At 59.7% G+C, this 114,616-nt stretch carries 99 protein-coding genes and 15 pseudogenes (2 of these 114 only partly in view); 40 read left to right on the forward strand and 74 right to left on the reverse strand.

Going from position 1 to position 114,616, the window contains the following annotated elements; translation table 11 throughout:
* Positions 1–326, reverse strand: the start of a protein-coding gene (gene traA, locus FFM53_RS27820; protein ID WP_138388591.1) for a Ti-type conjugative transfer relaxase TraA. The gene continues 4,291 nt to the left of window position 1, outside the view; the window shows 326 of its 4,617 coding nt (coding positions 1–326); it begins with the start codon at positions 324–326; its stop codon lies beyond the left edge, outside the window.
* Positions 327–547: 221 nt separating this feature from the next.
* Between traA and FFM53_RS27825 the strand changes: the two genes are divergently transcribed.
* From FFM53_RS27825 to FFM53_RS27840, 4 genes and pseudogenes are all read left to right on the forward strand, one after another.
* A complete protein-coding gene (locus FFM53_RS27825) occupies positions 548–835 on the forward strand; it encodes a TraC family protein (protein WP_138388590.1) in 288 nt (95 codons plus the stop codon).
* Positions 825–1,064: a conjugal transfer protein TraD gene (locus FFM53_RS27830; RefSeq protein ID WP_138388589.1), complete on the forward strand. Its 240-nt coding sequence runs from the start codon at positions 825–827 to the stop codon at positions 1,062–1,064. The genes FFM53_RS27825 and FFM53_RS27830 overlap by 11 nt, the downstream gene beginning before the upstream one ends.
* Positions 1,055–2,968 (forward strand): Ti-type conjugative transfer system protein TraG, encoded by a 1,914-nt coding sequence (gene traG / locus FFM53_RS27835; RefSeq protein WP_138388588.1) that lies wholly within the window; start codon positions 1,055–1,057, stop codon positions 2,966–2,968. Before FFM53_RS27830 ends, traG begins: the two co-directional genes overlap by 10 nt.
* 112 nt (positions 2,969–3,080) lie before the next feature.
* Positions 3,081–3,385: pseudogene (locus tag FFM53_RS27840) on the forward strand (PhnA domain-containing protein).
* Here the strand turns inward: FFM53_RS27840 and FFM53_RS27845 are convergent.
* The 5 genes and pseudogenes from FFM53_RS27845 to FFM53_RS27865 all read right to left on the reverse strand — a co-directional run bounded on the left by FFM53_RS27845 (position 3,382) and on the right by FFM53_RS27865 (position 5,874).
* Positions 3,382–3,814 (reverse strand): annotated as a pseudogene (locus tag FFM53_RS27845) (hypothetical protein). The pseudogenes FFM53_RS27840 and FFM53_RS27845 sit on opposite strands and share 4 nt — an antisense overlap.
* Positions 3,811–4,080: a type II toxin-antitoxin system prevent-host-death family antitoxin gene (locus FFM53_RS27850; RefSeq protein ID WP_138388587.1), complete on the reverse strand. Its 270-nt coding sequence runs from the start codon at positions 4,078–4,080 to the stop codon at positions 3,811–3,813. The pseudogene FFM53_RS27845 and the gene FFM53_RS27850 overlap by 4 nt, the downstream one beginning before the upstream one ends.
* Positions 4,081–4,292: 212 nt before the next feature.
* Positions 4,293–4,763 (reverse strand): hypothetical protein, encoded by a 471-nt coding sequence (locus FFM53_RS27855; protein WP_138388586.1) that lies wholly within the window; start codon positions 4,761–4,763, stop codon positions 4,293–4,295.
* A 312-nt stretch (positions 4,764–5,075) separates the two neighbouring features.
* The gene (locus FFM53_RS27860) at positions 5,076–5,234 is read right to left on the reverse strand and encodes a hypothetical protein (RefSeq protein ID WP_171600342.1); all 159 of its coding nucleotides are present in this window, start codon (positions 5,232–5,234) and stop codon (positions 5,076–5,078) included.
* Between the two features lie 316 nt (positions 5,235–5,550).
* Entirely contained in the window at positions 5,551–5,874 is a 324-nt protein-coding gene (locus tag FFM53_RS27865) for a DUF736 domain-containing protein (RefSeq protein ID WP_138388585.1), read from the reverse strand.
* A gap of 621 nt (positions 5,875–6,495) precedes the next feature.
* On the opposite strand from FFM53_RS27865, the gene FFM53_RS27870 reads away from it, so the two are divergent.
* Entirely contained in the window at positions 6,496–6,777 is a 282-nt protein-coding gene (locus FFM53_RS27870) for a WGR domain-containing protein (RefSeq protein ID WP_138388584.1), read from the forward strand.
* A gap of 157 nt (positions 6,778–6,934) precedes the next feature.
* On the opposite strand, the gene FFM53_RS27875 is transcribed toward FFM53_RS27870, so the two are convergent.
* The 4 genes from FFM53_RS27875 to FFM53_RS27890 all read right to left on the reverse strand — a co-directional run bounded on the left by FFM53_RS27875 (position 6,935) and on the right by FFM53_RS27890 (position 10,012).
* Positions 6,935–7,351, reverse strand: a complete 417-nt coding sequence (locus FFM53_RS27875; protein ID WP_138388583.1) for a type II toxin-antitoxin system VapC family toxin — start codon at positions 7,349–7,351, stop codon at positions 6,935–6,937.
* Positions 7,348–7,614, reverse strand: a complete 267-nt coding sequence (locus FFM53_RS27880) for a type II toxin-antitoxin system Phd/YefM family antitoxin (RefSeq protein WP_138388582.1) — start codon at positions 7,612–7,614, stop codon at positions 7,348–7,350. Before FFM53_RS27880 ends, FFM53_RS27875 begins: the two co-directional genes overlap by 4 nt.
* Positions 7,615–7,709: 95 nt before the next feature.
* Complete coding sequence (locus tag FFM53_RS27885; RefSeq protein ID WP_138388581.1) at positions 7,710–8,651, reverse strand: DUF2493 domain-containing protein; 942 nt, start codon at positions 8,649–8,651, stop codon at positions 7,710–7,712.
* A 323-nt stretch (positions 8,652–8,974) separates the two neighbouring features.
* The gene (locus FFM53_RS27890; protein ID WP_138388580.1) at positions 8,975–10,012 is read right to left on the reverse strand and encodes a DUF7146 domain-containing protein; all 1,038 of its coding nucleotides are present in this window, start codon (positions 10,010–10,012) and stop codon (positions 8,975–8,977) included.
* A 399-nt stretch (positions 10,013–10,411) separates the two neighbouring features.
* On the opposite strand from FFM53_RS27890, the gene FFM53_RS27895 reads away from it, so the two are divergent.
* A complete protein-coding gene (locus tag FFM53_RS27895; protein WP_138388579.1) occupies positions 10,412–11,602 on the forward strand; it encodes a DUF1173 domain-containing protein in 1,191 nt (396 codons plus the stop codon).
* Between the two features lie 357 nt (positions 11,603–11,959).
* On the opposite strand, the gene FFM53_RS27900 is transcribed toward FFM53_RS27895, so the two are convergent.
* From FFM53_RS27900 to FFM53_RS27930, 7 genes and pseudogenes are all read right to left on the reverse strand, one after another.
* Positions 11,960–13,150, reverse strand: coding sequence for a DUF932 domain-containing protein (locus tag FFM53_RS27900; RefSeq protein WP_138388578.1), 1,191 nt, complete (start codon positions 13,148–13,150; stop codon positions 11,960–11,962).
* Between the two features lie 115 nt (positions 13,151–13,265).
* Positions 13,266–15,403, reverse strand: a pseudogene (locus tag FFM53_RS27905) (ParB/RepB/Spo0J family partition protein).
* Between the two features lie 187 nt (positions 15,404–15,590).
* Positions 15,591–16,196: pseudogene (locus FFM53_RS27910) on the reverse strand (HWE histidine kinase domain-containing protein); the annotation flags it as partial.
* A 94-nt stretch (positions 16,197–16,290) separates the two neighbouring features.
* Positions 16,291–17,622 carry an HlyD family type I secretion periplasmic adaptor subunit gene (locus FFM53_RS27915; protein WP_246413234.1) on the reverse strand — a complete coding sequence of 444 codons (1,332 nt, stop codon included), beginning with the start codon at positions 17,620–17,622 and terminating at the stop codon, positions 16,291–16,293.
* A gap of 22 nt (positions 17,623–17,644) precedes the next feature.
* The gene (locus tag FFM53_RS27920) at positions 17,645–20,122 is read right to left on the reverse strand and encodes a cadherin-like domain-containing protein (protein ID WP_138388576.1); all 2,478 of its coding nucleotides are present in this window, start codon (positions 20,120–20,122) and stop codon (positions 17,645–17,647) included.
* Complete coding sequence (locus FFM53_RS27925) at positions 20,119–21,882, reverse strand: type I secretion system permease/ATPase (protein WP_138334874.1); 1,764 nt, start codon at positions 21,880–21,882, stop codon at positions 20,119–20,121. Before FFM53_RS27925 ends, FFM53_RS27920 begins: the two co-directional genes overlap by 4 nt.
* A gap of 72 nt (positions 21,883–21,954) precedes the next feature.
* Complete coding sequence (locus tag FFM53_RS27930; RefSeq protein WP_138388575.1) at positions 21,955–29,955, reverse strand: peroxidase family protein; 8,001 nt, start codon at positions 29,953–29,955, stop codon at positions 21,955–21,957.
* 212 nt (positions 29,956–30,167) lie between these two features.
* Here FFM53_RS27930 and FFM53_RS27935 point away from each other — a divergent pair, with 212 nt between their 5' ends.
* The gene (locus tag FFM53_RS27935) at positions 30,168–31,670 is read left to right on the forward strand and encodes a sensor histidine kinase (protein WP_138388574.1); all 1,503 of its coding nucleotides are present in this window, start codon (positions 30,168–30,170) and stop codon (positions 31,668–31,670) included.
* On the opposite strand, the gene FFM53_RS27940 is transcribed toward FFM53_RS27935, so the two are convergent.
* Positions 31,667–32,326: a response regulator gene (locus FFM53_RS27940; RefSeq protein WP_138388573.1), complete on the reverse strand. Its 660-nt coding sequence runs from the start codon at positions 32,324–32,326 to the stop codon at positions 31,667–31,669. The two genes, FFM53_RS27935 and FFM53_RS27940, sit on opposite strands and share 4 nt — an antisense overlap.
* 651 nt (positions 32,327–32,977) lie before the next feature.
* On the opposite strand from FFM53_RS27940, the gene FFM53_RS27945 reads away from it, so the two are divergent.
* The 4 genes from FFM53_RS27945 (at position 32,978) to FFM53_RS27960 (ending at position 36,309) form a co-directional block, all read left to right on the forward strand.
* Positions 32,978–34,045, forward strand: coding sequence for an AI-2E family transporter (locus tag FFM53_RS27945; protein ID WP_138388572.1), 1,068 nt, complete (start codon positions 32,978–32,980; stop codon positions 34,043–34,045).
* A 143-nt stretch (positions 34,046–34,188) separates the two neighbouring features.
* Positions 34,189–34,350 (forward strand): hypothetical protein, encoded by a 162-nt coding sequence (locus FFM53_RS27950; protein ID WP_171600334.1) that lies wholly within the window; start codon positions 34,189–34,191, stop codon positions 34,348–34,350.
* Between the two features lie 431 nt (positions 34,351–34,781).
* Complete coding sequence (locus FFM53_RS27955; RefSeq protein WP_138334879.1) at positions 34,782–35,708, forward strand: manganese catalase family protein; 927 nt, start codon at positions 34,782–34,784, stop codon at positions 35,706–35,708.
* A gap of 373 nt (positions 35,709–36,081) precedes the next feature.
* Positions 36,082–36,309 (forward strand): hypothetical protein, encoded by a 228-nt coding sequence (locus FFM53_RS27960; RefSeq protein ID WP_138334880.1) that lies wholly within the window; start codon positions 36,082–36,084, stop codon positions 36,307–36,309.
* Positions 36,310–36,365: 56 nt separating this feature from the next.
* Here FFM53_RS27960 and FFM53_RS27965 read toward each other — a convergent pair whose 3' ends face one another.
* The gene (locus tag FFM53_RS27965; protein WP_138334881.1) at positions 36,366–37,373 is read right to left on the reverse strand and encodes a sensor histidine kinase; all 1,008 of its coding nucleotides are present in this window, start codon (positions 37,371–37,373) and stop codon (positions 36,366–36,368) included.
* A 30-nt stretch (positions 37,374–37,403) separates the two neighbouring features.
* Positions 37,404–37,736: a hypothetical protein gene (locus tag FFM53_RS36540; protein WP_246413316.1), complete on the reverse strand. Its 333-nt coding sequence runs from the start codon at positions 37,734–37,736 to the stop codon at positions 37,404–37,406.
* Between the two features lie 723 nt (positions 37,737–38,459).
* Here FFM53_RS36540 and FFM53_RS27975 point away from each other — a divergent pair.
* A complete protein-coding gene (locus FFM53_RS27975) occupies positions 38,460–38,636 on the forward strand; it encodes a hypothetical protein (protein ID WP_018071841.1) in 177 nt (58 codons plus the stop codon).
* Positions 38,637–38,671: 35 nt separating this feature from the next.
* On the forward strand, positions 38,672–39,724 hold the full coding sequence (gene rsgA / locus FFM53_RS27980; protein WP_138391249.1) for a ribosome small subunit-dependent GTPase A: 1,053 nt from the start codon (positions 38,672–38,674) through the stop codon (positions 39,722–39,724).
* A 251-nt stretch (positions 39,725–39,975) separates the two neighbouring features.
* On the opposite strand, the gene FFM53_RS27985 is transcribed toward rsgA, so the two are convergent.
* The 12 genes and pseudogenes from FFM53_RS27985 to FFM53_RS28035 form a co-directional block, all read right to left on the reverse strand.
* Entirely contained in the window at positions 39,976–40,362 is a 387-nt protein-coding gene (locus tag FFM53_RS27985; RefSeq protein WP_138391242.1) for a response regulator, read from the reverse strand.
* Between the two features lie 167 nt (positions 40,363–40,529).
* A pseudogene (locus FFM53_RS27990) lies at positions 40,530–41,554 on the reverse strand (adenylate/guanylate cyclase domain-containing protein); the annotation flags it as partial.
* A gap of 227 nt (positions 41,555–41,781) precedes the next feature.
* Positions 41,782–42,852 carry a lipocalin-like domain-containing protein gene (locus FFM53_RS27995; RefSeq protein WP_138391241.1) on the reverse strand — a complete coding sequence of 357 codons (1,071 nt, stop codon included), beginning with the start codon at positions 42,850–42,852 and terminating at the stop codon, positions 41,782–41,784.
* Positions 42,842–45,244 (reverse strand): FtsX-like permease family protein, encoded by a 2,403-nt coding sequence (locus FFM53_RS28000; protein WP_138391240.1) that lies wholly within the window; start codon positions 45,242–45,244, stop codon positions 42,842–42,844. The genes FFM53_RS27995 and FFM53_RS28000 overlap by 11 nt, the downstream gene beginning before the upstream one ends.
* The gene (locus FFM53_RS28005) at positions 45,241–45,900 is read right to left on the reverse strand and encodes an ABC transporter ATP-binding protein (protein ID WP_138391239.1); all 660 of its coding nucleotides are present in this window, start codon (positions 45,898–45,900) and stop codon (positions 45,241–45,243) included. The genes FFM53_RS28000 and FFM53_RS28005 overlap by 4 nt, the downstream gene beginning before the upstream one ends.
* 207 nt (positions 45,901–46,107) lie before the next feature.
* Positions 46,108–46,719 (reverse strand): alpha/beta hydrolase, encoded by a 612-nt coding sequence (locus FFM53_RS28010; RefSeq protein ID WP_138391238.1) that lies wholly within the window; start codon positions 46,717–46,719, stop codon positions 46,108–46,110.
* 249 nt (positions 46,720–46,968) lie between these two features.
* Positions 46,969–47,259, reverse strand: coding sequence for a hypothetical protein (locus tag FFM53_RS28015; RefSeq protein ID WP_138391237.1), 291 nt, complete (start codon positions 47,257–47,259; stop codon positions 46,969–46,971).
* Positions 47,260–47,272: 13 nt separating this feature from the next.
* A complete protein-coding gene (locus FFM53_RS28020) occupies positions 47,273–47,416 on the reverse strand; it encodes a hypothetical protein (RefSeq protein ID WP_171600117.1) in 144 nt (47 codons plus the stop codon).
* Positions 47,417–47,953: 537 nt separating this feature from the next.
* A pseudogene (locus FFM53_RS36545) lies at positions 47,954–48,049 on the reverse strand (LysR family transcriptional regulator); the annotation flags it as partial.
* An 80-nt stretch (positions 48,050–48,129) separates the two neighbouring features.
* Positions 48,130–49,014, reverse strand: a complete 885-nt coding sequence (locus FFM53_RS28025; RefSeq protein ID WP_138391236.1) for a DUF72 domain-containing protein — start codon at positions 49,012–49,014, stop codon at positions 48,130–48,132.
* A 621-nt stretch (positions 49,015–49,635) separates the two neighbouring features.
* Positions 49,636–49,881, reverse strand: coding sequence for a DUF982 domain-containing protein (locus tag FFM53_RS28030; RefSeq protein ID WP_138391234.1), 246 nt, complete (start codon positions 49,879–49,881; stop codon positions 49,636–49,638).
* Positions 49,882–50,762: 881 nt separating this feature from the next.
* A complete protein-coding gene (locus tag FFM53_RS28035; protein ID WP_138334894.1) occupies positions 50,763–50,987 on the reverse strand; it encodes a hypothetical protein in 225 nt (74 codons plus the stop codon).
* A 245-nt stretch (positions 50,988–51,232) separates the two neighbouring features.
* Here FFM53_RS28035 and FFM53_RS28040 point away from each other — a divergent pair, with 245 nt between their 5' ends.
* From FFM53_RS28040 to rpsU, 5 genes are all read left to right on the forward strand, one after another.
* Positions 51,233–52,417, forward strand: a complete 1,185-nt coding sequence (locus tag FFM53_RS28040; RefSeq protein ID WP_173883667.1) for an MFS transporter — start codon at positions 51,233–51,235, stop codon at positions 52,415–52,417.
* Positions 52,418–52,930: 513 nt separating this feature from the next.
* A complete protein-coding gene (locus FFM53_RS28045) occupies positions 52,931–53,827 on the forward strand; it encodes a vWA domain-containing protein (RefSeq protein WP_138390821.1) in 897 nt (298 codons plus the stop codon).
* A gap of 19 nt (positions 53,828–53,846) precedes the next feature.
* Positions 53,847–55,160: a protein kinase domain-containing protein gene (locus FFM53_RS28050; protein ID WP_138390820.1), complete on the forward strand. Its 1,314-nt coding sequence runs from the start codon at positions 53,847–53,849 to the stop codon at positions 55,158–55,160.
* Positions 55,157–56,515, forward strand: a complete 1,359-nt coding sequence (locus FFM53_RS28055; protein WP_138390819.1) for a metallophosphoesterase — start codon at positions 55,157–55,159, stop codon at positions 56,513–56,515. The genes FFM53_RS28050 and FFM53_RS28055 overlap by 4 nt, the downstream gene beginning before the upstream one ends.
* Before the next feature lie 1,144 nt (positions 56,516–57,659).
* Complete coding sequence (gene rpsU / locus FFM53_RS28060) at positions 57,660–57,899, forward strand: 30S ribosomal protein S21 (RefSeq protein WP_138390818.1); 240 nt, start codon at positions 57,660–57,662, stop codon at positions 57,897–57,899.
* A 643-nt stretch (positions 57,900–58,542) separates the two neighbouring features.
* Here the strand turns inward: rpsU and FFM53_RS28065 are convergent.
* Entirely contained in the window at positions 58,543–59,133 is a 591-nt protein-coding gene (locus FFM53_RS28065) for a type II toxin-antitoxin system VapC family toxin (RefSeq protein ID WP_138390817.1), read from the reverse strand.
* Positions 59,123–59,419, reverse strand: coding sequence for a hypothetical protein (locus FFM53_RS28070; protein WP_138390816.1), 297 nt, complete (start codon positions 59,417–59,419; stop codon positions 59,123–59,125). Before FFM53_RS28070 ends, FFM53_RS28065 begins: the two co-directional genes overlap by 11 nt.
* A 325-nt stretch (positions 59,420–59,744) precedes the next feature.
* Between FFM53_RS28070 and FFM53_RS28075 the strand changes: the two genes are divergently transcribed.
* Positions 59,745–60,353: a J domain-containing protein gene (locus FFM53_RS28075; RefSeq protein ID WP_138390815.1), complete on the forward strand. Its 609-nt coding sequence runs from the start codon at positions 59,745–59,747 to the stop codon at positions 60,351–60,353.
* 200 nt (positions 60,354–60,553) lie between these two features.
* On the opposite strand, the gene FFM53_RS36550 is transcribed toward FFM53_RS28075, so the two are convergent.
* A complete protein-coding gene (locus FFM53_RS36550; RefSeq protein WP_246413236.1) occupies positions 60,554–60,742 on the reverse strand; it encodes a hypothetical protein in 189 nt (62 codons plus the stop codon).
* Positions 60,743–60,837: 95 nt separating this feature from the next.
* On the opposite strand from FFM53_RS36550, the gene FFM53_RS36555 reads away from it, so the two are divergent.
* Entirely contained in the window at positions 60,838–60,993 is a 156-nt protein-coding gene (locus FFM53_RS36555) for a hypothetical protein (protein WP_246413238.1), read from the forward strand.
* Positions 60,994–61,166: 173 nt separating this feature from the next.
* Here FFM53_RS36555 and FFM53_RS28085 read toward each other — a convergent pair.
* The 7 genes and pseudogenes from FFM53_RS28085 to FFM53_RS28115 all read right to left on the reverse strand — a co-directional run.
* A pseudogene (locus FFM53_RS28085) lies at positions 61,167–61,329 on the reverse strand (IS66 family transposase zinc-finger binding domain-containing protein); the annotation flags it as partial.
* 57 nt (positions 61,330–61,386) lie between these two features.
* Complete coding sequence (locus FFM53_RS28090) at positions 61,387–63,681, reverse strand: PBP1A family penicillin-binding protein (protein ID WP_138390814.1); 2,295 nt, start codon at positions 63,679–63,681, stop codon at positions 61,387–61,389.
* Positions 63,682–63,920: 239 nt separating this feature from the next.
* On the reverse strand, positions 63,921–64,805 hold the full coding sequence (locus tag FFM53_RS28095) for a DUF1236 domain-containing protein (protein ID WP_138390813.1): 885 nt from the start codon (positions 64,803–64,805) through the stop codon (positions 63,921–63,923).
* A gap of 100 nt (positions 64,806–64,905) precedes the next feature.
* On the reverse strand, positions 64,906–65,301 hold the full coding sequence (locus FFM53_RS28100) for a DUF1236 domain-containing protein (protein ID WP_138390812.1): 396 nt from the start codon (positions 65,299–65,301) through the stop codon (positions 64,906–64,908).
* A gap of 127 nt (positions 65,302–65,428) precedes the next feature.
* Positions 65,429–65,701, reverse strand: coding sequence for a BON domain-containing protein (locus FFM53_RS28105; protein WP_025393594.1), 273 nt, complete (start codon positions 65,699–65,701; stop codon positions 65,429–65,431).
* 364 nt (positions 65,702–66,065) lie between these two features.
* Positions 66,066–66,677: a response regulator gene (locus tag FFM53_RS28110; RefSeq protein WP_138390811.1), complete on the reverse strand. Its 612-nt coding sequence runs from the start codon at positions 66,675–66,677 to the stop codon at positions 66,066–66,068.
* 213 nt (positions 66,678–66,890) lie between these two features.
* Entirely contained in the window at positions 66,891–68,063 is a 1,173-nt protein-coding gene (locus FFM53_RS28115; RefSeq protein ID WP_138390810.1) for a glycosyltransferase family 2 protein, read from the reverse strand.
* Between the two features lie 330 nt (positions 68,064–68,393).
* Between FFM53_RS28115 and FFM53_RS36560 the strand changes: the two are divergent.
* The 8 genes and pseudogenes from FFM53_RS36560 to FFM53_RS28145 all read left to right on the forward strand — a co-directional run.
* Positions 68,394–68,612 (forward strand): annotated as a pseudogene (locus tag FFM53_RS36560) (hypothetical protein); the annotation flags it as partial.
* A gap of 352 nt (positions 68,613–68,964) precedes the next feature.
* A complete protein-coding gene (locus tag FFM53_RS28120; protein ID WP_138390808.1) occupies positions 68,965–69,180 on the forward strand; it encodes a hypothetical protein in 216 nt (71 codons plus the stop codon).
* Between the two features lie 65 nt (positions 69,181–69,245).
* A complete protein-coding gene (locus FFM53_RS37160; protein ID WP_484573300.1) occupies positions 69,246–69,332 on the forward strand; it encodes a hypothetical protein in 87 nt (28 codons plus the stop codon).
* Between the two features lie 291 nt (positions 69,333–69,623).
* Positions 69,624–69,826 (forward strand): annotated as a pseudogene (locus FFM53_RS28125) (hypothetical protein).
* Positions 69,827–70,333: 507 nt separating this feature from the next.
* Positions 70,334–70,525 (forward strand): CsbD family protein, encoded by a 192-nt coding sequence (locus FFM53_RS28130; protein WP_138390807.1) that lies wholly within the window; start codon positions 70,334–70,336, stop codon positions 70,523–70,525.
* Between the two features lie 68 nt (positions 70,526–70,593).
* Positions 70,594–70,932 (forward strand): hypothetical protein, encoded by a 339-nt coding sequence (locus FFM53_RS28135; protein ID WP_138390806.1) that lies wholly within the window; start codon positions 70,594–70,596, stop codon positions 70,930–70,932.
* Between the two features lie 160 nt (positions 70,933–71,092).
* Positions 71,093–73,121 (forward strand): annotated as a pseudogene (locus FFM53_RS28140) (glycosyltransferase family 4 protein); the annotation flags it as partial.
* Between the two features lie 146 nt (positions 73,122–73,267).
* On the forward strand, positions 73,268–74,134 hold the full coding sequence (locus FFM53_RS28145; protein ID WP_281385735.1) for an SDR family oxidoreductase: 867 nt from the start codon (positions 73,268–73,270) through the stop codon (positions 74,132–74,134).
* Positions 74,135–74,507: 373 nt separating this feature from the next.
* On the opposite strand, the gene FFM53_RS28150 is transcribed toward FFM53_RS28145, so the two are convergent.
* Complete coding sequence (locus FFM53_RS28150) at positions 74,508–74,876, reverse strand: hypothetical protein (protein WP_173883669.1); 369 nt, start codon at positions 74,874–74,876, stop codon at positions 74,508–74,510.
* 166 nt (positions 74,877–75,042) lie between these two features.
* On the opposite strand from FFM53_RS28150, the pseudogene FFM53_RS28155 reads away from it, so the two are divergent.
* Positions 75,043–75,521 (forward strand): annotated as a pseudogene (locus FFM53_RS28155) (DUF4142 domain-containing protein).
* Between the two features lie 49 nt (positions 75,522–75,570).
* On the opposite strand, the gene FFM53_RS28160 reads toward FFM53_RS28155, so the two are convergent.
* A complete protein-coding gene (locus tag FFM53_RS28160) occupies positions 75,571–75,777 on the reverse strand; it encodes a hypothetical protein (RefSeq protein WP_138390804.1) in 207 nt (68 codons plus the stop codon).
* Between the two features lie 126 nt (positions 75,778–75,903).
* On the opposite strand from FFM53_RS28160, the gene FFM53_RS28165 reads away from it, so the two are divergent.
* Both FFM53_RS28165 and FFM53_RS28170 read left to right on the forward strand, forming a co-directional pair.
* Positions 75,904–76,086, forward strand: coding sequence for a DUF2934 domain-containing protein (locus FFM53_RS28165; RefSeq protein ID WP_138390803.1), 183 nt, complete (start codon positions 75,904–75,906; stop codon positions 76,084–76,086).
* Between the two features lie 151 nt (positions 76,087–76,237).
* Positions 76,238–76,645 carry a response regulator gene (locus tag FFM53_RS28170; RefSeq protein WP_138390826.1) on the forward strand — a complete coding sequence of 136 codons (408 nt, stop codon included), beginning with the start codon at positions 76,238–76,240 and terminating at the stop codon, positions 76,643–76,645.
* 1 nt (position 76,646) lies between these two features.
* Here the strand turns inward: FFM53_RS28170 and FFM53_RS28175 are convergent, their stop codons facing one another.
* Positions 76,647–77,144 carry a sigma-70 family RNA polymerase sigma factor gene (locus FFM53_RS28175; RefSeq protein ID WP_138390802.1) on the reverse strand — a complete coding sequence of 166 codons (498 nt, stop codon included), beginning with the start codon at positions 77,142–77,144 and terminating at the stop codon, positions 76,647–76,649.
* A 664-nt stretch (positions 77,145–77,808) separates the two neighbouring features.
* On the opposite strand from FFM53_RS28175, the gene FFM53_RS28180 reads away from it, so the two are divergent.
* The gene (locus FFM53_RS28180) at positions 77,809–78,984 is read left to right on the forward strand and encodes a zinc-dependent alcohol dehydrogenase (RefSeq protein ID WP_138390801.1); all 1,176 of its coding nucleotides are present in this window, start codon (positions 77,809–77,811) and stop codon (positions 78,982–78,984) included.
* A gap of 239 nt (positions 78,985–79,223) precedes the next feature.
* Here FFM53_RS28180 and FFM53_RS28185 read toward each other — a convergent pair whose 3' ends face one another.
* Complete coding sequence (locus FFM53_RS28185) at positions 79,224–79,841, reverse strand: CGNR zinc finger domain-containing protein (protein WP_138390800.1); 618 nt, start codon at positions 79,839–79,841, stop codon at positions 79,224–79,226.
* Positions 79,842–79,931: 90 nt separating this feature from the next.
* Here FFM53_RS28185 and FFM53_RS28190 point away from each other — a divergent pair, with 90 nt between their 5' ends.
* Positions 79,932–81,029 (forward strand): DMT family transporter, encoded by a 1,098-nt coding sequence (locus FFM53_RS28190; protein WP_246413240.1) that lies wholly within the window; start codon positions 79,932–79,934, stop codon positions 81,027–81,029.
* A 368-nt stretch (positions 81,030–81,397) separates the two neighbouring features.
* Here the strand turns inward: FFM53_RS28190 and FFM53_RS28195 are convergent, their stop codons facing one another.
* Positions 81,398–81,718, reverse strand: coding sequence for a hypothetical protein (locus tag FFM53_RS28195; RefSeq protein WP_138390799.1), 321 nt, complete (start codon positions 81,716–81,718; stop codon positions 81,398–81,400).
* Positions 81,719–82,138: 420 nt separating this feature from the next.
* Between FFM53_RS28195 and FFM53_RS28200 the strand changes: the two genes are divergently transcribed.
* From FFM53_RS28200 to FFM53_RS28210, 3 genes are read left to right on the forward strand one after another with little or no spacing between them, the layout of a single operon-like run.
* Positions 82,139–82,708, forward strand: a complete 570-nt coding sequence (locus FFM53_RS28200) for a nutrient deprivation-induced protein (protein WP_138390798.1) — start codon at positions 82,139–82,141, stop codon at positions 82,706–82,708.
* Positions 82,701–83,117: a phage holin family protein gene (locus FFM53_RS28205; protein ID WP_138390797.1), complete on the forward strand. Its 417-nt coding sequence runs from the start codon at positions 82,701–82,703 to the stop codon at positions 83,115–83,117. The genes FFM53_RS28200 and FFM53_RS28205 overlap by 8 nt, the downstream gene beginning before the upstream one ends.
* The gene (locus tag FFM53_RS28210) at positions 83,117–84,121 is read left to right on the forward strand and encodes a DUF3618 domain-containing protein (protein WP_138390796.1); all 1,005 of its coding nucleotides are present in this window, start codon (positions 83,117–83,119) and stop codon (positions 84,119–84,121) included. The genes FFM53_RS28205 and FFM53_RS28210 overlap by 1 nt, the downstream gene beginning before the upstream one ends.
* Positions 84,122–84,280: 159 nt before the next feature.
* Here FFM53_RS28210 and FFM53_RS28215 read toward each other — a convergent pair.
* The 13 genes and pseudogenes from FFM53_RS28215 to FFM53_RS28275 form a co-directional block, all read right to left on the reverse strand.
* Positions 84,281–84,684 (reverse strand): annotated as a pseudogene (locus FFM53_RS28215) (LysR family substrate-binding domain-containing protein); the annotation flags it as partial.
* Positions 84,685–85,080: 396 nt separating this feature from the next.
* Positions 85,081–86,442 (reverse strand): amidase, encoded by a 1,362-nt coding sequence (locus FFM53_RS28220; RefSeq protein WP_138390795.1) that lies wholly within the window; start codon positions 86,440–86,442, stop codon positions 85,081–85,083.
* An 11-nt stretch (positions 86,443–86,453) separates the two neighbouring features.
* On the reverse strand, positions 86,454–87,674 hold the full coding sequence (locus tag FFM53_RS28225; protein WP_138390794.1) for an ABC transporter substrate-binding protein: 1,221 nt from the start codon (positions 87,672–87,674) through the stop codon (positions 86,454–86,456).
* On the reverse strand, positions 87,674–88,744 hold the full coding sequence (locus FFM53_RS28230; protein WP_138390793.1) for a CobW family GTP-binding protein: 1,071 nt from the start codon (positions 88,742–88,744) through the stop codon (positions 87,674–87,676). The genes FFM53_RS28225 and FFM53_RS28230 overlap by 1 nt, the downstream gene beginning before the upstream one ends.
* The gene (locus tag FFM53_RS28235) at positions 88,734–89,069 is read right to left on the reverse strand and encodes a hypothetical protein (RefSeq protein WP_138390792.1); all 336 of its coding nucleotides are present in this window, start codon (positions 89,067–89,069) and stop codon (positions 88,734–88,736) included. The genes FFM53_RS28230 and FFM53_RS28235 overlap by 11 nt, the downstream gene beginning before the upstream one ends.
* Before the next feature lie 56 nt (positions 89,070–89,125).
* Positions 89,126–90,007 carry a polysaccharide deacetylase family protein gene (locus FFM53_RS28240; protein ID WP_129420989.1) on the reverse strand — a complete coding sequence of 294 codons (882 nt, stop codon included), beginning with the start codon at positions 90,005–90,007 and terminating at the stop codon, positions 89,126–89,128.
* A gap of 41 nt (positions 90,008–90,048) precedes the next feature.
* Positions 90,049–91,158 (reverse strand): ABC transporter ATP-binding protein, encoded by a 1,110-nt coding sequence (locus tag FFM53_RS28245; protein WP_138390791.1) that lies wholly within the window; start codon positions 91,156–91,158, stop codon positions 90,049–90,051.
* Between the two features lie 75 nt (positions 91,159–91,233).
* The gene (locus FFM53_RS28250; protein ID WP_138390790.1) at positions 91,234–92,466 is read right to left on the reverse strand and encodes an ABC transporter substrate-binding protein; all 1,233 of its coding nucleotides are present in this window, start codon (positions 92,464–92,466) and stop codon (positions 91,234–91,236) included.
* Positions 92,467–92,578: 112 nt separating this feature from the next.
* The gene (locus FFM53_RS28255; RefSeq protein ID WP_138390789.1) at positions 92,579–93,346 is read right to left on the reverse strand and encodes an SDR family NAD(P)-dependent oxidoreductase; all 768 of its coding nucleotides are present in this window, start codon (positions 93,344–93,346) and stop codon (positions 92,579–92,581) included.
* A gap of 13 nt (positions 93,347–93,359) precedes the next feature.
* Positions 93,360–94,103, reverse strand: a complete 744-nt coding sequence (locus tag FFM53_RS28260) for an SDR family NAD(P)-dependent oxidoreductase (protein ID WP_138390788.1) — start codon at positions 94,101–94,103, stop codon at positions 93,360–93,362.
* The gene (locus tag FFM53_RS28265) at positions 94,103–94,948 is read right to left on the reverse strand and encodes an ABC transporter permease (RefSeq protein WP_138390787.1); all 846 of its coding nucleotides are present in this window, start codon (positions 94,946–94,948) and stop codon (positions 94,103–94,105) included. The genes FFM53_RS28260 and FFM53_RS28265 overlap by 1 nt, the downstream gene beginning before the upstream one ends.
* A 2-nt stretch (positions 94,949–94,950) precedes the next feature.
* Complete coding sequence (locus FFM53_RS28270; RefSeq protein WP_138390786.1) at positions 94,951–95,850, reverse strand: ABC transporter permease; 900 nt, start codon at positions 95,848–95,850, stop codon at positions 94,951–94,953.
* A gap of 59 nt (positions 95,851–95,909) precedes the next feature.
* Positions 95,910–96,983: an ABC transporter ATP-binding protein gene (locus FFM53_RS28275; RefSeq protein WP_138390785.1), complete on the reverse strand. Its 1,074-nt coding sequence runs from the start codon at positions 96,981–96,983 to the stop codon at positions 95,910–95,912.
* A 594-nt stretch (positions 96,984–97,577) separates the two neighbouring features.
* Between FFM53_RS28275 and FFM53_RS28280 the strand changes: the two genes are divergently transcribed.
* Positions 97,578–98,588 carry a GntR family transcriptional regulator gene (locus tag FFM53_RS28280; protein WP_171598354.1) on the forward strand — a complete coding sequence of 337 codons (1,011 nt, stop codon included), beginning with the start codon at positions 97,578–97,580 and terminating at the stop codon, positions 98,586–98,588.
* A gap of 71 nt (positions 98,589–98,659) precedes the next feature.
* On the opposite strand, the gene FFM53_RS28285 is transcribed toward FFM53_RS28280, so the two are convergent.
* Genes FFM53_RS28285 through FFM53_RS28305 form a run of 5 tightly spaced genes read right to left on the reverse strand, consistent with a single transcriptional unit; the run spans position 98,660 to position 102,917 of the window.
* The gene (locus FFM53_RS28285; protein ID WP_138390783.1) at positions 98,660–99,631 is read right to left on the reverse strand and encodes a 5-oxoprolinase subunit C family protein; all 972 of its coding nucleotides are present in this window, start codon (positions 99,629–99,631) and stop codon (positions 98,660–98,662) included.
* On the reverse strand, positions 99,621–100,496 hold the full coding sequence (locus FFM53_RS28290) for a 5-oxoprolinase subunit B family protein (RefSeq protein WP_138390782.1): 876 nt from the start codon (positions 100,494–100,496) through the stop codon (positions 99,621–99,623). The genes FFM53_RS28285 and FFM53_RS28290 overlap by 11 nt, the downstream gene beginning before the upstream one ends.
* Positions 100,496–101,881 (reverse strand): acetyl-CoA carboxylase biotin carboxylase subunit, encoded by a 1,386-nt coding sequence (locus FFM53_RS28295; protein WP_138390781.1) that lies wholly within the window; start codon positions 101,879–101,881, stop codon positions 100,496–100,498. The genes FFM53_RS28290 and FFM53_RS28295 overlap by 1 nt, the downstream gene beginning before the upstream one ends.
* Positions 101,878–102,120: an acetyl-CoA carboxylase gene (locus tag FFM53_RS28300; protein WP_138390780.1), complete on the reverse strand. Its 243-nt coding sequence runs from the start codon at positions 102,118–102,120 to the stop codon at positions 101,878–101,880. Before FFM53_RS28300 ends, FFM53_RS28295 begins: the two co-directional genes overlap by 4 nt.
* A 20-nt stretch (positions 102,121–102,140) precedes the next feature.
* A complete protein-coding gene (locus FFM53_RS28305; protein ID WP_138390779.1) occupies positions 102,141–102,917 on the reverse strand; it encodes a 5-oxoprolinase subunit PxpA in 777 nt (258 codons plus the stop codon).
* 283 nt (positions 102,918–103,200) lie between these two features.
* Here FFM53_RS28305 and FFM53_RS28310 point away from each other — a divergent pair, with 283 nt between their 5' ends.
* Complete coding sequence (locus FFM53_RS28310; protein ID WP_138390778.1) at positions 103,201–104,109, forward strand: LysR family transcriptional regulator; 909 nt, start codon at positions 103,201–103,203, stop codon at positions 104,107–104,109.
* A 120-nt stretch (positions 104,110–104,229) separates the two neighbouring features.
* Positions 104,230–104,477, forward strand: a pseudogene (locus tag FFM53_RS28315) (chloride channel protein); the annotation flags it as partial.
* A gap of 180 nt (positions 104,478–104,657) precedes the next feature.
* Here FFM53_RS28315 and FFM53_RS28320 read toward each other — a convergent pair.
* Entirely contained in the window at positions 104,658–104,957 is a 300-nt protein-coding gene (locus FFM53_RS28320; protein ID WP_425504960.1) for a helix-turn-helix transcriptional regulator, read from the reverse strand.
* A gap of 349 nt (positions 104,958–105,306) precedes the next feature.
* On the opposite strand from FFM53_RS28320, the pseudogene FFM53_RS36940 reads away from it, so the two are divergent.
* Positions 105,307–105,394 (forward strand): annotated as a pseudogene (locus FFM53_RS36940) (hypothetical protein); the annotation flags it as partial.
* A gap of 131 nt (positions 105,395–105,525) precedes the next feature.
* On the opposite strand, the gene FFM53_RS28325 reads toward FFM53_RS36940, so the two are convergent.
* The 8 genes and pseudogenes from FFM53_RS28325 to FFM53_RS28360 all read right to left on the reverse strand — a co-directional run.
* Positions 105,526–106,464 (reverse strand): choline/ethanolamine kinase family protein, encoded by a 939-nt coding sequence (locus tag FFM53_RS28325; protein WP_138390776.1) that lies wholly within the window; start codon positions 106,462–106,464, stop codon positions 105,526–105,528.
* Between the two features lie 11 nt (positions 106,465–106,475).
* Positions 106,476–107,444, reverse strand: a complete 969-nt coding sequence (locus FFM53_RS28330; protein WP_138390775.1) for a phosphotransferase — start codon at positions 107,442–107,444, stop codon at positions 106,476–106,478.
* 12 nt (positions 107,445–107,456) lie between these two features.
* A complete protein-coding gene (locus FFM53_RS28335) occupies positions 107,457–108,743 on the reverse strand; it encodes a Zn-dependent hydrolase (RefSeq protein WP_138390774.1) in 1,287 nt (428 codons plus the stop codon).
* Positions 108,736–109,500 carry a DeoR/GlpR family DNA-binding transcription regulator gene (locus FFM53_RS28340; protein WP_138390773.1) on the reverse strand — a complete coding sequence of 255 codons (765 nt, stop codon included), beginning with the start codon at positions 109,498–109,500 and terminating at the stop codon, positions 108,736–108,738. Before FFM53_RS28340 ends, FFM53_RS28335 begins: the two co-directional genes overlap by 8 nt.
* A gap of 114 nt (positions 109,501–109,614) precedes the next feature.
* On the reverse strand, positions 109,615–111,438 hold the full coding sequence (locus tag FFM53_RS28345) for an ABC transporter ATP-binding protein (RefSeq protein WP_138331151.1): 1,824 nt from the start codon (positions 111,436–111,438) through the stop codon (positions 109,615–109,617).
* On the reverse strand, positions 111,435–112,358 hold the full coding sequence (locus tag FFM53_RS28350) for an ABC transporter permease (protein ID WP_171598350.1): 924 nt from the start codon (positions 112,356–112,358) through the stop codon (positions 111,435–111,437). Before FFM53_RS28350 ends, FFM53_RS28345 begins: the two co-directional genes overlap by 4 nt.
* Positions 112,358–113,337 (reverse strand): annotated as a pseudogene (locus FFM53_RS28355) (ABC transporter permease). The gene FFM53_RS28350 and the pseudogene FFM53_RS28355 overlap by 1 nt, the downstream one beginning before the upstream one ends.
* 130 nt (positions 113,338–113,467) lie before the next feature.
* A protein-coding gene (locus FFM53_RS28360) for an ABC transporter substrate-binding protein (RefSeq protein WP_138331149.1) crosses the window boundary here: on the reverse strand, positions 113,468–114,616 show its 3' portion. Its footprint extends 435 nt past the window's final position; 1,149 of the gene's 1,584 nt are visible here — the last part of the coding sequence; the start codon falls outside the window, past its right edge — the gene reads right to left on this strand; its stop codon occupies positions 113,468–113,470.

Here is a 114,616-nt window from a genome sequence, read left to right on the forward strand (position 1 = left end):
CGCGTCAGTTCTTCCGGCAGCGCAATGATCAGTTCTCGCGCCAGCTGCGCGTCCGCCCGTTTCTCGAAAGCATCGACCGCGTTCCACAGCGCCTCGCTCGCCGCTGCAACGCTGCGACCGTCGATCGCCGCGCGCAGCCAATCCGGCGTCTGGTCCGGGAGCGCGAGCTCTTCATGCACCAATTCGGACGCCCCGCCCCGATAGCTGAACGACGTGCCGGCCTGCTCGTCCATCATCCGGGCGCGATGGCGATAGGCCGCGGCCGAGACGATGCTGCGCCCCGCCCCTCTGCTGATCACCTGCGCTCTGACGAACATGATCGCCACTGACGTCTCCACATCATCCGGGCACGTCGCGACAGCGACGTATATTGCGCCCTCAAACCAATCGGACCGGAGGTCCGATACCGCTTTTCCGGAAAACTGCCATGGGCCGAAATTCCGTCTGCGATGTTTTGAGGCTGGTACAAAATAGCCTATTTAACTATTGTATTCTAGTTAGTATAATCGACCTATAGAGGCTATCTTCGGGAAGGGGATTTTTACCAATGACCATAAAGTCATCGATTTCAGATCTCGATGCGCAGATGGAAAAGCTGCGAGAACGTCGACGAATTCTGATAGTTAAATCGGCCGAGCGATTTGCTCGCGCGGCGACAAAGTCTGGCCTGGCGGAAATGGAGATCGCTGACGAGGAGGTCGACCGGATCTTCGAAGAAATCGCCGCGCGATTTCGCAAGGAGGAGAAGAAAGGGGCTGGTGGCCCGCTTCCTCAAACGCGTCGACCAGCACCTGGTGGCGCTGGACCGGCGTCGGAGGTTTCACATGACGGCTGAGCGGAAGCAAGAAGCACGCGAGAAATTCCTGCTCGGCGGCATCGTCGTCAAAGCCGGCCTGTCGACGACCGACCGGGCGTTTCTGCTCGGCGGCCTCATCGAGCTGGCGAGGGTGATCCCTGGGTCCGCCGAATATCGGCGATTGCGCGATATTGGCGAAGAGGTATTCAAGGTCGCTACGCGCACACCTTCTTCGCCGCGCATCGGGGAGGACGCCGGATGGCGCTGAAGGGTCGATTGCATCCGAGCCTGCTGCTGGTCCTCGTGCCGATCGCCGTGACAGCGATCACCGTCTATATCACCGGCTGGCGATGGACGGCACTGGCCCACGGCCTATCCGGCAGGACCGAATATTGGTTCCTGCGAACGGCACCCGTGCCGGCGCTCCTGTTCGGGCCGCTCGCAGGACTTCTGACCGTTTGGGCGTTGCCGCTGCATCGCCGGCGGCCGATCGCCGTGTCCAGCCTCCTGTGCTTTCTCTTCATCGCCGGATTTTGCGCCTTGCGCGAATATGGCCGCCTCGTCCCATCGGTGGAACGCGGCGTCGTCACATGGGACGAGGTGCTCTCCTATCTGGATTTCGTTGCCGTCATCGGCGCCCTGGCGGGTTTCATGGCTGTGGCGGTCGCCGCCCGGATCTCCGTCGTCTTGCCCGAGGCGGTCAAACGGGCAAAAGGCGGAACCTTCGGCGATGCCGATTGGCTTTCGATGTCGGCGGCGGCAAAGCTCTTTCCTCCTGAAGGCGAGATCGTCGTCGGCGAGCGCTACCGCGTCGACAGGGAAATCGTCCACCGATTGCCCTTCGATCCGAAGGATTGCGGTACATGGGGACAGGGCGGCAAGGCGCCGCTGCTCACCTACAGCCAAGACTTCGATTCCACCCACATGCTCTTCTTTGCCGGATCGGGTGGGTATAAGACGACTAGCAATGTCCTGCCGACCGCGCTGCGCTACACCGGCCCCCTGATCTGCCTCGATCCTTCCACCGAGGTCGCGCCGATGGTAGTCGAACATCGCACCCGCGTTCTCGGGCGGGAGGTAATGGTGCTTGATCCGACGAACCCGATCATGGGCTTCAACGTGCTGGACGGCATCGAGGCGTCGAAGCAAAAGGAGGAAGATATCGTCGGCATCGCGCACATGCTGTTGTCGGAAAGCCTGCGTTTCGAATCCGCAACAGGCTCCTACTTTCAAAACCAGGCGCACAATTTTCTGACCGGCCTGCTTGCCCACGTCATGCTGTCGCCGGAATATGCAGGTCGACGCAATCTGCGCAGTCTGAGGCAGATCGTGTCAGAGCCCGAGCCGTCGGTACTCGCCATGCTACGCGACGTTCACGAACACTCCGCTTCGACCTTCATTCGCGAAACGCTCGGCGTCTTCACCAACATGACCGAGCAGACGTTCAGCGGTGTCTATTCGACCGCGTCGAAGGATACGCAGTGGCTGTCGCTCGATAGTTATGCCGCCCTGGTCTGCGGCAATGCCTTCAAGTCGAGCGATATCGCCCAGGGTGGGAAGGACGTGTTCCTTAATATCCCGGCGTCAATCCTGCGCTCTTATCCCGGCATCGGGCGTGTTATCATCGGTTCTCTGATCAACGCGATGGTCCAGGCCGATGGCGGCTTCAGCCGCCGGGCGCTCTTCATCCTCGATGAGGTCGATCTGCTCGGCTATATGCGCGTGCTGGAAGAAGCTCGCGATCGCGGCCGCAAGTACGGCATCAGCATGATGTTGCTCTACCAATCGGTCGGACAGCTGGAACGGCACTTCGGGAAGGATGGCGCGACGTCATGGATTGATGGCTGCGCTTTCGCCTCCTATGCGGCGATCAAGGCGCTCGATACGGCGCGCAATGTTTCCGCCCAATGTGGGGAAATGACCGTCGAGGTTCAGGGGCATTCGCGTAACGTCGGCTGGGACACGAAAAGCGGCGGCACGCGCAAATCCGAGAGCGTCAATTTCCAGCGCCGGCCGCTGATCATGCCACACGAAATCACCCAGTCGATGCGCAAGGACGAGCAGATCATCATCGTCCAGGGCCACAGTCCGATCCGCTGCGGCCGGGCGATCTATTTCCGCCGCAAGGAGATGGATGCGCAGGCAAAGGCCAATCGCTTTGTGCGGAGTTGACGATCCCACCCATTCCGCAGCGCCGGAGTTGCCTTGGGCCGTCTTCTACAAGCGCCTTTGCACGCGCTTCGCACAGCAGGCGCCGAAGGATTTCTGAGAAACCGAGACGGGCATGGCCGCTGAACACGACGAATACATCTACGACAAAGTGACAGGCAAATGGCGACCGGCTTGGCGGTGGCAGCATCCGCCACTGGCGGTGAGACGGTCGTTCGAGACGCCAGCGGCAATGTTCTTGCCGATGGTGACGAGGTCCCGTCATCAACGATTTGAAGGTCAAGAGAGCCGGCCAAGCGCTGAAACGGGCCCCCCGTCATGAAGTCGATCCGCCTCACCGATAATCCCCAGGAGATCGATTGTCGCCATCATGGAATCAAGGGCCTCGTTGTGCGCACCGGGTTTGTACGCAAACGCTAATTCGAGCTCTCAGCCTGCTCAGCGGAATCGATGACCTCCGTGGCCGACTTGCGGCGACTGATGAATTCGCGCAGCAGCGGCAGGAAAAGGCTTTGCTGAAGCGACCGGTTGGCGGCTCAGGCTCAAGATAGAATGAATTTCCTACGATGTCGGTATTGAACTCATCGAAGATGATCCAAAGCCTGCGATCGGCATCGAGGCGGCACGGCGCTTTTCGATCACCGGCACTTCCACGGCAAACCGCGACGCCTCCGGCTGCTTGGTGGTGACGGGAAAGAAGAGAACCAAATCACCATCGGGCCGCGGTATTCTCACGCCGACGGCGACGGGCCGCTCTTTGCGTCCTTCCGTCTCTCCACGCACAGCCTCTCTCGCCCATAGATAGGGATAGCGTATAACGCTTGCGGTCTGGATCAGCTCGTGGTTCATGTGCGGCCTGCTTCGTCGTCGCCGGCGTAGGCCTCGACGGCGTTTTCGAACTCGGCAACCAGTTCATCGGGCATCGTCTCGATGGTCCCGGCAGTCCGCCGATCCGACTGCTTCATCAGCCGTTGGTAGTCTTCGATATTGAGGAGGACCAGTCGGGGTTTATTCCGCTGGGTGATGGTCACTGGATGGCGCAGGGCTTCGGCGATGATGTCGCCAGACTTGCGGGAGAGATCGCTGGTTGAATAGGAACCGCTTGACTTAGACAAATGGTTTTTCCTTGTTGCTGTATTTGTTGCAATATACAGCATTTCCAACAATGCTGTCAGTTTGCAAGTTCGAGACGGTACGAACTTGCCCGGCAGGGTAGCTTTGGGGTCCCGCCGTTGCCGCTCAGCCTCTGCCGATTGTGGCCATCGCCAGTTAGAGGCGGCCGTCGGTCCGCCGCCTCTCAGCATCAGAAGCGTCTTTACCGCGAGGATCAAATCGCGCGCACCGCACGAACGGGGATGTCCATCTCCTGCGTGATATCCATAATTATCGACGCCAGTGAACCGAATTCCTCGCCGTTCAACCCAACCAATGTCGGAAACTCGATCTCGACCCCACCGTCATCGGCCGTCAAAGCGTTGATCCAGTTGCCGCCGTTGATGCGGTATTCATGCGTGTCGTCGTCGATCTCCAAATCATCCAGCAGATTGATGGTGAAGCGCCCGAAAATCTCTGTCTCGCCCTGCAGCTGATATTCGGCGATTTCATCCTCTCCGGCGAGAACGCTTCGTTCCAATGCCATCATCCCCTGGATCCGAGCGATTGCCGCGTCGAGCCCTTCGAGCAGGCGATCGTGAAGCTCTCGCGAGAAGTCGCTGTCGCAGCCGAAGCGGTGCGCGAGGACAACGAGCCGAAAGCCGGCAAGCTTGGTGTAGAGCATGAGGTTCTGATCGGTTGTCATAGTGTGATCTCCTTCTTGATGACGGAGATCGGCCACTCCGTGGCAAAGAGGGGTCAAGGACCGCGGAACGCGGCTTACAAGCGGGGGAACCGATTTTGTCGCTTGCGGCAAAATTGGGGGAGACCGCGCCGCCCTTGACGCCGGATTTGCTGGAGTAAAATTGGACGTCAGAGAGGGAAGAGACTCGCGACCCCAAAGGGGTCGCGACCGTTTCCGGCGGAGCCGGCGGGAGTGTCGAGGGAAACCCTGACAGGCAGCCAGGCCGGTCGATCCGGCCTGGCTGCCTCGGTGCACAGTGAGGAAGGAGCCGCCTCACGGCAACTCCTCCCCGGCCTGTTTTGCAAGTTCGGCGCGCGCAGCTTCCAGCTCCGCCTCGATGCGGCGACGCTCCTCGACGGTCGGCGCCTCTCTGGCTTCAAGGCGCAGTTCCTGGATGGTGCGTTCGATGTTGAAGGCGTTTTCGTTCGTCATCGTCATCTCCTTGTTGACGTGAAAGATGACGCCGGCGGTCGTGAGGATCGGGCCGGGTCAAGGTTCGCGTCAGCGACCGGCGGAGCCGGCGCGCGGAGGTGCCGATTTTGTCGGAGCGGAGTGCAACGCAGCGGAGGCAAAATTGGAGGGGCCGCGCGACCTTGAGGCGGCACGGTCCTCATGACAGACTTGGTGATTTGAGCAGACAATCCACGTTTCGTTTGCCACCAGAAAACAGGCGGCAGGGAAAGCCGGCCGCCTCAGATGTGTCACCGCGAAAGCCGGCCCCGATCGCTCGAGGCCGGCTGCCCGTCATTCAGTTCGGGCTATTCCAGAGGATAACCTTTCGGTTCGGCTCGCCGCCGGGGGCTTGTGCGAGATTGCCGAAGATCACGCCGATCTCCGGAGCCTCCAGCTTCACTGAGAGGTATTCCTCGCCGGTCTGGCGGGCGATGCGGTTCCAGCCCGCGCCGATCTCGAAGCCGGTCTTGCGGTGGATGATGCGGTAATCGGGAGCTTCTTCACTCGCCTTGTGGGCGTTCGGGACGATGGCGATCGGGGCGTTGACCAGGATGGTGGCGAAGATGCCTTCGAGGCTGCCGTCGGTCTTCTGCGTCAGGGTTGCGATCGTGGTGGCCATGGTATTGTCTCCTTCGGTTGCTCGGGACCATTCCCGATGGCGCCCGAAGAAGGGGCCGAGCCGCAGGCGTCACCGGAGCGCCAGCGCAGGGGAACCCCTTGCGGGTTGACGCTGATAGCGGCCGGTCCCTTAAAAAGGCGACATGGAGAACGGGAATGGTCTCGTGCAACCGAAGGGCGGGACGAACCATCATGGCCGCCCGGTCCAGCGCTACATGAGAGTGGCCATGGGCTCTTGGAACACCCTGCCGCCATTCTGCGCAAAGCCCTTGCTGCTCCCAATCACCGCAAGCAAGAAACTCGTGCCAGTTGACATCATACGTCGGCGCCCGGCGGGACCGACGCGGCGACCGCATCGGCGCGGCAGGTGTGGCAATGCCGAGTGGAGTTGTTCAGCCCGAGATCCAATGCGTGATCCTCCGCAGACTCGCCTCGGCGCCCGGTTGACGTATCCGCCGTATTCCGCCGGGCACTCAACTGTCGGCGCCCGGGCAGCCTCGACCGACCGAGGCCGGCTTCGTCGGGCGCTCTTCGCTGATGACGCGCCAACACATCACAAAACGGAATCCATCGGCTGCAAAGGATTCAAAACTCTCGTTGGACAGGGTCGGTCCCCGCAGGAATGATTCCCGACATGAGCGGAATGTCGTTCCACCTCCATTGCCAGCGCATTGATGCCAGCCGCAACATGGCGCGCTATTACATGCTTGCGATCCAGCCCACCTTGTTTGGCGAAACCGCGGTCGTGCGTAGCTGGGGACGGATCGGCAGGCGTGGCGGCGAGAGGATCGACGTGTTCGGGACCGAACTGGAAGCCGTGGCACATTTTCTCGATCTTGCACGCCGGAGGCATCGGAAGGGCTACAGACCGACCCAGGCTGCGATGCGGCCGATGATGGCCTGATCGCCCGCCAAAGCAGCGTGGCAGCCGCCTCGCAAGGGATCGTCACGCCTTTGGCGCGAAGACTGCACCACAGGCTTCGTGGAGCCGGCTCGCCGGCGAAATAGAGCCCGGTCCCGCGAATACGCCGGATGCGCCCACCCCGTGCTCACGCTTGAGGCTATTGCCCAGGTGGGTCCGGCGAAGTTGAAGGATCCGAACAGGTCAAGAATTCAATGCCGTAAAGCGGCACATTCTGGTCTTCCGAAACGAAATGCGCTCCCTCCGCGACCGCCTGTGCCATGAGGAGATGGTCGAAGGGATCTCGATGATGGAGCGGAAGCTTTCCAAGTGCGATCAGATGTGAGTCGGCAATATCGAGCCTATCAAATCCCTGATCCGGCAAGACCGCGAGGATTTCGTCTATGTCTGCCACAAGCTTGCCGATCCGAAGCTTCACGGTGATTTCCCAAAGAGAAACGACGCTTACGAGCACATCGTTTTCGGGATCGCTAATGAGGCTTCGCATATGACTGCCCAGCCTGTCGTCGTCATTCAGCCACCAAAGTAACGCATGCGTATCGAGCAGAAGCCTCACGTCCCGTCTTCCATCGCCTTCAGGACATCTGCGGGTAGGCTGTCGAAATCATCAGAAACTCTGATCTTGCCGCGCAAAGCGCCGGGCTTGCGCACGGCCACGTCGACTGACGGAGGGCCGATTTCGGCAACGACCTTATGATGAGACATCAGAACGAACCTCTGCCCATCCTGAACCTGCTTCAGGAAGAATGTCAGATTACCGCGAAACTCCCGCACGCCCACACGGCGGGGAGAAGATACGTTCGGTCGAGGTTCAGACATTGAAAGGCTCCATGTTCGGCGGAATTGTGTACACAAAATCGTCGAAACGCAAGCTCTCTATTTTCTCCGCGATAGAAGAATATGAGGAATGGCGCTCACGCGCCATCCTCCGCGGCCTGCCAGACCGGGATACCAAGCCGACGTGCCTTGTCGGCGAGATTGCCTGTGATGCCTGAGCCAGGAAAGACGATGACGCCGGTCGGCATGACCGAGAGCATCTCGTCGTTGCGACGGAAGGGAGCGGCCTTGGCATGCTTCGTCCAGTTCGGCTTGAAGGTGATCTGTGTCACCTTGCGGGCCTCGGCCCAGCAGGCTGCGATGCGCTCGGCGCCTTTCGGCGCGCCACCGTGGAGCAGGATCATATCAGGGTGCTTGAGTTGTGCTTGGTCAAGCTTCGCCCAGATGCGTTCGTGATCGTTGTAATCCATACCGCCGGAGAAAGCGATCTTGGTGCCTGCCGGGATCAGCACTTCGGTCTCGGCGCGGCGGCGTGCGGAAAGGAAGTCCCTGGAGTCGATCATCGCCGCAGTCATGTTGGCATGGCTGACCTTGGAGCCGGTGCGCGGCCGCCAGGCCGAACCGGTCTCAGCCTCGAAGAGGTCGGCTGCGTAGTCGCGCATGAACTCGAAGACGTTGCGGCGCTCGAGAAACGTGATGCCTTCGGCGATCAGCCGCTCGAGCTCGACGCTCTTGACCTCCGAGCCGTCCTGCTCCCGCTGTCCGGTGCGTTGCGCGTCCTCGTTTCGCTGAAGCTCGCGCTGGATGCGCTCGCCGGTCCGGTGGAAGAGGTTGACCGTCGACCAGAGCAGGTCTTCAAGATCGGGCTCCAGCCGCGTATCGCCGAGCATCTCGAACAGGGCGTCGAAGATCGCGGTCAGTGCAGACTGAACGACCGGCTCTTCCGGGAGCGGCCGCGGATCGGGCTCGTCCTGGAAAGGGCGATGGCCGTAGATCTGCATTTCGTAGATGAAGCGGTCAGTCGGGGAAGAGGCGTGGTGAGGCTCGAAGGCGTCGTCGGTGGGAAGGGTCAAGTTCATGATGGTCTCCGTCGGTTGCGGCCGCGCCTCTCGCGGCCTGACGGCGAACCCTGTTCACGCGGAGACAGGCCGGAACCGCGGCGCAATGTGCCGCGGCCCAGCGTAGCGCCGGGCGGCGGAAGGAAGGTTTCTTGACCCGCGAGGAGCGCCGGCTCCGCCGGCGCGGGGAAGAAACCTGACTGACCCGCTGAAGGCCAGGCCGCCGTGTGGTAAGGGTCGCCTCTCGGCAGGCCCGCGGGAGCGCGTCTACATGGAGGAAGTGCCCATAGAACGGCCTTCCCAACTGCGACGATCACCACCGCCGCCTGTCTTTTCGGCGGGCCTCATGCCGGCAGAAAGTTCATCGCATCTTCCGGAACGAGTTGCGCCCGCAGGTTCGCCGTCAGCCGGTCCGGGCCGAGCCAACGCAAATCCTCGTTGAAGTCGCCGAGTTCGGGGGCGAGCACCAGCGGCAGGATGCCGAGCGCCTGTGCACTGCGGCTCAACCGCTCGATCCCGTACCGGCCGGCGGCATCGGCATCGCCGGCGATGTAGAGGCGCAGGCACCCCGCCGGCGGCAAGAAGGCCGCGAGGTGGTTGGCGGTGAGCGCGGCGACCATCGGCATCGCGGGCATCACATCGGATAGCGACAGGATCGATTCCAGGCCTTCGCCCGCTACCATGACAGGCACGAGCTCATGGAGCGGAAAGCCGAAGCGCACGGCATTGCCGAGAAGACCGCCGAGCGCACGACGGGGATCCTCGACCTTCGCCTTGCCGGCGCCATTCGGATCGAGCCATGTGCGATGCACGCCAGTGATCTGCCCGAAGCGATCGGTCACAGCGGCGACGAGCGCCGGGTAACTGGTCGTCCGACCGGTCACGAAATCCCGATAGTAGCAGGACGGGTGGAAGCCCAGGGCGGGATGGAGGGACGCCCGCAGAATGGCGCGCTGGCCCAGATAGCTGTCGCCAAGCGTTCCCGCCAACGGCTGGGTCATTCGAAAGAGCCGCGTTGCACGCTCCGCCGCCGGTCTATCGACCGGCGGCTGGTCGGAGGCCTCGCCCCTACGGGACGAAGCCGGTTCGGGTCGGGGAAGGCTGAGGAAATGGCGAGCCTCGTCGGCGACATCGCGGAAGTCGACCAGCCCGCAGGTTTCCCGCACGAGATCGAGAAGGTCGCCATACTGGCCGGTCGCCGCATCCGTCCAATGCCCGGCACGCGAACCGGAGAGGTGCACATAGAGCGACCTGCCTTTGGTGTTGGCGACATCGCCAACGATCCAATAATTACCGGCCCGGCGGCTGGCGGAAAGATAGTGGCGACAGACCGCCTCGGCATCGCGCGCGAGACGGTTCGCCAGGTCGGAAGCGGACAACATGACCACACCTCCTTCACGATCGGCTGGTGACATCAATGGGACGGTGGCGCTGCATCAGTCGGACAAGAATCGCGGGCCTTTTGTCGAAGGTTGGAATGAAGAACCGCACCTTCCAGGAGATCATCTCGGAGAAAGGGCCGATGTCGGCGGCCGGAGAAGAGGTTACGTTCATGGGAAGCCTCTCGAGAACGAGGAATGGATCCGCCTGCCCGGATGCTCCCCAGAGCCCCACCAGGCAAACCTTCCCGGCCCTCTCGCCCTCATTCATAGCGGCCGCAACGGCACCTCCAGGCGCGCAGTCTCATCATCGATATACTGGTTATTTTGAGATAGTATAATACAGCAAATCCGTGCTACATCTTCGCACCCGGTTCGGCAAAAGATGATAATGGGAGCGATGTGCGGCAGTTTTTGATTGGCGAGCAGGCGTTCGATGAAGACGCTCCCGAGCTTCCAGCTCGGCTCGAACGTGCTTACGCGCAGAAGCTACGGCCACTTTGCCAGTGCAAAGAGCCGCCGCTTCCTATGTACATCGCCCGCGTCGACGATCTTTACGTCATCAAGCGCATGCCGCTTTCGGGGCGGGACCATGCCCCCACATGTCCGTCTTACGAACCGCCTTACGAATTATCAGGACTGGGGTCTTTGATCGGCAACGCGATCCAGATCGACGCGAGTGGAAAGGCCGCCCTGAAGCTCGATTTTCCCCTGACGAAGAAAGGCGCTCGCGGCGCGCACGCGTCCTCCGCAGAGCTATCTGAGCCGGCTCTGCGCAACGAATCAAAGAAGCTCTCGTTGCGCGCCGTCCTGCACTATCTCTGGGAAGCAGGAGAACTGACGGAATGGCGCTCATCGTGGACGGGCAAACGTGGCTGGGGCCGCGTCCAGTCAAGCCTCATGAACGCGGCCTCGCAGATGACCGCACGCGGCGGACCGTTGAGCGACATTCTGTTCGTGCCGGAAGTGTTTCATCAGGAGGATCGGGAGGGAATAGCCGCCCGCCGGGCGGCAGCCTTGGCTCCTGCCCATGCCTCCGGTCCCGGACAGCGAAAGCTGATGGTGACCGTGGCGGAGGTCAAGGAGTTCGCTGCGGCCCGCGGCGGCCAGAAAATTGCCGTACGGCACCTTCCCTTCCCCTTTATGATCGAGGACGGGACATGGAAGCGGTTGAGTTCCAGATACGAGACGGAGCTCGAACTCTGGCGGTCGAGCGAAGACTTCCATCTGATCATGATTGCGACCTTCGGGATATCGGGCGCGGGAATCGCTTCCGTTGATGAGATCGCCATGATGGTGGTCAACGAGAACTGGATCCCGTTCGAGAGCATCCATGAGCAACATCTCCTCGAACGGCTTTCAAGGCTGAAGCGAAAGAGCGTGAAAGGCCTGCGCTTCAATCTCTCCCGGGAGCAACCGGTTGTCTCGATCACCCTGCCGGAACAACGCCCCGAGCCCGTCGCGATGTTCATCGTCCCGATAAGTGCCGATGAAGACTACGAAGTCGCACTAAACGAGATGATTACCGTGAGAGCGGAGATGACGCCATGGATTTGGCGCGTCGCCGAGGGAGAAATGCCGCGCCTGCCGTGATCCAGCTCTGCATCGGTTGGCCTATGTTGGCGAAGCTTACGAGGAAAGATCTACATGGGCTCCGCCCGTGTCTGTATTGTGTGGCTCGACCTTTTCTGCATAGTTGCACTGCACAATAAATGTTTTACCAACCGATCAAAATATGTGCATATTGCCTCCAGCTGATGCAGCTGATGGTTTTCCTCCCAGTGCCATCGCGTCAGCTGTTCCCCTCTGGAGGTTATTGACCTTCACACCTTAAATGGCCCTGGTCTTCCAGTGGCCCTATTTTTCTGTGTCAACAGCGAAGTACGAGCGAGGTTCTTTCGCGGCCGCCTGCTTTGTCGCTCGACAGCACTACTACGGATTAAGTCGAGCTCAGCTCGCGCTTTCAAGAAGCTTCTTCGCCTTGCCTTCGAGTTCGAGGCGGGTGTCTTGATGCGTCTTGTCGCGCGCCAACGCGGTGATGCCCTGGACGAAGTCGAACACGCTTTCCGGCGGGTGGCCCTCTTCGGACAGGACCATGTCGATGACCTTGCCGGTTTCCGATTTCGAGAAGCCGCGTCGGCGCAGGAAGGTCTGGCGATCCTCGTCGTTGCGCGCGACGATGCGTTCGCGGGCCGCCCGGATACCAGCAACGAATGCTGCCGGCGAGGAATTGGCAAAGCTCGTCAGCGCCGGCGCTGCCTCATGCGCGAAACGCTCGGCCGCGAACTTCGAATGGCGGATGCTGATCTCCTCGAAATTTTCCGACCCCCAGATGTTTCGATTGGCGCAGACCGCACGGAGGTAAAAGGAGGCAATTCCGAGCGTCTTCGATCCAACCTCGGAATTCCACGCATAGAACCCCCGGAAGAACAAATCTGGTTCGCCATTCGCCAGCCGACCCGCCTCGATCGGATGCGTATCATCGACGAGAAATACGAAGACATCACGATCGCTGGCGTAGAGGGTCGTCGTGTCCTTGGTGATGTCGACGAAGGGATTGTGCGTCATGCTTGTCCAGTCGAGAAGACCGGGCACTTTCCAGATCGTATCGCCGGTCCCGTTGCCGGCAATCTTCATTACTGCCGACACGAGTTCGTGGTCCCAGATGCGGCCGTATTCGGGACCGGTCACCGCCCGAAGCTCGACGCGGCCGTCGTTCATCTCCAAGGTTTTCACCAGCTCCGCCCGGTGATTGAGCAAGCCGTGCTGCAGATTGATGGCGGCAAGCGGCGCGGGTAGCTGGCGCATGTATGTCGCTGGGGCTCCCACCAGGCTGCAGAGCTGACCATAACTCCAGTGCGTCGGCGCGATTGGCTGCCGGTCACCGGGGACAATGAGCTCGAGGCGCTCGACGTCGCTACGGGTGGCTTCGACCCGAATGGCGGAGCTTTCCACGGTTCGCGCACGAGCATGCTCGGCCCGCGCTTTGACGGCATGGTGGAGCTCCGAGAGCGACAGGTATCGTTCGTCGTCCGGCCGCGAGAACCATTCGGACGAGACGCGGCCGATGCGCTGGCCGCGCGAGATATCGACCTTGAAGCCAGACGAGACCGGGTTAGGAGTGGGAAGGGTCGTGTTCATGATGTCGTCTCCTGAAACGAAAGAGCCCGGCGCGATGGCCGGGCGATGTTGAATGGGAGTAGGATGGATAAAGAGCCTGGCGATGCCGCCGGGCTGCGATGTTCAGGCGTAGAGGCTATTCGGCGTCCAGATAGCTGACGTCTTCCTCCGCTTCCTGATTCTGATCGCCGAGATCAGCTTCCTCTGTCAGAAGGGCCGGAAGATTGCTGTTCTCGGCCTCCGAGTTGCCGTCGTCGCTTGCTTGGTCGACCGCTACCGAGAGGTCATCGGCAGGAACCACATCGACAGAGGTCCGCAGGGGCTCAGGAAGCCAACCGCTGCCTTTGAGCAGGCGCTCGGCTTCGCGCGCCATATCTTGCTTCTTCAGATGGTCGATGAGTTGAACCGACTGTTCACCCTGGCCTCGCGAACCGCCTGTAGGATGTTCGCCTTGGTGACCCGGCCGAGATAGTTGTCGACCGTCGGCACCCAACCGGCCTTGACCATGTCGAAGCCGATCGAGCGAGCGACCTGTTCTGCATGGACGATCGCACACGTGCGTTTGTTCCACGGCTCGATGACCGCATTGACAGAGAGGGAGGCGCAATGGGCGAGGAGCACCTGGCGGCTGATCTCGTCGAGCACGACCAGATGGCCCCAGAGATCATCAGGGTTTTTCGGCAGATCCTGACCCCATGCCTCGTGCCGTTGATCGATCTCCTTGGCCCAGGCCGTATCGCCGAGGCCCTCGGTCTGACTGAACTTGGCGCTCTGCAGCGTCAGTTGCAGGCATGTATCCGAGCCGTATAGATAGAAGGTCTTCAGGACGAAGGCATGCAGAACCGCCACGAAAGCGATGACTGGATCGCTGGCGAGCGCACTGCGCAGCGCCACCGTCCGAGTTGCCGTCAGGTCGAGCACCAGGCGATCGGAGAGCGGCCGCAGCGTGTCGTCCTCTTGCTCCACCTGGTCAACCGAGACTGGCTTACCGCTCACCGAGATGCCGCCCGCCGACGATGATCCAGTGCTTTCGCCGGCAATATCGCCATCTGCCACTTCCGCGTCGTCGCCGTCTGCTTCGATCTGCGGTTCATCCTGCGGTCGGACGAAGCCACGCTCGATCTTCAGCTCGCCATTGGCGGCAAGTGAGATGAAGGCGCCACCACGGGCGACTTCTTGCCGGTCGAAGATGTAGGGCCGGTCATGGAGCTGATCGAGCTCGCTTCCAAGTTCCTCGAGCCGGCGCTCGATATCTTCGGAAGGTTCTTCGGCTTTGGCATATTCGGCATCGAGCTTGTCGTACTCGGCTTTAAGCGCATCCTCGCGGGTAAGTTCCTCCTCGCTGAGCTCCCGCTGTTTGCCATGGAAGCGGCGAAGATCCGATGTGTGGCCAAAGGAGAAGTCGAAAGCAGCCTCGACCCACTTCCAACCCTCCTCCGTCTTCAGCGCTTCGGCGTCCGCCTTCTGCTTCTCGACAACGAGCTGTTCGAGCAGCGCCGGGTCCTGCAGCCAGCCGCCGTTGTCCTGTTCGAAGAGGTCACGCATCACGATGCCGCCGGCCGCTTCATAGACATCGACGCCGACATAGACGGCCCGGCGATCAATCGCCCGGATCGTCGTCTCGGTGAGCAGCCTGCGGATATAATAGGCGTCGCGGACTTGCTGGCGCGAGATCGCATCCCAGACCTGCTCCTGCCGGACATGATCATTGGCGATCGAGAAAGCCATGATCTGCTCGAGCCTCATCTCGTCTCCCGCATAGAGGTCGAGCAGTCGCGGCGACACGGAGGCAAGCCGCAGGCGCTGCCGGACGGTCGCGACCGAGACGAAAAAGCGAGCGGCGATCTCTTCCTCGCCGAGACCCTGTTCGCGGAGTGTCTGGAAGGCGCGATACTGGTCGAGGGGATGAAGATCAACACGATGGACGTTTTCGGCCAGCGAGTCGTCTTCGGCGGAAGTCTCGTCGTCGCGCTTGACGATGCAGGGAACAAGTTCCGTCTTCGCCATGCGCTTCTGAGCGACAAGCAATTCGAGGGCGAGATATCGACGGCCGCCGGCTGGAACGTCGAACCTGCCGGTTTCCCTACCCTCGCCGTCGAGGATCGGGCGGACGCTGAGGCTCTGCAAGAGCTTGCGGTGGGCGATATCTTCGGACAGATTCTCGATGGAAACACCCGCTTTGACGTTGCGGACGTTGCACTGCGAGAGTTCCAACTTGTCGAAAGAAATGTCTTCCGATCGATTCAGGGTGATCTTCTGAACGGCTTTAGCCATTTCATTACTCCTTGGCGGGCCGGCCGGAGCCTCTCTCCGAACCTCCTAACCCGTCACGGAATCCCTTCCCGCCTCTCACTCTCTCCCCGCCGCCCCGCAATGCTTGCGCCTACCATCGTTCGCGGACGCTAAGCGTTCGATTTCGATGGCGGGTTCTTGACATCACTTTTCTTGTGCCAAGGCGCCGTCATACGGAGGTCGAGCTGGCAGATGGGATCTCAATGTCGATAAGAAGCCCTTCGTCCAACCAGGTTTTTTCGAGACGCCCTTTCAGCTGTTTTTCGACCATTGCGCCGACGATCACCGTGCCAAAACCTCGTTTGGCTGAGCTAGGCGGAATGTCGACGCCCACCTCCTGCCACCGGATATTAAAGCCGGCTCCCGACGGTCTAGGCTCCCAACTGATTGAAAGCCTGCCTTGCGCAGCGGCAAGCGCCCCGTGTTGGGCTGCGTTGACGGCGAGCTCATGGAGCACGAGCGCAAGGGGCTGGACGACCGGTGCAGGCATTTTGATATCCGGCCCGCTAAAAAAAGCGCGGGTGGCGGCGAACGGCGTCACCTGTTGGCGAACGAGTTCCTCAAGAGAAATGCTTGTCCATCCTCGTGCAGCAAGCAAGGTATGGGCACGGGCGAGCGCCTGCACGCGGTGTTGAATAGCGGCGGCATAAAGGGTGGGATCATCGGCGTTGCTCAAGCGGACGATGCTGTCGACGATCGCCAGAACATTCTTGGATCGGTGGTCGACTTCCATGAGTAGGCGATGCTCGGAGGCCTCCAGTGCCTCGATCCGCCGATCGAAACGCGGCTTTTTACCCTCAACTGTTGCCCAGCAAGCGAGGTGAGGCAGGCGACCGCTCACCGGCAACATCGCTGCGGAGCGCGTGCAGTTATTCTTCTCGGAATGCGCGATTGAACTGATCGGTGAGCGGTTTGGCAAAAAATGACATCGCGGTTCGCTCTTCGGTGGAGACAAAGACTTCCACCGGCATTCCGGGCAGAAGCCTATTGGGGCCAAGTCTTGCAAGCTCGGCGGGGGGCACCGCGACATCGGCCAGGTAGAATATTTGCCCTGTCGCAGGATCGGTGCTGGTGGCCGCTGAGACGTAGGCGATGCTGCCGTGAAGCTCCGGCGTTGCACGTTGGTTGAAGGCAGAGAACCGCATTCTTGCATCCTGCCCGACAAATACTTGATCGATGTCGGTTGGTGACAGTCTGGCCTGAATCTTAAGTGCGGCGTCATTCGGCACCAGCGTCACCAGCTTTTCGGCCGGTGTGATGACGCCGCCGATCGTGTGAACAAAGAGCTCGTTCACCGTTCCCGACAATGGAGCCCTGATATCGGTGCGCGACAGGCGATCTTCGACCGCGATACGCCGTTCCGTCAACTCGGAGATTTTCGGTTCTATGATGCTCAGTTCGCGTTGCGCCTCCGTACGTGCCGCCTCATCGATGGCGATGATCTGAACCTGGATTTCGCTCATTCGTGCTCTCGAGCGCGCAATATTGGCCTGAACTTCGCCGTTCTCGCCCGTCAGCTTCGTCAGTTCGCGATCGATAAAATATTTGCGTGACGTGTCGATGAGCTTCTTGTCGGCCAGACCCTTGATCTTAACGTGTTCGATCCGCACGAGTTCGAGTTCGTCGGTTTTTGCCTCATGCTGGGCAATGAGGCCCTTCAGCTCTTCTTCGAGCTGCGATATTCCGTATTGCAGCTGCTGCTTTTGATTTTGTCGATTGCGCCGGTTTCCATCGAACAGACGGCGCTCGCCGGAGGAGACAAGAGGAAATTCGGAAAGGGTTGCGGCGAACTCTGGCGCGAAGGCGATTTCGCCCTGGTTGTCGCGTTCGGCGATCAACCGCGCCTGCCGCGCCGTCAGCTCGACGAGTTGCGCCCTGACAATGGAAAGTTCGGCACGAGTCTGGGCGTCGTCGAGGCGTAGCATGATCTGCCCCTTCGACACGAAATCACCTTCCTTGATCGCGATTTCACTGACAATGCCGCCGTCGCGATGCTGAATTGATTTCAGATTGCGATCAACCTTGATGATGCCTGGTGCGATGATGGCGCCCTGCAGTTGGGTCGTCGCCGCCCATCCGCCTGCGCCAGCAAAGAGCAGCAGTCCTAGAGTTACTCCGGCGAGAACGCGCGATGCCACCGGAAACGTATTGTTCGTATCAGGTGCGAGCGGAGGCGGTGCTTTCGTCTGGGTATGGAACACTTCTTTTCTCCCGAGCCGTTTTTCATGCATTCTCGACAATCACGAGCAAGTGGTGGCCCGTAAGATTGATCGTCATTTCGTAATGCTGATCCTTGTCCATATCGACTTCGATGAAGGTCTGGCTCAATTCGTCCGTTACCTCATGGCGAACCCGGATCGGCAGGGCTTCTGCAGCAGCCTTTTCGCCATAAATATTCTCGAAACGTTCCTCCAGGCCGTCCATGACCTCCTCGAAGATCTTGTACTTCGATACATCGATGCGGTCTCCCACCATGAAATCCAGGATCTGATGAACGAGATCGGCGCTGCTTTCGCCGGCCGGCACGCTGAACTCGAACGTGTCATCGCCAGTTCCGCCTTCGATGAGAACGGCCGCCGACCCGACGCGGACGACGTCATTGCCTGCGCCGCCCACGACCTTTTCGAATCCGTCGATGAGATCTTGCCCGACATCAAAACCGGTGGCGGTGCCGGTATTCAGGTCGATGAGCACGCCGTGTGCGGCCTGCGAATAGTCGATCGTGTCGAGACCTTCCTCACCTCGGTAGTCGTCATCCGACGCATCGGCAGCCGCCACCACGACATCATCACCGTCGCCGGCAGAGAGGCAATCGACGTCTTCATCGTCGCGCAATATGTCGTCGCCTTCGCCGGTTTTGATGACTTCGAACCTGCTTATGCTGTCGTTGCCAATTTCGGCCCCGCTTGCATTTGCGGCGACGAGATCAACGACAATCGACAGGACGGCTGCAGAATAATCGAGGGTGTCGATGCCGTTTCCACCATCGTAACTGTCTGCCGCCCCATCAGCGTCACCGACAACGATATCATCCCCGTCACCACCTTCGACGAGGTCCGTGCCGGCGCCGCCGCGGAGATGATCGTTTCCCTTGTTGCCGTGTATTTCCTCGGCCTCTGCACTGCCCGTGACTGAATCATCGCTGGAACCGGCGCGCACGATTTCGAAATTCGAGATTGTATCGTTGCAAATCTCGGCGCCGGAGGCTGTACCGTTTGCCAGATTGATCTCTACCGCCTCGGCGAGCGCTGAATAATCGAGCACATCAATACCCGATCCACCGTCATAACCGTCGTTTGCCCGATCAGCATTGCCGATAATCGCGTCATCGCCTGAGCCTCCCTTGACCGTGTCGCGATCGTCACCGCCGCTTAACACGTCGTCGCCGGCGCCGCCGTCGAGGCTGTCGGTGCCCTTGTGCCCGAGTAGGATATCCCTACCGTCTCCGCCGTCGAGCCTGTCGTTGCCACCTTCGCCATCGATGACGTCATTGTCGGCATCGCCAGTCAAGATGTCGTGGCCGTCACCTCCGAGCAGCATATCGTTGCCGGCACCGCCGCTGAGCACATCATCGCCAGCGTCGCCAAAGATGCTGTCTCTGCCCTCCTCGCCATACAAGCGGTCGTTGCCTGCACCTCCCCAGATCTGATCGTCGCCCAATCCGGCAAGAACAACGTCATCGCCGTCACCCGCGAAAACAATATCGTTCCCGCTGCCGGCCACGATGTTGTCGTTTCCATCGCCGCCGCTCACAGTGTCGCTACCGTCCCTGGCGTCAATGTTGTCATTGCCGGCCAGTCCACCGATGTCGTCGCCGCAACTGCTGCCAACAAGCAGGTCGTCGCCAGCCGTTCCGAGAATAGGCGGCGGCTTGACGACGGAGAACTGGGCGGTCTGCGACACCGAGACCTTGCCGTCGCTGATCTGGTAGGTGATGGTCACCGGGCCGAGCATGGCGGCATCATATGTCCAGCCGCCGGCTGTCTGCACCAGTCGGCCCGAAGATACGCTGATGTCCTTGATCGACATCGCGTCGCCGTCCGGATCCACGCTGCCTCGCAGAAGATCGACCAGACCGATCAACGCACCTGCGCAACCGGAAACATCCGCGAGCGTGACCGGACCGCTGACGCGAGGCGCACGGTTGGCAGCCTTTTCGGTTGCGGGTTGGGCATTGGAAGGACGGGCTTTATCTCCGCTGGACGGAGGAGGTCTCACAACCGAAAGTGCTTGCTTCGGAGCCGTCCAGACATTGTCGTTCGATGCATGGAATGAAACAGAGATCCCGTTGAACGTTTTCAGCAGCGCCAAACTTGGCAAGTTGATCCGGTTGAATTCTATAGGCAGGGATTCCGTCAGAGGGTAACTCACGGCATTTTTATGGTTGGAGAGTGGAATAACCACCGCCTTCCTTGCCGCTGGTGCCCGTTCATCCGCCTCGTCCTGCGGCTGAACCGTGGAGCCGGTCGTGCTGGTGTCGATTACCGGCGCGGCGTCAGGAAGGTCGTCGGCCGGTTGCTGTTCTGCATCCGGGGCCTCTTGCCGGCTTGACAGAGCACTTTTCAGATAGAGCGCGAATCCCGTCAAAAGGAGCGAAAAAAACAGCGGGACCCTTAAATGTTTGTCCTCGGACTTGAGCACATACCGGTCGTGCGGATCGTCTTCTATCTTGGCGGATTTTGTTCCCTTTACCTCGATCATTCCGACATCCTCGCTGTGATGCGTGACCCGACCTGAGTCGCGCCCGCGGGTCTGCTGAAGGTTTCTGTCGCCGATGGCTTGAGGATTTCGTCCTTCGGACCGAACGCCACCATCTTTCCGTTCTGGATAACAGCAACCGTATCGACCGCCGTGAGAGCGCTGGGTCGATGGGCGATCACGATCGCGATGCCGCCGCGGGCGCGGACCGCCTTGATCGCCTGGGTGAGTGCCATCTCCCCCTCCCCATCGAGGTTCGAATTGGGTTCGTCCATGACGACGATGAAGGGATTGCGATAAAGTGCCCTTGCAAGGCCGATGCGCTGCCGCTGCCCGGCCGAAAGCGAAACGCCTTGAGGACCCAAAGCTGTGCGATAGCCGTCTGGCATTCGCACGATCATCTCATGAATGCCTGTCGTTTGGGCCGCGTCGACAATAGCACGGGCGTCGACCTCTGGTTCCAGCCGGGATATGTTTTCTTCGATCGTCGCATCGAGCAGCGCCACATCCTGCGGCAGATATCCCACATGTTGACCGAGATCGGCGTCCGACCACTGCGTGAGTTCAGCATCGTCAAGCCTGACGCTACCGCGAAGGGTCGGCCAGATGCCGGTCAGCGCGCGTGCGAGCGTCGTCTTGCCGCCGCCGCTTGGCCCTATGATACCGAGCGCCTGTCCCGCAGCGATCTCGAAACTGACTTCACTGAGCAGGACCCTTCCAGAGCCGGGAGCAGCCACGGTCATCTTCTCCACCTTCAGCGAGTGGGCAGGTGCAGGCAGTGTCATCGGAGGTGTGGTTCCCGTCAGTGCTATGACCGTCTCCTTCAGCCGAATGAACGCGGTGCGGGCAGCAACAAAACTCTTCCAATTTCCAATGGCGAGATCGACGGGAGCAAGCGCGCGCGCCGAGGCAACCGAAGCGGCGATGATTGCGCCAGCCGATAGCTCGCCCTGGATCGTCAGCCAGGCACCGAGACCGAGAACGGCCGACTGCAGGATCATTCGCAGCACACGGGATATGGCCCCAAATGTGCCGCTGATGTCATTCGTGCGGGTCTGTAGCTCGAGATGATCCTGATTGGCGCGGTTGAAACGATCCACCGCTCGTCCCGCAAATCCCATGGCCTTCAGGATGTCGGCGTTGCGGGCATTGGAATCGGCGATCGCATTGCGCTCTATTCCCGACCTGTGTGTGGCGCTTGCAAGCCGACGGGTCATGAGTTCCGTCGCGATCGTCAGCATGGAAAGGACGAAGGCGCCGGCGAAGGTGAGCGCACCCAGGTAGGGGTGAAGCATGTAGACGAAGATCAGATAGAGGGGTACCCAAGGAAGGTCGAATAGGGCGACTGGGCCTTGGCCACCGAGGAAAGCCCGAACCGTATCGACATCGCGCCCGCGCTCCAGAGCTTCTGCTGTCGAAAAACCGAAACGCGGCATGTCGATTGCCACTTGATGCGCCATGGGAGCGATGCGGCTGTCGAGCCGAGCGCCCATGCGAACCAGGATCTGCGATCGGATGATGTCGAAGAATCCTTGAAACAGATAGAGGCCGATCGCCAGTGCCGAAAGTCCAAGCAGTGTGGGAACGCTGCCGCTGGTCAACGCACGATCGTAAATCTGCAGCATGTAGAAGGAACCGGTCAGCGCGAGAACATTGATGACGCCGGACGTGATGAAGAGGAATACGAATATTCCCCGAAGTCCTTGTGTCAGTTTCTCGACCTGTTTGCGCTTGTTGCCGGTCAACGGAGTCTTGGGACGCATGTCGTTCACCATTTCTTGCTGATGTTGGCGCATGCAGCGCTCCGGCAAAGCCGGAACGCTGCATCTCACGGATTACAGGTTGAAATCCGAAGTGGTGAGGTTGTGGTTCCCCTTTATGTTCAGGCGGAGTTCGGCACTGCTGTCGCCGTCGACGCTTCCCTGCACGACCGTATAGTCGCCGTCGGCACGGGTCTCGTGCGTGACGATCAGTTGCGCAGGGCCACTGAGTGTCGAGGCGGCTACCAAGGTGAAGGCCTGGTTTCCGGAGAGAGCATTGTTGGCGTCAGTGCCACTGAGGTCGATCTTGTCTCCGGGCTGGAAGCCTATGATCGTATCGCCGTCGGCGTCCGCTTCGGAACGGAACAGGAACTTGTCATTTCCTGCCCCGCCGTCGATGATGTTGACGGAAGCGTTGGCAGTGATCGTATCGCTTCCGGAGCCCGTCACGACATTCTCGATGTTCCAGAGCGTATCGTTACCCGACTGACTGCTCGATGCATTTCCTCTGCCCATGAAGCCGCTGCCGAGGTCGACCGTCAGGTTGGCGGTGATCGCCGCCAGATCCAGCGTGTCGCTGCCGGCATCGCCATAGTAGACGTCATCGCCGTCGCCGGTTTCGGCGACGAACATGTCGTTGCCGTCGCCGCCATGGGCGGTGTCGTTGCCGGCACCGGTCTGGATCATGTCGTCGCCGGCATCGCCGAAGACGCGGTCAGATCCAGCGTCGCCATAGAGCATGTCATTGCCGGCGCCGCCCAGCAGGTCGTCGTTTCCGGCGCCGCCGAAGACCATGTCGTTGCCGGCCTCCCCACTGAGGAGATCGTCACCGTCATCGCCGCGCATGATGTCGCTGCCGGCACCGCCGGTTGCCACGTCATTGCCGCCGAATGCGACGATCATTTCTCCGCTTGCGGTGCCGAGAAGAACATCGGCTGCGGCAGTACCGGCAATCGGGGCTCCCGTTGTTGCTTCGGGAGTCGGCGGTGTCGGCGGTGCTGGCGGCGGCGTATCGGTTTCGTCATCGCCATTGCCGTTGAATTGCGGCAGGCCGCCCTGGCTGGTGAAGCGAATACTATGCTGGTTGCCTGTCATCGTTGTCACGCCGTTCTGGTCAGTCGTGACCTCGTAGTCATCGGCAGTCGCGCCTGCGGGCAGTTCGATGACGTCCTGCGGCCGCAAGGTGCCGACAATCGTGTCGTTGCCGCCGTTCGAGCGGAATACGATGCGATGCGCCGAGGTCAGAGCCGAAATGTCGATCGTATCGTCACCGGCGTCACCGTCGATGGTGATGGTGTTCAGCCGCAGACTTGTCCCGCCAAAATCCCCGATCACCTGGAACGTGTCGCCGCCGGACGTGCCAGCTCCGGACGGCTCGGCCCCGTTGATGCGGATCTCCTCGATCTCGCGCAACTCGGCAATGACGGAGGTGGCGAAATCGGTATTGGCTCCCCGCGTCACGACGATCTCGGTTGCGGCATTGAGGCTTGCACCATTATTGCCGGCCAGAGCGTCCCATGCAGCGCGGGTGTAGATGCGGTAGGTCTCCGCGACTGCGCCATTGCCTGTGATCACGAAGGTGTCACCGGCCTGGCCCTCCGTGCCGCCATTGACGACATCGCGACCATCGGAATTGGCCAGTGACGCCGCCGCCGCGTTGTTGGCGTTCCAGTTGAAGGTGTCGTCACCGGCATCGCCGTTCAGCGTGTCGTTGCCTGTCCCGCCGTTGACAATGTCGTTGCCGGCTCCGGCATTGACCGTGTCGTTGCCACCGAGGGCGTTGATCGTGTCGGCACCGCCGGTGCCGTTATGCGTCTGTCCGGCTGCAGCGCCAGTGATCACATTGCCGGCAGTGGCGAGCGTGAAGTCGGAGATATCGATGCCGGCATTATTGACACCGTTGATCTGGATCGTGCCCTGGATGGTCGAGGCCGGTCCATTCTCGCGGATGGTGATGATCGTGTTGGCGCCGCTGGCCGTTTCGAACACCCGGTTGTTGAAGTTCGCCGCCGTTACTCCCAGTCCGCTAAGGTCGATGCGATCCTGGGTCGCCGGCGTTCCACCGGTGGCGTCGAAGCTGCTGATGCTGTCAGCCCCGAAGCCGGTCGCACTGTAGATGATGGTGTTGACACCACCGCCCACATCGATGGTGTCATTGCCGGCACCGCCGATGATCGTGTCGTTGTCGTCGCCGCCATTCAGCGTGTCGTTGCCTTCGCCGCCGTCGAGCAGATCATTGCCGTCATCGCCATTGAGCGTATCGTTGTTGCCTCCGCCGAAGAGCTGGTTGGCGGCGCCGTTGCCGTTGATCGTATTGGCGAGCGTGTTGCCGCGACCGGTGACCGCCGCGCCATTGAGATTGAGGTTCTCCACCTCGGCGCCAAGCGTGTAGTCGATGCTGGCATCGACCCGGTCCGTGCCGCCTGCCGCCAGTTCCGTCACCACGTCGCCTGCATCGTCGACGGCGTAGATGTCATCGCCGATACCACCCACCATGGTGTCGGCACCAAGGCCGCCGTTCAGCGTGTCGTTACCGCCAAGGCCTGTTAGAGTATCAGCGAGATCGCCGCCGGTGATGACGTTATTGCCGTCATTGCCAGTACCAACGAACTGGTCGGCATCGACACCCGTATAGGTCAGGTTCTCGACATTGGCGAAGGCCGCCAGCGTGTAGAGTGCCGCGGTCGTCTCGACCGTGTCGGTTCCGCCACCCGTGGCCTCGACGATCAGATCTTCGCCGGTGTCGTCGATATAGGTGTCGTTTCCGGCGCCGCCGACCAACGTGTCGATATCGTCGCCGCCGTCGAGTGTGTCGCTGCCGATACCGCCAACGAGCAGATCCTCACCGAGGCCGCCATTGAGCGTATCGTTGCCGTCATGGCCGAAGAGCAGGTCGAAGCCGGTATTGCCGGTCAGCGTATCGCTACCCGTCGTGCCTGCCAGCGCCGTATTGATGCCGACTGCGGCAGTCCGCTCACCGGTATCATCCGTGCTCAGTGCATAGTCGCCGGTCAGAGCGTAGCCTTCGAATGTACTGCCATTGAAGTTGATGAACTCTACAGCCTCGCCGACTGTGTCGAAGTGATCAGTGACGGTGGCTTGCTGGCCGTTGAACTGGACCACGAGATCGTCGTTGCCGCCGCCGGTCGTCACTTCGAACATGTTGAGCCCGTCGAGGGCGGCCGGCAGCGCCGGTGGCACGGTTCCTCCGACCGTGATGCGGTCGCTGCCGCTAGTTTCGTTGATGATATCGAACCCGTCGCCGAGATTGATGACATAAGTATCGTTACCGGCACCGCCGTTCAGTATCTCGGCAGCACTGGAGAAAGCGATCGACAAGTCGTCGATACCGACAAAATCGCCGTTGTTGTTCGTGCCGGCCACCACAAAGCGGATCGCCGAATTGGCGCCGAACGGCCCGTTCAAGGGAATGTTGACCCTCGATCCGTTGCCGGAATTCCCGTCTATGGTCTGGATCGTCTGATTGAAGTTGACCCCGTCGGCGGCGAACTGCACCGTGACCGTCTCTCCTCCATCAAAGCCGTTCTCATTGAAGGTATAGCTGACGGTGGCGGTCGACGCCCCCGACAGATTTACCGTTCGCGTGATCGTCGCCGTGCCGTTGCCTGGATCGTTGTCGTCATCGCGCAGGCGCAGCTGATTGGTGCCGTCGTCGATACGGATCTGGCCTGCCGAAGCGCTGTTTGTGCCGCTATTGTCGCCCGTCTCGACCCAGGACGACGTCCATGGTGTTGCGCCACTCGTTCCATTCTGCGCCGTGTTGTTGAAATTATCGGCGTAGCTGCCTGAAGAGCTGGCCGTGCTGGGGCCACCGACGAGGATGTCGTTGCCGTCGCCACCGTTCAGGGTGTCGTTACCACCCAGGCCAAGCATCAGATCATCGCCAGCGGTGCCGTTGAGAACATCATTGGCTTCCGTACCGACGATCAGGCCGACAGCTCCATCGGTAAACTGGAGCCGCTCCACATTGCGCAGTCGGTCGGAGCCGTCGAGGTTGATCTCGGTGACGTCGGTGACGGTGACTTGTCCATCGGCGGTTGCGCCGAACGTATAATCGGCGCGGGCGCCCTGGAAGGCGGCAGTGTCGATATCGCCGCCCGTCGTATCGGTCCGGATGGTCCGAACGATCGCAAGTTGACCGGGATTGATCGTCCCGTTGAACATGCGAGCCGCCAATGCCGTCATGCTGTTGACCAGTTCGCTTGGTGTGCCGGTATGATTGACGTCCTCAAGCGCGAAGACGCCGATCTGCACATCGAGCCATTTGTCGCCGTCAATGATGTCGTCGCCGGCAAGGCCTTTCATGACGTCGCTGCCATCACCGCCGAGGATGATGTCACCGGCAGAAAATGAGGTCACTCCGGCGCCGAGCAATGCCTGAAGGCCATTGATGAGGGCGATGCCGTCGGCGTCGAGCGCGCTGCCGGCATAACCTTCTGTACCGCCTTGTGGTGCCGGCAGGCGATCAGCCGCCAGAGCTTCCGAGCCGGTGAGCACGTCGTTGAACCGGGTACCGGACAGGCCTTCAATCGACTCGTACTCGTCGAGAGCGGCGTTTTCTGGCAGGATCGGGGCCTCGTCGAAGATGATCGGTATCGAGATATTGGCGTTCACTCCGAGGACATTGTCCTTGTAGGTCGCCCAGTCGAAGCCCGACATACCGACCATTTTGCCGCGACCAGCGCTTCCGACCATGATGTCGTCGCCGCCTTCGCCGATGAACTCGTCAAACCCGCCATCGCCGAGGAACACGTCGTGCCCGTCAATCAGGTCGTGAGAAAAGATTTCATCGAAATTGTCACCGGGGGCACCGTCGAAGGTGCCGGTCTCAATCCAGTCATTTCCCTCGTTACCAAGGATTCGTTCGGCGTTTCGGTTGCCGTAGATGAAGTCGTTGCCTGTGCCTGCGAAGACCTCCGAGCCCATATCCGTGCCCAGGAAGATGAAGTCCTGACCGTCGTTGCCCATGACCAGGTCGAGACCTGGGCCGGCGTGAACCACGTCGTTGCCGGCGCCGAGCTTGAAATTATCGTCACCACCGCTGTCGGTCACGATGTCGTCGCCGTCGCCGGCATTGATGATATCGTTGCCAAAACCACCTTCGAGCCTGTCGTTGCCGGCATCGCCGAAGAGCGTGTCGTCGCCAATGCCGGCAACGAGAATGTCGGCATTATCAGTACCGCCGAGGACAATGTGATCGCCGCCGGTATAGCGGAGATAATTGCCGTCTGGACCGACGGTGACCGGATTATTACGGATCACCAACGGTGTCAGGATGCCGCTTCCCGTCGGATCGCTGCTCTCGAGCACGCCGTCACCGTCGAGGTCATTGAATTGTCGCGTTTGATCGACTTCCAGGATTAGGCCCGGGGTCGAGAACACATCGGATGGTAGATGCGTCGCGTCGGTGTTGCGCATGATCATCGCGGCAAAGGAGTTGTTCTCCATTTCGCCGAACAGGTGCAAACCGTCGAGGCGCTGTAGATAATAGAAGCGGTCGCCGCTCTGGAGCTTCTCCATCTGTATCTCGAAGACAAAGTTGAAGGTGGAGCCCAGCATGCCGCCGAAAGGCATGATCGCTTCGGCCAGACCGCCGATCCAGAGATCGATATCTTCCAGCCCGCCGAGTGAACCGCCCGCATAAGCACCGGTTGCATTGAGGAAGTCGACCGCGTCGGCCGGGACCACGAACCCAGCCATCGTCGCGAATTTGCCTGTGGCAATACCCGTGATCAGTGTCAGCGCTGCGTCGCGTTTCCCCTCGATCGTCGTTTCTCCGGTGATCAGAGAATGCGTCCCATAGGCTGCAATGAAGTTGATGATCGAGGCTTCGTGCTTGAGGTGGCCGGCGAAATCGACCCAGCTCTCGTAAGGCTTGAGCAGGGAATCTTCGTTGGTGGCGAGGTAGAACTGCCGACGGGCCTCGTTGAGAGAGGGCACGCCTGTGTCGCGGCCACGCGCCAGGTTTATGGTCGCAAGATCGAGCGGCAGTCCGAGAAGGTTGTTACGGAGTGCGCTGGTGATAAATTCATCAATCTCGTTGCCGACCTGCCGGGTCATGCCGCGGATGATGGCACCGGCCGAGATATTGGCATCGACGGTCGCGCCGGTCCCGTTGTTTTCGAACTGAAGCGGGTTCAGGAAGCCTTCGATCAGACCGATGTCATTTTCGCTGAAGCTCGGATCGTACCGATCGATCGTCTCGGTCAGCATCGAGTGGCCGAAGCGATAAACCACATGGGCGAACTCGGCGACGATCGAGGGATCGATCGTGACGTCATACCCGTCCGGAACGAGGAAAACGTTGATATTCGGCTGGATCTTGCGGGCGAATTCTTCGAACACCAGATGCTGATACTGCATTTCGGTACCGAACTTGGCTGCCTGGAAGAGCCGTTCGCCATTCCACTCGAGATCTTGAACGCCGTCGGCGATGTTTGCGCCGGGGACCAGCCATTGCTGAATAAAGGCGTTGTCGCCTGTCGCCAGCACCACCGCTTTTGTGTGCTCCATGAGCCGGTTGTGCTCGGAATGGAACACATGGTGGACGGCGGTCAGGCCGATATTCTCGTTGGCACGACCGTCGCCAGCGATATAGTGCGCGTCGAGCAATTCGTTGTCGTAGACGCCGGGTTCGTTGCCCGGATTTTCAAGGCCAATCTCGATGTCACCGTCGGCAAGTCCGGTCGGAACCGCGTTGTGAGCGATGTCGGCGAGGAAGGCATGGCCGGTCAGGATAGCATTGGCAGGAACCAAAACGCCGAGACCGCCATTGGCGGACGGATCGCCCTCGATAAGGCCGCTTGCCGTCACCATTTGCGGAAAGCCGTTCGGGCCGCGAAGGAAGTTGCCGTAAGCATCGGTGGCAAGAAGCGGAACGTTGCCGACATTGGCATCGACGAGCTGGATGCCCAGAATGTCGGCGGCCTGGGCCTTGAGATCCGCCCAGGTTGCCATGCCGCCATTGCCGCCCTCTATAAGCTTGCCCGTCGCTACGGGATCGCCGGCGGCATTGAGTACATATTCCCGCAGGAAAACCTGATGAGATGGGTGTGAGGTATAGGTCTGGTTCTGGTCGACGAAGGCGGTGGTTGTATTGACGGGACGATCGGTGTCATCGCCCGTTCCCACGACACCGTCCGGACCTGGTCCTGCCAATGTCGCGCGGGTGAGGACCATGAAATTGGTATTTCCGCCTTCAACGTAGAGCGGATCATCCGGCAGCAGCGGAATGAATACGGTACCATTGCCGCCCTTGTTGACGAGATCGAGACCATGATCAAAGAACTGGCCAAACAGCGTGAACCAGGAATTGAACGGTGCCGACAGCCCCTCGTCGGGCGCGGTATTGGTAATGACAACGTTGGGACCATCCAGTTCGATGCCAGCGGCCACAAGAAGTGCCATGAGCTCGTCATCGACGGCATCCAGTGCTGTTTCGGCAGCCGCGAGGACTGCCGCGGCGGCGGCGGCGGCCTCCTGCAGCGGAACGTTGGCCGGGCTTGCCGAGGCTGCGGCCGATGCTGCCGCATAACCGCGCTGGGCGTCCGACACGGCTTTGAATTCGTCCACGAGCGGGGCGTAGGCCGCAGAAATCTGCGCGGTGACCGTCATCTGGTCTGGCCCGGCAACAATGCCTGCCCTTTGCAAGGCAGTCAGGATGGCAGACGGGTTGCCGAGGGTTTGGTCGACGAGGAGGTTCGAAATTGTCCGGACTGTTGGGTCGAACACATCACTGGGGCCAGCGGTTCCCGGCCCGTCATTGTCGACACCGGGCGTATAGCTCACCGGCACAAGCGGCCCACCCGGGCCAGCAGGCACCATGATAGTGCGGAAATCCGTGCCCAACCCTTCGGGGAATTCGTTGTCGGAAGCGCCCCATTCCGGGTGGTAGAGATTGTTGTAGGTGCCATCGACCGTACGTAGGCCCCAAGCCAGGTTGTAGGTGGGGATAAGACCGCCCTGGCCGAACAGCGGCTCGCCTGCGGCGTGCCGTTCCGCAATCTTGATCTGCGCCAAGATGAAATCGAGATCCGATCGAATATAGGTAACCATTTGTACTCTCCCCTTTGGTTGCACGGGAACCGCTATCGTTCCGGCAATGCTTCTTCCCAACCCTGCGCTTGCAGGCATCGTTTGTTTTGCGAGAGATTTTCTACTCGGGCGCCCAAGGTATGAACGGCCAATAGGAAAATCTTCAGCATTCTCTGCGATGATTGATCTTGTCGCGCCGAGAGGCCACGGGATAGTTCCAAAGGTCCGGCGACATGCATGGACTTTCGTCTGCAGGAGGACGGGACCTTGGGCCCGGAAAAAATGTGACTTACGTCCCATTCAGGAAGAGGTCTGGCGGCGAAAACGTCGAGATCGTCGCCTTCTGGCAACGCCTTGAACTAACCACGCAATTTTTGATAGTTGCCGGCCTAGTCGTCTGCGGTTCAATGGCAATCCTTGGCGAATGGCTGAACGTGCAGATCGCCGCCAATCAGCTCAGAAGCCGGGCCGAATCCGGAGCCCTTTATATGGAGGGCTTTCTTGCGCGGCACGTTGAGGGATCCGAAAACGACCCGCAGGTCTCCGAAGCGCGTCGAAACGAACTGGACGATCTGCTAATCGGCACCGATCTCGCACGGCGAGTCGAGAGCTTCAGGATCTGGCGCCATGACGGGCTGGTGATCTACAGCACCGACAAATCTCTCATTGGAAAGACCTTTCCATCGAGTGAGATCGAACGGGCTTTCGCGGGACAGGTTGTTGCACAACTTGAAAATGGCCATAACGACGGCGATGCTGACAGTTCCTCCGCCGATAGACCGCTCGTCGAAATCTACGCGCCCATCTATCGGTCCGGTACTCGCGACATTATCGCAGTCGGAGAGCTTTACGAGGATGCAGCCGAGTTCGCCGCCCAAAGTGACCGAGTTCAGCGTCACACATGGGCGCTCGTCGGCGCAACAACCCTTGCTATCATGGCTCTGCTTTTCCTCATCGTCCGGCGCGCGAGCAATATTATCGCCAGTCAAAGAACGACGCTAAAGGTGCAACTGACACAGGCCCAGGCGCTGGCCCGGCAAAATACCGAGCTTCGCAAGGCAGCCGACAAAGCGCGCATGGATGCGACGAAATCGAACGAGCAGCTCTTGAACCGCATCGGTTCCGACCTGCACGATGGTCCTGTTCAACTTCTCAGTTTGTTGATTCTCAGATTGGGGGGTTCCGCCAGCACGGCCGGCACGTCGAGGACTGCCTTCGATTGCGCGTCCGATGTGAAGGAATCCGACCTTGCGCCGTCGCATATCGCAAGCCAGGTCCTGACTGAGTTGCGTGAGCTTTCGACAGGGCTGGTCATGCCGGAGACCGAACATCTGGCCTTAGAGGCGGCCTTGCGTATGGCGGTTGAACAGCACGAGTATGCGACCGGATCAAAGGTCACGTCGACATATGACGGGCTGCCCGAGCGTGTCGCACATCCGTTGAAGATCTGTCTATATCGAATAGTTCAAGAGGGGCTCAACAACGCTTTCCGTCACGGTGCAGGTCGTAACCAGCGTGTGTCCGCTTCAGCCGATCTGTCGGCCATAACGGTCGTCATTTGCGATGACGGTCCAGGTTTTGCGAGCGGCAGCTCTAATGGACGCCGCAGACCGCTCGGCCTTCAGGGCATTCGCAACCGGGTTGAAGCGTTCGGCGGCCGAGTCGACATCCTCCAACAGATCGGACTCGGAACGGAACTTCGGATCGTGGTGCCGCTGGAGGGCAATGGCATCTAGTGGCGCAGAGCCGGGTCCCTGCTCCCCTCGAGCTTTTGAGCGGCAATCAGCACTTCCAGGCGGTTTCGCGCGTTCAACTTTTGCATCAGGATCGTCATATAGTTCTTTACCGTCTTCTCGCCAATTTGCAGATCCGTCGCAATCTGGCGGTTTGTGAATCCGCGCAGAAGCATCCTGATGATTTGGCCCTCCCGTATGCTAAGCTTCACTTCCCCGCCGGCCATTTTTCGGAGCGAGGCTATTTTAAGCTCCTCAATGACTTTGCAGGCAAACGCCGGGGTGATGAACATATCGCCGCGATGGACGGTTGCTATAGCCTGGATGAGTTCCTGAGCGCTGCTTCCTTTGAGGACATATCCGCTTGCGCCCGCGTTAAGGGCGCGCACGGCGTAATCGCTCCCTGTCATCGCTGTAAAAACAAGAATTTTGGTCCGAATCTTTTCGACGAGTTTCGTGATAGTGTCGAAAATATTTCCAGGCATCATCAAATCAACAATAAAAACATTCGGCTTCAGTTTTAATCCTATATCTAAGGCTTCTTCTGCGGTTGAACCAGTCGCGGCGACGATAAATGGAGACTGTTTGTTGAGGATGTCAGTCAATCCTGCCAACATCAAGGGGTGGTCGTCAATCAACGCTACAGATACTGAAGTCATATTACGCCCCTACGCAAAATACATGGCGCTAGAAATATTATTAAAACAGTATTATGTCCACGTAGCAGTTTGGATTAGTATTACTAGATTATCTGTACTCGATAAGTCACGCTGTAACCCCTCGACCTGGGGTGATACTAGTTACCCCGCTTGATCAGATGGGGGTGCGGACGTTGGGGGGCCTCACGGGGTAGGGAAGATGACTTTTGCGATTTCGGCAGTAGCACTGGCGGCGATGGTCTTAATCCATCCAACGCGCTGGGCCGCAGCCGGCGCGCTCGTCCTGAACGCAGCGGCGTCGGCGTACGGGTGGTGGGCATTCGTATCCAGTTGACACCGCGCCGCAGCTGGAAGGCGCTTTGCTTTGCATTGTTCTGGTGAGCGCCACCGAGCTTCTGAACCGCGGCACTATCCCATGCGCGGGCTTTCGCTAGTGAGGGTCTCCCAGATGCGAAATCGCGGAGCGCGGCTGGCGGCAAACGCTCGAGCCAGGACCCGTCTTTACCGACGTGCTATCGACGGCTTAGGGGACGTGTACGTCTCCCGTGCGCCAGTCGGGTGGTCCACGTTCCTCGCAGGTCGATTCGCGTTGGCCTTATGCAGTGACGCGGCTATGGTTAGGAGTGGAGACTGACCAGCGAAAAGGCAGACATGTCTATCCAACGTACGAGTTTTTATGTCTTGCTAGCGCTGGTGACGATCGCGTTCATCTGGCTGCTTGTCCCCTATTACGCAGCTGTTTTCTGGGCAGTGATCCTTGCTATCATCTTCTTTCCAGTGAACATGCGACTGGCGCTTTTGCTGGGAGGCCGCCGAGGCATCGCTGCCCTGCTGACGGTGTTGATGTGCATCGGTCTCGTCATCGTGCCGGCATTGATTATCCTCATTTCTCTTATCCAGGAAGGCACCAGTCTTTACCAACGGATAAGCAGCAACGAAATCGACCTCAATGACTATCTGGTCCGGATTCAGAATGCGTTGCCCGGCTTCGTCGACAACTGGCTGAACTCATTGAAACTTGGCGGCTTTGCGGAACTTCGCGCTAACATCTCCTCAGGCGCAGTACAGGCAAGCCGGTCGGTCGCCGGCAGCCTGCTGAGTTTTGGCCAAAACACGCTGCAATTCTTCGTCAGCTTCGGGATCATGCTTTATCTGCTTTTCTTCCTCTTCCGGGATGGGGCTGACCTCGGCCGCGCGATCCGAGATGCAATCCCTCTCAACGACGACTATACCCGGCAGTTTCGCGACAAGTTTTCCGCTGTCGTTCGGGCCACCGTCAAGGGAAATATCATCATTGCGATCATTCAGGGCACGATCGGTGGCGTGACATTTTGGGCTCTGGGAGTCGAGGCCGCCCTGTTGTGGGGCGTCACGATGACTCTCCTGTCGATGCTGCCTGCAATTGGAGCAGCGCTCGTATGGGTTCCAGTCGCCATCTGGCTAGTCCTCATGGGTGCCTGGTTGAAAGCAGCGATCCTGGTTCTCGTCGGCGTATTTGTCATAGGGCTAATCGACAACCTGCTGCGTCCGCCACTGGTGGGCCAGGGGACGCGGCTGCCCGATTATGTGGTGCTGATCTCGACGGTAGGCGGCATCTCCCTGTTCGGCATCAATGGTTTTGTCATCGGCCCCCTGATTGCAGCCCTGTTTATCGCTGCATGGTCGCTTTTTGCCGAACAGCAGAACGCAGAGAAACCAGACACCAAGGATATCGAATAGAAATTTTGTAGTTTTTAACCAACGGAGGCGGCGCCAGGGGCAGCCAGCTTCTCAAAGCGCGTCGTCCGCCCCGCTCAATGGAACAAGGACATACGACCGCTGAGGTCAGCTCAATACCTCCTTTATGATTTGCGGATGCCGACATGCTGGCGATCCGCGATCTGAAGGCGAGCAACATGAACCAGTTTCTCGGGCAGTCACTGTCGATTGTCATCACATCACTCGCCTTGAATACGCAGTTGAGCATGCCGACGGGCGTCGCGCGCTCGAGCTACTCTTCCATGCTGATGATCATCGTTACCTGATCATCTGCCGCGGCGAACTTGCATCCCTGGTCACTCGGGTTCCTCGGGTCACTAAAGATGAGTTCGACCTTTAATTCTCCATCGATCTGGCTATCCCAGGGGAATAGGGACGCTTCGGAATTCGCAAACCGAGGGAAGTCCGTGCGAAGCGCCCGCGGCTTCTGACGCTGCAACCTGTCCAGTCCACCCAATGGTGTCGGCATCCGTCGGATCTCCGACTTGCGAGGCGCCAGGGAATCACAACCTCGGCAAGCGCCTTCACTTCGTTATATGACGGATGCCCTTCGAGGAAAATTCCCTGGTCCCGATCGAACCAAATTGCTTCCCGATCGGGCTAGCAATGGGATGCCTCCTGTGGGGAGGTCGAATTCCGGGAACAACGGCGACCGATAAAGGTTCGCTGATTTCCACCAACCGAAAGGAACTCGATCATGTTCATGCGCGTCGACCAATTGCAGGCAGAACTACCGCCGCCGAAAGCCGCCGACCCGAATGCCGCAGCGGCGTTACAGGAACTGCTTGGCGGAAAGTACGGCGAAATGTCCACGCTTGGAAACTACATGTTTCAGAGCTTCAACTTTCGCTCGAAATCGAAGCTTCGGCCCTTTTATAGCCTAGTTGCCAGCATCACGGCGGAGGAACTCGGCCACGTCGAACTCGTCAGCAACGGCGTCGCCATGCTCAACAATGGGCCAGATATTCCCGATGGCGACGAAGGTGACGGCGGCGATATTTCGGGCGGACCTTTCGAGGCAATGAAGGAGATCCGTCTCGCTGCAAGCTTTCTATCCGGTGGCGGCGGCGCAATGCCGATCAACAGCAACGGGCAGTCTTGGAACAACGACTTCATTACGACCACGGGCAACGTGGTCCTGGATCTGCTCCATAACTTCCATCTCGAATGCGGCGCCCGCCTACACAAGCTGCGCGTCTACGAAACGGTGACCGATCCGACAGGCCGCGCGGTCTGCGGCTATCTGCTCGTTCGTGGCTCCGTTCATGCCCACGCGTACGCGCTGGCATTGAAAAAAATTACCGGCGTGGAGATCGAGAAGTTCCTTCCCTGCCCCAACATCCCGCTTGCGAATATTCCGGAATGCCAGCAATACCTCGACGAAGGCTCGCATCGTCGGCTCTATACCTGGAGCCCGAACGACTACAAGGAGATCGCCGGCATCTGGAGTAATGACGAAGTGGCACTCCCCGGCGACCCTCCCGGCGAACTCGAAGTCGTCGACGGCATGCCTGAAGGCGGCAAGATTCAGCAGCTTGTCGGCGTGCCTTCGGCCTTCACTCCGGACTACGCGCCGGAGGAAATGTTCGAAATCGCCGAGCAGCTTTACAAGAAGTCGCGTTGACCGCTCCGGCGGGCCTTACCGATATATCGGTATAGGCCCGCCAAGCAGTGACACTACGACGCTTGAGATAGCGGGGGAGCATCGTGGGAAATAGCAACACGACAGACGACACGCCCGACGTGAGGCCAAGTATCGAGCACCGATCGAGGAGCCCAGCGCGCGCCGCCTGCGGTCGCTCAGAACTGTAGGCCACCCGCTTGGGCGAGCTTTCGCCCCACGGTCTCTGCTCCGGAGGGTCGGCGGCGAAGACGCGAATTGGAAGCTCGGTGGGTCGACGGGTGATCGTTATCCGCCCAATGGCGATCTAAACAAGCTGAGGCATTCTCATTTCCAGGATTTCTGCTATCGTCCACGGGTTACTGGAGTGGGCTCCATGGTTGCAACGAGTTTGGTTCCCGGCGCGTTTTACTGGGCGAAATCCTCGAAGTACTTCGACGGACGAGCGACGATCGTTCAGGTCTCCACGGTCTTCGGTAAGGATCCTGACTACTGGACGCTGGAGCTCCTGGGAACCGATCAGCACGCCATGCCCACGGAATTCGAGATCATCGCTCCCGCGGAGCTCCCACAAGAGTACCCCCTCCGTCAAGCCGCCGAGTGACCGTTCATCAGGCAAGCGAACGACGGCCGGCAACAGAGGAAGCCCCAATAGGGCGCTCACACCGACAACCGGTTTTCCTTTAATCGAAGTACGACGACCAACCCGCTCGGGGTCCAGTCGTAGCCGATCGAACCGTCGAGCTGACCGGTGACTGCGCGATGGAGAAGTTTGCTGCCATAACCGTCGGCACTTAAGGGAGGTACGACGACGGGTCCGCCCTGCTCGCTCCAGGCGATTTCGACCTCACCTTCCGCCAGAACGCCAGACACGTCCAAGGTCCCCGTTTCCACCGAGAGCGCACCGTATTTGAGGGAGTTGGTGGCCAGTTCATGAATGACGAGTGCAAGGCTCGTCGCCGACGACTCGCCAACGCCCATACGAGGAACTGCGACGCGAATGCGCCCCGCAAACGCGCCTTCGTCGTCGTAGGGTGCGAGTAGAACCGTGAACAAATCTCCAAGAAGGGCGGCATTTCCTTGTCCGCCCTTGAGCGGGCGGACGAGGTCGTGGGCCCGCCCGAGGGCCGCCAGGCGTTGCGTGAGCTGCAGGACCATGTCCTCCTTCGACGTCGTCGACCGGGAGGTGATAGCGGTAAGACCGGAAGCGAGCGCCAACAGATTCTTGACGCGGTGGCTCATTTCGCCGGCCAGCAGTTCGTGCCCTTCTTCCGCTTGTTTGCGACCGGTAACATCCAAAAATATTCCAGACATCATCCGGGCGACGATGCCTGCGTCGTTGCCTTGACCGCGAGCGGAGATCCAACGGACGTCAGAGGCGTCCGTCAATATCCTGAAGTCAATCTCGTATGGGCCGGCTAGCACTCGGGTGGCGACAAAGGCGGATCGTACCCTGTCGCGGTCGGCCGGATGAATCTTCGCCGACAACCGCTCGAATGTCAGCGGGCTCCCTCGCGAGACGTCCCAGAGTTCGTATCCTTTGGCGTCCATCAAGAAGGTACCGTCGTCGACGTTCCAGGTCCAAAGGGCGACGCCTGCGGCCTTGATCGCATTGCGTAGCTGCTCGGGGTTCCAGTCAGGCTCGTCGCCGGTTTCGTGATCGGTCACCAGATCTCTCTGTGTCGGAGGGAACTTTACTCACCGGAGAAGGGTGGTTGCCTTTATATAGTTCTGATGTGTTCGGATTTCCTGAAATTCGGAGTATTTAATTTCCCGCAGCGCCTGTGATTCAGGCCTGCTAAGCTGCCAGCCGCCGAAGCGTGCGAGCGAGATCGTGGACATCGTAAGGTCTGGCCACTTGTTCGACGGTTCCTCGGCCTCCGCACCTGGGCGATCGGGAGTCCGGGCGTAGGCAGTTCGCAAACCGGCGATTTCTTCAATGATCGCGTCGAAGACTTCCTGTTGCTTCGCCCCATCGACGACGAAGGTATCGACGAGCGCCAGACGCAGACTATCTCTCCACTCCGTCATGTCCGACACTCTGTCTTCGGACGGAGCCCCACGTCGAGCAGTGCGACGACTTCAGACTGCTTGAGGCAGCGCCCTCATCTGGTTCGGGATCGGGCTGAGGTTCCTCGCCGGGGATGCGGTCGGGCTCCGGCGGCGGGTTGTCAGGCGGCGGAACAAACGGCGGCGGCACGATGGGTTCGAATGGGACTGACATGGGGTGTTCCTCCTCCGCTACGAAACGCGGGGGCGTTCGCGCAAGTTCCGCCGGACCAGGACCGTTGCACCGACGGCGACCGGAAAGCACAGATGACGATCGAGAAGGTCGGGGCCTCGGGCATGCGTCTTACGACAGTTGATACCGATCCAAAGACTGGCAAGGCAGTGGTCACGTGCCGCATCGATCTTCGCCGGAGCTGATCTAGAGTAAAATCAACCACTGTGCCGCCAGATGAACGTCCAAACAAATTTCAAAGGAGCCCCGCGATGGGGTCAGTTCAACGACCTGAAAGCAATTCGTTAAGCTCAGGGTGGCCTTGTCGCTGATCCGGATCAAGGCCACCGCAACGCAAGGTATTCCGTAGTGGCAGCTTGAGCATTTGGACATGCGGTTAATGATAGAGCGCCTTTGAACGGGATCGAACCGGCGTTGGCTAATCGTGAAGCACCTGATAGGTCATAGACCGCTGTGTATGAGGTCTTGGCACCATGTCAGAGACAACCCTCGGACCGACTGGAGAGCTTTTGATGGGCTGGAAAACACCGAAGATCGAATACGTGAATGGCTATAAGATCGTTGAAGTTGAGGGGCCTAGCTTCAAAGTCTACGATGGCGACCGTCAGCTCGGGGACGATTTCCCCTACCCCGGCGAAGCTGCTGCTTACGCAACCTCGTTGCCAAAACGGGATCATCCACGCAGCTAGGCGAAACGCCGCGGAAGATCATTCAAAAACCCCTTATGGCAGCCTTACTGAAAGTGGAACAAGATTTGACCAGCTCCCAACTTTCTTCACCGCTGGAACTGCTTGGGTGGTCTGAATTCTTCGCGGACCAGGTCCAGCCCAGCGAAGCGGGCTTGATCCCCAGACGCATCGCTTCAGTTCACCGGGCACGCATCGAGGCGATCGATGTCACCGGGCCGGTCGGACTGGAATTTCCAGCCAATACCAGTACTGGTGACTACGCGGTGGGCGACTGGGTTCTTGCCGATCCACTGACTGACATGCTTATCAGACGTCTCGACCGAAAAAGCGTCTTTCAACGACGCCCGGAAGGCGGACGTGGCCAACAACTTGTTGCCGCCAACGTCGACACCCTGTTGATCGTGACCTCGTGCAATGCCGATTTTAATCTTGCTCGGCTGGAACGTTACCTGATCATGGCCAACCAGGCCGGGAGCAATCCGGTGATTGTACTGACGAAGGCCGACACCGCGGAAGATGCCGGCATGTTCCAGGCGCAAGCCGAGGCTTTGCAGCGTGACCTGCCTGTCGTTGCCTTGAATGGGCGCTCCGCGGACGCCGTTTCCCTGTTGAGGCCCTGGTGCGGCGTTGGCCAAACGGTTGCGTTGGTGGGGTCTTCTGGTGTCGGAAAATCAACACTGGTGAACACCATGACTGGGCCAGAATCTGACATAAAGCAAAAGACGGGCACCATCCGCGAATACGACGCGCAGGGCCGACACACCACCACGGCGCGATCCCTGCATGCAATTTCAGGCGGTGGCTGGGTCATCGATACGCCGGGAATAAGAACGCTTTACGTGAGTGATGTTGCCGACGGTATAGACACCCTCTTTGCTGAAATAACTGAACTGGCGCCGCTTTGCCGCTTTCGCGATTGCACCCATGCCCATGAACCGGGATGCGCGGTTCAGGCAGCCGTCGCAAGCGGCGCCCTGCTCGCCGATCGCCTGGAACGCTGGCGGAACCTGCTTGCAGAAAACCGCGACCGAACACCGGTCGTGAGCGGACCCCGCGGCAACAAGATCGTTCGCAAGAAGAAATATTGAAAGTGTTGAACGTTTGCGACGGTGCTGATCGGCGTCAGCCACAATCCGCCACCTGAATTGGCTGGCCTGTGGTGACAGCGTCAGCGCTCAATGAGTGGGATTGCGGTCAAGAAGAAGACCCTGCAAGCGATCGCTCCCGCTTGTGAGGGATATGTCTTTGAACAACCGCGATATGAGGCGCGGTCGCAATCCTTGCCTCTCATCGATGAGGAGGAATGACATCCCGTGGCGAGGAACTCCCTTCAAGACTTTCAGCCGGTTCGCTGCTGGTCTGTCGCGAGGACTTGTTTTGCGTGAGGGCGTTCGGAGACAAGATAAACCAGTTCGCGGTAGTCGTATGGCTTGGGCAAGAAAAAGACGCCGGGATCGATCTCTGAGCGGACATCGCGGCCCGATACGACCCATACGCTCGTCGCGGGTCTCGTGGATGTCACCAACCTCATCAGGTCAAGTCCACTCAAGCCCCCGGGCATGTCGACATCGGTAATCATGCCGTCCAAATGATCGCATCTCCCAAGCGCTGCGACGGCTTCCAAAGCGCTGGCGGCTTCGATGACCGTATGACCCGCATCCACGAGTTCGTCCAACAGGAGAAAGCGGATTAGCGGCTCGTCTTCGACGACGAGGATAACGGCCATGAGTTTCAATTCCCAATGTATGTGATCGCCTAACGCGGCTCGACGCGGGAGTGTTGCCCTCGTTTTAGGATCCGCTTACATGTTTAATAAAATCTGAATTATTGGCTACTGGTTTGGAGCTGCGCATAGGGTGATTTTTGCGTCTGGCAGCTAGCTGCTGTGGTCTCCATGACGAGGTCATAGGCGCGCAGACTGCTGGGCGGCTTGCGCTTCGACAGCTCGATTTCCGCGGTGCGAATGGCTGGATGGATTGCGCCCGCGACCTGCGCCGCGATCCTGTCCTGAAACTCGAAGATGTCCTCAGTCGCGCCCTCATAACGCTCGGACCAAAGCTCGGTCCGCATCTCGGCATCGACCAGTTGCACGGAGATACGCAGCCGATCCCCTCCCCGGCGAACAGTCCCTTCGACCACGTAAGTCACTCCAAGTTCCCTGCCAACGTCACGCACGCGTCGACGAAACGTCCCTTGTAGGTGAACGCGGACTGGCGGGCGATCACAAAGAAATCCCGAACACGGGAGAGGGCGGCGGTGATTTCCTCCACGACGCCGTCCACGAAGTACCCATCGCCCTGACCGCTCAGGTTGTCGAAGGGCATGACCACGATCGACGGCTGGTCCCTGCCAAAGCGGGTCGCAAGTGATGGCCCGGATCCCACGTCAAGCCCCTCAGGCGTCGCTTGCGGCCAGTCGACCCGAAACACAGAAATCGGCCTCGGGATGTTCTTCAAGGCCCGCTCGCCAAGGCTGGTCAGCGTGAACGGCACCTTACCGTCGAGATGTTCGCGTACCGACCCGGATATGCAGATGCCGGATGGGGCGGCCATCTCCTGCAAGCGCGCCGCGATGTTGACGCCATCGCCTGGCAGATCGTTGCCTGACACAACCACATCACCAAGATTGACGCCGATGCGAAATTTCAAGCGCCGATCGATCGGGAGGTCTTTCGAGAGGCTGAACACGCTGCGCTGGATGTCAACCGCGCACCGGACCGCCTGGACAGCACTCGGGAACTGCGGGACAAGGCCGTCACCTGCGCTGCCGAAGATACGGCCACCATGCTCACGCACCAACTCGGCTATCCGACTGTGGCACAAATTAAGTGCACGGACCGTGCTCTCCTCATCCAGCGCCGTAAGGCGGCTGAAGCCGGCAACATCGGTGGAAAGGATGGCTGCAAGCTTTCGATCCACAGCGGTGACCACTCCTGCGGCGAGCAATATCGTTGCGCAAATATGCGCGCGTTCAGCAAGACATTACATAGTGAGAACGGCGGTTTTTGCCACCGAATGCAGGCCGTTTGCAACCACCCCGTAGAGGCCGCCATTGACGTTCAGACTTCTCCGATGCGGCGATGCCCAGCCTAGCCGGCCCTTACCGTTCGACGGAGGAGCTGTTACCTACATATGAGACGTAGCAGCTAATAGCCGGTCATTTCAAGATATCCGACACCTGAGGTGGAGCCTACGAAGTTAATCGGCCCCTCCCAATAAGGAGTAGAGGTCGCCATCCAGGACTGCTCGTTCAGCGGCTTCGTCGTAATATCAAGTGACTTACCCGGCACGCGTATACGCCACTCTACCGGCATCCGGCGCCCATCGACCGTTGCCTCCCGCGTCGGCTCCAGGTGAATGTCGTCTTTCGACAGAGGTGTCGTCTGTCCGTCCGCGGATATCCAATTCGCGGAGATGAACCCGTCCTTGTCATCACGAAGGCGAAAAGCCATCAGCTTATCGCCGGAATTCAGATGCAGTGAGAACCAGTCCCAGCCCGTCTGATTGGACGCAAGCGGCTGCGACGACCACTCCCGATCCAGCCATGCTTTGCCGGTGACCTTAACGGGCGCTCCGAACGTCGTGATCGTTCCCGCCACCTCATAAAAAGGCTGTGAGTAATAGTGGCTCGCCTGTCCGTTCGCCGACTTCACGGAAAATCCGTTGTCTCCCTGAAGAACGAGTGGGCCGTCGGCCTTGAGGTCTAAGTTGTAGCTGAAGTTCGGCCCGCCCGCAGAGACTGAAAGGTTGCCAAGGGCGTCCAAGCCGGATCGCTCGCTTTCCTCCATCCGCCAGTCGTCTATCCAAGCCCGAAAAGGCGTTGCGGCAACGCCCGCCTGCCCGACACCTCCCCGTCCCAAGCGCTCTGCAACATACTGATGGCCTTGAGTGGTGATCGCTGCGTGCCCGATCCAGATCTGCGGATCCGCGAAACCTGCCTTGTCTCCCGGAGCCAGCGCAGAGCGAAAGAGCGTCCACTGCGCTCCATATTGCTTGCCATCCCCATCTTTGAGATTGGCGGTCACATACCACCACTCAATGCGATAATCAGGATGAGCGCCGTGATCGGCGGGGAAAGAAAGAACAGAGCCCCGCGCAGGGATCGCAAAACCTTGCGCATCCGATCCCAATCCGGCGAAGCCTTGCGCAAATGTCTGACCGCTCGCGCAGATCATAGCCGCCGCTATCAGGACAGAGGCCGACTTTCTACCGTTCATTGGCGAAAACCCTCAGCAGGTCCACAGGATTGATGGAGGCCAAACGCCGGACCGGCACCAGCACCGACAGCAATGCAGCGACGAGAGCGATTGTTCCCAGCCAAAGCCAATCCATTGGAAACACCATCAATGGCAGTCGCCAACCAAAGGCCTCCACGTTCACGATCGCAAGCAGGACCCATGCCAGGGCAAGACCGACCGGGATCGCAGCCACAAATGTTGCCAACCAGAGTGCAAGTGTCCGGACAACTTCGTAGAGCGCTAGATCCCGTCGCCGTACACCCATTGCCCACACCGGCGCGAGCTGTGGAAGCCGAATACCAGACAGCGTCAGGAGGCTTGAGAACATCGCAAATCCTGCCACAGCAAGGGTGAAGACCTTCAATGCGCCCGTCACCTTGAATGTCTGATCGAAGATGGCTCTCGATTGCCGCTTAAGCGAAGCCTGGTCAACAATCGCGCTACCCGAAAGGCCAAACTCCTCGACCAACTGACGCTTGAGATCCTGGGCATGCTCGGGAGCAACTCGGACACCGTAGCGAAGTTTCTGGACATCGGGGTAATGATTGACCAGGGTATTGATCCCAACGATCATTTGCCCATTCGGGTTCCCATAGTCCGAGTACACGCCGACCACGGTTGCGCTCCAGCCTCCAGGCATGACCAACGGCTGGCCGATCTTGGCTTCGCCGCGACGCCACATCTGTTCATTGATCAGAGCGCCCTGACCGGCAGCGATCTTATCCCAAACGTCATTGGCTGAAGCGATCAAGGGCCAGTGCTCCCGGTAGGTCGAATCGTCCGCGACACCAAAGATCTGGATCTGTTCGCCAAGCACCTTGCCGTCCACGCTCCAGATGGGCAAGAGCGCTCTCGAGCGTTGCGGAAGCCAAACCCTAAGCCGCGCAGCTTCCGCCTCATCCTTGGCAGTAACGTAAAGCTCGGCGGCCAGGCGTTGATCGAGCCATCCGATGAACGTCAGCCGGAAACTGGATACCATCGTGCCAACGCCGATGTTCGCCGACAATGCCAGGAGCAGCGCCATCAAAGCCAGCGACAGGCCGGGAAGCTGTATGCGGGTGTCGGCCCAGAACCATTCCATGAGGGCGCTCCGTGCCAATTGCTGCGCTTTGGTCAGGATGACGGCAAGAAGTCCAGGCAGCATCAGAACTGTTCCAAGAAGCAGGCAGCCAAGTACCGCAAAACCCGCCGCCAGCCCGGACGCAGTAGTCGCCAGGATAGCCGCCAAGATCAGCAGAATTCCACCCGTTCCGGCTTGAAAGGCAAGCGATCTGGCCGACTCTCTTGCCCACGCTCGCGGCTGGGCGGCGTCCAAAATCGGCAGCTTCCAGACCCGCCACAGGCTCTGAGCTGACGAGACAGCGGTTCCTCCAAGAGCAATCGCCAGTCCAGCCAGCCACCACTCCGGCCGAATGGATAGCGAGCCTGACACATTGGCGCCGTAGAGGCCCCTGAGGGTCGCGGCGACACCCGGCATCAGGAGCCATGCAATGACGTAGCCGAGTATGACGCCGATCAAGCCGGATATCAGCGCCAGCATCGAAAGCTCGATCAGGAGCATAGTGGTCAATGCTCGAAGCGAGATACCAAGCGATCTGAGTGTACGAAAAGTGCCTCGACGCTGTTCGAAGGTCAGGCCCGTGGCCGAATACACGATGAAGAGTCCCACGATGAACGAAAGGAACCCGAAAGCCGTCAAGTTGAGGTGAAAGCTGTCTGTGAGGCGAGCGACGTCTGGTTGATCAGCCGCTTCTCGTATCGTCAGCCCGGGCACAATCCGGTCGAGAGCTTCCGTGGTGATCTTCTGATCGGCTGCGACCACCAGACGGTCGATCTTCCCGTCCTTTTCGAGCAACCTGTCAGCGACCGATATGTCGACGAAAGCGGCGCCGTCGGGAACATTGCCAGCTATCTTGACGGTCATATCCGTGCTGCCGCGTAGACGCTCGGCAGTCGCGCTCGACACGAGCAACTGTCCGCGGGCTGAAAAGAATCCGGTTAGGTCTGAACCGCTGGCGATGGTCTCGGTGTCCGTTGGCATCGTCAGAGGCTCGATGCCGACCAATCTGATCCTGGTGCTTGCGAAACGGTAGCTGCCTTCGATCACGGGCGAAACATTCAAACCCGCTCGACGCAGGCTGCCATAGAGCTCACTAGCTATGCCATCACCGTCCCTGGTGACGATCTGCCGGAGGTTGCCTTGCTCCAGAACCGAAGCCGCCCGGGTATAGTTCGCCCTCGCCTCGGCGTTAATAGCCTGAACGCCAGACCAGAGAGCCGTCGCAAGCGCGATCCCCATGACCAGCGTCAGAAGCTGGAGAGGTCTCCGACGCCAGTGTGACAGCAGGGCTGCGAATGCAACGACGTTCATTCGGCAATCTTCCCACCGCGAAGTACCACCGTTCGGTCCAGACGAGCTGCAAGCCTAGTGGAGTGAGTGACGAGAAGCAGAGCCGATCCCACTGTCCGGGCTAGGCTGAGCATCAGATCGAGGACCGCATCGCCTGTCTGCTCATCCAGGTTGCCCGTTGGCTCGTCCGCAAGGATGAGAGGAGGTCGAGCAGCCAAGGTTCGCCCGATTGCAACGCGCTGCTGTTGCCCTCCGGAAAGCTGCTCGGGATATCGGGCGGTGCACCCCTCCAGCCCCAATTTCTCGATCAACTGCTTTTCCCAAGCGTGGTCGTACCGGTTTGCAAGCTTGGCGTGGAACGAGATGTTGGCTGCGACGCTCAGTGATGGGATGAGGTTAAACTGTTGAAAAACCAGGCCGACCCTCGTTCTCCGGTATCGAGCTCGTTCGTTTTCTGCAAATAGCGCCAGATCGCTGCCATCCATCACGACCGAGCCGCTGTCGGCACGGTCGAGCCCGCCTGCCAGATGCAGCAATGTGCTTTTGCCACTGCCGGACTCTCCGGTTAGCGCAACACTTTCGCCCGCAGCGACTTCCAGATCAACGCCCTTCAGGATTTCGATCGGGCTCTCCGCAGTGGAATAGGACTTTCTAACGCCTGCGAGGGTGAGGATCATGTCGGTCTCTCGAACACGGAGTTTGCGGAATGCAAAGACCTCGAGTGACCTAAGAACTTTCGAGAGGGATCGCAAGATCCGTGCGACAGCGCAAAACCGGAGATTACTTGTCATTGCTTGATCACTAGCCACCACAGGCGGTCAATTTCAGCCTGAAACGTGGACCGAACCAAGCTACTTCGAGGCGCAACGGGCTTCGGGTGCTGATCATTTCACCGCCTTGGCCATGAAGGTCTTTCGCAAAAAGGTCAGCGCCTTTTGAGCCCCCTCTGGCGATATCGTGTGGCCGACGCCAGGCTGGACGTCGAGTTCGACGCCGAAGCCTGCAGCACCAAGCTGCGCCGCAGCCATCGTGGAGGCGAAAGCTGGTATGGTCTGATCAGCCTCACCGTGAACGAGGAGAACAGGTGTTTCTCTGCCCCTCGAAGAAATCGGTCCAGATGGAAGTAGCCCGGCGAATGCAACCAGCGCGCCGATCTGCCAACGACCGGAGGCAACCGCGTCGAGGGCGACGATCGCTCCCTGGGAGACGCCGACGAATGCAACACGCTCGTGGGCAAGGTCGAAGCCTTCCGTCGCGATCGCTTGGCCTACTGTCCCGTCGAAAGCCTTGCGGACCTCCCGAATACGATCAGGCTGCAGCTGAAGACCATCGACGCTGAACCACTGGTGGCCGCGGGCGTGATGGAAAGGTGCGTCTGGCGCGATGAAGCGGAAATCTGCTAACGACGACCGCCACGACGACGCCAGCGGCATGAGCTGAGAGCCGGAAGCTCCGATTCCGTGGAAGAAGATGACGAGATGTTCATAGGGTGCCATTGAGGTCCTGGCGCAAAGATGAGAAAGCCGCGAGGGTAGTCGACCTTGCGGGAGCACCCGCGCGACCACAGAGGCTTTCCAGAGGGGCAGTCGTGTTCGTCATCGCGATGAGGCGCAAGGACCTTAGATGGTGTGCGCCCGCCCGTCCCACAAGCTGACTGGGAGAAGGTACGACGCCAGACAAATCTCTTAAGCTGTCCTAACAACAAACGGTGCGGCCCTTTCATCGCCGGCGTCGGATCCGCCATATCAGTGTAGCGTCGGCCCGACCGGGTATTCGGGGTAACGGCAATGGAACGTCGTGATGAGGTTGACTGCGCGGGCTGCCACGTCCTGCGCGAGCGTGATGTCGGTCGTCGCAAGATCGCCTGCTACCGACAGCAAAGCGGTGCCCACCGATCTCATCACCATTTCGAGGGCATCGTCACCTTGCTCGGCGGCCCACCTGGCATTCCGCTCAAGCGTGACAGCGAGCCGCTCGAGGATCGCTTGTCGCTCCGCCGCGGGGAGTTCATAAAAAAATGGGCCAACGACTGACATCTACCACCCCTCCTCAGCGCTTTGCATGATGGTCGCCGCAGTCGCCTCCGCCGCGCACAGAGACCCGGCCGGCACCGGGCGACCTCTCGATGCGGCTCTTGGTGGTGTGGCGCAGGTAGCGTTTGTCGCTACGGGTATCGATAGAATTTCGTTTCAACGAAGTTGTCTCCTTTGATTGGAAAAGGTGAAACGTTCGAGATTCCGGAATCGTTGCGTACGGTCGCAGACGTTGCCTCTTTAGGCTGTTCTGGGTACGCGCGGAGACAGTCCTTCGTGTTCCATCGGCCGGCCGCATGAGAGAAGGAGCTTGCGCGCTCCGCACCACCGGCTCAACCGCTCCGCGCGTCCCGATTGAAGATAAGGCTGAGGATGATGGCGGCGAGGAACTTGAGATCGGCTTTTTCGAACGCCAAGTTCAATTAGAAGAGTCCCTTCATGAACCGCGCAGATTCTTCCTTCGGGCCGAGGGCAAGCCTCTTCAAACAATGAGCATACCAGGCGAAGGCGCGTCCGCGCCGGCGCCAGTTCGCGCACAGCTTGACCGGTTAAAAGGGCAGCCGCAGGAGGGTTAGCAAAGCGCCGCTCGGAACGAGCGGAACCCGGGACCGACTGCCCCCGGCAAGCTGTTCCGGATGAGGCGGCGCCCGCGCTGCCCCTCACCTCACCCTGCCCGGCCGCGGTCCCCCTCCTCGCCTCACCTGCCTGTTCGCGCCAATGACCGTGCGATATCGATCATGTCGTCGCGCGAGGCGGTCGTATGCTCCTTGTTCCAGGTGACCAGGCCGATCCTCAGTAGGGTCTGTTCCCTTGTCTATGGTCGATTAGAAGCCGGTGCGGCCAAGCAGACCGCCTGATCCTGGCGGCGGCGCCCTACGTGGCTGGTATCTTCATTAGCTCCGACAACCGGCTGGCATTCTTGATCGAATGTCCGTCGCGATCGTTGTTGAAGTAGACCCACACGGTCTTCGCCGAGCTTTGCCGAATGCGCTCGACCCACACGAGCAGTTCCGCATCGCTGTAATCGTGGCGATACCATTGCTTAGTCCCGTGGAACCGAACGTAAATGTCATCGGCAGTCCGAACAAGCTCATCCGGCAACCGGGGGCCGCTGCAAGAGCAGAAGATCGCCCCAGCGGCTGTAAAGGCTTCGAAGACCTCGTCAGTCCACCAACTCTTGTGGCGAAATTCGACAACGTTCCTGTGGCGCGGGTCGAGCTGCGATAAAATGGATTGCAGCATTTCCGAAGTGTAGCGCACGCTCGGCGGCAGCTGGAAGAGAAAGCAGCCCATCTGCGGGCCGAGAAGGTCGGCGATATAGCCGAAATCCTCGATGAGACTTTTCGTGTCCTCGAACCGCTTGATATGGGTTATCAGCTCGCAGACCTTGATCGTATAGACGAAGCCTGGGTCTGCCTGGCGGATCCAGGTCTTCACCGCTCCGATTGTCGGCCACGAATAAAATGGAGCGTTGAGCTCTACCGTTTCGAAGTGATCCTGATAGATCCGGAAATATTGGTTCGACGGGATATCCGCAGGATAGAACTTCCCCTTCCAATGCCAATAGTACCAGCCCGAACACCCGATATGGATGCGGCCACCCAGTCGATCCTCGGTCGGGTTGTTGACCTGCGAATCGGCAATCCGGACCTGATGCATTTTGGCGGACCGATCGACATTGGCATCGCGCTGCCTTTGCCGGCGTTCCGCGCGGCGTGCCCGGCGGGCTGCGATTTCTTCGGCATTGCGCTCCGCCAATTGATTCCCTCCGTCCCGCCGTCAACTTTACCTGCAACGTCACACATGTTGCCCTGGTTTACTGTTCGGCAATCAGCATGTTGACATGGCCAAGGTGGGTCTCGAGGCTCGGCAGTGTCTCCTTGGCGAAGCCGACCAGCGAAAACACTCCCTTCAGTTCGGCTGCAAACTTTCAGGGCTGCTGTTTGTTCCACCATAGCAGCGGTCAGCAAAGCCATAAGAACCAGGGCGCGAAATCTGTGTCATCGACGTCGACGAGCCGCGAGGACAATTCACGTGGCACCCAAGGCGGTTCGCATGAGAAGCACGTGAAGGCTGGTCAGCAAAGCCATAAGAATAGCCACTGAGGCTAAACATGCTTCCGGGCTGGCCCGCGCACCGGCGCAGGCTTTCCATTTGGGCACAACTAGGTAAGGGCGGGACGATGGAGTTCTACGATCCGCATCCCGCCCGCTTCCGTGCTTTAACAGTGGGTATCTGGGTTTAAGCTCCTCCCTCGTTCCGACAGGCCACGCGTTATCGCAAGACGAAGCTTTTGTTCAAGTTCAGCGCTCTTGTGGGACGTTCGAGATCAAAATCGAGTGCCTTAGCCAACTCGTCAGCGCAATTGTTACGCGATTTTTAAGAGCGGAGGATACCAGCGTCGATCGCCGCTTCCTGAAAGGCACGCGCTGCCGCGGCATGCTCCGCTTCTCCGCTGAGCGACTTCATGCAGGCGCGTTTTGCAATGGCGAACGACCTCCCGCCTTTTTCGGGCCAGCAGGTCATGAGGGTCTCAAGGGCCTCGCGGCTGTTTTGGACGCTTTTGAAGTGATCGCCGCCCGCGACGGCGATCTCGATAGGTGTTTGCCAGATTTCCGTCGGCATCGATGCCTCCTGCCAAATGAATCTGATTGTACAAATGCCCCAGTGCGAACGGCGTTCCAAGACTAGGACCTTGGTCTGATAGGCGCAGTTGATCGCCACCTATACATGCGGGTCATGATCGAGCGGGATTATCAAGAGGAAGCGCGCATCCCCTCGATAGCGGATATGCCGATCAGCCATTTAGTGAAGTCGTAACGGCGCGCGCTTCGCGAAAAGCACGCGGGAATGGCATGCTCTTGGGACTGCGCAGAGGCGATGGTCAAAGAGGTTTTGAAGACACCTACCAGACGCGCTGCACCTTCACCGAGGCCGATAACGAAACGGCGAAATGCGAGGTCGCTGTACCCGATAGAAACCGGCCGCCATCGTGATCAATGTCAAGGGCTACGGTGCGACCGGTTCAACGATGACTGATATCATCGGTGAGCTCGATGGAATTATCGACGCCATGAGCCGTGGCACATATCTGCTTTTCAGACTGAACGAATGACATGAAAAAAACGAGCTTTCAGACCTGAAGAAGATCTTCATCAAATCGTCCTCGACGACCAATATCTTGCGATCGTTTGCTAAAACTAGCTGGGCCAACCGAGGAACGTGTCCAAGGTCCGTTCGAGCACCGAGCCCCATTGGGAACTACACGAGCGCGCCGAGCTCCAGGAAGGACCGCAGCTGTTGTTCCGTGTGGTCACCTTCAGCGATCACCCGAAACGCTTTGCCTTCAGATTTCAGTTGCCGTGCAGTCTTCAGCGCATCGGGGGTAAAGGAGCATCGGCTCATTACGGGTGTCGCTACCATCCGGATCGAGCGAACTGATGGCAATGACCTGGAATGTCGCAGCCATAAAAGTTTTTCCTTTTTCACGCCGTGGAAACCGACCGCTAGCCTTCGTTCCCGTCTGAAAGGAAGCCTTTTGGAACCGCTTCGCGTGCGTCTTGTAGCGCCGTCATCCGATCAAGCCATTTGCTTTTGAGGACATCGTTGATCGCCAAAGCAACGTCCTTGGCGCTCCAATCCGCATCTTCCATTTCCCGGATGAGTGCGGTCAGTTTTTGATCGATAATGTCGCGAAGCTCATCATCATGGTTGGCACGCTCATTTGGCATCTCAGACAACCCTTCAAACCGAACGGAGCAACGGTCGGTCTGCGCATATGTTCCACGGCGAGCTCGAAGCTTGATCAAACGGGACGCGCACGTCACCGCGCTAGGCAAATCGCGCCGGTTCCCAAGATCACTTTCTCCGACGCATTCCCTCAGAAACAAGTTTCGATCTTGGGCCCTGTGAGATAGACATCGCAGGTCCATACGCGCGTGTTCTGCTTCGACGCGTCAATCCCCGGAGTTGCATCATGAAAATCGCGCCGCAGCAGCGGATCTATGTCTGCTTCTTTCTCTTCGCTGTGTCGCTGGGGGCGTTGCTGTCGAGGATGCCGGATTTGCAGGTTGCGATGGGCGTCAATAAATCCGAGCTTGGGTTGACGCTGATAGGGGCTGCGATCGGCGCCTTGATTTCGTTGACTTTATCTTCACCCTTGATCGCCCGGCTCGGCGCGCGTACGACGGCATTCATCACCGTTCTCGGCACGTCTGCGCTGCTGTCGCTGGTGCCGTGGATCGGTGCGGCGCCGGTCGTGTTCTGTGTGCTCTTCGTCGAGGGGCTGCTCGCCGGGGCGCTGGAGATCAATCTCAATGTTGAGATCGACCGCATCGAAGCGCAGCTAGGACGCGGCGTGATGAACAGGGCGCATGGTTTCTGGAGCCTCGGCTTCTTCGTCACAGCGCTTGTCTCCTCGGTCGTCCGCCAAGCGGGCATTTCGATGGAACTCCATCTCGCCGCGACCTTTGTCACGGTTCTTGTCATCGGCATCTGGGCGATTTCCGGCATGCGGAATGCGCCGGCGCGGATCGCGTTGCATGAAGGCAAGGCACCGCTGGTAGCGCTTCCCACCTGGGGCCTAATGCCGCTCTGCGTGATCGGCATCGCGGCCTTTCTCGTCGAAGGTGCCGGGATCGACTGGTCGGCGATCTATATGCGCGATGTGTTTTCGGTCGAGCCCTTCATTGGCGGATTGGGATTGACGCTCTTTACCTTCTGCATGGCGCTGGCGCGCCTGTTCGTCGATCCGCTGGTCGATCGGTTTGGCGCGCGGGCCGTCGCCACGATGTTGCTTGTTCTTTCGGCGATCGGCATCTGCGCCGTGTCGGGGGCGCCGCATCCCTATGTCGCGCTGGCGGGCTTTGCCTTGATGGGCGCCGGCTGCAGCGCGGTCTATCCTCTCGCCGTTTCGGCGGCGGCCCAACGCACAGATCGCGCGGCGTATCTCAACGTCGCCGCCCTCGGCCAGATGAGCTTTGTCGTCTTCTTCCTGGCGCCGCCGCTGCTCGGTTTCATTGCCGAACATGCTGGCATCCGGACATCCTATCTCGTCTGTCTTCCGCTGATCATTTACGCGCTCTTCTCGGCCAAGGCGCTTGCTACGCTCCGGGCTGCCGGCGGCGGTAGCGCTGCGACTGCTCGGAGCGTCAACGGGTAACGGACTGGGCTCCCGGTTTTTGGCCGCGCGATTGGTTCAGCGAAAAACATAGCCAAGCACGGAGTAGCGGCGTGCTCGATGCTCCTTTAACGTGTATGCGCTTGATGTCCGTCATGAATTTCAAGAGCGTGTTCACTGCACTAGGCCCACAGCCAAAGTATTCCTTTGCATTGCCCTTTGACGTTGAACTTCTGGATTGTCACCGAAGCCTTGATCTGAAGACGACCGCCCACCGGTGCCGAACTTTTGCGACAACACCGGGGTAAGGAGGGGCGGAAATATGCGCTGCGACCATTCAGGTCGCATAGCGAAGCGAGAGATCGGTTCCCTATCCCAGATAACTGCAGCGAGACCTCCTTTCGATCTTTGAAAAAAATTCGACCTTAAATAACACCGCCGAGACCGATTGTTCTCCGATCCGACGACAGTAGGAACTTTCATGTCGCCGCCGTGTTGTCGTAACGGCGCTGGCAGATCTGCCGCGTAACGATACCAAACCATGGGAGCTGACCGATGAGTGATACGGAGCAACCGGACCAGCAGACGCCTCCTACCCCGGGGAGCCCGGCTCCCGCCGCGACACCAACCTCAACCGGGCCGATCTCGTCCACACCGGATGAGCCGGCGGTAGAAGCGTCGGTAGACAGCGCGCCAGCGCTATCAGCCGACAGCCAGACCCTGCAGGAGCGTCCAAAAACCAAAGGCGTGGCCGATATTGTCTTCCTCGTAGACGTTAGCGGCAGCATGGACCCCTGCATCGACGCGCTGCGGAGAAATATCGAAGCCTTTATTGACTCCTTAAGCCACGGTGACCCGAACAACGCCGCCCCTGTCAAAGATTGGCGCGGGAAGGTTGTCGGCTACCGTGACATTGAGGCCGCCCAAGCCGAAGGCCTGCCATGGATCGTCGACAATGACTTCGTGCGCGATGCCAGCGCGCTCAAGGCGCAGCTTGGCACGCTACAGGCAAACGGCGGTGGAGACGAGCCGGAGTCGCTTCTCGATGCTCTCTATAAGCTTGCCTCTATGGAGGCTGTGCCGAAGGGTTCGCAGACAGAGGATCCGGCGAAATGGCGCTATAGAAGCGATGCGGCGCGTGTTGTCATCGTCTTCACCGATGCTTCATTCAAGGAGACCATGAGCATTGCGGAGGCAAAGGGCGGCTCGTTGCAGGACGTGGCTAACCTTATCATGGCCAACCGAATTATTCTCAGCCTCTTTGCCCCGAATTTCGAGGGTTACGATCGGCTGAGCCAGATCGACAAGTCGGAATGGGAAGTGGTGGAATACGAAGGGCTGAACCCGCAGGAGGCGCTCCAGAAATTTACCTCCGACCCGGTTAACTTCCGTAACACCCTGAAGCAGCTGGCCGCCAGTGTATCCCGGTCGGCAGCGACCGTAGCGCTTTAGCCCGGCTGACCCGAAAGCCATGGCCAAGAAGCTGAAAATCGGCGACCGGATCCGGCAGTATCGCGTCACGAAAGTCTTCGGACCTGGAATGATGGCTATTTCCTATGGAGCTCAGACTTCCACCGGTGAGAAGGTTTTTCTCAAGCAATACAAGTCCCCTGCTCCGACGGTTGTCTGGTATGGGGCTTTCGTTGCTTATCAGAACGAGCTCGGAGCACGCGTCCGGAATGGCCGCGCTGCTCAATTTGCGGTGCGCCAGGTCGATGCATTCGAAGAGATCTGGGGCGGGCTTTGCTACTTTCAGGCATTCGAGTTCGTCGAGAATGGTGCCGACTTGCAGCAAATGCTCGATGAGGAGCGGGAGCAGCATCGTCGCACCAAGCTGGCCGCGACTCGTGATGCCACGGTTTGGGCACGTCACCTCACGTGGTCAAAGGTGTTCATGACCGGTATCGCGGCACTGCACGAATCCAAGGTCGTTCACGCAGATCTCAAGCCGGCGAACGCATATTTGATCACTGACCCGTCGATCAGCTCCGGCTACCAGCTTAAGCTGATCGATATGGACTTCTCCCTGTTGGCTGACCGCCGCGCGCCCTGGCACGGGCATCAGGGATATGTTGGCACTGACAACTATCGATCCCCCGAACATATGACGCGCGGCGCTATTCCGGGACTGGCTTCGGATATTTTCACCTGCGGGCTAATGCTTTACGAACTTCTCGCCGGCCATCATCCATACTGGACCGAGGACCAGGCTGATTATGCGAAGCTTGTGCAGAGCTATGCCGCCAAACCTCCGGCACTTGCCGGGTTGATGCCGGCACCGGCGAACAATGCCGAGGTCAGTGCCGTCCTCCACCGATGCCTGTGTCCAGATCCCGCTGCGAGACCGACGGCTGCGGAAGTTCGGGCAATTTTGAGTGGACGCGGCGCAGGCTCTGCCGTCTCCGAACAGAAAGCTGCTGCATCGACAACAGAAGGCATCGCACCTCCAACTTCCGCAGAGTTGATCATTTCCGAGAGGATCGAGCTGCTTGGTGCGGACGGACGTTCGCTCCAGATCGGGGTGATGACGGAACTTGGAAAACCCCTGTTGCGGCAGTTCGGGCCGGAAAGCGAGTTCTGGGATAATCGCCAATGTGTCCTGGAACGAAATCCCACACGGCAATGGGTGATATCTCCCGTGGATGGTGCGACCAACGAAACACTCGTGAACGGCCTGACCCTCACAGCTCCTCGTCCGCTCAGGCAAGGTGATCGAATTGCGGTCGGCCGCCAGGCCAAAGGCATCGCCAAGATGCCCCTTACGGTGCGGGCGCTCAACAAATGAACTCGGCCGGCGGTAAAGTGCCCGAGCCCGATCCTCCCTGCGAGCAGCCGGCGATAGCGGAGGCGCATCCGGTGATCACAGAGGTGCCCAAGGATGAACTGGGGGCGCCGGGTCTTTCCAGGCCCGCCGCAGATGTTCCAGCTGTAGGCTCCGAACCTACACCGGTGGTTGCTGCGCCATTGGACGAAGAGCCTGCGTCCAGGACGGAAAGCCTACCGTCTGACCAGGCTCTTTCGAAGGTGACGGCCTTTGCTCCATTAGAAATAGTGGATGTGAATGACCTCGATTGGAAAGCTGTCCTCAACCGGGCCAACCCATCTTCCATCCGCTCCGAAATTCGGTCGACGGTTGAAAGTATGGAGGGTCTGCTTGACCGGGCCGACGGGCCAGGCATGTTGTTCGACAAATTCCGCGCCGATCCCACCGACAAAGTCATCAAGATTTCTGACTTCGATACCGAAATCCCGTTGTGGATCATCGGCGACTTGCATGGTGATCTTCTGGCGCTCGAGGCCGCACTAGTGGCAATGCGGCAGCCGGACCTGCAGCCCGGAGAAGTCCAACCTCGGATCCTGTTTCTTGGCGATCTCTTCGATGACGAGGGTTTTAGCCTCGAAATCCTTCTCCGCGTATTTGAACTGATCGTAGACGCGCCCGACCGCGTGTGCGTCATCGCCGGCAATCACGACGAAGCACTGTCTTACGATGGCGTACGATTTTCCTCGAGCGTGACGCCATCGGACTTTGCCGACTTCCTCAACGCTAACCTCACCCACGAATGGATCGAGCGGGCCGGTAAGCTTGCCGTGCGTCTGTTTACGAACGCTCCGCGCGCACTCTTCTTTCCCGACGGATTGCTTGCCGCCCACGGAGGCTTTCCGCTGGTTGACTTGCATCCCGCCCTCGCTGAATCGGGGGAATGGAACAACCCGATGTGCCTGTCTGATTTTGTATGGACAAGGGCCCATCCGAAAGCCCGCAGGAAGCTGCCAAACCGTTTCTCCCGCGGGAGCCAGTTCGGCTACGAGGACTTCGCTGCTTTTTGCTCTTTGAGTGCTGGTCTCGGACGGCCCGTCACACATATGGTACGCGGCCACGATCACGTGGACGAGAGGTATGCGAGCTTCCCCGCCTATCGGGCTAATCCACTGCTCACGACCGTCGCACTTTCGCGTCGGTTGAGCCGCGAGGCATTCGGCCCCTACGAGCGGGTTCCCACCATGGCGCGACATGTCGAAGGAGCCCTGCCGAGCGTGTATCGGTTGCACATTCCCGCGGAAATGATCCGTGCCTGTTATCCTCAGCCGGCCGCCGACAGCATCGACTATCACCCGAGCCAGGAGCCTCAACCATGACAGGCGTCATCCTGCGTTGTCCAAACTGCGGCACCTCCACTGCGACTTCCGGTGAGTGCGAGGCCTGCCACGAGGCACAAGTCCGCTTCTACTGTACGAACCATAACCCGGGGCATTGGTTAGATGCACCCGCATGTCCGCAATGCGGCGCAAAGTTTGGCGATCCGCGTCCTGCGGCACCGTCGGTGCCCCCTCCCGTTCGCCCACGTCCGCCGGTGCCTTTTCCCAAAGCAGCGCCCCGCGCGGAACCACCACCACCGCTGGATACGAGTCCCGGGCCATGGGGCCGGAGAGAGCGACGGAGGTCTGCCCGCCCTGAGGCGGAGACCGACCGCGCCTCAGCGGGCGACATCCGCACGGCAAAAATGCTGGAGATGCTTCGAGCCCTCTCCCGCGCCGGTCGTATCACTCGAAGGTCAACCTATCCGGTTCCGGAAGCGCCACCTGCAAGGGCAGCAGCGGCGGGGTGCCTGATGCGCTTTATGCTCCTCGTGATGTTCCTGTTCATCATCTTGCCGCTGATATTTTCCCTGATAGGAGGCTCTCTACTTGGCGTACTCGACGGCTATTACTTCTGAGGATCGACGACCACGCCACGCTCCAGGCGGCTGAGGCCGGACGTCCGCGCCATCCCATCTATTTTTTGTACCTTATACGTGCCGCTCCACAGCTAGCATGCCGCAGCCGTGCGGATGGCTAACACAATCCCTGCTCCAGGCCGCCAGGGGAGCAGGAGCTGAGCGTCTAGATGCGATACCAACGAAGGCTCGAATTCGCCCCGTGCCAGAAGCTATACTAACCATCGCCTCAGCTAATGCGGAAGGACACTTGCGACGAGTTTCTTGTTGCGCGTGTCCTGCATCTGGTGATCGGACGCCCGTTCAGCGCGCCGACGATTTTTGCGTTGCAGCCTGACCCTGACCTGCCAGACGACCTTGCCGAACAAGTCCAGCGGCATATCGACGTATTGGAGCTGCAGCGACGTTGCGGACCATTCATTCGCGACGAAATATGTCCAAATGCTTCGGCTCTCGCATGAGGCGCGCGCATCCGGAGGCGGCATTCACGCAATATCGTCTTCCAAGCCTTGATCATCAATGCACATGGATCTAATGAGGCGCGTCAGTGGTCCTAGGAGTTTAAAATGCAAGTTCTGGTACGTGACAACAACGTTGAGCAAGCGCTCCGTTTTTTGAAAAAGAAGTTGCAGCGTGAGGGCGTTCTCCGGGAGGCCCGACTTCGTGAGCGTTTTGAAAAGCCCTCCGAAAAACGTGCGCGTGAAAAGGCCGAGGGTATCAGGCGCGTCCGTAAACTCGCTCGCAAAAAGCTTGAGCGGGAAAGTGGTATTTCGGCTCCCAAGAAGGCGAGAGCTTCTGGTCGCTAGCAGTGATCGAATGACGCATGTTTCGTCTGTCGAGGAAAGGACTTTCTCGTGTCTGAGATGTCCCTTTCCTGCAGGCCGTGCCGTTAAGTACAGTGTCCAATGGGAGGTTGCTCACCGCGCCTTGATAAAGGTGTCAGGGGCGTCTTCGATCAGTTTCAGCTGGAGCGTGATGCGTGGGCCGGCTGGCTGAACTCCTCCAAGATTTGGTCCTGATGTCACTGCTACGCGAAGAGTGGAGTGAGTTCGACGGTTGAACCAGCGGAGCTTGCGACATTAGTGCCCTGGGCCTCACGAGCCAGATAAGCTCTGTCCAGCTCCGACAATATCGCTTGCAACAACATTGCCCGAAGCCCTGCCGCGCACGTACGCAGTACCTGACAAAATCCGTCCGTCAACAAGGTTGACCATCTGTGAGCCTTTCAAGGTGGGTGAGCGTGCAAGCAGTTTGAGCCGTTCATACTCTCCGGCTAGTTTGATCGCGCCGGCGGCAATCGGGACGGCTCCCGCTCTCTACCGGATCAAGCCGGCCTCCACGAAACGTAGAAATGCCTGCGTATGCTGCAGGCAGTTGACATCTGTTGCCGGCGTCCGACCCAGCTGTTCCAGTTCGTGCAGAATGCGACCGAGGGTGAGGGTTCGGCATTCATGATGATCGCGCCTCCACTGGGGTTCGATATAGGATGACCCGACCGGTCGGTACGATCTGTGAGAGGAAATCAAAGTCGCGGACGTTGCCAGTCAGCACGCTCGCACCCAGCTGCCGTGCCTGCAAGAAAACCATGGCGTCATTGACGAAGCCGCGCTCATGTCCTTCCCCCTTTGGCAGGTTGCTCAAGCGAAAGAGCAGACCCGCCAACACGCCGGCATGTCCCCAGATGGCTGCATCTGGAGCGTGAAGTCGGTGTTCCGGAATGTCTTCGACCGTCGCCGCGATCGTTTCGAGCACCGCCTTTGTAGAGGCGTGCTTGGGGTCCAGTCGGCCGAAGGCATGGGTCAGCTCAGACAGGCAGACCGCCGAATGGTGGCATAGGCGATACGTAATCAGCCTATCGACCTCCACCGGCGAGCGCCCCTGAAGCACATCCAGATAGACGCTGGTATCCAGGAACAGAGGCCCTCCGATTGCCGGTTCGTCGGCAACCCAAGGAAGATCTTCGTCGGGCCTGCGCTCGAGCGACCCGACGTGCTTCTGGGGCTTTAGTGATCGGAGGGCTTCAGAGAGATCAAATCCCAAGATCGATATCCGTCGGGATGCGGCCCTTGCGGCCCACCAGACGCGCGCCAAAGTCGTCTTCGAGAGCCAGCCGTGAAAGGGCCAATTCCAGCAGCTCGGTGTCGGAGGTAACATGGGCCCGCTTCTTGGCTGCCTCGATCAACTCCGACGGCACTCGCCCCGACAAGCGGGTATTCTTCGCCGTGCCAAGGAGACCGACGGCCTTCGCTTGCTCGAGTACGAGCTTATTGCGGGCCAACGCGATTTTCGCTTCGCGTTCCGCAGCAGTTCGTGGTTGGGTACCCATAAGATTCTCCTGTGTTGAACAGAATATAGATTGCGTTGAACGGGAGGGCAAGGTTCCATAGCGGTGGGCAGGTTGCGATCCGGGCGTTCGCGGCAAACCACCATGGGAATGACGACGGGGAGATTGATGGATTCTCTAGGGCCGTCGGCTGGGCAGCGCAGATCCTCAGAATGAAGGGCTCGACCGAAAACACAGCCATGGGTACTGAGCGCCGGTGACGAGCAAGGAGTAAAGATGCCGGAGCAGGAACCCCCTGTCCCGACTATCGGCGTGCCTATTGCATGGTTTGCTTGCCGGCTCGATGAAGACCGCCATATAACGCGCGATGACGTATGATTCGAAGATTTTCGTCGGCCTGAGGCCAACGAGCAAAAAATCAGCTCCGCTCCGCGAGCCTTACCAGTCGAAATGCCAGTGGGACGGCTGCGAAAGCGGCGGCGCCAATCGCGCGCCCGTTGGGCGAGATGCGGAGGGTTTGTACCTGTTGTTCTGCCCGCAACATGCGAGGGAATACAACAAGGGATATAATTTCGCGAGCAATCTGTCTGATCCGGTGACCGCCCGCTATCAGAGGGAAGCAGCAAACGGCAGCCGTAAGACGTGGGGGACCCGCCTTGATCAGGCGACAGAGATGCCGCTTCCTTCGACCGTTCGCTCCGGTACGGCAAAAGCCCTTAACGCACGCAAGATTGCTGCACGACATCAAGCTACGAAAGCTGATCTCCAGCGGCGTAAGCTCAAGGTATTGGAAGCAAAAGCCTTCGAAACGCTCGGTCTTTCGCAGGACGCGACGCCTGAGGAAATTAGACGACGCTACAAACTGATGCTCAAGATGCACCATCCGGACGCTAACCGAGGAGATCGAAACTCCGAAGATGAACTCCGGGCGGCAATCGACGCCCATAAGATCCTCAAGTTGAACGGGTTCTGCTAGATCTGAGACACGCTCTCTGCTGTCTATGATGAGGGTGAGCTGGAGGTTTTTGACAGATCGATGCAATTCAACTCGGCAGCTGCCGTGCCGACGCTGCCGATCCCGCTGCTCGCCAAAATCCCGGTCATCGGCGAAGCGCTGTTCAACAGCCCCGTCATCACCTATCTCGCCATCATCCTGGTCGGGGTGATGGTCGATATCTACCGTTCCACCCATCTCGGATCGGCATTGCAGGCGGCCGGCGACAAGCCGGCGGCGCTGGATGCCGCCGGTGTCGACGTGGTGCGGACCCGCTCGGTCGCCGTGCTGTGCACGGCCTGTTCGCCGGCCTCGGCGGCGCTTTCATCGCCATTGTCGGCGCCGGCATCTTCGTGCCGTTCAAGACCCATGGTAACGGTTTCATCGGCATCGTGCTGGCCATGCTGGCCCCGAGCGACCGGTCTGGGTTCTGTTCGGTGCGCTGCTGTTCGGCGCCTGCCTGTCGATGACCACGGCCCTGCAGGTGGCGGGTGTCGACATCCCCACCAACATCATCCAGATGACCCCGTTTGCCATGGTCATGCTGGTGCTGATCGTCGCCGGCCGCCGAGCCAATCTGCCGCTGGCGCTCGGCGCAAGCTACGTTCGCGGAGAGCGATGAGTCTCCCCGGCACTGTGCCGCTAGAAGTGATGGCCGCGCGCGGCCATGGGTGATCTCAGCGGTTTCGGCAAAGGCACTGCGATATCGGCACGGTCTTTTGTGGGTTTCGTCGCAACGCAGCTCATACTATTCCAGCCGGGCGAACGCGCAGACTTGTGATGGGGATGGCGCTGCAACCCGGCCTGGATCAGTTGTTCAGGCGCTGAAGCCTGAACAACGCCGTCGGTATAGGCCCGCCAGGCATATTTTGAGGCGGCGGGTGACGATCACGCGGAACGGCGCCGGAACCACATCCAGCCGCTCAGGCACATCCTCGCCGATGCAATGCAAGCATCCGCCGCGAGCGCAGATCAGGCTTCCGGGCTCGCCCGGCTTGATCTAGCCGCACCCATATCATTTTTCACAGAGCCGTCGTCCGCCGGAATATGGCTGATAGGTGCAGTCGGACGGCCGGAAGGAGCGGTAAGTGCGCGAGCAGGCGGCAATGTTACAGGATTGCGGTGCGCCTTGGCCATCGGTTGCTGCTTCTGTCGATCGCACCCCATTCAGCGTTGGTTCGGCCGTCGCCTGGCGGATGAAGTCACGCCAAATATGGGCTGGCAGGGCGCCGCCCGTCACCCCCTTCATCGGCGCGTCATCGTCATTGCCAACCCAGACACCGACGACGAGCGATTCCGTGAAACCGACGAACCAGGCATCACGATTGTTCTGGCTGGTACCCGTCTTGCCGGCTGCAAACGTGCCCGGGTCTGCTCCACGCCCCGTACCGCGCTCGACCACCAACTGCAGGAGCCCGAGGAGATCGGACTGGTAGGGAGAAAGATCGACACTTGGCTTTGATTGTGAGCCAACCCGAAACGTCTTCGTCTGCCCTGCCGCTTGAAAGTCGGCGATGCCCCAGGGTTTAACAGGTGCCCTGCCGAGTTGAACGGACGCATAGGCGCTGGTGAGGTTAAGCAGATTTACTTCGGATGTCCCGAGCGCCAAAGACGGCGTATTGGCAAGTGGCGCATCGATGCCGAGTTCGCGCGCTGCGGCGATCACATTGTCTAGGCCAACTTCTTCGGCTAGCGCCACTGAAGCGGCATTGAGCGATCGCGCGAACGCCTCGGCAAGCGTTACCCAACCACTATAGTTGCCACTGGAATTTTCTGGCGACCAACCGTCGACGTCAATTGGCGCATCCAGAACCCGGTCAGACAAAGTGAGCCCGGCCTTCAATGCTGCGTAATAGACGAACAGCTTAAATGTTGACCCCGGCTGGCGCATCGCAGTGACGGCGCGGTTGAACTGGCTTGCCTTGTAGTCGCGCCCGCCAACCATGGCCACGACCGCGCCGTCCGGCGTCATCGCAACCAAAGCGGCCTGCGATGCTCCGACTGTCTTTCCTTCACCGTCCAGGGCTCTTTTCACGACTCTTTCGGCGATCTGCTGCAACTGCGGTACCAGCGTGGTGCGCACCGTCGTCGAACCTGGCGAGGAGCCGGCGATTTCGCTCGCTTGCGGCGAAATCCAGTCGGCAAACCAACTTCCCGAGCGCGGCGTCGGCGTCGTTGGATGTAGCTTGGCAAAGCTCCCCTTGGCCTCCGCAGCCTCCGGCGCGGTGATCTTGTCGTTCGTCGCCATTGCGTCGAGAACGACCATGGTGCGCTGCCGGGCGCCTTCGAAATTGTCGATGGGATTCCATTGGCTCGGTGCCCGCAGCAACCCCGCCAGCATAGCGGACTCCGGCAGGTTAAGGTCGCCGATATCCTTGTTGAAATAAATCCGCGCGGCGGCAGGCATGCCGGTAGCGCCCGCACCAAGATAGACACTATTGAGATAGCGCGTCAGGATTTCCCGCTTGCCGAGCTTCCACTCCAGCCAGACGGCAATGACCACCTCCTGTATCTTTCGTTTTATTGTTCGATCGCTGTCGAGGTACTGCAGCTTGATGAGTTGCTGGGTGATCGTGCTGCCACCCTCCACCACCGAACCAGCCTCCAAGTTCCGGAGAAGCGCCCTCCCTATCCCTCTGAGATCGACGCCGAAATGATCCATGAACCGCCTGTCCTCAATCGAAAGTACGGCATCGATTAGATGGGGCTGGAACTGGTCGTATCGCGCATATGACTCTTGATAAGGCCCTTGCCTTACCAGCGGCGCGCCGTCAGCGGTTTCCAGCACCACGATAGGCTTTAACGTTCCCTCACGGATCTCGCCCCAGGGCACGTCTTTTAGCGCCCACACCAGAATGCTTCCTACGAGGAGGCAGACAAGAAAGGCCGATCCCATAGCGAATTTCCACCAGCCCGCCAGAAGCGACCGTCGAAGGCGACTTTCACGAGGCTCGACAAGCCGATTGCGAATACCACGTCCGGCTTTGGCGAGAGCAGTGGTCAGCCATTTGGTTGGAGCTGATGTGGCTCCCAACCGCATCGACCTCCTTAGCTTCGTTCTCAAAAACAAAGCCATCGTCTTGGTCTTCGCCAACGCAGAACTTGCCTGTAAATCTTGGCGCAGCGCATGCAACAGATTGCTCGCGGCCTGCCGAGTTTGGCCGAAGGATCCGTGGGCCTGCGGGTTGTCGGCTTGGGTGGTCCCCGTGGAATCCGTCGCGGCGATTTGGCTTGCCAAATCTGTTTTCTGGACGCGACCCGAGCTCGAGTCGCTGACGCTTTCACCTGAGGCTTCGGGAGGACTAGGCATGGGTTACCGCTAAAATGCAAACGCAGCATGACCTTTATAGCCGGGCGATGCGGTGTGTTCCACCGCAAAAGGTGTCCAAGGCAGAAGTCCTTGAGCGGATGTAAGATGGCGTGGAGATCGACTCGAAAAACGTCACCGCCGTTCAGGTCGGCGACAACAAGGACGAGCGACTGCAGCAGTGCACCGTCTGATTGCCATCTAGGATGCCGGCGGCGCAAGACGCCGCCGGGACATGCCTGTTAAACCTGGATGATGTAGACGATCGTTAGCGCATCGGGATCGACGATGACGATCCGGCCATCAGCAAGGATGAAGAAGCGGTAGCCTTCATACTGCGGAACGATCTTCACGATGCGTGGCGGCAGCGGTTCGAGACGAACCTTCTTCGGGATCGTCGTTCCGACGGAGACCGTGAAATTCACTTCCTTCACCGGCGCAACATGGACCTCCTTCACCACTGTGCGAATTTCGGTCTGCTGCTCGACGGAAATGTTGACGTTGGTCTTGGTGTTGGACGTCTGATTGTTCGTCGTGGTGTTGTTGTTGACGCTGGTTTGGGAAGAGCTTTTGTTCGTCGTCGAAGAGTTCTGATCGGTCGACTGTTTCGACGCATCGCCGCTTTGCGTGGTGGCGGCGTTGCCCGAGCCCTCTGCAGGCTTGGCATTTTGCGTGCTGCTCTTCGTGCCTGAGGTGGCCGAGCCGCTTGTATCGGTGCTGCCGGACTTGGCGGCGGGCTTCTGTTCGGTCGTGGTGGCGCCGCCGGCGTCTTGCGATCCGGGCTTGGTTTCCGTCGAAGACTTGCCGGATGCACTTCCCTTTGTCGAAGAATTATCGTTCGAAGGCTGTTCGGCGCTCTTTTTCATGTCCGAACCCTGACCGGGTTTCTGCTGCGATGACTGGCCCTTGCCTTGCGGACAGGCTCCCGAAGCGTCTGGCGTGCAGTCGGTGCCGGTTCCGGTGGCGCTGGAGCCGGCCTTCGAGCCGGCGTCAGTGCCCGTCTGCGAACCGGGTTGGGTCTGGCCGCCGCTCTTGGTGTCCTGCTGGGCCGCCGCGGGCAGTGTTGCAAGCGGCGAGACGCTTAGTGACAGCGCTGCTACCAGCATGGTGAGATGGTTGCTTTTCATGATCAATCTCCGAGGTTTCGGGCACGCGATGCCGCCACGCATTTTCATGCGTCGGATGCGTGCCCTGACTGTTGTAAAGGGCGGATGAAGCCGCCGATGGTCACTGAATGACCTGGATCACCTTCCGGGAGGAAGGTTCGACGATCACACGCTGATCGTTGACGATCGCGTATGCATATTTCGGATCGTCGGGAATTGGTGTGACGACCACGGTCTCCGGCAGGGGCTGCCCGACGACGACCTTCTCCTTCACCACGACGCGCGTAGTCGGGGCGGGAGCCTGCTGAACGTAGGTCACCACCTTCGGCGGCGGCGGATCGATAACGCTACCTGCCACGCCGCCGACGATGCCGCCGACAGCAGCACCGACCGGGCCGCCGACAATCGCACCCGTTGCAGCACCGCCTACTGCTCCTGTTACCGTCGAAGACTGCGCATAGGCAGAAGTCGATGCCAACAGGATGCTTGCGGCGATTCCTACTACTTTGATATTCATCTGTTTTCCTCCTTGGGTGCGGATGGTTCCGCTGGGGAGCCAAACCGAAAGATCGAGGAAGTGTTCCAGACGTCGGACTTCAGGCCGGGGCCGGTCCGACCTTGGTCCTAGCGTAGGATCCGCCTGCCTACTGAGTGGGAAAACGGCTGAGCATCCGGTCCTGGACGTTCTCCCAGCCAACGATCATCGCAGCAAGCGAGATGGCTTTGTCGCGGTCTGCGGCCTTGGTTATAAAGCCTTCGAGCAGGACGACAGGGCCGAGCATCCTGATCTCGATGGCACTGCTGTCGATATCCGGATCGGCGGAAAGGGCTGCTTCGATTGTGGCGATGGTGGATGCCGAACTGTGGCCTTGCGAGCAGCGCTCTTCGTGATTGTAGTTATCGGGGCCGAACTTCATATTCTCCTCCTGTCCCGCCCTTCCACGGACCTTCACATTACCTCGCATAACATATGAGCAGCGTGTCCTGACGTCGCCAGCCGGACTTAAGTCCGGCTTTCCCTCGGCACGATCCGGCTTAGATTCTCCTGATCCTTGTTGAAAGGACGTCAGGGAGGTTCCAGCAACGTTGCCGACTCCAGTCAGAACCTCCCTGATGACGCTTCAATTTATCGACCAGTGTCGAGCGTCCGAGCTCCGCAACGGATGCGGAATGCTTCGCGTACGGTTAGAGGCGATGGATAGGAATGCAGGCGGCCGGTAATAGGGGAGTACGCGAAAGCGAGGACTTCGCTCCTCTGATGCTTGTGACAAGCGGCAAAGGCTAGGCGCCCTGGCGCCATCTGATTGCCGCTTCCGTCCGATTGCTGGCGCCAAGCTTGGACAGTATTTCGGTCATGTGATGCTTGATCGTTTTCTCCTGCAGGTTCAGCCGCCGCCCGATATGCTTGTTGGAAAGTCCTTCGGCTACCAATTCTATCACGTCGGTTTCGCGGGGAGTGAGTGAAGCCGGTCTGTCGAGAAGACTTTGTTCGACCTTGGCGCGCATGGTCGGCGAGATGAACCTCGAGCCTCCAACGACCGTTCGAATGGCCTCAGCAAGTCCGCGTGATCCGCTACCCTTGACGACGTATCCGGCTGCGCCTCGTCGTAGCGCAGCGACAACAGAGTCGATGTCCTCCGAGGCGGTCAGCATCAGGACCTTTGTCTGTGGGCTTCGCGCCAGGATCTCGGAAATCGCATCGATTCCTCCTCCGGGCATTGATACGTCGAGCAGAAGGACGTCAGGCCTTTGGGACACCGCCAGCGTGGCGGCGTCATCGGCACTTGCCCCTTCACCGACAACGACGAAATCCTCGATTTCGGACAGGCTGCGGCTCACCCCTTCTCGGAAGAGAGGGTGGTCGTCCACGATCGCTATCGTGATGACTGTCAAGCTGCACCCTCCATTTCCTCGGTCTGAAGAAAAGCATCCGACACCTGTCGATCGGCTATGCGATAGACATGGCAAGCAATTAGAAAACGTCCAGCGACACTGGAGTGGCGAACGAACGCTTTTATGGGCCTGCCTGGTCTCGATGATTTTGCCGCCCGCGGCGCTCCACGAACGCCGGGATGTCGATCCCCAAGTGTCTGATTCCGCCTCCGGCTACGAAGACAGGGGTTGTGATTTAGCCGCCTGGCCGAGCCGGTCCGCCACGAGCTCAAGGGCTGAACTCAGCTCGGCATCCACCTCCGTCAGCCGCATCAGGTGACGTCGAGATTGCGCGGTCTCGTCCGGGCGTTCGACATACGAAGGGACAATTTGCTGGTCGAATTTCGATCTGTTCAATCGCGGTGGATCTCGACCGTTCGCCGTTGCGGTCAAGAGGCGAAGACAATGTTGTCTCAGGCGCAGGCACTTCTCGAATGCAAGCCGAACCACGAAAGATGGTTCGCTTTTTAAGATCGACCAGATCGTCACAAGTGACAGATACGTGTTCCTGGCTTGGCGGAACTCCCAAAATGCGTATTTCTGGGTAGCGTTGATTGCGCTTCGCGTTGCGTATTGGGGGAGTTGAGGGTTTGCCGCCAGTGAACGCCTGATAACCTCCAGAGCGCCTCGGCCCATTTGCAGGTGATTGGACGACATGTTGCCTGGATACTGCCTGTATCCAACCAGTCGTTCAGGGATGACTTCGATTTGATAGCGCGCGGCCAGCCTGAGTTCGAAATCGAGATCTTCACAGCCGCCAATTCCTGCTGCTGCATAGGAGCTGTCAAACCCGCCAATCTCGAGCGCGACATCCCGACGGACAAGCAGCGCGCTGCCATTGCCGACATATTTGAAAGTCAGATGCCGGGCGAAGATATATCCTCTGGCGACATCGGGCCGGCAGGAGCGAAGGATCTCGTCGTCGCTATTGATGATGTAATGCAGCACATAAACCGCAGCCCACTGTGGGTTTAAGCGATTGAGCGCATTCACCTGCTTTTCGATTTTCGTGTGGTGCCAGAGATCGTCCGCGTCAAGAAATGCCACAAACCGACCTGTTGCTTCGCGGATGCCGGTGTTCCTTGCTGCGGCGACGCCGCGGTTTGGCGTGGACAGCAGGCGGATCCGCGAATCTGCCAGCGCCACTTGCTCGACCACCCTTGCCGTATCATCGGTAGAGCCGTCATTGACGACTATGATCTCCAAGTTCCGGTAGGTCTGGCACCCGGCGGATCGAAGTGTGCGTTCGATATAACGGGAGGCATTGAAGGCCGGGATGACCACTGAAACCAACGGCTGGGTGAAATGACGAACGTCCCGCCCATCCTTGTCTGACCAGCAAAGCATTCCAGATCTTTCATTCGGTCGAACAGACGCTTTTCGTCTCAGATGACGGTGCGTGTTCCTAGATGCAGTTCGAAGCGCTGACTAAATCTCAACCCTCCACATTGGGAGCACCGCCGCTGCACGCATCGCAAAACGCAGGGCAACATCGGTTGCACCCTAACTTCGTTGTCGGCGACTCAAAATGGACTTTAGTCCGATGGACTTTGCAACGTGGCCGTCCAGTTGCGCTGGTCACTTATGGTCGAGTCTGTGTTCGACCTTCTTGCGGCTATTGCCGACCTCCTCGACGGTCCTCTTTACCGCGACAAACGACCCCCGTCGAGATAGCCCCGCAGCAAAACCGTTCCGGCACCTCTGCCGGCGATCACCGATCTTGAGGAGGTGGTCGACCTGCTTCTTGCACCACTCTTCCAGCCGCGAAAAGGCATACGACTGCTTGGCGCGTCGCTGTCTTCGCTGGAACGGCAGAGGTCTGACACGACGGGATGTCCTGCAACCAACCGCGACTTTTCTCGTTCTAGGCGGAAACAGCTAATCCTGGGAGGATGACGATGAGGCTGGTGCCATTCCACTACGCAGGTCCAAAAGACCCTCTCATCTTCATAAACCCTGAACATGTTGTTGCCGTCCGGCATTTCCCTAGCAGCACCCACATTTATGTTGCCGGTCTGCAGAAAGTCGGCGGACCGAGCTATTATCCGGTCAGAGAGACGCTTGATGAAGTCGTCAAGCTACTAACGGCTTGACCGGGCCGCCACCCGAGACCCGGGAGCGATTGGAGCATCCAGTAAAGTTCAAATTGGGGCCAGCCTTTCACCCTGACGCCCAGGAACGACATCGATCGCCCGAGCAGCGGCACTGAGCACCAGGGTGAACATCGATGCGTCGCGGGCGAACTGCGATGGATGCCGAGTGCCTGGAACTTCCGTGCCAAGTCGATGTTGTAATTGGCATGAGCAACACGGAACAAAAAGCCGCGAATAGCATGATCAAACTGGTGCTAACTATCTTCGTCATTGCGATCATTCTTGCCGTGGCGTATCTCACTTTTTTTACCCCAGGAGAAGTTGAGCCACGACCGTCGGCTTCGCCAACGGTGAGAGAGGGCGGCCAGTGACCGCGCAAGCAACTGCTTTCGGGATCGGGGTAGGTGTCGGTCTGGGGGCGGCATTCGGTGCAACGATGCTCGACAGCGTCCCAATTGGAATTGCGATCGGCATAGCGGTTGGCGCGGCGTGCGGTTGGGCGGCTTCTAAGCGAAAGAAATAATCGGAAGCATCTCTTCCATCGCGCGGAGTGCTGCTTGTCCGCGTGGACTGGCGTCGATCGCGCATTGGACGACCTGCTTGCCACCCACGGGCGGCTGGCTCCCCAAATTGACGCGCACGACCCGCAAAGTACAGGCCGCTGACCTCCGCTTGGGTGACGCGTCAACCAAGCGGAACAGCTTGCCGGGGGTGGTCTATCCCGGTTCCACAGAAGGAGCAGATCGGTCACGGCGAGCAGTTCGACTAGAGGCCGCCTTCGAGAACGTATGCACTCAACCGATGAGGACTCACCATGAATAAGAACGATGAAGTCCGCCAGGAGATCAGCAGGCTTGCCGAAGCGGCCGAAGCCGATCCGGAGACGACATTCGATCTAAAGACGCTGGCTAGCTTTGGGCGAACTTGGACGAGTTCAGCGTGGAGGATCTAGAGGACATCCTGCGCGACGCCTGGAGGACGCGCGGATTGCCATTCAACGACAATGCAGACGTCTAGCGGTCATCTCCGACCATACTTGGTCGTCCGTGAGGGCCCACGGACTGGTGTGTGTGTTCGACCACATCGAGTTTTCGATGAGGCGCCTCGAGACGTTCGACGTCGATGATATCAGCAGGGCGTATCTCGCCGCCGCTTTCCAGCACTACGGACATGACGCCAGCTTTTCTGACAAGGTTGACTTGTTCATCGCGGTCAAGGACGGCCCACATCAGCCCTTTTTCAAACTTGTCGATCTTACTGCACGGGTTTGCACGCTCAATACCAGGTCTGTCAGCACCAGAATGATCACATCGATTCCGGGCCCACAGGTTGTCCTCGAGGCCCTTGTCGCGAGCAGAGTTCCTGGCGCTCGAACTTGCTCGGTCGATCGCAAACGGGTGTCATATCCCGGTTGCTCGTCCGCCAGGTTTGACGTCGATGACCCTCCGTCCGAAGCGCGGTGTTGGCGCGTGGAACGAATAGCGGCATCGGGACGTTTGGTAGCGCGAATTAGAGGAGAGTATCATGGGAAGTACCGCAGACAAGATTAAGGGAAAGACGAACGAAGTCGCCGGCAAGGCCCGGCAGGCAGCGGGCAAAGTGGTCGACAATCATGAGGAGCAGGCCAAGGGCGCCGTTCAGGAAGCCAAAGGTCAGGCCCAGGTTGCCAAGGGCGACGCCAAGGATACCGTGAAGAGGGTTGTCGATAAGGCCTAGTGCCTTTCAGCATTTGAGTTTCCCCCTAAGCCCGCGCTGGTCGCGGGTTTTTTACGAAAGAGATTCCCATGAAGCTCCTAGCAATCGCCGAAGCAGCCGTCCTTATCGGTCTTCTGACAGAAAACGCGTCCGCGCAGGCGGTCGAGGACCCCGCTGTCAATGCCTGTAAGAATACCGGCCTGCTCGCCCTCCGTGAGCGTTCTCCGGATATCACCGATCTCGTCATGGACATGGAAAGCCTTGCCATCAGCAAAGCCGACACCAAGATCGAGGACGTGGCGATAAAGACGGTGATCCTCGGAGAAGCCTATATCGCCCGAAAGGAAAAGACCGGAAAGCCGGACAGGTTCGTATGCTTGCTCGGCGACAAAGGAAAAGTCCTGCTGACGTTTTTTACCGCACAGTAGCTTCGGCAACGGTATCCCGCTGGACGTATTGGCGCGTTGGGACTCGGAGTGCAAATACCGGGCTGGGCGCGCCAACGCCGCCCGGAGACTAACACCGCCGGAGAGTTAGTGCCTTCTAGCATAAGCTGCTAGCCGCACTTGAATGGTCTCCTACGGCGGCGTTGTCGTTTCCTGCCAGAACGTTGCGGACATCTATCCTGCATTGGAGCGACTGCATCTTCGCCCGCCCCTCATTGAACATGGCGGGCTGGTCTCAGAGGCCTTGGCCGGCCCCAAACATCTGACGGCGCGTTATGTGGGCGTCTGCCGCTCGATCCGCGACGCAGCCGCATCACGAATGCCCGGGCGCGACCATCATGCCCTGGAAATTTCCTCGATGATCGATCTTTCGGACTTCGACCCTGCGCATCGCGAGCGGGCGCGAGCGGGTCTCGGGATCGCGACAGATGAGGTTCTAATCGGTTGGGTCGGCCGGCTCGATCCCAAAATGAACGTCGAGGACTTTATTGAGGCCGCCGCGCTGGTTCACGCCACCACGGAAAGTGCACGGTTCGTCATTGTTGGCGGACCGGACGCCTTCCTGCCGGAATATGCTGTGCAGCTCAAAGACCTGGCCGCCCGGCACGGGCTCGGTGGTATTCTTCAGTTTCTCGGCGACCGGAACGATATCCCGTTCCTGCTTGCCGCATTCGATATATTCTTCTGGCTTTCATCCGGCGAAGGCATGCCGCACGTTGTCGCAGGGGCCGGCGCCGCCTCCCTCCCGGTGATTGCGACGCCCGACAACGGTGTTATGCAGCAGATCGATGACGGGCTGTCCGGTGTCTTCGTGCCCTATCGCAGTCCAGGCGTCGTTGCGAAAAATATGATCGCGCTTATCGGGTCCCCTGCGCGCCGTGACGCACTCGGCACAGCACTGCAACGGAAGGTCGAGACAAACTACTCCGTCGAGGCAGTGCTGCCGCAGTGGGAGCGGCTTCTGGCGGATGTCCATCGAGAGCGAAAGGCTGCGCGTCCTACAGGTCTGTTCCAATCATTCCTGCAAGGCGGTTTCGAATGTTCGACCCATCGGCTCCGGCCAAAAAACGGTGAGACGCAGGGCCATCGCCTCGACTTGATTGCCGCGACTGGTCACGATCACCATGCCGAGACGGACTATCGCCAACTTCAAGGCTTTGAGATCAGCACCGTGCGCGATGGCTTCCGATGGCACCTGATTGAAAAATCCGGCCGATACGACTGGTCGAGCATTCGTCCGATGCTCCAGGCGGCCAAGGCGACAAAGACCCAGGTTGTCTGGGATCTCCTGCATTATGGCTGGCCCGACGATCTCGACATCTGGTCGCCTCGCTTCGTCGATCACTTCGCGCGGGTTGCACGTGCATGCGCCGAGTTGGCCCGGGAGCAGAGCGACGGCATTCCGTTTTATTGCCCTGTCAACGAGATCTCGTTTTTCTCATGGGCGGTGGTGGCGTCGGCTATTTGAACCCGTTTGCCAATGGGCGTGGATTCGAACTCAAGGTGCAGATGGCACGCGCTGCTATCGCAGCGATGGATGCCATTATCTCGGTGGATGCCCGGGCCCGCTTCGTTCACTGCGAGCCGGTGATTAACGTCATCGCGGATCCTACGCGTCCCCACGATGGGCGCATTGCCGAAGGACATCGCCAATCGCAATTCCAGGCCTGGGACTTGATTGTGGGAGGATGTGGCCGCAGATCGGAGGCGGCGAACGCTATCTTGATATCCTCGGTGTGAATTATTATTCCAATAACCAGTGGATTCACGGCGGCTGGCCGATCGACATTGGTCATCCGCTTTATAAGCCCCTCAGCCGAATTCTGGCCGAGACGTTCGCCCGTTACGGCAAGCCCATCCTTATTGCCGAGACCGGCATCGAGGATGACCGGCGCCCGTCTTGGTTTGACTATGTTGCCGACCAGGCTCTGGAGTCGATGCGGTTGGGGGTGCCCTTGGAAGGCTTGTGCCTGTATCCGATCGTCAATCATCCTGGTTGGGATGACGATCGGCCTTGCGCAAACGGCCTCCTCTCCGCCGATGCCGCTCCGGGAGGACGGGCGCCATTTGGCCCCCTGGCCGCTGCGATACGCGGACGAGCAAAAGAGTTTGCAACCTTTGCGCCGCATCACATTGGCGGCGCCAAGCTAGCGGCACCTGAACGCGTCTAACGGCCGGCATTCAAGATCGAAGGCGCCAGGCCGCCATCATTCTGTGAACACGGGACTCCTCGACTGCTGCTCAAGAAAAGTTGTCCACGGGAACCCTTACCGCTTCGGGATGTTTGCCTCTCACAACCATCAAGGAGATCATGACGATGACCGACGACACGCGCCGCCCGACGCCGCCCTATCCTGCGCAACAACAGGAGCCGCCGGGCCAGACAGCGGCCATGCAGCCTGTGCCCGATCATGGTGAGAAATCCTACCGGGGAAATGGAAAGCTCGAAGGCAAGTCTGCTCTTATTACGGGTGCGGATTCGGGAATTGGTAAAGCTGTGGCGATCGCCTTTGCTCGAGAGGGCGCCGATGTGGTCATCTCGTATTTAAGCGAGGACGAGGACGCCAACGACACCGCAAAATGGGTGAAGCAAGCAGGTCGCAAAGCTGTTGTCATCCCCGGCGACAGCAAGTCGGAGGATCACTGCAAGATGCTCGTGCAGCGGACCGTCGATGAGTTGGGCGGTATCGACATTTTGGTAAATAATGCCGCCTTTCAGCGCACTTATGCCGACATCGCCGATATCGATGCCGAAGAATGGGACGAGACCTTTCGCACAAATATCTATGCTCCGTTCTTTCTCGCGAAGGCGGCAATCCCGCATATGGCGCGTGGCAGTGCCATCATCAACACCACGTCCATTCAGTCGCGCCAGCCGTCACCCCAGCTGCTAGCCTACGCCTCGACGAAAGGGGCTATTTCCAACTTTACGGCGGGACTTGCGGAGATGCTCGGCGAGCGAGGCGTCCGTGTCAACGCGGTCGCACCCGGCCCGATCTGGACGCCGCTCATCCCCTCGACGATGCCCGCCGAAAAAGCTGCGAAGTTTGGAGCAAATACACTCATTGGGCGTGCTGGACAGCCTGCGGAGCTTGCCGGTGCCTACGTTCTTCTCGCGTCGGATCTCGGCAGCTACATGACCGGAGCAATCATCCCCGTGACCGGCGGGGAAATCATGATCTGATCGCAGTGGCCGACCATAAGAAAGGCGGCAACGATGACGGCCTTTCAAGACCGTCCGCCCGCTTAGGCCGCCCTCTTACCCTTGGCGTTTGCAGATGCCTGTGCAAGCTCGTCGACACCGGCTCCCACCTTTGCGCGCATGCGCGGGAGGTCATCGGCGCGTCTTTGGCCCCCGCGTGGGTCTCGGTCGGAGCGGCTACGAGGTCGAACCTACCCGCAGGTCCTCGCACCAGACAGGATGTGGCCACGAACCTGCGCTCGGTCGTGCGCTCGCGGTTCGTCATTCGGGCTATCGCATTTTTCTTCCCGGTTGTGTCGGGTGACTGGAGCATACCTCGAATCCGCCGGCCATGCGTCGACCTCGGGCCATTGCATTAGCGGATCTTCTCGGTGCCGCTGGGTGTCGTCACCATGGTCGGACCGCCGCCATTGCCTTGAGGCGTAGGATCGCGATCGGTAGCTTCGGGCGGCCGGCTGCCGCCGCCAGCCGGGTTGTTGTCGAACGTTCCGGCGCCGTGAGGCTGGGCGTTGATTTGATCGGGGGCCGTCGATGCCGTGGGTTTCGGATCGGTGTCGATGCTTTCTCCCCAGATCTCCGCCGCGCCCCAGGCAACCATCGCCAGCACGAGACCACCGACGAGCACCGCAAGCACAGGCTTGCCGTATCGCCCCTGTCTCGCGTCTGTCGCGTTCTCGGTCACCTGCTCGGGCTGGCGCTGCGACTGGTGGTTCGAATTCGTCATCATAAAAACTCCCTGGGGTGGACCGCACCAAACCGCGGCCCGATGCGGAAGTTCCAAAGTTTTTCGCCGAAGCGCAGCGCCGATTGCGGCTCGGCAAAAATCTCCGGCACATTTGCCGCGCGCTGAGGTTGCAGACGGCAATTCCTGTGATGGAGACCTCGATGAAATCGTTCTCGCCTCCCTTCTCGTCTGCTTGAATGGATTTTCCGCCACGGCAGCAGACGACGCTGCCAAGCAGCACGCCACCGACTTCGCGGCGAAGGCCGCCATGTCCAACATGTTCGAGATCGAGGCCGCGAAGATCGAGATCGCGAGCGGAAAGGCTGATGACGCCAAACAGTTCGCGCATGACATGATCAGGGATCACGGCGTTCTGAATGATGCCGCGAACAGGACGGCATCGAACTGCCCGCCGCTCTCGACGCCGAGTATACTGCGAAGCTGGCCGCCCTCCGGCAAAGCGACGCCGCCAATCTCGATCAGGCCTATCTTTCCACTCAAGTGACCGCGCACGAAGAAGCCGTGAACCTCTTCGACAGCTATTCAAAGCAGGGGCCGGACGGGCAACTCAAGCGGACGGCTGAAAGGATCCTGCCGGACCTTCGAATGCATTTGACGCGAATCCGCGGCCCGGCATCGAAATGACGGTCGAGATGATCCGGAAGCTGGTTTTTTCATCACTGTCGGGCCATTGTCATAATAATACAATTGCCGCGGCCATTGCGAAGGCGGAAACGAGGCCAAGCGCAGTCAGGCCGAGCTTGATGACTTCGGAGCCCTTCCGCATTTCTTCATTCCGGGATTCATATTTGGTGTCGAGTATAACCGCAACAAAACCCGCTCCCATCCAGCACATGAGCGTCAGCGTCCCGAAAAGCATCGCCCACTCAGTTCCATTCATCGTCATTCTCCTGGTTTCAAAGAGCCAACCTCACGGCTCTTCCAATGTTCCAGCCCTCTTTGGAAACGCCGGGAACATTCGCCGCTGCGGCATGTTGGTTGTCCAACCAGATCAAGGAGACGTACGATGGCAAACGATCGGGAAGAAGCAGTCCGGCAGTTGGCTCACGCTAAATGGGAAAGGGAAGGCAAGCCCGATGGACGGCATGAGCAGCACTGGCAGGAAGCCGAAGCGGAATCGCAGGCGGACAGTTCACGGCCTCAGTTAGCGCAGGCAGGCGAGGACGGCCATGTTCAAGGCGGGGGGTAAAACGGATCGGATGGGTGGCAAATCGCGTGGTTCCGGCCGGACCGGCTCAAACAAGCCAGTCGAATGATTGCGTCTAGTTTCATAACCCCGCCATGGCTGCTACCACACTCGCTTGTCTGCGGACAAATCATCTATATACCAGCCCGTCACAATGGGGCGGAGGAGCGAGGATTTGGAAAATTTGGCCATCGAGCTCTTTGCAGGAAAGCGCGTACTGATCGTCGAGGATGAATATTTTCTGGCGGATGAGACACGGCGGAAACTTGAGAAAGCAGGCGCAACAGTTATCGGTCCGGTCGCTGGTGTGACTGCCGCTCTGGATCTTGTCGAGAATGAGCAGATCGACGCAGCAATCCTGGATGTCCACCTGGAAGGCGATTTAGTATTTCCGGTCGCCGACGAGCTTGAGCGCCGCGATATCCCATTTGTCTTCGCCACAGCCTTCGACCCGTCGGTAATCCCGGCAAGGTTCACAGGCTTCGCGCTTTGCGAGAAGCCAACCGAATTGGGAAAGATCGCGGAAGCGTTGTTCGGCCAAAGGGCACGCGAATATCACTAGATCATTCGCAGTCGAGGGCCTTCGTCAGATGACAGCGAGCCCGGCTGACCCTGCTCTTAATTGTCCCAATCGGAACGCCGCACCGGTCTGCAGCGGCCTCATAGCTGACACCCTGAACAAATACCAGGACGATGGCGGTTCGATAGTTAGTGGGCAAGGCAGAAATCGCAACCTCTAGCTCGCGGCCGCGCAACTCCCAGATCTGCGAGGGCGGCGACGACGCCCAAGCGGCGGAATCTTCGTCCCCACCGACCTGTTCTCGTTTGGATATTTTGAATTTGGTGCAGAATGTATTGCGCATGATCGTGAACAGCCAGGAGCGCAACTGAGTGCCGCGCTGATATTTCCCGGAATGCGCGATCGCTTTGGCAAGCGTTTCCTGAACAAGATCATCCATGTCGCTCGTCGAATGGTTGAAGCGTTTGGCGAAAGATCTGAGAGCCGGCATATTTTCAAGCAGTTCGGCGTCCGTAAAACCTTGACGATTATCAGTGGGCATTGGGGTTCTCCTCTGGTGAGTGAACTTCGCCTTGCCTGTTCCGTTCCACTCGGATCGCGGATTCTTATAGCCGCGCCCGCGCTCGCCGACGACGGAATCCGAGCCCCGAATTCGCGCAGTTCCAGCGCACTGTTAGCCATGCCGCAAGCAACACAAGAACAAAGGAATAGCAGCATGACAAACGAAGCCCACAGGCCGACGGTCCGGGGAACCACCGGTCTGGAACCGCCATTCAAGGTTTTGGCGAGCAACGTGGGATTGCTCCCACCTGAGTAGAGAGCCCTCGCTGGGAACCCCGGCGCGCGCCTAAAAATGACTTTAGCTGGTCATCGTCGGCGTGGTGTCGAGCGGTCGAAAAGAAATCTGCGTTTTTTTGTGCCCCAGGAACAATAGCCGACGGCGAAGGTTCGTTGGCATCACTCGAAGGGAACTAGCAATGCGCGTCGTACAGATGAAGATCCACCGCCTACTCCATTATATGGGGGCCTTCTAACCTAAACGCGTTCCGGTTGGCATTGCCGTCATCATTCTCGCTCCGATCTGGATCGACTTCCGGTCCGGGACGCAATCGAGATCTATGTCATCGGTGTACTTGCGTCGGTTCTCTCAACCACCACCAAATCCGCGCTGAGGATAGCGCATTGTCCGTTTGAGGAGATAGAAGATGAAAGCTCTATGCTGGCACGGCAAGGGGGACATTCGTTGTGACAGCGTCCCCGACCCCAAGATCGAGGATGGGCGGGATGTGATCGTAAAGGTGACTGCCTGCGCAATCTGCGGTTCGGACCTCCACCTTATGGATGGTTATATTCCCTTTATGGAAAAGGGCGACATTCTAGGTCATGAATTTATGGGCGAAGTCGTGGATGTCGGACGCGCCAATAAGAAACTTAAAGTCGGCGATCGCGTCGTAGTTCCATTTACAATTTGCTGTGGCGAATGCCCGCAGTGCCTCAGAGGCAATTGGTCGGTTTGCGAGCGGACCAACCGTAATGCTGATAACGCAATAAAAGCTTTCGGCTATCAGACGGCCGGCCTTTTTGGTTACTCTCATCTGACAGGCGCGTTTGCGGGGGGGCAGGCGGAATACGTCAGAGTTCCATATGCCGACGTTTCTCCCATCGTGATACCAAACGGCATCCCGGACGAGCAGGCTCTCTTCCTCGGCGATATTTTTCCGACGGGATGGATGGCGGCTGCCAATTGCGAAATAGAGCCGACCGATATAGTCGCTGTGTGGGGATGCGGCCCGGTCGGCCAGTTCTGCATCAAGAGCGCATTTATGCAGGGCGCCGCACGCGTGATCGCAATCGATAATGTGCAAGAAAGGCTGGCGCTGGCACAGCTCGCGGGAGCGGAGATCATCAATTTCGATGAGATCGACGGCACAATACCCGACCGCATTAAGGACATTACCCATGGTCACGGCGCCGACAAGTGTATCGACGCGGTTGGCGCGGAGTCTCATGCGACGGCGTCGTTCGATGCGGTGATCGATAAGGTCAAAGCCGCTACTTTGCTGGGGACCGACAGGCCCCATGCCCTCAGAACTGCGATCATGGCGTGCCGGCCAGGTGGCATTGTTTCAGTACCTGGCGTCTATGGCGGCTTTCTTGACAAGATCCCATTCGGCGCCGCCATGAACAAGGGCCTGACGATCCGTACGGGACAGACGCACGTGAACCGATACTCGCTGGACCTCTTGCGCCGCATCGAGGAAGGCGAGATCGACCCTAGCTTCGTGATCACACATCGCGCGACACTGGAAGACGGTCCCGAACTTTACGAGACGTTCCGGGACAAGAAGGACAATTGCATCAAAGTTGTGCTGACTCCCTAATTAGAAATGCACGAACGGTAAACGCGCTCCGCCGGACGCGAGCGCGTAAACGGTAATGACGCGGCTTCCCTCGTACCAAGCGATGTATGCGGTGCGCCGCGTCGTGCTATCCTGCCTTGAGGGGACCTAAGCCAGAGGCCTCACCCATGCCGTTTTGGTGGCCAGCCGTTGGCGCAGCACGTCCCTTTCCGTAACCATGATAGTTTCCCTGAAGTTCTTTGCCGTAACACAATCCACCTTCAGTCGGCTTGGGCAGCCCGGAACTTGCGCACTCGTGCATGCGATCCGCAGGTCTTGTCCGAGCACCACCGCCTGTGACCGCCACGAGACTGGTCCAGGAAAAGCCAGCCGCAATTTCGACCTTGGCACGCGCGCACAAGACGGCGTCCGTCTCGCGACGTCAGCAGTTCGGCAGCTGACTGAGCGACACGGCTTCTGATTGCATTCAAGTCCTTGGCATCCGCAGGACGCCACGCGATATTGCCCGCAACTAGGCCCAGTGATTGTTGCGACTGCGCACGTCGGGCCATGTCGGCGACAAAATCGAGATCTTCCTGGCTGACCGGGCTTTCATCAAACTCGGACAGGAAGAGCCGGTAGAGGACCTCCCGCAAGGCCTTTGCTTGTTCAAGTTCTTTTTCAGCGTCAGCAGCCGATTTGCCAGCCTTGACGAGCAAGGTGTCGCGTTCCTCGTCATCGATCACATCGAGACGACAGGCCCAGGCCACGAGGTCATCGTAGCTATTCAGGAAATCCCGGCCCCAACGTTCACCGCGACTATCGACCGTGTTGACGAAGTCGAGTGCCGGATGACCGCCAAGAAGGCTGATGTCGTAGATCGTCTTTTGCGTATTCATGACTTGAATATCGTTCTGCGGAACGATTTGAACAAGAGCGGGTTGTAACGAGATAAATAACTTTTACTCGTTACAATGATCGGAGCCCTCATGCTCACCTGCGTCAACAAAAATCAGCTGCGCTTTCTGATGCTGTGCATGATCTGGGGGAGCACCTGGATCGGAACGAAGGCGGGCATCGAGGCCGTTCCGCCTCTCCTGTTTGCCGGCACCCGTTTCACCGCGGCCGGTATTTTGCTTCTTCTATATACGCTGGCCAAAGGCGAGACTGCTAGCTTCAAGGTGCAAGACGGCTTTCGCTTTCTCGTCGTCAGCATCCTGATGATTACGCTCTGCTACGGCCCGCTGTTCTGGGGCATGCAATACATCGATTCCGGGACTGCCGCCGTTCTGGAAATGTCGCTCACCCCCATCGCACTCCTCGTGTTCGCTCTCCTGCTCAACGAAGAGACGTTGGATGGCCGTCGCATCCTTGCGATCGCTCTGGGGGTCTGTGGACTGGTCGTCCTGTTCTGGCCGGCCTCCGCCTATGTAAGTCTGCCCGCTGCTGAAGCCTTCCCAGGCGCGAGCCTATGGGGCGGATTGGCGGTTGCATCAGCGGCCTTCACCTATGGCTACGGCTCGGTGCTGGCCCGTCCACTTCTGCGAACCTATCCGGCCTTGTTCGTTTCAGGTGTGACGACCTTGGTCGGAGGCATCGTGCTGCTGATTGCAGCCCTGGCTTTCGAACCGGGGGCAGTTTCCGCCCTATCCGGCGACTGGGGCACAGTCGCCTGGCTCGGCTGGTTCTTCCTTGTGATCTTCGGCTCGCTGATCGGCTACACGACCTTCATGCGCCTGCTGCGAGATATCGGCGCATCTCGCGCAGGCAGCTATGCCTTCGTGTCACCGGTGATCGCTGTCGCCCTTGGCGCCGCTGTCTTCGCCGAGCAGATCACCGTAATGGATGTGATTGGCATCATCGTGATGCTGAGTGGCGCCTACCTCGCCATGTCAGGAGCGCCAGCAACCGAAGCAGCCGCTCTTGAAAGTGTACCCGACTGGAAACGGCCTCACGAAGATCTAGACAACGACCCCGAACGCCAAATTCGCGCGTTCATCGAAGAGGGTCGGCAATACCGTGAGCCTGCAACCGGGCCTGCCCTGAGCGACTGCGGTGAGGCTGAAAATCGCTCGGGGAGGCGTTAACATCCACTATTATGCGGCCGCACCTCCCCTCTCTCCGTAGCCCTCCAAGGCTCGCCGCTGAGTCTCCCCCAATCGGAAAGCGCGATACCAAGCCTTCAGTCGCGATGCGGTCAACGACCGATGGATCGGAGCTGCTTGAAATCGTCAGGGATGTGACATCATGCGGTTTTGAGAAAGCTATGTGCATAACGTGACGCGGAAGCCGACATGGCTCTCTACCGTCATGGAGTAGGAGGTAGGTTCTGGCGCAATCCGCTAAGCCATCTCATTCGCCAGGACGCGGTCAAGACAATCGCATGAATTGGCGGCGGCGGGTATCATTGATGTCATGCTACCGCCGCCTCTTATTCTTTTGGAGGCCTGCCTGCTTACTGAGCGCACGCCTGACCCTGTGGTGTCGCGTCGCTCAAACCACCCTGGGTCTGGACCGAGCCCGAAGCAGTGGAGCTTGCAGGATCACTACCGCCGCTGCAACCTCCTGGCATGGTCGAGCCCATTGGTCTATTCGACGTGCTGCCGGTTGAGCTTGGATCAGATGTCATCGGCTGCATTGTCTGGACATTACCACCATCATCGGCACCGGCGGCATTGGGTTCCATCGTCGTTCCAGCTCCGGTGCTGGACTGGGCAAAAGCGCTTGTGGCCATCCCAGCCGCAAGCAGCGACACGCAGATGAGCTTGATATTCATTTTTCATTTCCTTCGTAGGTTACGTTGCGACTCCCTAACATCACGATCGCTCTTCTGTTCCGGATTATCCGACGCCGAAGGAGATGATAGGTTCGCCAAGGAAGACATATGGTGCGCGCCCCTCCACAAGCAATCTCTTCGCGGGTTTTCTCCCCCTGCGGAAGTCGGCGGCTTTTGCCCCCAATAAGAACGGCAAAAATGGCCGCCAACCGGACGTGCGTGAACCACGTTGTGGATGATGGAGCGCCGCTCGTTACTCTGAGGGCCGGTAGGATAATCCCACGCACGGGACCGCGTCCGTAACGCCAAGGGCTGCCGGGGTCGAAGGCAGCAACATCGCTTAAAAGTCGGGGAACAAAGCCGGCCACTCAAGGTTTGTGGGTGCGGCAACCGCCGCTCGTTCAGTCATGGGAGGCTTCAGTGTCAAACGAATTCACAGAAATGGATGGCAGGCCAAGGCCGTCATCCGAGACATCATTGCAATCTGGGGATGCAGTATCATCACCGCAACCTTCCTCGTCACTTGCGGGATTGAAGGAGAAGTTGGCTGATGACGTGACCGCCGCCAAAGACACCATAAAAGAAGGAGCGGATACCGCAGTCGAGAAGGTCAAAGAGGTGGTTTCCGATCAAACGAACTTCGCTGCCCGCCAGGTTGGCGGCGTGGCAACGGCGCTTGAGAAAGTAGGCGCTGAACTGGAAGCATCCGACCAACCGGAGGTCGGACGCTATGCCAAGCAGATCGGACGAAGCGTCCAAGGCTTCGCCACGCAGATGAAAGACAAAGACATCGGCGAAATCGCGGCCATGGCTGAGGAATTCGGCCGCAAGCAGCCGCTAGCGTTTCTTGGCATTGCAGCACTTGCGGGATTGAGCGCGAGCAGATTTTTGACTGCTTCCGCCAAGCGACCGCCAACACAAGCAACAAGGCGGACACCCCCGGCTACGCCCAGGGCGTCATCTGCGACGGGAGGCTACACCAATGGCTAAATCTCCTGACAGTGTTCCCCTTTCAGAGCTGATTGGCGGTCTCGTTGCCGATGTCACGGGCCTGTTACGCAAGGAAATAGATCTCGCGAAGACGGAGGTGTCCGAAAAATTCTCGCAAGCGCTCAACGGCGTAGAAGTGGTTATTTTCGGGCTTGTCCTTGCGGTGGGCGCTGTGGGCGTCCTGCTGAGCGCCCTGGTTGCAGGGGTTGCGGCCTTCCTGGTCACTCAGGGTTTGACCGAAACAAGCGCCGGTGCGCTCGCCTCCCTTATCGTAGGCGTGGTCATCGCTCTCATCGCGTGGGCGATGGTCTCTCGAGGCCTCACTGCACTTCGTAAAAGCAACATGAAACTGGATCGAACCGCGACCTCGCTTCGCCGCGACGTCGACGTTGTGAAGGAAAAAATCTGATGGAAACTTCAACCGAAAAAACATCCGCCGACCTTCAGAGAGAGATTGATCAGGATCGCCAGCGCATCGGAGATCGCATCGACGCTATTCAAGAACGGATGTCGCCAGGCCAGTTGGTCGATGAGGTCCTTGCCTACGCAAAGGGCAGCGGCGGGGGAGAGTATGTTAGCAACCTCGGCCAAGCGCTGAAGGCAAATCCACTGCCCGTCGCATTGATGGGTGTGAGCCTTGCGTGGCTCATGGCCAAGGGTACCCCGGCAAGCACGGCTGCCAGCCATCAGCCCGAACCTGAATATCCGCTATATCCGGCGAACGGCGCGGTCCGCCGTCTTGGCCCACCCGAGACTGAGAACGGATCGCGCTACAGTCACTTCGCAGACAGCTCTGGCAAGAGGCTTAAGGCGCTGACCGATGAAACCGGAGATCGTGCGGGTCACTTCGTCGATGAAGCAGGTAAGTCTTATCGCGGGTTTGCGGATGCCACCGGCAAACACGTCGATCAGATCACCGACGAGACGGGTGCAATGTTCGACGCGGCAACTGGCTGGGCAGCGGAGAGATGGGAGCAGGCAAAAAGCGCCGCAAGCGGGATGAGTGCGCGTGCGTCCGCGGCCGCGAGCTCGCTGTCTACCCAATCGTCTTCAGCGGCGACAAGTCTCCAAGAGCAAACCAGCAAGCTCAACAAGATAATCCTCACGCAGTTCCGCGATCAGCCGTTGGTGGGGGGCGCTCTGGCTTTCGCCGTCGGAGCGGCTATCGGCGCAGCGTTGCCGCACACCGACACTGAAGACGAGTTGCTCGGCGAGGCTTCCGATGCCACCACAGACAAGCTCAGCGCTCAGGCGCTGGACGTTGTTGACCAAGGCAAAGAGGTGGCAACGGAGGTCTACGAAAAGGCAGCTTCGATCGCCTCAGATGCCCACGATGCCGTCAAGGATCGTGTCGTCACTGAGGTCGATGGATTCAAGGCGGGTACGCAGGGTAGTGATCGCCAATCGAATTGACAGCCGCGACGGCGCGAATCGCTGAGTCACATCCTTTAATCGCGCATGCGTCCGGTAAGCGAATCGACGCTTGCGGAAACGTGAGCGATGGCGCCGCCATGAGCGCCGGCGGTGACGCGGCCTCGAATATCGTGCAACCCGGTGCGGCAGTTACTCGAGCATGCCCTCGGTCCATTCCGGCGCAAAGCCGATGCCAAGGCCGGCCGAGACCAGCGTTGCCGGTCAGGTCGTATTCCTCGAACTTTTCGTTGAAGTACCGCTCGGTGTAGGAGAGGTTCTTGCGATTGACGGCGATGATCTTTTCCGAGCGCAGGTCGTCGATGGCGATTTCCGCCTGCTCCGGCAGCCGGTTGGTACGGGCGACGCCAACAGATATCGCTCATGGGCGATCGAGGAGAGCGCAAGGAGCCGATGTCTTCCACCGGCCTGATGAAGCCGAGATTGATCTGGCCGCTTTCCAGGCCGCGGATGATTTCGCCGGTATTGCCGTGTGCGGTATGGATGCGGATATCTGGGTACTTTCGGGCGATCTTTGCCAGAAACGCTGGCAGCACACCGGTGGTCGTCGATCCTGATCTGCCTTATGCGGCAAAAAGCCGGAAACCGGGATCGACAGCCCCCGGCGCGCCGGTCCGCTCCTTGAACCAGCGATCGCCGCAGTGCCGCTTTGGGGCCAGATGTGAACGCCTTGTAGGATTCGAACTGGCGATCCGGTCATTCACGTGCAGCGCTACGCCCCAAATACGTCCGAGACGACATCGCCTCTTATACCCGAAGGCACTTAGCAGCCCAGCGAAGACCACAGAAACTAGAGGGTGCTCGTCCGCTATGGCGATCTTTCTGAGGTGGCAACCGCTTACACGCAAGCGCGGAGCATCACGCTAGAAGGTAGTCCTCGCGAAGTCAGTCGAGACCGAGGTGCTTCAGCAATCAGCAAGAATAGCACAGTCAGATTGGAGCTATCGTATGGCATCTTCTGTGGCCAGCGCGACCGAAAGCAAATGCTCGTCGCCATTCGGCAAGCCGGAAAGCAGCAGACCGACAGGCATGCCGGCATCGCCCACGCCACAGGGGATCGAGACACTGCAGCCGTCGAGGAAGTTGCCGATCAGCGTGTTGCGCAACGTCTTGGCATTGGTTTTCACGAAAAGCTCGTCGTTGATCAAAAGCGGTGCGGTCAGGGGCGCGACATGCGGCAAGGTCGGCGACACGACCAGTTCGCCCGGTCCGATGCTTGACGCAAATTCCGCCATCAGATGCTCACGGGTGGCCAATGTCTCGATATAGCCTGTCGTAGTGATCTTCTCGCCCAGCCGCGTGCGAGCAACCACGCGAGGGTCCATTCCCTCGGCCTCCGGTCCAGCCAAACGCTCCCGGTGCAGCACGAAGGCTTCCGCCGTCACCAGCGGGCCGTATTTCGCCATCAGCTCAAAGATTGCGGCATAGGCCGGAAACGCCTGCCGCCGAATTTTTGCCCCGGACTTTTCCAGCAGCTTCAAGGCCGCCTCGAAGGCCGACACCACGCCCGCTTCCGCATCATCGAAAACGATGGTTTCGGGAACGACGAGTGAAAGACCCTCGACCGAGCTACGGCGAACATCGGGTGCGCCGAGGCCGCGCATCGCCGCATCGATCCACACCGCATCCTGCACGGTATGGCAGAGCGGCCCGAGCGAATCGAGGCTTTTCGACAGCGGGAAAACACCTCGCATGGAATAGCGGCCGCGGGTTGCCTTGTAGCCGACGATGCCGTTGAAGGCTGCCGGGATGCGAACCGATCCGCCCGTGTCCGTCCCGATCGAAACCGGGACCAGTCCGGATGCCACCGCAACGCCGGAGCCGGACGAAGAACCGCCGGGCAACCGTGCACCATCGGTCGAGGCCGGGTTCTGCGGCGTTCCGTAGTGAGGATTTATGCCGAGCCCTGAAAAGGCAAACTCGCTCATATTGACACGGCCGATGCTGACCATGCCGGCCCCGGCAAGCGCCGCAACGACATCGGCGTCCCGAGTTGCGGGTACCGATGTCTTGAGCACGGTGGAGCCGGCCGTTGTTGCAAGCCCCTCGATATCGAAAAGATCCTTCCAGGCAACCGGAATGCCGTCGAGCAGGCCAAGCGAACGACCATCCCTGATGCGCTTGGACGAAGCTGCGGCTTCAGCCCTCGCCCGCTGTTCCAGCAGGTTGACGAAGATCGACTGGTCCTTGCAGCTGTTAATGGCGACAAATGTTTCCTCAGCGAGCGCCACCGGATCAAGCGCGCCGTTCTGGATCAGCACGGAAAGCTGGGCGACTGTTTTTCCACCGTGAGACGGCATCATGCATTCCCCTTCTACCGCCCGACAAGCTGCATCCACCGGCGGACGAGATAATTGTGTTCATCCATCGTCGTGTTCCAAACGGCGATGCAGTTTGCCCTTTGCCAGTATGACCCGCCGGCCCTTATGCTGCCCTTGCGAATTCGCACCGATCCATCCGGGCCGGGAAGATCGGTGGCGGCGGGGAGCCCCCCGTACCAGTAATCCCACTCTGCCGGCATCATGAACTGCCGGGAACGTTGCGGCGTCGAGATGTAATAACCCTGACGCGCGACGACGGCACCGGGCCAGCCTGATATCCACCAGTTCAGATATTCGTAGGCGACATCGAGCATCCGGCCACTCAGATCTTTTGACAGGCACAGACCGCCATGCCAGGCTCGGTAGCCCTCGACGGGGACCGCCTGCTCGACGGGAATGCCCTGCCCATTCAGAATGTTAATCCCCGTCGACCACATGCTCTGTACATCGGTTTCACCATCGACCATCAACCGAGCGGCATCCTCTGCCGTTCGCCAGAACTCCCGGAAGAAACCGTCCTTCTTGCGTGCTTCCAGTAGATCGATCAGCCGGTCGATTTCGGCCACCGTCATATTGCCGATATTGTTGAACGACATCAGTCCTGCCGCCTGCGCGGCCAGCGCAGCATCGAAAATGCCGATGGCCGGCTCATCGACCAAGGAGACGCGGCCCGCCCATTTCTCGTTCAGCAGCGACGCCCAGGAATTCATCTCGACGGTATGCTTCACCACGTCAGTACGGTAGGCGAAACTGTCGAAATTGTGCGTCGTCGGCAACATCGAAATGCGCGGCGATGGCGTATCGCCAAGCGCGAGGTTCGGCTGTACGAACAGCTTCTTGGCCGGTACATCGCCCTGTCCCAGCCGCGCGTTAGGCCCGATATGCCCGGTCTTGGTGAGATCGTTGATCTCGGACCACAGCTTGATCCGGCTGGTATCGATCGGCTGCACGGCGCGCCAGTACCAGACGATATCCAGATTGTGGAAACACTGGTCGTAAATGTCGTAGCTTCCAGGCTCCTGCGCCGCCTTGTGCTGCGTCGTCAGGAAGTCGTTGTTATCGAAGGTGACGTCGATGCCGAGATCCTGCTCGGCCTGCAGACGTAGTTCCTCCAGCAGGGAGATTGCCGTGCCGAGCACGCGCAGCTTCGGCCGGCCCTGAAGATGAAGCGCAGGCGTGGCAGGTGGTTGCGGGTTTGGATGATGCTTGTTCATCAAGAGGTCTGGACGTCCTGTCGTGCTGACGGTGCTCCCCCCGCCAGGGAGGGCTCCGGTCCTGCGAGGGTGAAGGCCTCGAAGGACCGTTTCAGCAGACTGGCATCGAGTCCGTCAACAATAAAGACGATATGCGAGCGGCGATCGTCCGAGGGCCAGGCAGCCATATGCGTGGGCGGGTGAACAAGATGCTGCACGCCATGGATGGCCACGGGCCGGGCCTCGCCCTCAAGATTGAGGATGCCCTTCACCCGCAACACCCGTTCGCCGTGCCGGTGGAGTAACATGGTCAGCCAGACGCCGAACGCAGTCCAGTCTATGGCCCCCTCGACGCTCATGACGAAGGAGGTGACGGCCGCCTGATGGGTGCCGCCGTCGGCCGTCTCCAGCATGGCCGGTGTTTCGCAATAAAAGCCGCTCGGCGATTGAGCGATGCTGCCACGTGTGGCAACAGCCTCGTCAAACAGCCCCGCGACATCCAGCTCCTTATCCGCCGTTGATAGCAGAGCGGCATCGGGGTTGATCCGCCGCAGCCGCTCCCGAAGAAGGTCCAGACCGTCTTCATCGGCAATGTCCGTCTTCGTCAACACCAGCCGGTCGGCGATCGCCGCTTGCCGGTTGGATTCGATATAGGTATCGAGCTGGCGCATGCCGTTCACGGCATCGACCGTCGCGATGACGTTGCCCAGCCGGAAGTGATGCCGCAACACCGGGTCGGCCTTCAACGTCGACAGCACGGGAAAGGGATCGGCAAGGCCGGTGCTTTCGATCACCACGCGCTTGAAATTCGGAATGAGCCCACGCTCGCGCCTGGAATGCAGGTCGCGCAGCGCATCGGCCAGTTCACCGCGAACGGTGCAGCAGAGGCATCCCGATTGCAGCAACACCATCGTCTCGTCGATCCGCTCAAGCAGATAATGATCGAGGCCGACTTCGCCGAACTCGTTGATGAGCACGGCCGTCTCTGCCAGCGCCGGGTCGGTCAGCAGCCGCTTCAGCAGCGTCGTCTTGCCCGAGCCGAGAAAGCCGGTGAGCAGGTTGACAGGAGTAAAGGCCGGGCTATTCGCCATCGCGCGCCGCCTCCATCCGCCCGATGATATCGATATTCAGGGGATCGCAGATCCGGCCTGAAAGCCGCTCGGCAGCCGGCCAGAGATGGCCGAGATCTTCGATGATCTCGCTTTTGCCGGTACGCGTCGACAACACAAAGGACGCCCCCTGCCAGTCCGACAGCGTCATGCCGAAACCCGCCAGCACCCGGTTTGCCACCCGCACCCGGTTGGCACGCTCGCGCCGCCGGTCGATCCGCTCGACATTGCGCGTGAAAACGCCGGGCCGCGCCACCGCATCGGCCCAGTGTTCATTTCCTCCGAGAACCCCGCACAGCGAGCACATAGTATTTCCTTGAATATGTGAAAGGAGCCGACATCGCCCGCTCCTCGTCTTGCCGTTTACTTCTTGCGCGGAAAGCGCTTGGCGAAATCGTCGGCGATCTCGTTCATGGTAACGAACTTGACGCCCGGATGCTTGCTCATATGCGCAAAAAGCCGCTCCAGCATCATCAGCACCTGCGGACGGCCGGCGACATCCGGATGGATGGTGATCGGGAAGACGGCATAATCCATTTCGCGATAGACCCAGTCGAACTGGTCGCGCCACATCTGCTCGATATCGTGCGGATTGACGAAACCGTGGCTGTTCGGTGCCTTCTTGATGAACATCATCGGCGGCAAGTCGTCGAGATACCAGGAAGCGGGAATTTCGATCAGGTCGGTTTCCTGGCCGCGCTTCAGCGGGACCATCCAGTCGGACGGCTTCTTCGAATAGTCGATCTTGGTCCAGCTGTCGCCGACACGCACGTAGTAGGGCGTGAAGTCGTTGTGCATCAGCGAGTGGTCGTACTTGATGCCGCGCTCAAGAAGCAATTCATTGGTGACGTTGGAAAACTCCCACCACGGCGCGACATAGCCGGTCGGCCGCTTGCCGGAAAGCTTGGTGACGAGATCGATGCACTTGTCGAGAATTTCGGTTTCCTGCTCGCGGGTCATCGCGATCGGGTTTTCATGGGTATAGCCATGAATGCCGATCTCGTGGCCGGCATCAGCCACCGCCTGCATCTGCTCCGGAAAGGTCTCGATCGAGTGACCGGGGATGAACCAGGTCGTCTTGATACCGAAACGCTCGAACAGCTTCAGCAGGCGTGGGCTGCCCACCTCGCCGGCAAAAAGCCCGCGCGAAATATCGTCCGGCGAATCCTCGCCGCCATACGATCCGAGCCAGCCTGCAACGGCATCAACGTCAACGCCGAAGCTGCAAAAGATTTCCTTCGCCATGGGTTATGTCTCCTTGTGGTTTCTTGTCAGAAAGTGTCGTTTCAGTGGACCGGAATGACGGTGGCTTCCGCCGGGTTCCAGGATAGAAGAACGCCGGAGCCGACCGGAAAGGCCTCGGGCTGATATTTGTCGATGTGCGCCTCGAGCGCGACGGAGCGCCCGTCCGGCAGACTGGCCGTCAGGTGCGAGACGTGGCCGACCACGTCGAACCGCTCGATCCGCGCATCGACGACATTGCCGCCGATCTTGCCGACAAGACGCTCGCGCAACTGTGCATCGGCCGCATGTACTTCGATCGCCTCGGCGGGAATGACCAGATTGACCTTGGTCTTGCCGGGCACTGTGCCATTGGCGCGCCCCGACAGCATGCCGACAGGCGTGGACACGGCGGTGTTTTCCCCGTCGGCGCCCTGCACCTCGCCCTGAAAGATTGTGTTGCGGCCGATGAACTGAGCCACGAACGGCGTGTTCGGCCTTGTATAGAGCTGATGCGGCGGGCTGATCTGCTCGATGCGGCCCTGATTCATGACGACGATGCGGTCGGACAGCGCCAGTGCTTCCGACTGCGCGTGAGTGACGAAGATGAAGGTGATGCCCAGTGTCTTCTGTAGCAATTTCAATTCGTTCTGGATCGCCTTGCGCAGATTGGCGTCGAGCGCGCCGAGCGGCTCATCGAGCAACAGTATATCCGGCTCCACGACGAGGCCGCGTGCAAGCGCGATGCGCTGGCGCTGGCCACCCGACAACTTGTCCGGCTTGCGATCGGCGATATCTTCCAGACCGAGTGTCGCAAGGATGCGATCGACCTTGGCATCACGCTCCGCCCTTGCCAGGCCCTTGACCTCCAGACCGTAGCCGACATTGCGGCGCACGGTCATGTGCGGAAACAACGCATAACTCTGGAAGATCATCGAGGTCGGCCGCCCCTGCGGTGACACGTCGTTCATCCGCACGCCCTTGATCATCATGTCGCCGGAGGAAATCCCCTCGAAGCCTGCGATCATACGTAGCGTCGTCGTCTTGCCGCAGCCGGACGGTCCGAGAAACGCGATAAACTCGCCCTTGGTGACCGAAAGGTTGAAGTCGATGACGGCCGGTGTGCCGTTGTCGTAGACCTTGCCAACATTTCTGAGTTCGAGGTCGTAGATCATGGGTGTCGCTCCGGACGGTCTTGGATACGTCTGATTGTGTACCCTCCCCTTGAGAGGGGGAGGGTAGAAAGAAGCTTATGCGCTCAGGAACTCATCCCACTTCTGGATGAGGTGGTCGTATTCATCCGGCCACTGGTGCCAATAGGCGACATTGGCCGCGCGCTCCTCAAGCGAACCACCGTCCCGAAGATCGCCTTCCTTGATGCCGCGCTCTTCCGCGCCGACCCAGGGCTTGCCCTCATACCAGAAGGCATATTTCTCCGGTGCCATGACATCCTTGATGTTCGTCGATGGCGAATAGTAGCCCTGCTCGGAAACCGCGATGCCGGGCTCCCCGGAAAGCCAGTAGTCGGCGTAGGCGATAACGGCTTCCTTGTTGGTCGTACCGGCGATCATCGTTGGGCCGATCGCCCAGCCGCGATAACCTTCCTTCGGCACCGCGTACTTGCAGGGCTTGCCCTGCGCCTTGACGGCCATGACCGCCGGCTGCCAGGCGTCGCAGACGACCATTTCGCCCGATGCCATCAAGTTGACGAGCTCGCCGAAATCACCCCACAGCGCGCGGAACTGACCTTCCTTCTTCTTCGAAATCAGGAACGCAGCCGCCTCGTCGATTTCAGCCGCCGTGGCATTGCCGGGATTTTTTACGTTGGAAAGGCCGAGGGTGTTCATCGCCATGATGGCTTGGCCGAAAGCGATCAGCGGGTCGGTGTTGAGGCCGGACTTGCCCTTCCACTTCGGATCGAAGATCGCCGCCCAGGTGTTGGCTTCCTCGGCGCTGACGACGTCGGGATTGTAGCCGATCGAATCGTAGTTATAGACGGCAGGCACCATGTTGAGCGTGGTCTGCGCCTCGTCGGCCCAGATCTGGCCGGTGATCTGCGATTTCACGTCCCACTTGTCGCTCGGCTTGGTGAACACCTCGCGAATGTTCGCCCAGTTCTTCAACGATGCGGCCGGGATCACTTCGACATTGTCGGTCATGACGATCGACGGCAGACGCTCGGCGATGATTTCCCAGCAATCATAGTCCTTCGAACCGGACAGGATCTTGGTCTGCGCATCCGGGAAGGTCGCTGCCGTTCCAGAGGTGCCGCCGACGCCGGACGCCTTCTTGAATTCTTCAAGAATGCGTTCCTGAACCGTGACCGAAAGGCCGATAGTGCGCAGCTGCTGGCCGGCAAGGTCGGCCGCCTGCGCATAGGCTGCGCGCGACGACAGCAGATGCGTGCCGCCGCCCATGGCAAGCGCCATGACGCCTGCGGACCGCTTCAGAAGGGAGCGGCGATTGATTTCCATGTTGGACATGTCTCTTCTCCAGTTGATTGTTATTCCCCGGAACCCCGTTTGATCGCGGCCCCTTCCTCAGTCTCCGCAGGCCGCTGGCGGCGATAACAGCCACCGCTCAAGCCTCAACGGTTCAGTAGCGCCCCACGAGGAGGCCTCCATCCACGACCAGCACCTGGCCGGTCATGTATCTCGCGTCGTTCGACGCCAGAAATGCGATGACGTCCGCGATATCGTCAGGCGTGCCGAGCCGCCCCATCGGGATGAATTCGGCAGCCTTTTCAGCCCCAGCCGGACCCAGAGAATTTTCTTCGGACAGAAGCTGCGCCGTTCGGATGTATCCGGGCGCGATGCCGTTGACCCGCACGCCGTCTCGCGCCAATTCCACGGCCAGACCGCGCACGAGGCCGATGACGCCGGACTTGGCCGCCGAATAATGCACATGCTCGTCCCAGCCATAGGCGATGCCCATGATCGAGGAAAGCGCGACGATGCTGCCGGATTTGCGCGAACGCATGCCGGGAGCCGCCGCCCGCGCCAGCCGGAAAATGCCCTTGAGATCGATGTCGAAGGTCAGGTCCCACTTTTCGTCGGTGAGATTTGCCAGCGGCGTGCGGTGTGCGATTCCCGCATTGGCGACGACCACATCGATACCGCCGTGGCGGGTTTCTATGTCTGCCACCAGCGCCTCGGTGGCCTCGGTCGATCGCACGTCGTAAAGCTGGAATTCCGCCGATCCGCCAGCCGACAGAATGGCCTGCGCTGTCTCCATTCCCTGCTTTTCCAGAATGTCGGTGACGATGACGTGGTCGCCACGCGCGGCAAGCGCCTTGGCCGTCGCCTGCCCGATGCCGATCCCGGCGCCGGTGACGATGGCAATACGTTTCGATGGTCCAGTCATGGTTTTGTCCCTCTCACAGCATCACATCGCCGGAATTCGGCCCGAGCGTCTGGCCGACGAACAGGCTCGCTGCCGACGATGCGAGGAAGGCGACCGTTTCGGCCACCTCCTCAGGCTCGCCGAAACGCCCAAGCGGCAGTTGGGCCTTCTTGGCGGTGCGCCAGTCGTCGGACAGCGCCATCACCAGCGGCGTGTTGATCGGCCCCGGCGCCACGGCGTTCACCCGCACGCCGCGCTTGGAAACCTCGCGGGCCAGCGCCTTGGTCATGCCGATGATGGCCGCCTTGGCGCTGGAATAATGCACAAGCTCGACGCCGCCGATCTGGCCGAGTTGCGAGGCGACATTGACGACGCCCCCCTCGCCGCGGTCCAGCATCGCCGGTAGCACCGCCTTGGTCATCAGGAAGGTGCCGCGCACATGCACGGCGAACATCCGGTCGAAATCCTTGACCTCGAGATTTTCGAACAGCGCCTGATGGGCGATGCCGGCATTGTTGACGAGGAGATGCGTCTCGCCATGCGCCGTCACCGCAGCGGCGTGGATGGCAGCCACGTCGTCTTCGGATGACACGTCCCCGGCAATGGCGGCAGCCGTTCCGCCTGCCGCCTGAATTTCACCGGCGACCGCATCGGCCCGGACCAGCGACAGATCGTTGACCATCACCGCGTAGCCCTCGGCTGCCAGCTTGTGGGCGATGGCCCGGCCGATACCGGAGCCGGCACCCGTGACGATCGCGGAGCGCTTTTGCGTCACCATCACGCCTCCTCCTGGATTGCCGTCTGCTTGGCGCGGCGCACGGACAGCGTCATCAGCACGGCGTAGGTGCCCAGCAGCGCAAAGGAGAACAGTGTGGTCAGCACCCCGAAGGCGAAGACATTCGGATGCACTTCCACCGAGAAAGTGCCGTAGATGGCCAGCGGCAACGTCAGGTCACGGCCCGAGGCAAACAGCGTGCGCGAGAACTCGTCGTAAGACAGCGTGAAGGCGAACAGCATGGCCGACAGCACGCCCGGAAAGATCAGCGGAAAGGTGATCTTGCGGAAGGTCCGCGCCGGCGAGACCCCGAGCGACCAGGCCGCCTCTTCGACGCTCGGATCGAAGCGGTTGAAAATGGCCAGCATAACCAGAAAGGCGAAGGGGAAAGTATAGACGACGTGCAGCACGAAGGCCGTGCCCCACCAATGGCGGTCGATGCCGAGCGAGTTGGCAACCAGCGCCATGCCGAGGCCGACGAGCACGCCGGGCACCATCATGCCGAGCACGATCAGATAGAACACAAAGCCCGAGCCCTTGAACTTGCGACGGAACGCCTGCGCCGCCGAAACACCGAGAACCGTCGAGACGATCATCGTCATCACCGCCAGCCCCATCGACCGGACGAGCGCCTGCTCGATCGGCAACGGTGCGATGCGCGAGGGCGGCGTCAGACCGAAGAGATGCTTGTACCAGTAGGTCGACCATTCGATGATTGGAAACTGCGGTCCGCCTTCCGGCCCTGTCTGGAACGACAGGATCGCCAGAACCACGAGCGGCCCGTACAGGAAGACGAGGAAGAGCGCGGTATAGGTGCCGAGACCGAATTTGATGCCGGTTGCGTTCATGATCAGAGCTCCTTCCTGAGATCGACGATCCTGAGCAAGGCAGCGACCACGGCGCCCATGAGGATCGTCAGCACCACGCCTGCCACCGCCGCGAAGGCCCATTTGAGCGACCCGACCTGGGTAACGATGATGTTGCCGAGCAGGTTGACCTTGCGGCCCGAAAGTGCGGCCGAGGTGGCGAATTCGCCAAGAACCATAACCGAGACGAAGATGCCGCCGACGACCACGCCCGGCATGGACAGCGGCAGGATGATGGTGCGGAAGATGCGGCCGAAGCTGGCTCCCAGATCCTGTGCAGCCTCGATCACCGAAGGATCGATACGGCCGAGCATGAAAGCGATCGGACCGACCATGAAGACGCAGTAGATCTGCGTCATGCCGATGATGACCGACAGTTCGGAAAATAGCAGGATCTCGATCGGCTGCTGGACGACACCGATCTTCATCAGGATCAGGTTGATCGCACCTTCCTTGCCGAGCATCGGCCGCCAAGCCAAGACGCGGATAAGGAACGAGGTCCAGAAGGGAATGACGCAGAGGACCAGAAGAACGGTCTGGATCGTCTTGTTCCTGACGAACAGACCGACGAAAAGGGCGGCCGGATAGCCGACCAGCACCGTCGAGAATAGCACGATCAGCCAGATGCGCACCGTCGTCCAGAGCGCACCCAGATAGGTCTCGCTGCTGAAGAAGGTGATCCAGCTCCTCAGCGTCAGGGTCGGTTCGATCTTGAAGGTCGTCTGCGTCCAGAACGAGACATAGACCATCATCAGGATCGGCAGCACCAGAAACAGCACCATCCAGATCACGCCGGGCGCCAGCAGCCAGAACGCGGGGCCGGAGAACTTCCGTTTGCTGGTCGTTTCGACCTGCGCTTCATCGCCAATCGCGACCATCGTCATCTCTCATTCTCCAGAATAGGCAAGGGCGTTTGCGACCGGACTTTTCAGGCAGGGCGTTTTCAGGCAAAGACAAGAGCGTCCTCCCGCTTCCAGACCAGCGCGTAGCGGCCTTTCTCGACATAGGTTTGCGGTGCGGAGCGGCTGAGGTGCGATTCCACCTCGAACACTCGGCCGTCATCGAGCGCGAAGAAAGAATTGATTGCCGCCCCGGAATATTCGCTGGCGACGAAAATGCCCTCCAGACGAACCTCTCCCTGAAGGATCGGCGCATTCTGCTCGCGGATATCGACCCGGTCGTAGCGGATCGCATAGGCAGGCTGCGATGCCGGCTGGCGAAAGCCCCCCAGCGCAAATCGTCCGGTCGGACTGACGAAAACATCACCTGCAACACTGCCGGAAAACAGATTGTAGCAATTGAGAAAGCGCGCGACGGCAGACGATGCCGGGCGGTTGTAGAGGAGATCGGAGTGAGCGGACTGGGCGATGTGCCCACGGTCGAGCACCAGCACCGTATCGCCCATGGCGAGCGCCTCGCTTTCGCTACCGGTGACATGCAGGAAGGTGACGCCGCAGCGCTCGCGGATAGCACGCAGTTCGGTGCGCATCCGGGAGCGCAGATTGGCGTCGAGCGCGCCGAGCGGCTCGTCGAGCAGAACCATCTTCGGCTCGGTCACCAGCGTGCGGGCCAGAGCGACGCGCTGGCGCTGGCCACCGGAAATCTGCGTCACGGCCCGGTCTTCAAGGCCCGTCAGTCCGACCAGCGAAATGATGTCGCGCACCCTGGCCTTGACGCTGGCGGCATCGGTGACCGGGTTAAGCTCGCGGTTGACAAGGCCGAAGGCGATGTTTTCCGAGACCGAAAGATGCGGAAACAGGGCGAAATTCTGGAAGACGAAACCGATACCGCGATTGTGCGGCGCGATGCCGTCAATCCGCTTGCCGCCGAACAGGATCGCGCCCTGTTCCGGCTCCTCGAAACCGGCAATCACCCGCAGAAGCGTGGTCTTGCCGGACCCGCTCGGGCCGAGAAGCGAGATATAGGCATCATCGGGCAAGGCCAGTTCGACCCTGTCCAACGCCTTGAGGTCGCCGTAGGATTTCGAGACGTTCATGAGTTGAAGAGCTGCCGACATCGCTATCCTGCCAGTTTCAAAGGCAAGGAACATTCTTCCGGCAAAGCTTCGCCCATACCCGAACCGCTGATAGGTCCCGGCAGGCAAGCAAAAGCCGTTCGCGCAAACATCACACGCGCGTCAAGAGATGTTCCTTGGCGTTTTTAAGAAAGTTCCACCTGTTACGCTTCTTGCGAGCGCCTGCATTGCAAAAACTATGACATGAATGATTTTTGTATTCAATAGGCTTTTTACAAAATCAAGACATGTCGGCTCGGCGCACCCGAAGACACAGGGGCACCCTTCGAAAGCCAGCACAGCTTTTTCGTGCCGCAGACGATCTACGCAAGTCCAAACACACTTTGCACCTCATAAGAGAACTATTCCCAACAAAACTGGCAATAAACCGGAGCAGCTGATCAAGCAGCAGAATGCGGGTGCCTTATCAGGTCGACCTCAGCCCGAGGTCGCTACCCATTCATTCACTCTCTCGACAAAATGAATTTTATCGTGACATTGTATTCAATAATCATTTTATTTTTGCCCTGTCCTTACTCCCTGCAAATGCGTAAAACTGAATTTAGGACATCGGCCAGAGGGAAAGCGCCGGATTTCATGACCGAAGATCGAACCAGATCGACCGCACAGAAGCGATACGAAATCGCCGAGGATATTCTGCGCAGTAACATTATCGACGGCGTTCTGCCGGAGGGTCTGGTGCTGCTCGAAGGTCCCATTGCGGACATCCTGCAAATTTCCCGCGCGCCCGTTCAACGTGCGCTGCAAACTCTTGAAACCGAGGGGCTTCTGCATCGCTTCAGCGGCCGGGGCTATCTCGTCGGAGCGCCGAATCGAGGCATCGAGCCCAACCGCACCGATATCAAGGCGCTTGGACTGCACATTACGAGCCATGCCGACGAGGCACTCCAGAGCCGATCGTCCTGGGAGCGCATCTACAATACCGTCGAGGCGGATGTGGCCGGATGCGTCGTGTTCGGCCAGTACCGCATCGTCGAGATCGAGCTTGCAAACCATTTCAACGTCAGCCGCACCGTCGTGCGCGACGTGCTGACCCGGCTGCGCGAGCGCGGGCTCGTGCGCAAGAACCAGAGTTCGCATTGGATCGCCGGCCCGCTGACGGCCCAGATCGTCAAGGATCACTTCGTTCTGCGGCGCATGCTGGAGCCACAGGCTATCGTTGTCGGTGCAGGGCATATCGACCACGCCGTCCTGACCGATCTGTTTACCCGCCTCTCCACGCTGGAGCAGCAACAGCCGAAAGATTATCTCGGTGCGGTCGAGGCCATCCAGTCCAGCTTCATCGAAACCTGCGTTCTGGCGACTCCGAACGAACGGCTGAAGGATCTGATCCGCAACAATCTTCTGCCGGTGACGGCGACCGAGCGCCTGCTTCGCCGCCTTGGCCTTCCCGGCGATCCGGCGATCATCACCGAGCTTCGGCTGATCGCCGAGCTGCTGATGCGTGGCGCGGCGACGGCCGCTGCCGCTATGATGGAGAGCCACCTCGATGCCTCCGTCAACCGCACGATCGCCCAGATGAAGATCGTTGCGATCATTCCAGGCCCGAGCGTCACGGCCGATTATCTGACGCGGGTGATGGAATAGCGGCAACGCCGACTTGCCTTTCCCGCTGCCACAGTCGCCATGTCGCAAAGCCCGCATCGGATCGCCCCTTCCTAGGCCAATGCCGTGCGAAGGCTGGTCAACAGGGCTTGCCGGTCCGCCCGCGCCTTAAGCGCCTCGTCCATCGTCACCTTGACGAAGCGGGTGGGCGTATGAGGCTGGAGCTGGCCGATAAGATCCATGTCGGCGGAGATGACCGTTCCAACCATGAAGTAGCCGCCACCCGAGACGGCGTCCCGGTGCAGGATGATCGGTTCGGTGCCGCCCGGGACCTGAATGGAGCCATAGGGATAGCAGCTGTCGACGATGTTCGACGGATCGGAACCCGCGCCAAAAGGTTGCTCGCGCTCAACGAAATCGAGCTTGCGTCCGCCCTTGAAGCGATAACCCATGCGGTCGGCCTCGTTGGCGACCTTCCATTCGTCGGCGAAGAAGTTTTGCTGCGATTCTTCCGTGACGCGGTGCCAGTAGAGGCCCGGCAAAACGCGAAGCTCCGCCAGCATGCCCGGCTTACGGCGCAAATCCTCGGTGACCGTCCGACCCTCGGTCGCAAGACTAGCAGTGCTGACCGGAAGTTCGTCGCCGGCTGCGATCGCCCGGCCCTTGTAGCCGCCGAGCGCGCCGATCGGATAGGTCGAGCGGCTGCCAAGTGCTTCCGGCACATCGATGCCGCCCGAGACAGCGATGCAGATACGTGCGCCGGATTTAAGGTAGTCGAAGGTCAGGGTCTGCCCGGCCTTGACCTTGAAGGCGGTCCAGCCGGGTTGCGCGACGCCGTCGACCTTGGCCGGCATCTCGGCGCCGGTGACGGCAACCAGTGCATCCTCGGTGAATTCAAGCTTCGGCCCGATGAAGACGGCTTCAAGCCCGGCAGCACCCTCGTCATTGCCAACGAGCAGGTTTGCCGCCCGCATCGCATAACGGTCCATCGCACCGCCGACGGGTATGCCGAGGTGGAAATAGCCGGGCCGGCCGAGATCCTGGACGGTGGTGGCGAGACCATGGTGGAGAACCTTAATGGCCATTGAGCATGCCCTCCAGCGTGGCGTTGTAGCCGTCGATGTCCTTCTGGAACTCCCTGAGATCGAAGCTGACCTCGCGGATCGGCGGAGCAAACCGGCCCTTGTCGACATCCTCGACCGCCTGGTCGTAGGCATCGCGGCCGATCGGCTTGAACTTGACGATGTCGCCGGGGCGGAAGAACACCATGAAGTCTCGGAGATAGCTGGTGGTCTGGGTCGGATCGAAGATCGGCATCGGGGTGATGCCGAACATCTGGTAGCCGCCGGCACCGCGTACCGAGTAGATGCATCCGAAGCAACCGCCATGGCCGACGGTCAGTCTCGGGGTATCGGTGCGCGGGCGAAGGTATTTCGGAACCTGGATCTGCCTTTGGCGCTCGACCATCTGGTACATGAACGGCAGCCCGGCGACGAAACCAACCATGGAGACGAACCAGGGCGAACCCGAATGGGCGGCGACGAAATCATCGACCGAACCGAAATTGTTGATGCGGGCGGCGTAGTCGAGATCGGTACCCGCAGGATCCTGGTGGCGCTCGCGGAAGCGCATGAGCGTTTCGTGCGTCCAGGGATCATTGTAGAACACCGGAATTTCGACGATGCGGGTCCTGATCACCGGTTCGGCCTTGCTGGCGGCTCCTTCGATCGACTTTACCTCCCGCAGGATATCGTCGGGGTGGATGATGTCGGGATTGAACTTGATCTGGAACGATGCGTTGGCCGGGCAGATTTCGGTCACCCCCTTGATGCCACTTTCGCGAACCCCGGTTGCCATCGACAGGCTGGTGAAGAATGCTTCGAGCGACATCTCCTCACTGCATTCGATGAACAGATGCTCATCGCCCCCGAACGTATATCGTATGCTCATCAGGCAACCTCCGCGGTCTTGCCGGAAAGACCGGCGAATTCGGTTTCAAGCCATGTTTCGAGGAAGCGAGTGTGGAACGCGCCGCGCCGGACGCTCTCGTCGCTGGCAAGCGCCAGATGCAGCGGCACCGTCGTTGGAATGCCGGTAATCGTCAGGCCTTCGAGCGCGCTCTTCAGCCGCTCAAGGCATGCGTCGCGGCTTTCGGCCCAGACGATCAGCTTGCCGACGAGCGAATCGTAGAACGGAGGGATGGAATAACCTTCGTAGAGCATAGTGTCGAAGCGGATGGCTTCGCCCTCAGGAACTTTCAGCGTCTCGATCCGCCCTGGTGCCGGCATGAAATTGCGGGACGGATCCTCGGCATTGATGCGGCATTCGATGGCGTGGCCGCGCGCGACGATATCCTTCTGTGCGATCGACAGCTTGGCGCCGCCGCAAACCTTGATCATCTCCTGCACGAGGTCGATGCCGGTGATCATCTCGGTCACCGGATGCTCCACCTGGATACGGGTGTTGACCTCGATGAAGTAGAATTCGCGGGCGATCTCGTCGTAGAGATATTCGACAGTGCCCGCGCCGCGATAGCCGACCTCCCTGGCAAGCGCCACCGCGCTGGCGCACAGCTTTTCACGCACGTCCGCTGGCAGCAGGAAGGACGGCGCTTCTTCCCAGACCTTCTGGCGGCGGCGCTGCAGCGAGCATTCGCGCTCGAAGCAATGAACGAAATTCTCGCCGTCACCAAGGATCTGCACTTCGACATGACGTGCCTTGGTGATGACCTTCTCGAGATAAAGCCCGCCATCGCCGAAGGCGGCAGCGGCCTCCGCCGAGGCCTGCGGGAAATGCCTTTCCAGGTCCGCCATGTTGTCGGCGATGCGAATGCCGCGCCCGCCGCCACCGGCAGCCGCCTTGATCATTATCGGGAAGCCGGTCTTGTCCGCGATGGCGCGGGCCTCATCGAGGCTGGCGATTCGTCCGGCACTGCCGGGAACGGTCGGCACGCCGGCGCGGGCGGCCACCGCGCGGGCGGCGACCTTGTCGCCAAGCAGGCGGATCGCATCACCCTTGGGACCGATGAAGATCAGGCCCGCAGCTTCGACCGCGTCGGCGAAATCGGCATTTTCGGAGAGGAAGCCATAGCCCGGGTGCACTGCATCGACGCCGGTCGCCTTGGCGGCAGAAACAACGGCATTGATATTGAGATAGGATTTGGCGGCGGATGGCGGGCCGATGTTGACGGCCTCGTCGGCAAGCTTCACGGCCAACATATCGGCGTCCGCGGCACTGTGGACCTGCACGGTGCGAATGCCGAGCGCCTTTGCCGCCTTGATGATACGCACCGCGATCTCGCCGCGGTTAGCAACGAGGAGCGAGCGGATGGTCATGCGTCCACCTCTGCGATCACCTGGCCGGCCATCACCGGCTCTTCATTATCGACGAGGAAGCGGATGGCCGTGCCGTCGATGCCTGCCGGGATTTCCTGGAATGTCTTCATCACCTCGATCATGCCGATGGTGTCGGCACTTGCGACCGCGTCGCCGTCCGCCTTGAACGGGGCCGCGTCCGGCGCCGGCGTCCGGTAGAACGTGCCCGGCAAGGGCGATCTGATTTCGAGCTTGCTCATGTCTCTCTCCGCTTAAAGTCTCAGTGGCCTGCGATTTCCGAAACCGGCGCGATGCGGATGCCTTCGGCATTCAGCGCCGCGCGCATCTGGCGCACGATATCGAGCGCGCCAAGCGTATCGGAATGGAAGCAGATGGATTCAAAGGCGATGTCGACATCGCTGCCGGTGACCGTCCTGACCTTGCCTTCCCTGCAGGCGCGCACGACCTTTCGGGCGATCGCGGCGGGATCCGGACGCCCGGCATCGCGGGTAAAGACGATTGAGCCGGTGTCGTCGTAGTCGCGGTCCGCGTAGAACTCGCGCACGACCGGCTGGCCGGCTTCCTTTGCGACCCGGTAGGTTTCCGAACCGCCCATGCAGAAGATGTAGGCATTGGGCTCGACGGTGCGCATGTATTGCACGAAGATCTGCGAGAGCTCGGCGTTCACAGCCATTTCCATATAGAGAGCGCCGTGCGGCTTCACATGCTGCAGGCGGGCGCCGTGGCGACGGGCGAACTCCCGCAGCGCGCCGACCTGATAGACCATGTCGTTGACCAGTTCCTTGGCCGTTCCGGCAATCTTGCGGCGGCCGAAACCCTGAAGATCGTTATAGCCTGGATGCGCGCCGATGCCGACGCCATGCTCCGTCGCGAGACGAACCGTCTGATCCATGAGGTTCGGATCGCCGGCGTGAAAACCGGCGGCGATATTGGCCGAACTGATCAACGCCATCAGCGTTGTGTCGTCGGTATCGCCGACGCGCCACCGGCCGAAGGCTTCGCCCATGTCGCAATTGATGTCTACTGCATCGATCAACGTACTGTTCCTCGCCTGCCTGCATGGGGCCACGCTTCCGTCTGCCGCTTTTTTGACAAAATCAGGCTAGGACGAATTAATTCATTTGAAAAATTCTATTTTTTTATGCTTTCTATCTAAAAATCAGAATACAGTGCTCAGATTTGATGCACCCCAGAAACACGTAATTACAATCAGTTGAGACGAGCGTGCGCCTTTGCGTGCGGATCTATGCCGCTTTTTGGGTCGGCTCTTCTGATTTTCCGATGGCATGTTTTGGTTTATTGAATAGGAAGGCATCGTCATGGCGCTCAGTCTCCGGCAGCTTCGTTATTTTGTCGCGACCGCGGAACTCGGCCAGATATCACAGGCTGCGCTAGATCTTTCCATTTCGCAGTCCGCCGTGACGACGGCGATCAAGGAACTGGAGCAGACCGTCGGCGCCAGCCTGTTCATCCGTGCCCCACACGGCATGGACCTGACGGCGGCCGGGCGCCAGTTCCTGTCGCATGCCTATGACATCCTGAAAAAGGTGGATGAGGCAACGCACCTGAACGTCGTCAACAACGAAGTCGAGGGTACCCTGACGGTGGCGGCAACCTATACCGTCATCGGCTATTTTCTGCCCCTGCACATCGAACGGCTGCGGCGCCTCTTCCCCAAGCTCGATATCCAACTCTTCGAATTGACACGGGAATCGATCGAGGAAGGTCTTCTGACCAACCGCTATGATATGTCGGTGCTACTCACCTCCAACATCCTCAACCCATCGCTTGTGACGGAAAAGGTGTTGAGTTCGACCCGCCGCCTGTGGGTGCCGGCGCAGCATCACCTGCTTCAGGCAGATTCAGTGGGTTTGGAGGAAATCGCCGAGGAACCTTACATCATGCTGACCGTCGACGAGGCGGCCCATTCGTCGCTGAAATACTGGAGCGCCTCGCCCTACCAGCCCCAGGTGATCCTGCGCACGTCATCCGTCGAGGCGGTGCGATCCCTCGTCGCCAACGGCCAAGGCGTGGCAATCCTCTCCGACATGGTGCACCGGCCTTGGTCACTGGAAGGACGGCGGATCGAAACCATCAATGTGCGCGATCCGGTGCCGGCCATGGATGTTGGTCTTGCATGGCGTAAGAACCTCGAACTTTCACCGCCGATGCTCGCCTTCCGATCCTATTTCCAGCAGGCATTCCACCTGCCAGGGAATGCGCGCTAAGACTATAGGTTTGTATTGCTCGCCTTGATGCCAGTCGAACCGGTGACGCCTCGCGATTTGCGGCGCGCCGACCGAACTGTCGCGACTGGGGCCTGGTTCTGACCCGTGGTGTCGGCGGTGGCGCTCGAAGGAAGGGCCCTGCGGTTGCCGTTCTTCGTCGAGAAGCTCGCCGCCAGCTTCCTGTCGGTGCTGGATTCGGAAGCACGGTCGGTTCGCTGCTTGGTACCAGCATCACGTTGGCGGCCATCCCTGGCATGGCGCGTTATTTCGCGGGCGTAGTGCAGGCACCGATGACTGCCTTCGTCATCATCCTGGAAATGACCGGCGACCACCAGGCCGTTATCCCGATCATGGCAGTGTCGATGATCAGCTGCTTTGCCATTGGATCCTTGCGGTCGAGCAATACGGAACGGTCAAAGTCATGCAGGCCGTTCCAACAAGCATTCTCTGCAAGGTGAGGCGCCCCGCAGCCACGGCCCCGCCGCGTGTCGATCCGGAGGTCCGGATACAACTGGCGAAAGAAGTGCCAACGTCCAGGCGCGTGGTTCCTATTCGATGATCCTCTTGCGGAAAGCGGCGGCGATCAACGCAGTGTCCTTATAAACGTTGAACTCGTCCTTTAAGCGACCGATGTGCGTGCGCACCGTATAGGCGGAACAACCCAGGATTATCGCAATTTCCTGGGCGCTTTTTCCCTCGCACATGAGCGTTAGTACTTCCTTTTCACGCGGCGTTACTCGAGGCTCCATAAAACCACATATGGTGCTGCCGTTGCCAATTTGACAGTCGGGAATGAAGATGAGGAGCGTAAAGTTTGCGGCATTGCAATAGTTGATAATGCAGCGCAATATAACTGTCACACATCTGTGCAGTGAGGGGCGCCGTGCGAATGAGGATTTGCATATATAAGTCGGATAGAGCACCTGACCTTACCCTCTTGCTGCGAGAGGGCTTACCCGTACCCCTTGATACAAAGATAGACAAATGGACCAAAATTAAGGTCGTCACTGACAGGGAGATGAGCGCAGACCTTTTGGTTCAAATTGGAGGTCCGGGGTATTTGGTAGTTCGCCTTGGCACGATTGTACGACATTAGGCAATTGCACAGCCGTTGCGGCCGCGTTACCAAGATGCCATCGTCGCATCGCGGGTCTTTGTCTACCGAAACACGCACCCTCGCGCTTGTGAGCCGAGAAGCCGCTTGCTGAGAAAGTCTGGCGCTATTGCGAGACGCAGGACATCAGCGGCAAGACGGTGACCGGCAAAATCAAATATTCGGACGTCACCCGGCGCGAAGCGCAGACGACGGCCACCACACTATGCCAGAGTGGCATGCTCATGCGATTATCGCGCGCCTAAGAAATGCGCTGGAATTCGAGTCAGGTTTTCCGCCGATCATCTGAAAAATCCACCGGATCAAACGGCCTTGAGATACTCGACCCAGCGCGGATCCTGCATGGCCACGCGAGCGCGCATGTGTTTCCAGGCGCCATATTTGTAGAAATCAAAATCGAGCGCCGAGACGACATTCTGGACCATGGCCCAAGTCGACCATTTCACATCGGCAAGCGCCCGATGCACGGCAAGACGGGCTTTCATTCGCGGATCGAAGCGGCCGAAATATTCCTCTATGACCTCTGCCTCCACGGCATCGGAGAAGAACATCTCGCCGCACCAAATGCCGATATCGTAGCAACGGTCGTTATTGGAGGCATATTCGTAGTCGATGAGCATCAGCGACTTGTCGTCGGCGACCATAAAATTACCCGCCATAGGATCGTTAAAGCAAGCAACGAGATCAATGCCGGAAGCTTCGAGAGCTGCGCGCGCGAGCCGGTATTGCTTGTAAAGCCAGGCAAAATCGATCGGAAAGGCACCGCCCAATTCGCGCACCTGCTCGATATGCTCGTCGATCATGTCAAAGACCGTCTTGGTCAGCGGCAAGCGGCCTGAATCGTTGAAGGTGCGGTAGAGCCCGACGACGGCTTTGCGCACTGTCGGATCCTGGAAATCGCGGTTGGTGCAGGCACGCCGACCTTCGATATAGTCGGCGATCTCGACACCCTTGTCAGCGAGATACTCATAAATCTTCGGGCCAATGCCGAGGTCCTGCGCCCGGCGGCTGGCGTCCAGCGCCGCCTTGCGGTCGATGAACATCTCGGTGCCGCGGCCGGGCACCTTGACGAAGAAATGGCCCTGTTCGCCAGCGACCCTGACCCGCCAGTTCGAATTGCTGATACCGCCGTGCACCGGACGGTAATGGAGTTCACGTTCAGACCACGGCTCAATTTCGCGCAGCAGGGATTCGATTTCCCCTTCCGCCTCGTTTGTCGCTTCCCCCAATCGTTTTTCCATGGTTTGATCCCTCAGAGTGTGCGGAGCATGAATTCGAAACGCGGATTGCGAAGCTCCATTCGGCAGCGCAACAGGCGCCATTGTGCATATTTCAGGAATTCGATACCGCCGCGCGGCGAAACCCTGTCCATCAGCATGCCCCACATGCCCCAGAAGAGATCGTCAGCAATGCCGTAAAGGCGGCAGCGGTTGAGCGACGTCTGGCGAAATTGTCCCTCGAAGATTTCGAGCGCCGGCTGCATTTCGCTGTCGAACTGGAAGGCCTCGTTGAGCAGGATGCCGATGTCGTAGAACGGATCGACATTGCGGGCCTCGTCGAAATCGACCAGTTGCACTCTACCATCCGGCGCGATCATGATGTTGGAGGCAAGACCGTCGGCATGGGCTGGTTTTTCATCGAAGCCGGTAGCGATGATCGCCGCTTCGATATCTCCGACGCATTCGCGCATCCACCATCCGTCTGCGGCAACCTCTGCGATGCCTGCATCGGCAAGCGCTTTTTCGACGACGCGGATGCGGTCGAACACTGTCCACGTTTCGCCAAGCGGCCTGCTGCCATGCAGGGCGCTCTTGGCGGCGATGACACTTTCCAGAACATCGCGCTTGCGCAGGTCGTCCATTCTGGCGGTATGCCAGGCTTCCGACAGGCGGTCGAAAACGACCGCCGACATTTCCGGGCTGTGCCAAAGGGGCGCCGGCGTCAGGCCCAGGGTTGAAGCCTGACGCGCGGCGCTAACGGACCTCTCCAGATCGATGAAATCCGACTGGTCCGTATGGAGAATTTTCAGGAAATAGGTGGCGGGCGCATCTCCCCTGGCAACGAACCAGTTCTGGCTGTCGACGGCACGGTGCGTCGGCGAGGCGACACCCGCAATGCCCGGCGCATAACGCATATCGGCGTTTGCCCAGCCCGAAACGGCGCGGATGGCGGCTTCAGCCGCCTTCTCATCCACTGTGGATGCTTGCCCGAGTGCCTTCATGCTCCCAATCCTTCAGTCGATGGTTTTCAGGATGTTGCCGTTGAGGCAGAATTTCCACAGCATGGCGCTGAGGATTTCCGCGCCCAGCAACCGGTCTTCCGGCGTGGTGAACTCCGTTGGGTGGTGGATGACGCCGCCGACGCTCGGCACGGCGATGACAACGGCCGGGGAAACGGCCGTCATGCTGACCGCGTCATGTCCGCCGATGGTGTCGAGCAACAAGGTTTCAAGGCCGAAGCCGGCAGCAGTATCCTGGGCCAGGGCAACCAGTCGCTCGTCCATGTTCCCGGCGCGGCGGCGGTCGATCGAGCGGACCTCGAAGCCGACATCCGCTTTCTTGGCGCAGAGGTCAGCTTTCTCGTTGAGCTGGGCTTCCGCCCAGGCCAACACATCGGGCTTGGCAGAGCGCAATTCGATGAACATCACCGCCTCGCCGGGCACGACGTTGGGAGAATTCGGATAGACCTCGAGACGACCGCAGGAGGTGTGCAGGTCGATCCCGGCTTGGTCGGCAAAACCCTTCAACTCGGCGATCAGGTAGGCCGCGGCCAGGAGCGCGTCATGGCGCTCGGCCATCGGCGTCGGGCCGGTGTGCGCCTGGCGGCCGATGAAGGCGAGCCGGTATTTGACGTTGCCCCAGAAACGGTTGAAGATGGCAAAGCGCATGCCGTTCTTTTCCAGCTCGGCCGAACCCTCGATATGCAGTTCGATCAGCGCATCGGGAATAACCGGGCCGAAGGTGCCGGCATAACCGATGTCATCAAGAGCGTGATTGACGGAAATGCCGTCGCCATCCTTGCGGGCGAGCGCGAAATCGAGTGTCAGTTCGCCGGCATTGACGCCGCTGCCGAGAAGGCTCGGCTGGAAGCGGGCGCCCTCCTCGTTGGTCCAGTTGACGATGCAGAAATTGACTTTCGGCGTGACCCCAGCCGCGGCAACCTGCTTGCGTATGGCGTCCATCGCCGCGCAGGCGGCAATCACGCCGTAGGCGCCATCGAAGCGGCCGCCGTTCGGCTGGCTGTCGAGGTGCGACCCGCTCATGACCAGAGGTGCATCCGGCCCGGCCCAATCGAGGAAGCCGTACATGTTGCCCATCGGGTCGATCTCCAGGCGCAGGCCCGAATTCTTCAGCCAGTTCGCCAGCCAGTCACGTGCCGCCTTGTCTTCCCGTGACAGGGTCAGCCGCGTCATCGCACCACCCGGCCCGCCGCCGAAGACGGAGACTTCCTCCATCATCCGGTGCAGGGCTTCGGCATCGACCTCAGGCAGGGATGCCGGCTCGTTGCGGGTTTCAAGCATAAATCACCTTCACTCGCGCCTCTTCCAACTTTTCAAGGAAATCTGCCCGCGGAGGCGCATCAGTGATGAGCAGATCAACGTCACGAAAATTATAGGTGCAGAAATTACCCTGGCGGCCGAACTTGCTGCTGTCGGCGAGCATCACCACCTGCTTGGCATGGCGGCGCAACGCCCGGCGCACCAGCGCCTCGTCCTCGCCGAGGTCCATGAAACCGAGATTGACATCGACCGTCACCGCGCTGACGAAGGCGATATCGAAGAGATGTTCGCGGATCACATTGAGCGTATCGGTGCCGAGAAACGCCCGGTAGCTCGGCCGCAGAACGCCGCCGACCGCGACCACGTTATTGGATTCCACCCCCGACAAGGTCTGGATGATATCCAGCGAGTTGGTGTAGATATTGATCAGCGGCCGATCGACTAGATAGCGCGACAGCGCCAGCATCGTCGTGCCGCTGTCGAGGAAGATCTTGGTATGGTCGCGCAGCTCCCTGGCAGCGAGGGTTGCTATTTTTGCCTTTTCACGGGCATTGACGCGCATGCGTTGCGAGATCGGCTGATCGGCATCCCGACGCGGCGTCACGCCGCCGCCATAGATGCAGCGCAGGTGCCCTTCCATCTCCAGCTGCTTCAGGTCGCGGCGCACGGTTTCCGGGCTGACGGAAAATTCCGTCGCCAGTTCCTTGACCGTGACCCGGCCATGCTTGGCCAGCTCTTCGAGAATGTGTTGCAGACGTGCCTGGGGATGGTCGGTCATGAGGGCTTTCCCGGTCACAAGCCCATGGGCAAGTCTGTCGAACAGGCGTGTCCCGCCGCAGTTGCTGTTTCTTTCATCCTCTGATCCCCCCGGGTTTCGATGCAATTTGCGGTTTCAAGCTGCGGCATGGGAAAGCGTGTTTTCCACCAAAAAGCAAGCAGCCAGATCCTTGTTGCCGCGGGCGGTCAGGACCGGGCTTTGCTTGTGACAGCGGCCGAATGCGTTCGGGCAGCGGCTGGCGAAACTGCAACCGGGCGGCAGGTCGATCGGGCTTGGCGGCTCTCCTTCCAGCAGACACTCTTCCGGCTTGTAGCGGCGCTCCTCCAGCGTCGGCACGGCGCTGAGCAAGGCCTTGGTGTAGGGATGGCCTGGATCGAAGAACAGCCGGCCGTTGTCGGCGATCTCGACGACTTCGCCAAGATACATGACCGCAACGCGATTGCAGACACGCCGTACCATCGCCAGATCGTGAGAAATGTAGACATAGGTCAGGCCGTGCTGGGCCTGCAACTGCTCGAACAGCTTCAGCAATTTGAACTGCTCGGTCTGGTCAAGCGACGACAGCGTCTCGTCCATGATCAACACCTTCGGCTCCAGCACCATGGCGCGGGCGACGTTGACGCGCTGGCGCTGGCCGGCACTCAAACCCAGCGGAAGCTCATCGTAGAGCGTACCGGGCAGGCCGACCTCACGCATCACGGAGAGCACGCGGTCACGCAACTCCGCGCCCCTGACGATGCCGTGCGTCTTCAGCGGCTCCTCGATGATGGCGCCGATGGCGGTGCGTGGCGGCAGCGAATTGAAGGGATCCTGCAGCACCAGCTGAAAATCGCGCCGGAATTTCAAAAGCCCCTTGCCGGAAAGCCTGGTGATATCCTGTCCGTCGCAGAGGACCTGGCCGCTATCGGGCCGTTCCAGCCGGCTGAGCAAGCGCATGAGAGTGGACTTGCCGCAGCCGGATTCGCCGACGATGCCGAAGTTCTCGCCCGGAAAGACGTCGAAGGTGACGTTGCGCACGGCACGCACGGTGCTGTAGCTGGCAAAGGTGCCGCGCTTGCGCACCCGGTAGGAACGCGTGGCATCGCGAATGCTGATGATCGGCTCGCGGGTCTCAGCCGGCAGGTCGATGGTAACAGCTTCGCTCGTCCAAATCTTCGGGATCTGGCTGATCAGCTCGCGGGTATAGGGATGCTCCGGCGTGTTGACGAGTGCCTTCGTTGCCTGCCGCTCCACGACCTTACCTTCGGCCAGCACCAGGATCTGATCGGCAGCGTCGCTCACCAGCGGCAGCGACGAGGATATGAAGACGATCGCCGTGTCGAAACGCGTGGTCAACTCCCGCATCAGGCGCAGCACCTGGGCGGCGACCGTAACATCAAGCGGCTGGGTCACATTGTCGGCGACGAGGAAAGCCGGATTGCTTACCAGCGCATCGACGATCAGGGCGCGCTGCATCATGCCGCCGCTGAATTGCGATGGATATTCGTGATAACGCATCTGCGGCGAAGGGATGCGCACCGCGCCAAGCAGATCGATGACCCGCTTCCTGGCTTCCTCATGCGCAATCTCCGGTGCGACCGCGCGCAGTTTCTCGACGATCTGCTGGCCGACCGGCAGGGTCGGATCGAGAGCCCCCGCCGGATTAGCGCCGACATAGGCGATCTCACGGCGCAGCGTGCGCAGCTTCTGTGCCGGCAGATCGAGGATGTTCTGGGATTTGTAGACCACCGATCCGGAGGTGACTTTCAGCGGCGGATCGATCCAGTTGACGAGTGCACGCGAGAGCACGGTCTTGCCGGCACCACTCGCGCCGATGATTCCGAGAATTTCGCGCGGGGCCAGATCGAAGTCGATATCGGAAATGATCGGACGCATGCTAGCGCCCGTTTCCAGGCCAACGCTCAGATCGCGAACCTGCAGAAGCGGTGTGCCAGTCACGATTTGCCTCCATAGATACGATTGCGAGCCCGTTCGAGCGATGCGCCCATCAGGTTGATGCTGGTCAGGCACAGACACAGGAACACGCCCGGCATGGTGGCGATCCACCAGGCATTGAGCAGATACTTGCGGCCGTCGGCGATGATGTTGCCGAAGGTCGGCGTCGGCGGCTGAACGCCCAACCCGATGAAGCCGAGGATGGATTCGAAGATCATCATCCGGGCGACATCGAGCACCGACACGAAGATGATCGGCGGCAGTACCAAGGGCGCCAGCAGGCGCACCATGATGCGGAAATCGGACGCACCATAGATTTCGGCGGCGCGCACATATTCCCGCTTGCGCTCGGTCATCACGACGCTACGGGTGACGCGGGCATAGACCGGCCAGCTCGACAGGCCGAGGACGAGGATGATCGCCGGGATCGTCGGACGCGAGACGCCAAGCACGGTGATCGCCAGGATGATCATCGGGATCGACAGCTGGGCATCGGTCAGGCGCATGATCGCCATGTCGACGCGGCCGCCATAGTAGCCGGCGATCGTGCCGAGCGAACAGCCGATAATCAGCATGACGAGAACGGTGGAAAGCCCTATCAGCAACGAGTAACGCAGGCCGACAAGGCTGCGCACCAGCATGTCGCGGCCGATCTGGTCAGTGCCGAGCGGCGCCGTCCAGCTCCATTTGTCGCCCATGAACGGCGGCGCATGCAGGCGCGTGGCGACACTCATCTTCGTGGGGTCGATGCCGCTCAGTTGCGGATAAAGCAGGGCCGCCAGAACTAAAACGATGAAAATCGCAGCGCCGACACGGAATTCGTTGGAGGCAAGGGCAATCCGCCAGATACGCCGCGCCACCGAAGCACCGCGTTGTGTTGCCGGAACCGGGTTCGCCGGCATGTCTGTCTCTGTCACGCTCATCAATATTCCAACCTTGGATCGATCATGGTGGCAATCAGGTCGACTGCGATGTTGATGAAGACGAAGATCGCGCTGGTGACGATGGCGATCCCCTGGATCAGCGGGAAATCTCGCTGCAGCACGGCGGTGATGGTCAAAAGTCCAAGGCCCGGATAGTCGAAGATGAATTCGACGACGAGGACGCCGCCCAGCAGGCCGCTGATCTGGATGCCGATCAGGTTGAGCAGCGGAACGGAGGCATTCCGCAGCGCATGGGCGACGATGATGCGGCTTCGGCTAAGGCCGCGGACATTGCCGACTGCAATGAAGGGCTCCATCATCACGGTAGCCACCGATCCGGTCAGCGTCGGATCAGCACCGGCGCCAGTTCGACGGCAAGAACGATCGCCGGCAGGATGGTATAGGCAAAGCCGGAGTAGCCGATCGCCGGCAGCCAACCGAGCTTGACCGACAGAAGCATGGCAAGGACGATGCCGAGCCAGAAGTTCGGCAGCGATATGAAAATCGAGGAAATGTAGAAGGCGACGCGATCCGGCCATCGTCCGGGCGCCAGTCCGCCGGGAATGCCGACGAGAGAGGAGAAGACCAGGGCGAAAAATATTGCCAGTCCGCCGAGTTGCAGCGTCATCGGCAGGGTGTCGCCGATCAGGGTTAGCACTTCGGCGCGCTCGCCGCGGGTGGAATCGCCGAAACTGGAACCGCCGGTGGAAGCACCGCTTGCAGGCCGCACGAAGGATTGCCCGAGATCCCCCCTGACGACGCCGCTCATGTAGCGGCCGAACTGCACGAGGATGGGATCACGCAGGCCCATGTCCTTGGCGATCTGCTCGATCAGCGCTTCCGGCGCCATGCCGCCGGCCATCAGCCGGACCGGATCGCCGGGAACCACACGCAGCAGCGTGAAGATAAGCAGCGTCACCAGAAAGACGATCAGTGCACCTTGCGCCAGCCGTCGAACCAGAAAACTGAGAATGAACATGTCATATCCTGGCAGCAATCGGAGCGATCCGCCCTGAGCGGCGACGGTCTCGGTCGTTTGTTGACATCATGAGCGAAACGAAAATCTCCGCGGCGCCGGCCTCCGGTGCCGCGGAAAACGCAAGCCAGCGTCAGCCGAACGCAGCCTTCGAGGCGTCCATGGACCCGTCAGGATAGATGAAGAGACCGGCCAGCGACTTGTCCATCGCGTGGATCATCACCGAAGTGAACAGTGACAGGGCCGGCACCTTTTCGGCAAGCATGGGCATGGTTTCGGTCTGCAGGATTTTCTTGCGCTCATCGAGCGACGGGGCGCTGCGCTCCTTGTCGAGTGTCGCGTCGAGTTCCTTGTCGACGATGCCGGTGATGCGCTTCGAGGTCGAATGGAAATGCGTGCGCAGCACGAGGTCGGGTTCGGGCGAACCGGTGGACCAGCCGCAATCGACCATATGGCCGGGGCCGCCGCCCGGACGATCGTAGAGGCGTTCGTTCCAGGCGGCGATTTCCAGAACGGAGAGCGACACCTGAAAACCTTGTTCCTGCAGCATGGCGGTGATGACCTCGCCGTACTCCTTGGTCTTCGGGTAGAAGCCGACGGAGGTGATGTATTCCAGCGGCGGCAGACCCTCGCCCTTGGGGAAGCCGGCCTCGGCCAGCAGCGCCTGGCATTTTTCCGGGCTGTATTCCGGATAGTTCGGCAGGTCGACATAGCCGAACTTCACCGGCGACACGTAATTGGACGAAGCATGGCCGGCCGAGCCCAGAATTTCGACGATCATCGAACGGTCGATCGCGTGGCAGGCCGCCTTGCGGATGAGCGGGTTGTCGAACGGCGCCTTCGAGCAGCGGAACCAGAGATATTTGTTCTCGACCGAGACGACGCTGCTGATGGCGATCTTGTCGTTGCCCTCGAGCGAGGTCACCTGTTCCGGTTCCAGACGCTCGACGATCGAGGCCTGGCCGTTGAGCAGGGACAACATGCGTGTCGTGCTGTCGCCGACGAAATTGAAGCTGATGCCCGGAATCTTCGGCGTACCGAGGAAATAATCAGGATAGGCTTCGAGGATCGTGGCATTGCCTTCCTGCTTGACGAACTTGAACGGGCCGGTGCCGTTCAGGCGCTGCGTCAGCGGGCCGGTCGGGCCGCCGGCGACATCGGTCGCCGACATGATCGGCAGGTATGAGGCGAGGAAGATGAACAGATGGGCCGGATATCCGCCCTTGGAGGTATCGACGATGACCGTGTAGTCGTCAGGGGTGGTGATAACAAGCGTCTCGGT

Origin of the sequence: Rhizobium indicum (genome assembly GCF_005862305.2) — a bacterium.
GTDB classification, from domain to species: Bacteria; Pseudomonadota; Alphaproteobacteria; order Rhizobiales; family Rhizobiaceae; genus Rhizobium; species Rhizobium indicum.

Excerpts from the sequence above, each read along its gene's own strand:
- FFM53_RS27825 (WP_138388590.1), top strand. The coding sequence starts at position 548 with ATGACCATAAAGTCATCGATTTCAGATCTCGATGCGCAGATGGAAAAG.
- FFM53_RS27830 (WP_138388589.1), top strand. The coding sequence starts at position 825 with ATGACGGCTGAGCGGAAGCAAGAAGCACGCGAGAAATTCCTGCTCGGC.
- traG (WP_138388588.1), top strand. The coding sequence starts at position 1,055 with ATGGCGCTGAAGGGTCGATTGCATCCGAGCCTGCTGCTGGTCCTCGTG.
- FFM53_RS27855 (WP_138388586.1), bottom strand. The coding sequence starts at position 4,763 with ATGACAACCGATCAGAACCTCATGCTCTACACCAAGCTTGCCGGCTTT.
- FFM53_RS27860 (WP_171600342.1), bottom strand. The coding sequence starts at position 5,234 with ATGACGAACGAAAACGCCTTCAACATCGAACGCACCATCCAGGAACTG.
- FFM53_RS27865 (WP_138388585.1), bottom strand. The coding sequence starts at position 5,874 with ATGGCCACCACGATCGCAACCCTGACGCAGAAGACCGACGGCAGCCTC.
- FFM53_RS27870 (WP_138388584.1), top strand. The coding sequence starts at position 6,496 with ATGATTCCCGACATGAGCGGAATGTCGTTCCACCTCCATTGCCAGCGC.
- FFM53_RS27880 (WP_138388582.1), bottom strand. The coding sequence starts at position 7,614 with ATGTCTGAACCTCGACCGAACGTATCTTCTCCCCGCCGTGTGGGCGTG.
- FFM53_RS27885 (WP_138388581.1), bottom strand. The coding sequence starts at position 8,651 with ATGAACTTGACCCTTCCCACCGACGACGCCTTCGAGCCTCACCACGCC.
- FFM53_RS27890 (WP_138388580.1), bottom strand. The coding sequence starts at position 10,012 with ATGTTGTCCGCTTCCGACCTGGCGAACCGTCTCGCGCGCGATGCCGAG.
- FFM53_RS27900 (WP_138388578.1), bottom strand. The coding sequence starts at position 13,150 with ATGAACACGACCCTTCCCACTCCTAACCCGGTCTCGTCTGGCTTCAAG.
- FFM53_RS27920 (WP_138388576.1), bottom strand. The coding sequence starts at position 20,122 with ATGATCGAGGTAAAGGGAACAAAATCCGCCAAGATAGAAGACGATCCG.
- FFM53_RS27925 (WP_138334874.1), bottom strand. The coding sequence starts at position 21,882 with ATGCGTCCCAAGACTCCGTTGACCGGCAACAAGCGCAAACAGGTCGAG.
- FFM53_RS27930 (WP_138388575.1), bottom strand. The coding sequence starts at position 29,955 with ATGGTTACCTATATTCGATCGGATCTCGATTTCATCTTGGCGCAGATC.
- FFM53_RS27935 (WP_138388574.1), top strand. The coding sequence starts at position 30,168 with ATGCATGGACTTTCGTCTGCAGGAGGACGGGACCTTGGGCCCGGAAAA.
- FFM53_RS27940 (WP_138388573.1), bottom strand. The coding sequence starts at position 32,326 with ATGACTTCAGTATCTGTAGCGTTGATTGACGACCACCCCTTGATGTTG.
- FFM53_RS27945 (WP_138388572.1), top strand. The coding sequence starts at position 32,978 with ATGTCTATCCAACGTACGAGTTTTTATGTCTTGCTAGCGCTGGTGACG.
- FFM53_RS27950 (WP_171600334.1), top strand. The coding sequence starts at position 34,189 with ATGCTGGCGATCCGCGATCTGAAGGCGAGCAACATGAACCAGTTTCTC.
- FFM53_RS27955 (WP_138334879.1), top strand. The coding sequence starts at position 34,782 with ATGTTCATGCGCGTCGACCAATTGCAGGCAGAACTACCGCCGCCGAAA.
- FFM53_RS27960 (WP_138334880.1), top strand. The coding sequence starts at position 36,082 with ATGGTTGCAACGAGTTTGGTTCCCGGCGCGTTTTACTGGGCGAAATCC.
- FFM53_RS36540 (WP_246413316.1), bottom strand. The coding sequence starts at position 37,736 with ATGACGGAGTGGAGAGATAGTCTGCGTCTGGCGCTCGTCGATACCTTC.
- FFM53_RS27975 (WP_018071841.1), top strand. The coding sequence starts at position 38,460 with ATGGGCTGGAAAACACCGAAGATCGAATACGTGAATGGCTATAAGATC.
- rsgA (WP_138391249.1), top strand. The coding sequence starts at position 38,672 with ATGGCAGCCTTACTGAAAGTGGAACAAGATTTGACCAGCTCCCAACTT.
- FFM53_RS27985 (WP_138391242.1), bottom strand. The coding sequence starts at position 40,362 with ATGGCCGTTATCCTCGTCGTCGAAGACGAGCCGCTAATCCGCTTTCTC.
- FFM53_RS27995 (WP_138391241.1), bottom strand. The coding sequence starts at position 42,852 with ATGAACGGTAGAAAGTCGGCCTCTGTCCTGATAGCGGCGGCTATGATC.
- FFM53_RS28000 (WP_138391240.1), bottom strand. The coding sequence starts at position 45,244 with ATGAACGTCGTTGCATTCGCAGCCCTGCTGTCACACTGGCGTCGGAGA.
- FFM53_RS28005 (WP_138391239.1), bottom strand. The coding sequence starts at position 45,900 with ATGATCCTCACCCTCGCAGGCGTTAGAAAGTCCTATTCCACTGCGGAG.
- FFM53_RS28010 (WP_138391238.1), bottom strand. The coding sequence starts at position 46,719 with ATGGCACCCTATGAACATCTCGTCATCTTCTTCCACGGAATCGGAGCT.
- FFM53_RS28015 (WP_138391237.1), bottom strand. The coding sequence starts at position 47,259 with ATGTCAGTCGTTGGCCCATTTTTTTATGAACTCCCCGCGGCGGAGCGA.
- FFM53_RS28030 (WP_138391234.1), bottom strand. The coding sequence starts at position 49,881 with ATGCCGACGGAAATCTGGCAAACACCTATCGAGATCGCCGTCGCGGGC.
- FFM53_RS28035 (WP_138334894.1), bottom strand. The coding sequence starts at position 50,987 with ATGCCAAATGAGCGTGCCAACCATGATGATGAGCTTCGCGACATTATC.
- FFM53_RS28040 (WP_173883667.1), top strand. The coding sequence starts at position 51,233 with ATGAAAATCGCGCCGCAGCAGCGGATCTATGTCTGCTTCTTTCTCTTC.
- FFM53_RS28045 (WP_138390821.1), top strand. The coding sequence starts at position 52,931 with ATGAGTGATACGGAGCAACCGGACCAGCAGACGCCTCCTACCCCGGGG.
- FFM53_RS28050 (WP_138390820.1), top strand. The coding sequence starts at position 53,847 with ATGGCCAAGAAGCTGAAAATCGGCGACCGGATCCGGCAGTATCGCGTC.
- FFM53_RS28055 (WP_138390819.1), top strand. The coding sequence starts at position 55,157 with ATGAACTCGGCCGGCGGTAAAGTGCCCGAGCCCGATCCTCCCTGCGAG.
- rpsU (WP_138390818.1), top strand. The coding sequence starts at position 57,660 with ATGCAAGTTCTGGTACGTGACAACAACGTTGAGCAAGCGCTCCGTTTT.
- FFM53_RS28070 (WP_138390816.1), bottom strand. The coding sequence starts at position 59,419 with ATGGGTACCCAACCACGAACTGCTGCGGAACGCGAAGCGAAAATCGCG.
- FFM53_RS28075 (WP_138390815.1), top strand. The coding sequence starts at position 59,745 with ATGACGTATGATTCGAAGATTTTCGTCGGCCTGAGGCCAACGAGCAAA.
- FFM53_RS36550 (WP_246413236.1), bottom strand. The coding sequence starts at position 60,742 with ATGGGTCTTGAACGGCACGAAGATGCCGGCGCCGACAATGGCGATGAA.
- FFM53_RS36555 (WP_246413238.1), top strand. The coding sequence starts at position 60,838 with ATGACCACGGCCCTGCAGGTGGCGGGTGTCGACATCCCCACCAACATC.
- FFM53_RS28090 (WP_138390814.1), bottom strand. The coding sequence starts at position 63,681 with ATGCCTAGTCCTCCCGAAGCCTCAGGTGAAAGCGTCAGCGACTCGAGC.
- FFM53_RS28095 (WP_138390813.1), bottom strand. The coding sequence starts at position 64,805 with ATGAAAAGCAACCATCTCACCATGCTGGTAGCAGCGCTGTCACTAAGC.
- FFM53_RS28100 (WP_138390812.1), bottom strand. The coding sequence starts at position 65,301 with ATGAATATCAAAGTAGTAGGAATCGCCGCAAGCATCCTGTTGGCATCG.
- FFM53_RS28105 (WP_025393594.1), bottom strand. The coding sequence starts at position 65,701 with ATGAAGTTCGGCCCCGATAACTACAATCACGAAGAGCGCTGCTCGCAA.
- FFM53_RS28115 (WP_138390810.1), bottom strand. The coding sequence starts at position 68,063 with ATGCTTTGCTGGTCAGACAAGGATGGGCGGGACGTTCGTCATTTCACC.
- FFM53_RS28120 (WP_138390808.1), top strand. The coding sequence starts at position 68,965 with ATGGATGCCGAGTGCCTGGAACTTCCGTGCCAAGTCGATGTTGTAATT.
- FFM53_RS37160 (WP_484573300.1), top strand. The coding sequence starts at position 69,246 with ATGCTCGACAGCGTCCCAATTGGAATTGCGATCGGCATAGCGGTTGGC.
- FFM53_RS28130 (WP_138390807.1), top strand. The coding sequence starts at position 70,334 with ATGGGAAGTACCGCAGACAAGATTAAGGGAAAGACGAACGAAGTCGCC.
- FFM53_RS28135 (WP_138390806.1), top strand. The coding sequence starts at position 70,594 with ATGAAGCTCCTAGCAATCGCCGAAGCAGCCGTCCTTATCGGTCTTCTG.
- FFM53_RS28145 (WP_281385735.1), top strand. The coding sequence starts at position 73,268 with ATGACCGACGACACGCGCCGCCCGACGCCGCCCTATCCTGCGCAACAA.
- FFM53_RS28150 (WP_173883669.1), bottom strand. The coding sequence starts at position 74,876 with ATGACGAATTCGAACCACCAGTCGCAGCGCCAGCCCGAGCAGGTGACC.
- FFM53_RS28160 (WP_138390804.1), bottom strand. The coding sequence starts at position 75,777 with ATGAATGGAACTGAGTGGGCGATGCTTTTCGGGACGCTGACGCTCATG.
- FFM53_RS28165 (WP_138390803.1), top strand. The coding sequence starts at position 75,904 with ATGGCAAACGATCGGGAAGAAGCAGTCCGGCAGTTGGCTCACGCTAAA.
- FFM53_RS28170 (WP_138390826.1), top strand. The coding sequence starts at position 76,238 with ATGGGGCGGAGGAGCGAGGATTTGGAAAATTTGGCCATCGAGCTCTTT.
- FFM53_RS28175 (WP_138390802.1), bottom strand. The coding sequence starts at position 77,144 with ATGCCCACTGATAATCGTCAAGGTTTTACGGACGCCGAACTGCTTGAA.
- FFM53_RS28180 (WP_138390801.1), top strand. The coding sequence starts at position 77,809 with ATGAAAGCTCTATGCTGGCACGGCAAGGGGGACATTCGTTGTGACAGC.
- FFM53_RS28185 (WP_138390800.1), bottom strand. The coding sequence starts at position 79,841 with ATGAATACGCAAAAGACGATCTACGACATCAGCCTTCTTGGCGGTCAT.
- FFM53_RS28190 (WP_246413240.1), top strand. The coding sequence starts at position 79,932 with ATGCTCACCTGCGTCAACAAAAATCAGCTGCGCTTTCTGATGCTGTGC.
- FFM53_RS28195 (WP_138390799.1), bottom strand. The coding sequence starts at position 81,718 with ATGAATATCAAGCTCATCTGCGTGTCGCTGCTTGCGGCTGGGATGGCC.
- FFM53_RS28205 (WP_138390797.1), top strand. The coding sequence starts at position 82,701 with ATGGCTAAATCTCCTGACAGTGTTCCCCTTTCAGAGCTGATTGGCGGT.
- FFM53_RS28210 (WP_138390796.1), top strand. The coding sequence starts at position 83,117 with ATGGAAACTTCAACCGAAAAAACATCCGCCGACCTTCAGAGAGAGATT.
- FFM53_RS28220 (WP_138390795.1), bottom strand. The coding sequence starts at position 86,442 with ATGATGCCGTCTCACGGTGGAAAAACAGTCGCCCAGCTTTCCGTGCTG.
- FFM53_RS28225 (WP_138390794.1), bottom strand. The coding sequence starts at position 87,674 with ATGAACAAGCATCATCCAAACCCGCAACCACCTGCCACGCCTGCGCTT.
- FFM53_RS28230 (WP_138390793.1), bottom strand. The coding sequence starts at position 88,744 with ATGGCGAATAGCCCGGCCTTTACTCCTGTCAACCTGCTCACCGGCTTT.
- FFM53_RS28235 (WP_138390792.1), bottom strand. The coding sequence starts at position 89,069 with ATGTGCTCGCTGTGCGGGGTTCTCGGAGGAAATGAACACTGGGCCGAT.
- FFM53_RS28240 (WP_129420989.1), bottom strand. The coding sequence starts at position 90,007 with ATGGCGAAGGAAATCTTTTGCAGCTTCGGCGTTGACGTTGATGCCGTT.
- FFM53_RS28245 (WP_138390791.1), bottom strand. The coding sequence starts at position 91,158 with ATGATCTACGACCTCGAACTCAGAAATGTTGGCAAGGTCTACGACAAC.
- FFM53_RS28250 (WP_138390790.1), bottom strand. The coding sequence starts at position 92,466 with ATGTCCAACATGGAAATCAATCGCCGCTCCCTTCTGAAGCGGTCCGCA.
- FFM53_RS28255 (WP_138390789.1), bottom strand. The coding sequence starts at position 93,346 with ATGACTGGACCATCGAAACGTATTGCCATCGTCACCGGCGCCGGGATC.
- FFM53_RS28260 (WP_138390788.1), bottom strand. The coding sequence starts at position 94,103 with ATGGTGACGCAAAAGCGCTCCGCGATCGTCACGGGTGCCGGCTCCGGT.
- FFM53_RS28265 (WP_138390787.1), bottom strand. The coding sequence starts at position 94,948 with ATGAACGCAACCGGCATCAAATTCGGTCTCGGCACCTATACCGCGCTC.
- FFM53_RS28270 (WP_138390786.1), bottom strand. The coding sequence starts at position 95,850 with ATGACGATGGTCGCGATTGGCGATGAAGCGCAGGTCGAAACGACCAGC.
- FFM53_RS28275 (WP_138390785.1), bottom strand. The coding sequence starts at position 96,983 with ATGTCGGCAGCTCTTCAACTCATGAACGTCTCGAAATCCTACGGCGAC.
- FFM53_RS28280 (WP_171598354.1), top strand. The coding sequence starts at position 97,578 with ATGACCGAAGATCGAACCAGATCGACCGCACAGAAGCGATACGAAATC.
- FFM53_RS28285 (WP_138390783.1), bottom strand. The coding sequence starts at position 99,631 with ATGGCCATTAAGGTTCTCCACCATGGTCTCGCCACCACCGTCCAGGAT.
- FFM53_RS28290 (WP_138390782.1), bottom strand. The coding sequence starts at position 100,496 with ATGAGCATACGATATACGTTCGGGGGCGATGAGCATCTGTTCATCGAA.
- FFM53_RS28295 (WP_138390781.1), bottom strand. The coding sequence starts at position 101,881 with ATGACCATCCGCTCGCTCCTCGTTGCTAACCGCGGCGAGATCGCGGTG.
- FFM53_RS28300 (WP_138390780.1), bottom strand. The coding sequence starts at position 102,120 with ATGAGCAAGCTCGAAATCAGATCGCCCTTGCCGGGCACGTTCTACCGG.
- FFM53_RS28310 (WP_138390778.1), top strand. The coding sequence starts at position 103,201 with ATGGCGCTCAGTCTCCGGCAGCTTCGTTATTTTGTCGCGACCGCGGAA.
- FFM53_RS28325 (WP_138390776.1), bottom strand. The coding sequence starts at position 106,464 with ATGGAAAAACGATTGGGGGAAGCGACAAACGAGGCGGAAGGGGAAATC.
- FFM53_RS28330 (WP_138390775.1), bottom strand. The coding sequence starts at position 107,444 with ATGAAGGCACTCGGGCAAGCATCCACAGTGGATGAGAAGGCGGCTGAA.
- FFM53_RS28335 (WP_138390774.1), bottom strand. The coding sequence starts at position 108,743 with ATGCTTGAAACCCGCAACGAGCCGGCATCCCTGCCTGAGGTCGATGCC.
- FFM53_RS28340 (WP_138390773.1), bottom strand. The coding sequence starts at position 109,500 with ATGACCGACCATCCCCAGGCACGTCTGCAACACATTCTCGAAGAGCTG.
- FFM53_RS28350 (WP_171598350.1), bottom strand. The coding sequence starts at position 112,358 with ATGAGCGTGACAGAGACAGACATGCCGGCGAACCCGGTTCCGGCAACA.